This is a genomic window from Hymenobacter lucidus, assembly GCF_020447265.1.
GTDB lineage: Bacteria > Bacteroidota > Bacteroidia > Cytophagales > Hymenobacteraceae > Hymenobacter > Hymenobacter lucidus.
Genome location: NZ_JAJADR010000007.1, coordinates 1 through 115,343, shown reverse-complemented (window position 1 = coordinate 115,343; position 115,343 = coordinate 1). Strand labels below are relative to the sequence as shown.

General features: G+C 58.8%; 100 protein-coding genes (1 of these 100 running past the window's edge). 39 read left to right on the top strand and 61 right to left on the bottom strand.

Translation table 11 applies throughout. The annotated features are described in order from the left end of the window. Nucleotides 1–388, bottom strand: partial view of a translesion error-prone DNA polymerase V autoproteolytic subunit gene (gene umuD / locus LGH74_RS20750; protein WP_226179311.1) — the 5' portion only. It extends 77 nt beyond the left edge of the window; the window shows 388 of its 465 coding nt (coding positions 1–388); its start codon is at nt 386–388; the stop codon falls past the left edge of the window. A gap of 113 nt (nt 389–501) precedes the next feature. After that, nucleotides 502–1,644 (bottom strand): J domain-containing protein, encoded by a 1,143-nt coding sequence (locus LGH74_RS20745; RefSeq protein WP_226179307.1) that lies wholly within the window; start codon nt 1,642–1,644, stop codon nt 502–504. A gap of 150 nt (nt 1,645–1,794) precedes the next feature. Here LGH74_RS20745 and LGH74_RS20740 point away from each other — a divergent pair, with 150 nt between their 5' ends. From LGH74_RS20740 to LGH74_RS20730, 3 genes are read left to right on the top strand one after another with little or no spacing between them, the layout of a single operon-like run. Next, the gene (locus tag LGH74_RS20740) at nt 1,795–2,172 is read left to right on the top strand and encodes a phage holin family protein (RefSeq protein ID WP_226179304.1); all 378 of its coding nucleotides are present in this window, start codon (nt 1,795–1,797) and stop codon (nt 2,170–2,172) included. 8 nt (nt 2,173–2,180) lie between these two features. After that, nucleotides 2,181–2,936, top strand: a complete 756-nt coding sequence (locus LGH74_RS20735; RefSeq protein WP_226179301.1) for a hypothetical protein — start codon at nt 2,181–2,183, stop codon at nt 2,934–2,936. After that, a complete protein-coding gene (locus LGH74_RS20730; RefSeq protein WP_226179298.1) occupies nt 2,914–3,684 on the top strand; it encodes a geranylgeranylglyceryl/heptaprenylglyceryl phosphate synthase in 771 nt (256 codons plus the stop codon). Before LGH74_RS20735 ends, LGH74_RS20730 begins: the two co-directional genes overlap by 23 nt. A 100-nt stretch (nt 3,685–3,784) precedes the next feature. On the opposite strand, the gene LGH74_RS20725 is transcribed toward LGH74_RS20730, so the two are convergent. From LGH74_RS20725 to panC, 7 genes are all read right to left on the bottom strand, one after another. After that, entirely contained in the window at nt 3,785–4,708 is a 924-nt protein-coding gene (locus LGH74_RS20725; protein ID WP_226179295.1) for a helix-turn-helix domain-containing protein, read from the bottom strand. Nucleotides 4,709–4,867: 159 nt separating this feature from the next. Further along, entirely contained in the window at nt 4,868–6,007 is a 1,140-nt protein-coding gene (locus LGH74_RS20720) for an acyl-CoA dehydrogenase (protein ID WP_226179292.1), read from the bottom strand. Between the two features lie 269 nt (nt 6,008–6,276). Next, the gene (locus LGH74_RS20715; RefSeq protein ID WP_226179289.1) at nt 6,277–6,951 is read right to left on the bottom strand and encodes a zinc metallopeptidase; all 675 of its coding nucleotides are present in this window, start codon (nt 6,949–6,951) and stop codon (nt 6,277–6,279) included. A 37-nt stretch (nt 6,952–6,988) separates the two neighbouring features. Then, nucleotides 6,989–7,474, bottom strand: a complete 486-nt coding sequence (gene rfaE2, locus LGH74_RS20710; RefSeq protein ID WP_226179286.1) for a D-glycero-beta-D-manno-heptose 1-phosphate adenylyltransferase — start codon at nt 7,472–7,474, stop codon at nt 6,989–6,991. After that, nucleotides 7,464–8,513, bottom strand: coding sequence for a lysylphosphatidylglycerol synthase transmembrane domain-containing protein (locus LGH74_RS20705; RefSeq protein ID WP_226179283.1), 1,050 nt, complete (start codon nt 8,511–8,513; stop codon nt 7,464–7,466). The genes rfaE2 and LGH74_RS20705 overlap by 11 nt, the downstream gene beginning before the upstream one ends. 89 nt (nt 8,514–8,602) lie before the next feature. Next, entirely contained in the window at nt 8,603–8,950 is a 348-nt protein-coding gene (gene panD / locus LGH74_RS20700) for an aspartate 1-decarboxylase (protein ID WP_135465486.1), read from the bottom strand. Nucleotides 8,951–9,033: 83 nt separating this feature from the next. After that, on the bottom strand, nt 9,034–9,891 hold the full coding sequence (panC, locus tag LGH74_RS20695; protein ID WP_226179280.1) for a pantoate--beta-alanine ligase: 858 nt from the start codon (nt 9,889–9,891) through the stop codon (nt 9,034–9,036). A gap of 120 nt (nt 9,892–10,011) precedes the next feature. On the opposite strand from panC, the gene LGH74_RS20690 reads away from it, so the two are divergent. The 9 genes from LGH74_RS20690 (at nt 10,012) to LGH74_RS20650 (ending at nt 19,753) form a co-directional block, all read left to right on the top strand. Next, nucleotides 10,012–10,824, top strand: coding sequence for a glycogen/starch synthase (locus LGH74_RS20690; RefSeq protein WP_226179277.1), 813 nt, complete (start codon nt 10,012–10,014; stop codon nt 10,822–10,824). Next, nucleotides 10,808–12,301 (top strand): DUF4270 family protein, encoded by a 1,494-nt coding sequence (locus tag LGH74_RS20685; protein ID WP_226179274.1) that lies wholly within the window; start codon nt 10,808–10,810, stop codon nt 12,299–12,301. The genes LGH74_RS20690 and LGH74_RS20685 overlap by 17 nt, the downstream gene beginning before the upstream one ends. 97 nt (nt 12,302–12,398) lie before the next feature. Next, entirely contained in the window at nt 12,399–14,234 is a 1,836-nt protein-coding gene (glmS, locus tag LGH74_RS20680) for a glutamine--fructose-6-phosphate transaminase (isomerizing) (RefSeq protein ID WP_226179271.1), read from the top strand. 101 nt (nt 14,235–14,335) lie between these two features. Next, entirely contained in the window at nt 14,336–15,832 is a 1,497-nt protein-coding gene (locus LGH74_RS20675; protein WP_226179268.1) for a DUF6056 family protein, read from the top strand. A 108-nt stretch (nt 15,833–15,940) separates the two neighbouring features. Further along, nucleotides 15,941–16,327 carry a RidA family protein gene (locus tag LGH74_RS20670; protein ID WP_226179265.1) on the top strand — a complete coding sequence of 129 codons (387 nt, stop codon included), beginning with the start codon at nt 15,941–15,943 and terminating at the stop codon, nt 16,325–16,327. Between the two features lie 103 nt (nt 16,328–16,430). Continuing rightward, complete coding sequence (locus LGH74_RS20665; protein ID WP_226179262.1) at nt 16,431–16,616, top strand: hypothetical protein; 186 nt, start codon at nt 16,431–16,433, stop codon at nt 16,614–16,616. Nucleotides 16,617–16,780: 164 nt separating this feature from the next. Next, entirely contained in the window at nt 16,781–18,340 is a 1,560-nt protein-coding gene (gene gltX, locus LGH74_RS20660; RefSeq protein ID WP_226179258.1) for a glutamate--tRNA ligase, read from the top strand. Between the two features lie 118 nt (nt 18,341–18,458). Next, nucleotides 18,459–18,833: a hypothetical protein gene (locus LGH74_RS20655; protein ID WP_226179255.1), complete on the top strand. Its 375-nt coding sequence runs from the start codon at nt 18,459–18,461 to the stop codon at nt 18,831–18,833. Nucleotides 18,834–18,970: 137 nt separating this feature from the next. Then, complete coding sequence (locus LGH74_RS20650; protein ID WP_226179251.1) at nt 18,971–19,753, top strand: TIGR00266 family protein; 783 nt, start codon at nt 18,971–18,973, stop codon at nt 19,751–19,753. 27 nt (nt 19,754–19,780) lie between these two features. Here the strand turns inward: LGH74_RS20650 and LGH74_RS20645 are convergent, their stop codons facing one another. The 4 genes from LGH74_RS20645 to LGH74_RS20630 all read right to left on the bottom strand — a co-directional run bounded on the left by LGH74_RS20645 (nt 19,781) and on the right by LGH74_RS20630 (nt 24,613). Then, nucleotides 19,781–20,014: a hypothetical protein gene (locus LGH74_RS20645; protein ID WP_226179248.1), complete on the bottom strand. Its 234-nt coding sequence runs from the start codon at nt 20,012–20,014 to the stop codon at nt 19,781–19,783. Between the two features lie 264 nt (nt 20,015–20,278). Next, the gene (locus LGH74_RS20640; protein ID WP_226179244.1) at nt 20,279–21,796 is read right to left on the bottom strand and encodes a GH3 auxin-responsive promoter family protein; all 1,518 of its coding nucleotides are present in this window, start codon (nt 21,794–21,796) and stop codon (nt 20,279–20,281) included. 148 nt (nt 21,797–21,944) lie between these two features. Then, nucleotides 21,945–22,676: an LPS export ABC transporter ATP-binding protein gene (gene lptB / locus LGH74_RS20635; protein WP_226179241.1), complete on the bottom strand. Its 732-nt coding sequence runs from the start codon at nt 22,674–22,676 to the stop codon at nt 21,945–21,947. A gap of 92 nt (nt 22,677–22,768) precedes the next feature. Then, a complete protein-coding gene (locus LGH74_RS20630) occupies nt 22,769–24,613 on the bottom strand; it encodes a M61 family metallopeptidase (protein ID WP_226179238.1) in 1,845 nt (614 codons plus the stop codon). A 135-nt stretch (nt 24,614–24,748) separates the two neighbouring features. Here LGH74_RS20630 and LGH74_RS20625 point away from each other — a divergent pair, with 135 nt between their 5' ends. Then, nucleotides 24,749–25,129 (top strand): DoxX family protein, encoded by a 381-nt coding sequence (locus LGH74_RS20625; protein WP_226179235.1) that lies wholly within the window; start codon nt 24,749–24,751, stop codon nt 25,127–25,129. 73 nt (nt 25,130–25,202) lie between these two features. Here the strand turns inward: LGH74_RS20625 and LGH74_RS20620 are convergent, their stop codons facing one another. Beyond that, the gene (locus LGH74_RS20620; RefSeq protein ID WP_226179232.1) at nt 25,203–27,494 is read right to left on the bottom strand and encodes a cytochrome P450; all 2,292 of its coding nucleotides are present in this window, start codon (nt 27,492–27,494) and stop codon (nt 25,203–25,205) included. Between the two features lie 387 nt (nt 27,495–27,881). Between LGH74_RS20620 and LGH74_RS20615 the strand changes: the two genes are divergently transcribed. Further along, complete coding sequence (locus LGH74_RS20615) at nt 27,882–28,499, top strand: hypothetical protein (RefSeq protein ID WP_226179229.1); 618 nt, start codon at nt 27,882–27,884, stop codon at nt 28,497–28,499. A gap of 36 nt (nt 28,500–28,535) precedes the next feature. Here LGH74_RS20615 and recJ read toward each other — a convergent pair whose 3' ends face one another. Next, a complete protein-coding gene (gene recJ / locus LGH74_RS20610) occupies nt 28,536–30,260 on the bottom strand; it encodes a single-stranded-DNA-specific exonuclease RecJ (protein WP_226179225.1) in 1,725 nt (574 codons plus the stop codon). Nucleotides 30,261–30,371: 111 nt separating this feature from the next. Between recJ and LGH74_RS24950 the strand changes: the two genes are divergently transcribed. Further along, nucleotides 30,372–30,503: a hypothetical protein gene (locus LGH74_RS24950; RefSeq protein ID WP_262904723.1), complete on the top strand. Its 132-nt coding sequence runs from the start codon at nt 30,372–30,374 to the stop codon at nt 30,501–30,503. A gap of 73 nt (nt 30,504–30,576) precedes the next feature. Here the strand turns inward: LGH74_RS24950 and LGH74_RS20605 are convergent, their stop codons facing one another. The 11 genes from LGH74_RS20605 to pdhA all read right to left on the bottom strand — a co-directional run bounded on the left by LGH74_RS20605 (nt 30,577) and on the right by pdhA (nt 43,091). Continuing rightward, nucleotides 30,577–32,397, bottom strand: coding sequence for a tetratricopeptide repeat protein (locus LGH74_RS20605; protein ID WP_226179222.1), 1,821 nt, complete (start codon nt 32,395–32,397; stop codon nt 30,577–30,579). 228 nt (nt 32,398–32,625) lie between these two features. Then, nucleotides 32,626–34,758 (bottom strand): peptidylprolyl isomerase, encoded by a 2,133-nt coding sequence (locus LGH74_RS20600; RefSeq protein ID WP_226179219.1) that lies wholly within the window; start codon nt 34,756–34,758, stop codon nt 32,626–32,628. A gap of 132 nt (nt 34,759–34,890) precedes the next feature. Next, nucleotides 34,891–35,175 carry a hypothetical protein gene (locus LGH74_RS20595; protein WP_226179215.1) on the bottom strand — a complete coding sequence of 95 codons (285 nt, stop codon included), beginning with the start codon at nt 35,173–35,175 and terminating at the stop codon, nt 34,891–34,893. 11 nt (nt 35,176–35,186) lie between these two features. Next, the gene (gene lptC / locus LGH74_RS20590; RefSeq protein WP_226179212.1) at nt 35,187–35,780 is read right to left on the bottom strand and encodes an LPS export ABC transporter periplasmic protein LptC; all 594 of its coding nucleotides are present in this window, start codon (nt 35,778–35,780) and stop codon (nt 35,187–35,189) included. Continuing rightward, nucleotides 35,773–37,134 (bottom strand): BamG family beta-barrel-assembly machinery protein, encoded by a 1,362-nt coding sequence (bamG, locus tag LGH74_RS20585; RefSeq protein WP_226179209.1) that lies wholly within the window; start codon nt 37,132–37,134, stop codon nt 35,773–35,775. The genes lptC and bamG overlap by 8 nt, the downstream gene beginning before the upstream one ends. Continuing rightward, nucleotides 37,121–37,864 (bottom strand): type III pantothenate kinase, encoded by a 744-nt coding sequence (locus LGH74_RS20580; RefSeq protein WP_226179206.1) that lies wholly within the window; start codon nt 37,862–37,864, stop codon nt 37,121–37,123. The genes bamG and LGH74_RS20580 overlap by 14 nt, the downstream gene beginning before the upstream one ends. A gap of 125 nt (nt 37,865–37,989) precedes the next feature. Then, nucleotides 37,990–39,831: a pseudouridine synthase gene (locus tag LGH74_RS20575; protein ID WP_226179203.1), complete on the bottom strand. Its 1,842-nt coding sequence runs from the start codon at nt 39,829–39,831 to the stop codon at nt 37,990–37,992. Nucleotides 39,832–40,001: 170 nt separating this feature from the next. Next, entirely contained in the window at nt 40,002–40,385 is a 384-nt protein-coding gene (locus LGH74_RS20570; RefSeq protein ID WP_135465508.1) for a TraR/DksA family transcriptional regulator, read from the bottom strand. A gap of 243 nt (nt 40,386–40,628) precedes the next feature. Then, the gene (gene ribH, locus LGH74_RS20565) at nt 40,629–41,105 is read right to left on the bottom strand and encodes a 6,7-dimethyl-8-ribityllumazine synthase (protein WP_226179200.1); all 477 of its coding nucleotides are present in this window, start codon (nt 41,103–41,105) and stop codon (nt 40,629–40,631) included. Nucleotides 41,106–41,195: 90 nt separating this feature from the next. Continuing rightward, nucleotides 41,196–41,972 carry a tetratricopeptide repeat protein gene (locus LGH74_RS20560; RefSeq protein WP_226179197.1) on the bottom strand — a complete coding sequence of 259 codons (777 nt, stop codon included), beginning with the start codon at nt 41,970–41,972 and terminating at the stop codon, nt 41,196–41,198. A 51-nt stretch (nt 41,973–42,023) separates the two neighbouring features. After that, entirely contained in the window at nt 42,024–43,091 is a 1,068-nt protein-coding gene (gene pdhA / locus LGH74_RS20555) for a pyruvate dehydrogenase (acetyl-transferring) E1 component subunit alpha (protein ID WP_226179194.1), read from the bottom strand. Nucleotides 43,092–43,258: 167 nt separating this feature from the next. Here pdhA and recF point away from each other — a divergent pair, with 167 nt between their 5' ends. The 3 genes from recF to LGH74_RS20540 all read left to right on the top strand — a co-directional run bounded on the left by recF (nt 43,259) and on the right by LGH74_RS20540 (nt 45,769). Beyond that, complete coding sequence (gene recF, locus LGH74_RS20550) at nt 43,259–44,368, top strand: DNA replication/repair protein RecF (RefSeq protein ID WP_226179191.1); 1,110 nt, start codon at nt 43,259–43,261, stop codon at nt 44,366–44,368. A gap of 94 nt (nt 44,369–44,462) precedes the next feature. Continuing rightward, on the top strand, nt 44,463–44,780 hold the full coding sequence (locus tag LGH74_RS20545) for a DciA family protein (protein WP_226179187.1): 318 nt from the start codon (nt 44,463–44,465) through the stop codon (nt 44,778–44,780). Nucleotides 44,781–45,208: 428 nt separating this feature from the next. Continuing rightward, nucleotides 45,209–45,769: an acyl-CoA thioesterase gene (locus LGH74_RS20540; RefSeq protein ID WP_431357456.1), complete on the top strand. Its 561-nt coding sequence runs from the start codon at nt 45,209–45,211 to the stop codon at nt 45,767–45,769. Between the two features lie 77 nt (nt 45,770–45,846). Here LGH74_RS20540 and LGH74_RS20535 read toward each other — a convergent pair whose 3' ends face one another. Together LGH74_RS20535 and LGH74_RS20530 are read right to left on the bottom strand one after the other, a co-directional pair. Continuing rightward, nucleotides 45,847–46,233 (bottom strand): helix-turn-helix domain-containing protein, encoded by a 387-nt coding sequence (locus tag LGH74_RS20535; protein WP_226179184.1) that lies wholly within the window; start codon nt 46,231–46,233, stop codon nt 45,847–45,849. A gap of 346 nt (nt 46,234–46,579) precedes the next feature. After that, the gene (locus LGH74_RS20530; RefSeq protein WP_226179181.1) at nt 46,580–47,440 is read right to left on the bottom strand and encodes a glycerophosphodiester phosphodiesterase family protein; all 861 of its coding nucleotides are present in this window, start codon (nt 47,438–47,440) and stop codon (nt 46,580–46,582) included. Between the two features lie 215 nt (nt 47,441–47,655). Between LGH74_RS20530 and LGH74_RS20525 the strand changes: the two genes are divergently transcribed. Then, nucleotides 47,656–48,279 (top strand): DUF2939 domain-containing protein, encoded by a 624-nt coding sequence (locus LGH74_RS20525; RefSeq protein ID WP_226179179.1) that lies wholly within the window; start codon nt 47,656–47,658, stop codon nt 48,277–48,279. Nucleotides 48,280–48,373: 94 nt separating this feature from the next. Here the strand turns inward: LGH74_RS20525 and LGH74_RS20520 are convergent, their stop codons facing one another. The 3 genes from LGH74_RS20520 to LGH74_RS20510 form a co-directional block, all read right to left on the bottom strand. Further along, on the bottom strand, nt 48,374–48,643 hold the full coding sequence (locus LGH74_RS20520; RefSeq protein WP_226179176.1) for a PLD nuclease N-terminal domain-containing protein: 270 nt from the start codon (nt 48,641–48,643) through the stop codon (nt 48,374–48,376). Between the two features lie 114 nt (nt 48,644–48,757). Further along, the gene (locus LGH74_RS20515; protein WP_226179173.1) at nt 48,758–49,402 is read right to left on the bottom strand and encodes a rhomboid family intramembrane serine protease; all 645 of its coding nucleotides are present in this window, start codon (nt 49,400–49,402) and stop codon (nt 48,758–48,760) included. Between the two features lie 137 nt (nt 49,403–49,539). Then, the gene (locus LGH74_RS20510; RefSeq protein WP_226179169.1) at nt 49,540–50,511 is read right to left on the bottom strand and encodes a polyprenyl synthetase family protein; all 972 of its coding nucleotides are present in this window, start codon (nt 50,509–50,511) and stop codon (nt 49,540–49,542) included. 204 nt (nt 50,512–50,715) lie between these two features. On the opposite strand from LGH74_RS20510, the gene LGH74_RS20505 reads away from it, so the two are divergent. Continuing rightward, nucleotides 50,716–51,228, top strand: a complete 513-nt coding sequence (locus LGH74_RS20505; RefSeq protein ID WP_226179166.1) for an energy transducer TonB family protein — start codon at nt 50,716–50,718, stop codon at nt 51,226–51,228. A 177-nt stretch (nt 51,229–51,405) separates the two neighbouring features. On the opposite strand, the gene rnr is transcribed toward LGH74_RS20505, so the two are convergent. Together rnr and LGH74_RS20495 are read right to left on the bottom strand one after the other, a co-directional pair. Continuing rightward, the gene (gene rnr / locus LGH74_RS20500) at nt 51,406–53,868 is read right to left on the bottom strand and encodes a ribonuclease R (RefSeq protein WP_226179163.1); all 2,463 of its coding nucleotides are present in this window, start codon (nt 53,866–53,868) and stop codon (nt 51,406–51,408) included. A 438-nt stretch (nt 53,869–54,306) separates the two neighbouring features. Next, entirely contained in the window at nt 54,307–56,196 is a 1,890-nt protein-coding gene (locus tag LGH74_RS20495; RefSeq protein ID WP_226179160.1) for an ABC transporter ATP-binding protein, read from the bottom strand. A gap of 124 nt (nt 56,197–56,320) precedes the next feature. On the opposite strand from LGH74_RS20495, the gene LGH74_RS20490 reads away from it, so the two are divergent. Further along, complete coding sequence (locus LGH74_RS20490) at nt 56,321–57,307, top strand: aldo/keto reductase (protein ID WP_226179157.1); 987 nt, start codon at nt 56,321–56,323, stop codon at nt 57,305–57,307. Between the two features lie 159 nt (nt 57,308–57,466). Here LGH74_RS20490 and LGH74_RS20485 read toward each other — a convergent pair whose 3' ends face one another. From LGH74_RS20485 to LGH74_RS20470, 4 genes are all read right to left on the bottom strand, one after another. Next, entirely contained in the window at nt 57,467–58,105 is a 639-nt protein-coding gene (locus LGH74_RS20485) for a lipoprotein signal peptidase (RefSeq protein ID WP_226179154.1), read from the bottom strand. Nucleotides 58,106–58,369: 264 nt separating this feature from the next. Next, the gene (gene ileS / locus LGH74_RS20480) at nt 58,370–61,834 is read right to left on the bottom strand and encodes an isoleucine--tRNA ligase (RefSeq protein WP_226179150.1); all 3,465 of its coding nucleotides are present in this window, start codon (nt 61,832–61,834) and stop codon (nt 58,370–58,372) included. Nucleotides 61,835–61,997: 163 nt separating this feature from the next. Next, nucleotides 61,998–64,424 carry an efflux RND transporter permease subunit gene (locus LGH74_RS20475; RefSeq protein WP_226179147.1) on the bottom strand — a complete coding sequence of 809 codons (2,427 nt, stop codon included), beginning with the start codon at nt 64,422–64,424 and terminating at the stop codon, nt 61,998–62,000. A 277-nt stretch (nt 64,425–64,701) separates the two neighbouring features. Continuing rightward, nucleotides 64,702–66,225, bottom strand: coding sequence for a glycine--tRNA ligase (locus tag LGH74_RS20470; RefSeq protein WP_226179390.1), 1,524 nt, complete (start codon nt 66,223–66,225; stop codon nt 64,702–64,704). Nucleotides 66,226–66,510: 285 nt separating this feature from the next. On the opposite strand from LGH74_RS20470, the gene LGH74_RS20465 reads away from it, so the two are divergent. Beyond that, the gene (locus tag LGH74_RS20465; protein WP_226179143.1) at nt 66,511–67,911 is read left to right on the top strand and encodes an inorganic phosphate transporter; all 1,401 of its coding nucleotides are present in this window, start codon (nt 66,511–66,513) and stop codon (nt 67,909–67,911) included. 199 nt (nt 67,912–68,110) lie between these two features. Here the strand turns inward: LGH74_RS20465 and LGH74_RS20460 are convergent, their stop codons facing one another. The 11 genes from LGH74_RS20460 to LGH74_RS20410 all read right to left on the bottom strand — a co-directional run bounded on the left by LGH74_RS20460 (nt 68,111) and on the right by LGH74_RS20410 (nt 84,141). Continuing rightward, nucleotides 68,111–68,596, bottom strand: coding sequence for a hypothetical protein (locus LGH74_RS20460; RefSeq protein WP_226179141.1), 486 nt, complete (start codon nt 68,594–68,596; stop codon nt 68,111–68,113). Nucleotides 68,597–68,675: 79 nt separating this feature from the next. Beyond that, nucleotides 68,676–69,167 (bottom strand): DUF4385 domain-containing protein, encoded by a 492-nt coding sequence (locus tag LGH74_RS20455; RefSeq protein ID WP_226179138.1) that lies wholly within the window; start codon nt 69,165–69,167, stop codon nt 68,676–68,678. A 1,134-nt stretch (nt 69,168–70,301) separates the two neighbouring features. Then, complete coding sequence (locus tag LGH74_RS20450) at nt 70,302–71,933, bottom strand: Ig-like domain-containing domain (RefSeq protein WP_226179135.1); 1,632 nt, start codon at nt 71,931–71,933, stop codon at nt 70,302–70,304. Next, entirely contained in the window at nt 71,917–72,135 is a 219-nt protein-coding gene (locus LGH74_RS20445; RefSeq protein ID WP_226179132.1) for a hypothetical protein, read from the bottom strand. The genes LGH74_RS20450 and LGH74_RS20445 overlap by 17 nt, the downstream gene beginning before the upstream one ends. A gap of 102 nt (nt 72,136–72,237) precedes the next feature. Beyond that, the gene (locus tag LGH74_RS20440) at nt 72,238–73,131 is read right to left on the bottom strand and encodes a class I SAM-dependent methyltransferase (protein ID WP_226179129.1); all 894 of its coding nucleotides are present in this window, start codon (nt 73,129–73,131) and stop codon (nt 72,238–72,240) included. A gap of 228 nt (nt 73,132–73,359) precedes the next feature. Next, nucleotides 73,360–75,228: a tRNA uridine-5-carboxymethylaminomethyl(34) synthesis enzyme MnmG gene (gene mnmG, locus LGH74_RS20435; RefSeq protein WP_226179126.1), complete on the bottom strand. Its 1,869-nt coding sequence runs from the start codon at nt 75,226–75,228 to the stop codon at nt 73,360–73,362. Nucleotides 75,229–75,453: 225 nt separating this feature from the next. Beyond that, nucleotides 75,454–76,182, bottom strand: coding sequence for a GNAT family N-acetyltransferase (locus tag LGH74_RS20430; protein ID WP_226179123.1), 729 nt, complete (start codon nt 76,180–76,182; stop codon nt 75,454–75,456). A gap of 167 nt (nt 76,183–76,349) precedes the next feature. Then, complete coding sequence (gene ybeY / locus LGH74_RS20425; RefSeq protein ID WP_226179120.1) at nt 76,350–76,841, bottom strand: rRNA maturation RNase YbeY; 492 nt, start codon at nt 76,839–76,841, stop codon at nt 76,350–76,352. Beyond that, the gene (locus tag LGH74_RS20420; protein WP_226179116.1) at nt 76,838–77,296 is read right to left on the bottom strand and encodes an ATP-binding protein; all 459 of its coding nucleotides are present in this window, start codon (nt 77,294–77,296) and stop codon (nt 76,838–76,840) included. The genes ybeY and LGH74_RS20420 overlap by 4 nt, the downstream gene beginning before the upstream one ends. Before the next feature lie 41 nt (nt 77,297–77,337). Continuing rightward, on the bottom strand, nt 77,338–80,727 hold the full coding sequence (locus LGH74_RS20415; RefSeq protein ID WP_226179113.1) for a DUF4175 family protein: 3,390 nt from the start codon (nt 80,725–80,727) through the stop codon (nt 77,338–77,340). A gap of 387 nt (nt 80,728–81,114) precedes the next feature. Then, on the bottom strand, nt 81,115–84,141 hold the full coding sequence (locus LGH74_RS20410; protein WP_226179110.1) for a M16 family metallopeptidase: 3,027 nt from the start codon (nt 84,139–84,141) through the stop codon (nt 81,115–81,117). Between the two features lie 243 nt (nt 84,142–84,384). Between LGH74_RS20410 and LGH74_RS20405 the strand changes: the two genes are divergently transcribed. Beyond that, nucleotides 84,385–84,774 (top strand): hypothetical protein, encoded by a 390-nt coding sequence (locus tag LGH74_RS20405; protein WP_226179107.1) that lies wholly within the window; start codon nt 84,385–84,387, stop codon nt 84,772–84,774. 36 nt (nt 84,775–84,810) lie between these two features. Here the strand turns inward: LGH74_RS20405 and LGH74_RS20400 are convergent, their stop codons facing one another. The 6 genes from LGH74_RS20400 to LGH74_RS20375 all read right to left on the bottom strand — a co-directional run bounded on the left by LGH74_RS20400 (nt 84,811) and on the right by LGH74_RS20375 (nt 94,400). Then, entirely contained in the window at nt 84,811–85,908 is a 1,098-nt protein-coding gene (locus tag LGH74_RS20400) for a glycosyltransferase (RefSeq protein ID WP_226179104.1), read from the bottom strand. A 219-nt stretch (nt 85,909–86,127) separates the two neighbouring features. Next, on the bottom strand, nt 86,128–87,753 hold the full coding sequence (locus tag LGH74_RS20395) for an MFS transporter (RefSeq protein WP_226179101.1): 1,626 nt from the start codon (nt 87,751–87,753) through the stop codon (nt 86,128–86,130). A gap of 336 nt (nt 87,754–88,089) precedes the next feature. After that, nucleotides 88,090–89,934: an alpha-amylase family glycosyl hydrolase gene (locus LGH74_RS20390; RefSeq protein ID WP_226179098.1), complete on the bottom strand. Its 1,845-nt coding sequence runs from the start codon at nt 89,932–89,934 to the stop codon at nt 88,090–88,092. A gap of 149 nt (nt 89,935–90,083) precedes the next feature. Continuing rightward, entirely contained in the window at nt 90,084–90,791 is a 708-nt protein-coding gene (locus tag LGH74_RS20385; RefSeq protein ID WP_226179095.1) for an SDR family oxidoreductase, read from the bottom strand. 88 nt (nt 90,792–90,879) lie between these two features. Beyond that, on the bottom strand, nt 90,880–92,811 hold the full coding sequence (locus LGH74_RS20380; RefSeq protein ID WP_226179093.1) for a glycoside hydrolase family 13 protein: 1,932 nt from the start codon (nt 92,809–92,811) through the stop codon (nt 90,880–90,882). A gap of 149 nt (nt 92,812–92,960) precedes the next feature. After that, complete coding sequence (locus tag LGH74_RS20375; RefSeq protein ID WP_226179090.1) at nt 92,961–94,400, bottom strand: hydrolase; 1,440 nt, start codon at nt 94,398–94,400, stop codon at nt 92,961–92,963. 388 nt (nt 94,401–94,788) lie between these two features. Between LGH74_RS20375 and glgP the strand changes: the two genes are divergently transcribed. Continuing rightward, nucleotides 94,789–96,441: an alpha-glucan family phosphorylase gene (glgP, locus tag LGH74_RS20370; protein ID WP_226179087.1), complete on the top strand. Its 1,653-nt coding sequence runs from the start codon at nt 94,789–94,791 to the stop codon at nt 96,439–96,441. Between the two features lie 125 nt (nt 96,442–96,566). Further along, nucleotides 96,567–97,616 (top strand): alpha/beta hydrolase, encoded by a 1,050-nt coding sequence (locus tag LGH74_RS20365; protein WP_226179084.1) that lies wholly within the window; start codon nt 96,567–96,569, stop codon nt 97,614–97,616. A 57-nt stretch (nt 97,617–97,673) separates the two neighbouring features. On the opposite strand, the gene LGH74_RS20360 is transcribed toward LGH74_RS20365, so the two are convergent. Then, on the bottom strand, nt 97,674–98,369 hold the full coding sequence (locus LGH74_RS20360; RefSeq protein WP_226179081.1) for an arylesterase: 696 nt from the start codon (nt 98,367–98,369) through the stop codon (nt 97,674–97,676). A 178-nt stretch (nt 98,370–98,547) separates the two neighbouring features. On the opposite strand from LGH74_RS20360, the gene LGH74_RS20355 reads away from it, so the two are divergent. The 7 genes from LGH74_RS20355 (at nt 98,548) to LGH74_RS20325 (ending at nt 103,403) form a co-directional block, all read left to right on the top strand. Continuing rightward, nucleotides 98,548–99,114 (top strand): hypothetical protein, encoded by a 567-nt coding sequence (locus LGH74_RS20355; protein ID WP_226179078.1) that lies wholly within the window; start codon nt 98,548–98,550, stop codon nt 99,112–99,114. Between the two features lie 44 nt (nt 99,115–99,158). After that, entirely contained in the window at nt 99,159–99,809 is a 651-nt protein-coding gene (locus tag LGH74_RS20350; RefSeq protein ID WP_226179061.1) for a phage tail protein, read from the top strand. A gap of 16 nt (nt 99,810–99,825) precedes the next feature. Further along, nucleotides 99,826–100,488, top strand: coding sequence for a phage tail protein (locus tag LGH74_RS20345; RefSeq protein WP_226179055.1), 663 nt, complete (start codon nt 99,826–99,828; stop codon nt 100,486–100,488). A gap of 2 nt (nt 100,489–100,490) precedes the next feature. Beyond that, nucleotides 100,491–101,165: a phage tail protein gene (locus tag LGH74_RS20340; RefSeq protein ID WP_226179051.1), complete on the top strand. Its 675-nt coding sequence runs from the start codon at nt 100,491–100,493 to the stop codon at nt 101,163–101,165. 19 nt (nt 101,166–101,184) lie between these two features. Then, the gene (locus LGH74_RS20335; RefSeq protein ID WP_226179034.1) at nt 101,185–102,705 is read left to right on the top strand and encodes a T9SS type A sorting domain-containing protein; all 1,521 of its coding nucleotides are present in this window, start codon (nt 101,185–101,187) and stop codon (nt 102,703–102,705) included. A gap of 126 nt (nt 102,706–102,831) precedes the next feature. Further along, nucleotides 102,832–103,149 (top strand): thioredoxin family protein, encoded by a 318-nt coding sequence (locus tag LGH74_RS20330; RefSeq protein ID WP_226179016.1) that lies wholly within the window; start codon nt 102,832–102,834, stop codon nt 103,147–103,149. 11 nt (nt 103,150–103,160) lie between these two features. Further along, a complete protein-coding gene (locus LGH74_RS20325) occupies nt 103,161–103,403 on the top strand; it encodes a DUF6952 family protein (protein ID WP_226179014.1) in 243 nt (80 codons plus the stop codon). Nucleotides 103,404–103,472: 69 nt separating this feature from the next. Here the strand turns inward: LGH74_RS20325 and LGH74_RS20320 are convergent, their stop codons facing one another. From LGH74_RS20320 to crtD, 3 genes are all read right to left on the bottom strand, one after another. Next, nucleotides 103,473–104,087, bottom strand: coding sequence for a TetR/AcrR family transcriptional regulator (locus tag LGH74_RS20320; protein ID WP_226179011.1), 615 nt, complete (start codon nt 104,085–104,087; stop codon nt 103,473–103,475). A 35-nt stretch (nt 104,088–104,122) separates the two neighbouring features. Beyond that, a complete protein-coding gene (locus LGH74_RS20315) occupies nt 104,123–104,815 on the bottom strand; it encodes a carotenoid biosynthesis protein (RefSeq protein WP_226179008.1) in 693 nt (230 codons plus the stop codon). A gap of 136 nt (nt 104,816–104,951) precedes the next feature. Further along, nucleotides 104,952–106,445, bottom strand: a complete 1,494-nt coding sequence (crtD, locus tag LGH74_RS20310; protein ID WP_226179007.1) for a 1-hydroxycarotenoid 3,4-desaturase CrtD — start codon at nt 106,443–106,445, stop codon at nt 104,952–104,954. 106 nt (nt 106,446–106,551) lie between these two features. Between crtD and LGH74_RS20305 the strand changes: the two genes are divergently transcribed. Further along, entirely contained in the window at nt 106,552–107,226 is a 675-nt protein-coding gene (locus LGH74_RS20305) for a hypothetical protein (RefSeq protein WP_226179004.1), read from the top strand. 160 nt (nt 107,227–107,386) lie between these two features. On the opposite strand, the gene LGH74_RS20300 is transcribed toward LGH74_RS20305, so the two are convergent. Together LGH74_RS20300 and LGH74_RS20295 are read right to left on the bottom strand one after the other, a co-directional pair. Beyond that, nucleotides 107,387–108,574: a class I SAM-dependent rRNA methyltransferase gene (locus tag LGH74_RS20300; protein WP_226179001.1), complete on the bottom strand. Its 1,188-nt coding sequence runs from the start codon at nt 108,572–108,574 to the stop codon at nt 107,387–107,389. 74 nt (nt 108,575–108,648) lie between these two features. After that, nucleotides 108,649–109,089: an SRPBCC family protein gene (locus LGH74_RS20295; protein WP_226178998.1), complete on the bottom strand. Its 441-nt coding sequence runs from the start codon at nt 109,087–109,089 to the stop codon at nt 108,649–108,651. A gap of 197 nt (nt 109,090–109,286) precedes the next feature. Between LGH74_RS20295 and LGH74_RS20290 the strand changes: the two genes are divergently transcribed. Further along, nucleotides 109,287–110,003 (top strand): SIMPL domain-containing protein, encoded by a 717-nt coding sequence (locus LGH74_RS20290; RefSeq protein ID WP_226178996.1) that lies wholly within the window; start codon nt 109,287–109,289, stop codon nt 110,001–110,003. Nucleotides 110,004–110,077: 74 nt separating this feature from the next. Here LGH74_RS20290 and LGH74_RS20285 read toward each other — a convergent pair whose 3' ends face one another. Further along, nucleotides 110,078–110,755, bottom strand: a complete 678-nt coding sequence (locus tag LGH74_RS20285; protein WP_226178994.1) for a class I SAM-dependent methyltransferase — start codon at nt 110,753–110,755, stop codon at nt 110,078–110,080. A 211-nt stretch (nt 110,756–110,966) separates the two neighbouring features. Between LGH74_RS20285 and LGH74_RS20280 the strand changes: the two genes are divergently transcribed. From LGH74_RS20280 to LGH74_RS20260, 5 genes are all read left to right on the top strand, one after another. Then, nucleotides 110,967–111,422: a thioredoxin family protein gene (locus tag LGH74_RS20280; RefSeq protein ID WP_226178992.1), complete on the top strand. Its 456-nt coding sequence runs from the start codon at nt 110,967–110,969 to the stop codon at nt 111,420–111,422. Between the two features lie 77 nt (nt 111,423–111,499). Continuing rightward, nucleotides 111,500–112,519, top strand: coding sequence for an FAD:protein FMN transferase (locus LGH74_RS20275; RefSeq protein WP_226178990.1), 1,020 nt, complete (start codon nt 111,500–111,502; stop codon nt 112,517–112,519). After that, the gene (locus tag LGH74_RS20270; protein WP_226178988.1) at nt 112,516–112,758 is read left to right on the top strand and encodes a DUF4266 domain-containing protein; all 243 of its coding nucleotides are present in this window, start codon (nt 112,516–112,518) and stop codon (nt 112,756–112,758) included. The genes LGH74_RS20275 and LGH74_RS20270 overlap by 4 nt, the downstream gene beginning before the upstream one ends. Nucleotides 112,759–112,780: 22 nt before the next feature. Further along, nucleotides 112,781–114,058 (top strand): DUF3570 domain-containing protein, encoded by a 1,278-nt coding sequence (locus LGH74_RS20265; protein WP_226178986.1) that lies wholly within the window; start codon nt 112,781–112,783, stop codon nt 114,056–114,058. Between the two features lie 122 nt (nt 114,059–114,180). Further along, the gene (locus LGH74_RS20260; RefSeq protein ID WP_226178984.1) at nt 114,181–114,879 is read left to right on the top strand and encodes a VIT1/CCC1 transporter family protein; all 699 of its coding nucleotides are present in this window, start codon (nt 114,181–114,183) and stop codon (nt 114,877–114,879) included. The last annotated feature ends 464 nt before the right edge of the window (nt 114,880–115,343 follow it).

Genomic DNA, 115,343 nt, shown 5'->3' with positions numbered 1-115,343 from the left:
CGTACAGGTCCGGCTCGCCAGTCAGTGGAATCGATGGGAAAGTTGGGTTGTCGGGCACTAGCCACCACGTGTCCTGCCGTTTGAGTAGGCGCTTCACCGTATGCTGGCCCTCAACTACCGCAATAATGACGTCGTTGTGCTGCGGAGTGAGGCGACAATCAACGGCCAGCAGCGCCCCATCCCGGATTCCGGAGTCGCCTCCGGTCATGCTGTGCCCTTCCACCTTCACCAGGTACGTGGCGTGCGGATGAGGCAGCAGCAGTGCATTCAGGTCTAGCTTAGCACCCACATGGTCTTCGGCAGGCGACGGAAACCCGCCCGGCACCCGAGACTGAAAAAAAGGCAGCAGTGGCTTCCGCAGCACATTCAGGACAACAACTCGGCTCATAACGACAGCACAATAGGTTTGCCGCAATGATACGTATTGCTAATTAAAATAGTATATATTTTACTAAATAATTTGGCAAAAACTGGGCTATGTGGCTTATTCGGCCTGCCCCGCTACTGGCAGTTTTGCTTTAGCGCCTCGCCGCCATACAAGTAGCCCAGCTGCACGGCCCGCCGGAAAAACTCACAGGCTGCAGCCGTATTGCCTTCCTGCTGCGCCAGTCGCCCCAGTAGAAAATGCACCTGTCCGTTTTTCGGATTCTGTAGCAGCACCTGGCGGTAGTCTTCCCGAGCTGCGCCAAACTCACGCAGTTTGTAGAAAGCCAGCCCGCGGTACGTCAGGTATTTCGATGATTGAAGTTGCCCAGCAGCTTCCCGCTGGCGCAGCCCTACGGATAAGTCGTTGATGGCGCCTCCAAATTGCAGCAGCTCAAAAAGTCGCAACTCGCCCCGGGCCAGCCAAGCCGCGCTGAGCGTCGAGTCGAGGGCCAAAGCGTGCGTCAGGCTGCGCTGCGCCGAGTCTTTCTGGGCCAGCGCAGCCTGGCATTGGCCTAGGCGGTAAAGCAGCACGGCCGCCGCCTTACGCGAATCAGTTTCGCGCAAGGCGGCTTTGTAATCGAGCTGGGCCGCTTTGTAGTTACGGTAAATAAGCTGCTCGATTTCGGCCCGGTGCCGCAGCGCGTTCTTGTCAGTTGGCTTGAACTTCAGCGTTTCAGAAAAAAAGCCGTGTGCGGTGCTCCACTGCCGGCTCACGTACGCCCGCAGGCCGTTTTCGTAGTTGCTGGTTGCCGTCACGCGGTCCATGGTCACCTTCACTGCCAGAATAAAGAGCAGCAAGAGCGCAAACAAGCCCGCCGTGAGCAGGTAGTCGCGGCGCGTGAAGCTGGCACGGCGCTTGGGCATTTTCTGGTAATGCCGCTCGGTGGAGCCGGCTGGGGGGCGGGTGCGCAGCGGGGCGGGCGGTGGCATGGGCACTCCGTACACATACTGGCCCTGAGCCCGGTACTGCTGCTGCCGACGGGCTTCTTCGGCCCGGGCGGCGGCGGTCCGCAGTTGGTGGTCGTAGGCAGCGCGGCGAGCCGGGTCGCTCAGAATGCGGTAGGCGGCATTCACAGCCTTGAACTGCTCCTCGAATCGGGTGCTACCGCCGTGCTTATCAGGGTGAAACTGAATAGCCAACTGTTTATAGGCCAGTTTTATTTCCTGAGCCGTAGCGGTGCTGGAAACCCCGAGAGTTTGATAATGCGTGTGGCTCAAAGCGCGACTGTATATAGTAAAAGTAACGCAAATGTCAGACAAGACGTACTGGTTTGCGTATGGAAGCACAAACCACAAAACGGCTTTCTGGCTCACTTGGTGGCTTCCGACCTCTCTAACATCTTTTCTCGCTATTCTTCTCCACGCCGTATGGCTTACGACGACGACGATTCCAAAACGCCCCGCAACGACAGCTTGGTGGGCAACCTGAAAGGCTACCTCGATACCCGCATCGACTTGGTGCGCCTGGAAGTGCAGGAGAAAGTCAAGCTGGCTTTCGTAGGCACCATGCACGGTGCCGCTATGGGCCTGATTGCCCTGATGTTCCTGATCTTTCTGAGCATCTTCGCTGGTCTGGCCCTCAATGTGGCCTTCGACAGCCCGTACTGGGGTTTCGGGGCCGTAGCCGGCTTCTATCTGGTACTGCTCATCATCTTCCTGGTGGGCGTCGACAAAAAATTGTTCCAGGGCCTGGCCGACAAGCTGCTGAACAACACCATCTACAAATCTGACAAACGTCAAGCATAATCTACCTCATGGCTGAGCTGACCAATCCACTGTTCGAGGACGAAAAGGAATTTCTGGAGCGCCAAAAGCTTGAGTACGAGCGGGCACTGCAGGGCGACGTTGATGAAATCAAGGAAAAAACCCAACAGGTAGGCAAATACGCCATCATCGGCGCGGGCCTGGTCGGTAGCATCTGGCTGATCAAGAAAGTATTCAGCAAGAAGCGCTCGGCCTTCGATGAAGGACTGGAGGAGTTGGACATGCACGAGCGGGTAGCCCAGTCGCGCCGCAAGATCCGCCACGCCGACAAGCATTATTCTCACGTCGATACATCGGTAGCCGATGATCTGGGCTTTGGCTCAGCTCACCCACACCAGGCCGACCGGGGCGCGCAGGCTCCTTCACACGAGCGGGCCCACCTGGCCCCGGATGTGTACCACACCGATTCGGACATCGACCCATTTCCGCCGGTTTCCCGCGCATCGGGCCGTTCCTATCCGGTGCCGGCTTACCAACAGCCGGCGGCTCCTTCTTCGGAAGCGGCTAACCTGATGGCTTCTGCTTTCCAGAGCTTTATGCAGTCGGATACTGGAAAGATGCTTATTGCGCAGGTAACGGCCGTATTGATGGCATACGTAGCGAAAAAAGTTGGCGATTATCTACCTATGGTCAAAAATCCCGACCTTGCGACTTCCCCCAGTTCGACGGCTTACGAACCCGAGACGAAGGATATCGACTTTACGTATCACCACGACGAAGCGGATGCGCCTCACAAGCCTGCATGAAACCCTCAGTAAGCGCCGTGCCCGGGGCCAGAAGTCTCTGGCCGTCCTGCTCGACCCGGATAACCTGGATGAGGCAGGGTGCCGGCAGCTGCTGGAATTAAGTGAAGTAAACCCGGTTGATTACTTTTTCGTGGGCGGCAGCCTGGTGATGACTTCTCACCAGGCGTCGCTCATTCGTTTGATAAAAAGCTGCAGCGCCGTGCCGGTGTTGCTTTTTCCCAGCCACAGTCTTCATCTCGACACCAACGCTGATGGTATTTTGCTGCTGTCCCTGATTTCGGGCCGCAACCCGGATTTTCTCATTGGCCAGCACGTAGTAGCGGCTCCGCTGTTACGGGCCAGCAACCTGCAGATTCTGCCCACCGGCTACATGCTGGTTGATACCGGTCGCCAGACTACGGCCAGCTACATGAGTGGCACTACTCCCCTGCCCTACGATAAGCCTACTATTGCAGCCTGCACGGCCATGGCCGGCGAGCAACTGGGCTTGCGCCTGATGTACCTCGATGGCGGTAGTGGCGCTATGTATCCCGTTTCCTCAGCTACCATCCGGGCCGTGCGCCAGGCTACCGATACACCCCTGATTGTGGGTGGCGGCATCAATACCGCCGAAAAAGCTCACACGGCCCTAGCTGCCGGCGCCGACGTCATCGTTATCGGCAACCAGATTGAAAAAGCACCCGACTTTTTGGCCGAAGTATCCCGGGTAGTCCGCACGTTCAATACGGTGCTCGACGTAACGGTATAAGATCCAGCCGGCTGAAAGAGCGTCCGGCTCAAAACACCACCAATAGAAAGCCCCGCTTCAATTGCTTGAAGCGGGGCTTTCTATTGGGTTATCCGGCTACTTAGATGTTCATGGCCGATTCGCGGCGGCGCATCTTGCCGGCCGGAATGCCAAACATCATTTTGAAGCGGCGGCAGAAATAGGCTGTGTCCTTGTAGCCCACTTCCTTGCCAATGTCGCGGATGCTTTTCTTGGTGGTACGGAGCAGGAATACGGCCCGTTCCATGCGCTGGTACTCGATGTAGTCCTGGGGGTTGATGCCGGTTAGCATCTTGAAGTACTGGCCTACATAGTCCTCACTCACGTTAGCCACGCTCGACAGCACTTTGTTCGACAGGTCGCCACCGATGTTCTCCTTGATGTAGTTGAAGAGGTCAATGAGGCGCGGGTCTTTGAAGTAGGTGCTGTTGGTAGCCAGCTGCTCCACAAACATCTTGTTTTTCAGGATGTAGCGCACAATCTCCACCACTATATTCTCGGTGTAGATGGTGATGAGACGCTCGCGGCCGGGCAACTCCTGCAGGCTTTCTTCTACTACCTTAATTACCAGATTGGCCAGCTTGGAATTGCCGGTAATCAGGAAGGCAGGCACATCGAGTGAGGCGAAGAAGTTGACCGAGTCGAACACCTTGGCCTCGAAGCTCACGTGGCTGTGGCTTTCTTCGGCGTCGCCAATCAGGTCCAGATCGGCATTCGAGTGGAAAAACTTGTCCTTATTGCTGATCAGGTCGTCGTTGGTAATGACTTTGCCGGCCGCCTCGCCGTAGCTCACCTTGGTAGCGCGGCCACCGGGGATGAACAGCATTTCGCCTTCTTCTACTACCTGCTCCTCGTCGCCGAAGGCTACGCGGCCCTTGTGCAGCAGAATAAGGTTATTGCCGACATCGTAATAATTCCGCACCGTAAACGGCTGCTGAAGCACCAGATTTTTCGCTTTAATGTATCGTACACCAAGCGACTCTATCACTTTATTGTAATCTTCCATATTCTAGGGGGTGGTTGGGGTACCGGGGTAAAACCGGCCAGTTGAGGGGCTGGATTTAGACAATGCAAAATAACATATAAAAATTCACAAAAACGAAAAACCCAGCCAATTTATGGCTGGGTTTAATGCAATGATTCTGACTTTTAGGCAATTCCAGAATTACTTAAGCAATTCACGTGAGATTACAATTTTCTGAATCTCCGAAGTTCCTTCGTAAATCTGCGTGATTTTGGCGTCGCGCATCATACGCTCCACGTGGAATTCCTTCACAAAACCGTAGCCCCCGTGGATCTGAACGGCTTCTACGGCCGTATCCATAGCCGTTTTGGAGGCAAACAGCTTGGCCATCGCACCCGACTTGGCGTAGTCCTGGTGAGCGTCTTTATCGTGGGCAGCTTGCAGGCACAACAGGCGGGCCGCATCGATGTTGGTAGCCATATCAGCCAGCTTAAACTGAATGGCTTGGTGCTTGGAGATTTCAACGCCGAAAGCCTTGCGTTCCTTGGAGTACTTCAACGACAGCTCGAAAGCGCCGGAAGCAATACCCAGAGCCTGCGCTGCAATGCCGATGCGGCCGCCGGCCAGCACCTGCATGGCAAACTTGAAGCCGAAGCCGTCTTCACCGATGCGGTTTTCCTTGGGTACTTTCACATCCGTGAACATCAGGGAGTGCGTGTCGGAGCCCCGGATGCCGAGTTTGTTTTCCTTGGGACCAACTACGAAGCCGGGCATGTCCTTGTCCACAATCAGCACGTTGATACCGCGGTGCTTGAGCTCGGGGTTGGTTTGGGCCACCACCAAGTATACGGAAGCTGAGCTGCCGTTGGTAATCCAGTTTTTGGTGCCGTTCAGCAGGTAATGGTCACCTTTGTCTTCGGCCGTGGTGCGCTGCATAGTAGCATCGGAGCCAGCTTCGGGCTCGGAGAGGCAGAAGGCGCCGATGATTTCGCCACTGGTGAGGCGGGGCAGATACTTGCGCTTCTGCTCCTCGGTGCCGTATTTCTCCAGGCCCCAGCACACCAGCGAGTTATTCACCGACATGATAACGGAGCAGGATGCATCGACCTTGGAAATCTCCTCCATGGCCAGCACGTACGATACCGTATCCATGCCGCCGCCGCCGTACTCGGGGCTCACCATCATGCCCAGGAAGCCTAGCTCGCCCATCTTCTTCACTTGCTCAGCGGGAAATTTCTGGTGTTCGTCGCGCTCAATTACGCCGGCCCAGAGTTCGTTCTGGGCAAAGTCGCGGGCTGCCGACTGGACGGCTAGTTGTTCTTCAGTGAGCTGAAAATCCATTGGGAATATGCTTGGGTGGGAGAGAATGGTACCGCTTGTAGGCGGCGGAATGTAGGTTCAAAATTAACCCGTAGATGTTGGACAATAAGCAGGTAGGCCGCAATTTTATTCGGCAAGCCGCCTTCTGTAGTTGGGCCAGAGTATGAAAAGCGGACTTCCTTAGTACTGGCTTAAACGAAAAAGCGGGCGGCAGCTGGGCCGTCCAACAAAAACGGGCCGCTCAGAACATCCAAGCGGCCCGCTTTAAAAGCAGTTAATCAGCCTATTGTTTAGCGCCGGTCGCGGCCACCCAGGAAAATGCTGACATAGTATAGTAGCGTAGCCAGGGAGCTGAGGGCGGCCACCACGTAGGTCATGGCGGCCCACCAGAGGGCATCTTTGGCCATCGTGTGCTCCTGGGGCGTTACGATGCCGCGCTTGTCAATCCAGGCCAGGGCCCGGCGGCTGGCGTCAAACTCGACGGGCAGCGTGACAAACGAGAATAGCGTGGTGAGCGAGAACAGCGCAATGCCCACGCCCAATGGAATAACCGTGGTGCGAATCATGAAGACGCCGGCCATCAGAATCCAGGGCATGTAGGTGGATACAGCGCTCAGGGCGGGCACCATAGCCGAGCGGAACTGCAGCATGCTATAGGCTGTGGCGTGCTGCACGGCGTGGCCGCACTCGTGGGCGGCTACGGCGGCGGCGGCGGCACTACGCTCCTCGTACACAGCCTCACTCAGGTTTACGGTCTTATCGGCGGGGTTGTAGTGGTCGGTAAGACGGCCTTCGGCCGAGATGACGCGCACATCGGTGATGCCGTGGTCGGCCAGCATGAGCTCAGCAATCTGCCGGCCTGTCAGGCCCGACTGCAACCCGATTTTGGCGTACTGCGCGAATTTACTGCGCAGCCGCCACTGAATCAGCCAGCTTACTACCATGGCCGCGAGGACCAGGAACATAATCGGACTTGCGTTATAGTGCATGGGGAAAAGTGCGTTAGGAGTGAAACTGGGCCCGGATCCGCTCGACGATGCGCGTGGTGCTGTAGCCCTGTACGAGCGGTACGGTGAGTACCTGCCCGCCATTAGCCAACACCAATTCGTGGCCGACAATTCCACTGACGGCGTAGTCGTCGCCCTTCACCAAAATGTCGGGTTGGACCAGCGTAATCAGCTCCAACGGAGTCGGCTCGTCGAACAGAACCACGGCATCCACAAACAAAAGGGACGCCAGAATCCGGGCGCGTGACACTTCGTCCTGTAGCGGCCGGCCAGGCTTGAGCCGGCTTACCGAAGCGTCGGTATTAAGGCCCAGCACCAGTACGTCGCCCAGGCTACGGGCTTTTTCCAGGTAGTCGACGTGGCCCAGGTGGAGCAGATCGAAGCAGCCGTTGGTAAACACAATTTTGCGGCCGGCGGCGCGCCACTGCTCCAGTTGCGGCAGCAGGGCTTCAGTACCTAGTATTTTGTCTTTACTCCACATCGGTTGTTACTGCTAGAGTTGGCTCGGCCGCCAGTTGCCGTAGCGTTTTGCCCGATTTTACCATGCTAGCCACGAAGCTGATACCACCCATGAGCACCACCAGTATCGTCTGGGAGCCGTGCACAACCAGGGCGTAGGCAATACCGGCTTCCTTACTAATACCGTAGGCCAACAGAATGCCTTGTACCATCACGTGAAACGGTCCGATGCCACCGGCCACCGGAGCTGCCATGCCGAAGGCGCCGAAGGTGAGTACGGCCAGTCCTGCGCGCATATCCAGAGAATAAGTAGCCGGAAAGCACCGGAAGGCCAGGTAGTCCATCAGGTAATACACGAGCCAGGTGAAGAAGGTATGGAGCAGGAAAAGCCCTTTATTCTCCATCTTCAGGATGCTGAAAACACCCGCCAGCAAACCTTTTGCAAACACGACTACCTTGTTGAACAGCGCGCTTTGCCGCAGCCGCTCCAGGTTGCGAAACAACCCATAAGCTAGTCCCAGCAGCAGCAGCAGCCCAATACCGGCTGCCACCAGCAGCGGCGTACGGTTGCGGGCCAGCTCGTCGTAGCGGCCACCCAGCACTTTATCGGTTACAAACGACCAGAAAGTGTTGAAATCGAGCAGCAGAGTGCTGCCTAGTAGTAGCAACAGCACCAGCACGTCGATGACGCGCTCCGTCACGACGGTACCCAGGGCTACTTGTACCGGCACTTTGCTGGTGCGCTGCAGAATAGAGCAGCGGATAACCTCGCCCATGCGCGGCAGCACCATGTTAGCCAGGTAGCCCACCATCATGGCGTGGTATACGTCCCAGAAAGGCGCGGTGTGCTTGGTGGCGTCCAATTGCATCTTCCAACGGTAGGCGCGGCTGAAGTAGCCCAGGCACGAGAGAGTCATCGTGATGATCAGCCAAGAATAGTTGGCTTGCCGCATGTGGCGGCCAATGCTGCTCAAGTCCTGGCCCTGCACGGCATACCACATCAGCAGCCCCGAAACCGATAAGAGCAGGGCGTATTTTAGAATATTAAGCAGTCTTTTCATGAATACCGTCCACGCAACAAATACCGACTATGGGACTCCGCAAGTCCGGCCGCTCCTTGGCCAACAGAGCGGCTGGCTGATCCGGCGCTTTATACCAACCGATTGTGTTGATCCGGAAACACCAGCGTGGGCTTATGCTCACGGGCTTCGGCAAAGTCAATCAGGGCATACGAGAAAATAATAACGATGTCGCCCACGGCCACGCGCCGGGCGGCGGGCCCGTTCAGGCACACCATACCCGAGCCCCGCTCCCCCCGGATGGTGTACGTCTCAAAACGCTCCCCGTTATTGACGTTGACGATGGTAACTTTCTCATTTTCCACCATGTTGGCCGCATCCAGCAGGTCTTCGTCAATCGTGACGCTGCCGACGTAGTGCAGCTCGGCCTGGGTAACTTTGGCCCGGTGAATTTTGGACTTGAGAACTTCGATATGCATGGGTAAAGAACAGGTGATTTTCAGGCTGCAAAGGTAGCTAAATCACGCTGAACCCCTCATGGATGCTCATCAGCCCGGCGTCGCTACGCCAGTGTCACCAGCACATTGTCGATCAGCCGTACGCCGCCCACGTAGGCGGCCAGGCACAACGCTACCACGCTGCCCGGCGTCCAGGTGCCGATGATAGGCTGCAGGGTGCGGCCATCGGCCAGGGCAAAGTATTCGAGCTGAATAGCCGGATCGGCGGCCAGAAACTGCTCTACGGCCTGCTGCACCGCTTCGGGAGTGGATATCTGCTCTTCCACGAGCGAAGCCCCCAATGCTAGAGCTTCGTAGAGCCGGGGCGCTACGGCACGGTCGGCCGGGGCCAGCCGCCGGTTGCGCGACGACATAGCCAGCCCGTCGGCCTCCCGAATGGTCGGGTACGCCACCAGTTCCAGGTCAAACGACAAATCGGCAATGAGCTGCCGGATAACGGCCACTTGCTGCAAATCTTTCTGGCCGAAGTAAGCCCGGTGCGGCCGGCTCAAGTGAAACAGCTTGCTCACCACCGTGGCCACGCCGTTGAAATGCCCCGGCCGGTGTTCCCCTTCCATCACCCGCTCCAGGGGTCCGAAGTCGAAGCGTAGCACCGTGGGCTGCGGGTACATCTGCTCTACTGCGGGCAGAAACAGCGCGGTGCAGCCTGCGGGGCCCAGCAGCTCGGCATCGGCTTCGGGCACGCGGGGGTAGAGGCGGAAGTCTTCGGCGTTGCCAAACTGCGTGGGGTTCACGAATACGCTGACCACCACCACATCATTCTCCTGCGCGGCGGCTCGCACCAGTTGCAGATGCCCTTCGTGGAGCGCCCCCATGGTAGGCACCAAGCCGATGCGCAATTTGTTTTGACGCCAGATTTCGGTCTGGGCTTGCAACGCGGCTGCCGATTGCAGTATCTCCATAGGGTGAAAAGGCCCGTTGGCAGGGTGCCGGGGCTGGTTTAATTGATAATTCGCTCAAAAATGCTTAATTTTGTGCATCCCAAAGTGTTGCCCTATCCCAATCACACCAACTGACTCTATATGTCCAAGTTGAGAATACTTTACGCTGCCACGGAAATTAACCCGTTTTTGCAGACGACCAAGGTAGCGGAGTTTCTGCGTATGCTACCGCAGGGAATGCAGGAGATGGGGATGGAAATCCGCATTTTCGTGCCCCGCTTTGGTATTATCAACGAGCGTAAGAACCGTTTGCATGAGGTAGTGCGCCTGTCCGGCATCAACATCGCCGTGGGTGAGGAGGAAAAGCCGCTTATCATCAAAGTGGCTTCTATTCCAAATGCGAAGCTGCAAGTATACTTCATCGATAACGAAGATTACTTCCACCGCAAGTCGGTGCTGGTCGACAAAAACGATAAGTTCCACGCCGACAACGATGAGCGCGCCATCTTTTTCTGCAAAGGCGTGCTCGAAACCGTGAAAAAGCTGGGCTGGGCACCCGACATCGTTCATTGCAACGACTGGATGACCGGCTTGATTCCGATGTACCTGAAGACCACCTACAAGAAGGATCCTATCTTTAAGGATGCCAAGTCAGTCTTCACGGTCTACAACAACGAGTTCAGCCACAAATTTGAAGGCGACATCATCGAGAAGGCCAAAATGCTGGACATTGATGACGAAATGCTGGCCGCGCTCAAAACGGCCGACTTTGGCGGCTTCATCAAAGTGGGCATGGAATATGCCGACTCCGTGGTGAAATCCGACGAGGACTTCAGCGACAACCTGAACGCCCTGTTTTCGGAGTACTCGCAGAAACGTCAGATCGGCCAGGTTGGTACCGGCGACCAACTGCTTTCCTCTTACTACACGCTTTATAATGAACTGGCCAATTAGCAGCGCCTTCCGAATAGCTTCGGTTTCCCTTGTTTCCACTGCCCTGCTGCTGGCTACCACCAGCTGCGAAGACCCCAACGACCTGGGGGTTGAGCTGCCGGGCACTTCACCTATCAACACTGAATACCGCGACTACCCAGTGGAAGCGGCTACCATCCTGCAGGACTCAGTGGAAACCCTGAATGCCGACCGGGCTTTGGTAGGACGGGTTACGGACAACGTGCTGGGTACCACTACGGCCAAGGTGCTCTACAACCTGCGCACCAGCCCCGATTCACTACCGCACCAGTTTACCAATGCCAAACTCGACTCGGTGGTGGTCGTATCGGCCTTCGACCAGGTGTATGGCAGCTCGGCCCAGCCAGTTCACTTCGACCTGCTTCCGCTGGCGGAACCACTCAACGAGAAGAAAACCTATAACGCGGGCGTCGCTGACGTGGCGTTGGGTTCAGCCATTGGTACCAATCTGATAAGCTCGCTCAACCGAACCAAGAAGGAAGAGCGGGCCAATGGGCTGAAAAAGCTGATCAAGAATGCGGACGGTAACAAGGTTCCGGGCACCGTCGATAGTACGACTACTGTTACCGTTCCAGATCCGACAATTCGGCTGGTGCTGCACAAAGACCAGGTGCGCAACTCCGAGCTGGCTACCCGTTTATTTGGGGCGTTGAACGACGCTTCTTTCACGCAGGCTAAGCTGGACGAAATAATTAAAGGCCTTGCCATTGCTCCTGCTGCAGGGTATAGCAGCGCGGTACTAGGCATTAACCGCTCGGTCGATAACCGGATTTTCGTTTATTTCCACTCGACCAAAACGGGCAGAACGCAGCCCTACGTGCCACAGCCCTACACTATTCGTCTGGGTACTTCCTACGCCAGCAGCGACCCGAACGCTCCACGCTATTACAGCCAGATTTCAACGGCACTGAAAGCGCCCTTCGATGTCTTGGCTAATGGCACGCAATCGGTGCGCACCACTGACAACCTGGCGTATATGCAGGAAGGTGTAGGTTTGGCTGCCAAGCTGACTTTCACGGGGCTGGATGCGTTGCGCGACCAGTCGGCACTGGCCATCAACCGGGCTGAATTGATTATTCCGGTAAAATCGTCGGGCGGCGCCTTGTTTCCCAACCCGACTCAGGCATTCCTCTACGAGCTAAACGCCCAAAATCGGGTGCTACTGCGTACCGTGAACATTTCGCCAGTGGAGCGGATTGTACAGGCAAATCTGCAAAACCAATTAGGACAGGGTAACGAAGCCGTCGTGACCCTATATAACCTCAGCCCGACCAACAAATACTACAGCGTGGTTATCACCACCTATCTGCAGGCTTACTTGGCTAATCAATTGGGTGAGCAGGCCGCCTCTTTGATGCTCAGTCCGGTGCTGCGCCGCTCATTCGGCCTGTCGCTAAATCGGAGCGTACTGGACGCCCAGAAAATTAAGTTGCGCGTATACTCATCCAAGTTGCGCTAAGGATCAGCTGATTTCATACGAATCACTCCGGCACGGCCTTTGTTGAAGGGCCGGGCCGGAGTGATTTTTCTCTCAACATCTCTTTCTCTGACACACTATGTGCGGAATCGTCGCTTACATCGGGTACCGTGAGGCTTGCCCCATTATCATAAAAGGCCTGCGTCGCCTGGAGTACCGCGGCTACGACTCGGCAGGCGTTGCCCTGCTGAACGGAGCCCTGAACGTTTATAAGAAGAAGGGCAAAGTTCAGGAACTTGAGAACTTCATTGCCGAGAAGGATACGCACGCGCACATTGGCATGGGCCACACGCGCTGGGCTACCCACGGCGAACCGAACGATTCAAATGCTCACCCGCACTACTCTACCTCCGAGCGGATTGCCATCATCCACAACGGCATCATCGAGAACTACGCGGCTCTGAAGACCCACTTGCAGAAGCAAGGCCACGTTTTTCACTCCGATACCGACACGGAAGTCTTCGTCAATCTGATTGAGGAAATCCAGAAGCAGAACAGCTGCTCGCTGGAAGAGGCCGTGCGCTTGGCCCTGCACGAAGTAGTAGGAGCCTACGCCATCGTGGTACTGAGCAAAGACGACCCTAATCAGCTGATTGCGGCCCGTAAAGGCTCCCCGCTGGTAATCGGTATCGGCAAAGATGAGTTCTTCCTGGCTTCGGATGCTACGCCCATCATTGAGTATACCAACGAGGTAGTGTATGTGAACGACTACGAAATCGTAGTTATCCGCGACGGTAAGCTCGATATCCGCTCGAAGGAAGACGTGCAGCAGACGCCGTATATCCAGAAGCTGGAGTTGGAGCTGGACAGCATTGAGAAAGGCGGCTACGAGCATTTCATGCTCAAGGAAATCTTCGAACAGCCCCGCTCTATCCTCGATTCCATGCGGGGTCGTCTGGAGCTGGAGGCCGGCCACCTGAACATGGGCGGTATCCGGGCCTACGAGCGGAAGTTTGTCAATGCCGACCGGATCATCATCGTGGCCTGCGGTACTTCGTGGCACGCCGGCTTGGTAGCAGAATACCTCATTGAGGACCTGGCCCGCATTCCGGTGGAAGTGGAATACGCCTCCGAGTTCCGCTACCGCAACCCCATTATCACCGAGCGCGACATCGTGCTGGCTATTTCTCAGTCGGGCGAAACGGCCGACACGCTGGCGGCCATTGAGTTGGCCAAGAGCAAAGGCGCTACCATCTTCGGTATCTGCAACGTGGTAGGCTCGAGCATTGCTCGCGCTACCGACGCGGGTGCTTACACGCACGCCGGCCCCGAAATTGGGGTGGCTTCGACCAAGGCTTTCACGGCCCAGGTTACGGTACTGACGCTGCTGGCCATGATTGTGGGCCACAAGCGCGGCACTCTTACCGACTCTAAGCTGCGGGAACTGATGGTAGAGTTGAGCAACATTCCATCGAAAGTTGAAAAGGCGCTGTTGCTAAACAATGAGATTGAGGCCATTGCCGAAATCTTCAAGGATTCGACTAACTTCCTGTATTTGGGCCGCGGCTACAACTTCCCTGTAGCCCTGGAAGGTGCGCTTAAGCTCAAGGAAATCAGCTACATCCACGCCGAAGGCTATCCGGCGGCCGAGATGAAGCACGGTCCGATTGCGCTTATCGACGAGAACATGCCCGTGGTGGTTATTGCTACCAAAGACAGCTCGTACGAGAAAGTAGTATCGAACATCCAGGAAGTGAAGGCCCGCAAAGGCCGCATCATTGCCGTAGTAACGGAAGGCGACACAGTAATTCCGGCTATGGCTGAATTCACCATCGAGGTACCCGCTACGAGCGAAGTACTGATGCCATTGGTATCGGTGATTCCGCTGCAGCTGCTTTCCTACCACATTGCCGTTCTGCGCGGCTGCAACGTCGACCAGCCCCGTAACTTGGCTAAGTCGGTGACGGTAGAGTAAGTTTTGTACATCACTGAATACAAAAAGAGCGCCTCCGCAAAGGGCGCTCTTTTTATGCCTTTCCAATTCTATATAAGGTCAATTACTACCTCTTTCAGTGTATGAAAGCAGCTTTATCCCCGACGCGTTTTTCACAGTCAACTGTTTCGTTTTTAATAGGAATTACCGGCGTCCTAAGCCTGCTGCCCTTCGTGGCGCTATGCTGGTATGCTCACCCGTCGGCCGATGATTTTCTGACCGCCAACGATGTGAGCAAACACGGGCACTGGGGCTACATTTCTTATATGTATTACCATTGGACGGGCCGCTACACCGCTGCTGCGCTGTGGGGGCTGCTGAATCCGGTGGCTTACGGTTACATCACTGAGGGCTACGGTCTCGTGTGCCTGCTGATGATTCTGCTGCTGCCCGTAGCGGCTTATCTGCTATTCCGTGTGCTGCTGGGCGAGCAGTACAAGCGGCGGTACGCCTGGCTAGCGGCAGGAGCACTAACGGCTCTTTTCCTGTTTCAAATGCCAAGCCCGGCAGAAGGGTTCTACTGGATTACCAGTGACTACAACTATATGGTACCGGCCTGCTTAACGCTACTGTTGCTGGGTGCCTTGGTGCGCCATGCCAACATGCCGGCCGGGGCTGCTCGCCGCAAGTGGCTGGGTGTTGCGGCGCTGCTAGCCAGTGTAGTAGTAGGCGGCAACGAAACCAATGCCCTGCCCCTGCTGGTTGGCCTCGGCAGCTTCACCCTGCTGCGCTGCATCCAACAGCGCCGGATCGATTGGGAATATATGCTGCTCAGCGCGGTGGTAGTGGCCGCCTGTGCCGTGGCGTTTCTGGCGCCCGGCAACTTCGTCCGGATGCATGAGCACCGGCAACAGTACACGGTGCTGCAAGCCGTCGACAGGGGCGCGCTGTCGGCCTACCGGTGCCTGATCAACTGGCTGGGCAACGGGGTACTGCTGGCTATTACCGTGCTGCTGGCCCCGCTCAGCTACCGCCTAAGCCGCGTGCCGGACCTACCCTTGAACCGGCTGGCGCAAAACCCGCTCTTTATTACTCTGTTGCTACCCGTTTCGGTTATTATCGTCTTCTCGCTGGCGCATTATGCTACCAGCACATCCATGCCGCCTCGCTCCCAGAACGTGCTGTACTTATTTTTTCTGGTGGGCTGGTTTGTGAATGCCCACGCCTGGGCCCGGCGCTATTGGAGCCGCGCTACTGCACCGGCCGACGCGGTGCCGGCTTATGCTCACTGGCTGCTTGTGGGCTGGGTGGTACTGGCGTTTGCAGTGGGGCATCGGTTCCGAGCCCGGGGCCGCGAAAAAGTCGACAATACCAACAACATCATGCTAGCCTACCAGGACTGGCTAAGCGGCGCGGCGGCGCGCTACGATGCGCAGTTGACGGCCCGCTACCAATACCTGCACTCCTGGGAGTCGGCCAACACTCCGGACGTGGTAGTAGAACCGCTGCGCAACCCGTCGAAAACGCTGCTTTTCTACGACATTACTCCTACTACCGACGATTGGTCGAATCAGGCTTACGCCGAGTTTTTCGGTAAAAAAAGTATCCGAGTGTCGGCAGAGCAGGTCGTTGCGCCTTGAGGATTACCGCCGCTTCATGCCATCCTGTAGCTGCGTGCAGCTACCGGCCCACCGTTATTGCTTAGCTTTCTGCCTTAAAACTTACCTGCCTTTCCCAACTTACTTCTTATGGCCAACACCATCATTTACTCACCCGAAGCCCCTGCTCCTATCGGCCCCTACAGCCAGGCTATTCAGGCCGGCAACACCGTGTACGTCTCGGGCCAGGTTGCCTTGGATGCTACCACCGGCCAGCTCGTTGGCAATGGCGACGTAGCCGCCGAAACCCACCAGGTGATGCGTAACCTGCAGGCCGTGCTGGGCGCCGCCGGCCTCACCCTGCGCGACGTGGTGAAGTGCAGCATCTTCGTGAAAGACCTCGGCAACTTTGGCCTGATCAACGAAATCTACGGTAGCTACTTCGAGGCCGACTACGCCCCGGCCCGCGAAACCGTGGAAGTAAGCCGCCTGCCTAAAGACGTGCAGGTAGAAATTTCGTGCATCGCCGTAAAATAGAGCCTTGGTGAGGTAGTGAAATAGTGAGTTTTTCGTTCTGACTGTGTGCTATTGCGCATATTGAACAACAACTCGCTATTTCACCACTTCACAATTTCACTGTATGAAAGAACTTGGACTAGGCTTGCTCCTGCTCGGCCTGCTGTCGTTGATTTTGCCTTCGCTGGGCATGAAATCCATGCTCCTCACCTGGATTGACCAGTGGGGCGCCACCGTGGCCTGGGTTATCCGGGGCGGCATCACGCTGCTGGGTCTCATCCTCTACCTAACCTTCCGCAATCGGGAGTAGTGGTGATTTAGTGAGATAATGAAATGGTAAGTTTGTCGTTCTGACCGCGCAAATAGCGCCAACGGAACAACAACTCACCATTTCACCATCTCACTAAATCACCATTTGATCTTTGTACCTTCGCGGCACGTTTCTAGTCAGATTCGACGCGAATTTCTGTTTTTATGGAGAGAGAAGTACGGGTGCGCTTTGCGCCCAGCCCTACGGGACCGTTACATATCGGTGGCGTGCGCACGGCGCTGTATAACTATTTGTTTGCCCGCAAGATGGGCGGTAAGATGCTATTGCGCATCGAAGACACCGACCAGAACCGCTTCGTGCCCGGTGCTGAAAAGTACATTGCCGAATCCCTGAAATGGTGCGGCATCGAGCTCGACGAAAGCCCGTGGAGCGAGACGCCCGGCCCGCACGCGCCCTACCGGCAGAGTGAGCGGAAGCCGATGTATATGCAGTACGCCATGCAGCTCATCAACAGCGGCCATGCCTACTATGCCTTCGACTCGCCTGAAGAGCTGGACGCCATGCGCGCCCGCCTAACGGCCGCCAAGGTGCCCAACCCGCAGTACAACAGCATTACGCGCACTCAGATGCGCAACTCCCTCACGCTGCCCGAAGACGAGGTGAAGCAACTGCTCGACAGCGGCGCGCCCTACGTGATTCGTCTGAAAGTGCCGCGCAAGGAGGAAGTACGCTTCAACGACATGATTCGGGGCTGGGTAGTGGTCCATTCCAGCAGCATCGACGACAAGGTGCTGATGAAGTCGGACGGCATGCCGACCTATCACCTGGCCAACATCGTGGATGACCATCTGATGGAAATCACCCACGTAATCCGGGGCGAAGAGTGGCTGCCCTCGGCCCCGCTGCACGTGCTGCTCTACCGCTATTTCGGCTGGGAAGACACCATGCCGCAGTTTGCCCACCTGCCCCTGCTGCTCAAGCCCGACGGCACCGGCAAGCTCAGCAAACGCGACGGCGACAAGCTCGGCTTCCCCGTATTCCCGCTCGAATGGCACGGTGTGGACTCCGAAACCGGCCAGCCCACGGTGAGCAGCGGCTACCGCGAGAGTGGTTACCTGCCCGACGCCTTCATCAACTTCCTGGCCTTTCTGGGCTGGAACCCCGGCTCCCAGCAGGAAATTTTCTCCATGCCGGAGCTGATTGAGGCTTTCAGCATTGAGCGGGTGAGCAAGTCGCCGGCCCGCTTCGACCAGAACAAGGTGCGCTGGTACAACGAGCATTACCTGCGCGCCAAGCCCGATACCGAGCTGGCCCAGTTCCTGCTCACGGCCCTGCGAGAGCACAACATCGAGTGCTCCGAAGAGAAGGCCGTGCAGATTGTAGGCGCAATGAAGGAACGCGTGACCTTCCCGCAGGACTTCTGGCGCGAGGCGCAGTACTTCTTTATTGCCCCCGAAAGCTACGACGAGCAGGTCATCAGCAAGAAGTGGAATGCCGCTACGGCTTCGGCTTTGCTGCAATTTGCCCAGGAGCTGCCCGCCCACAACGATACTACGCCCGAGGGCATCAAAACCCTGCTGACGATGGTGTTGGAGCGCCAGGGCGTGAAAATCGGGCAGGTATTGCAGGCTTTGCGCACGGTAGTTACCGGTGTAGCCGCCGGCCCCGACCTGATGGCCATTATGAGCATCATTGGGGCGCAGGAAACGGCGCAGCGCATTGAATCCGCCGTGGCGCGCCTGGCCGACAAAGCCAGCGCCTAACCAGCCGTTTTAAAATTCGGGCATCCGGCACCGGGGCCGCTTCGTACTATCGGTACGGAGCGGCCTTCGTGTTTGGGCAAGGCGCTGGCGTAGCACACACCTACCTACGGACGACATCATGGCTAAGAAACCCGTCAACAAGAGCAAGAAAACCGACCCCGAGAAAAAAGCCCGGGTGCACAAAGACCTGGAAGGCTTCGAAATCAAGGTCAATCCGCTGGGCGAAATCACCTCCAACTACTCCATCGAGGAAATCAACCACTTCCTCAACCAGCACGTGCGCGACAAGAAGCTGGTGAACCGCGACGGACAGTTTGGCGAGAAGGTCGAAGACGACGAAGATTTTCCGTTGGAAAACGGGGCGGCCGAACCCGAAGAGTCCGACGAAGACTTCATGCGCCGCACCAGCACTGAGGCCAAGAAGAAGGGCGCGAAAAACGAGCCCGAAGCCGACGCTGAAGCCGACGTGCGTGGCGAGTTAAGCAAAGAATAAGCTGTTTGGTCTTCTCTGCAAAGGATATTTAGCGGCGCTTTTCCAATGGAAGAGCGCCGCTTTATTTTGGGGCTACTTCCCCTGATTATTGGCAGTTTGCTATACTTGGGCTCGTTATTCGCCTTAACCTCTCGCATATGCAGTCCCACGACGTAGATTACCGCATTCTTGGCTCCGACATCCAGGTGCTGGAAGTGGAGCTTGACCCCAATGAAACCGTCATTGCTGAAGCCGGCGCCATGGTGTACATGGAAGAAGGCATAGCCTTCGAAACCAAGATGGGCGACGGCTCGGAGCCCGACCAGGGCATTTTGGGCAAGCTGTTCTCGGCCGGTACCCGCCTGATTACCGGCGAATCGCTGTTTATGACCCACTTTACGCACCGGGGCGGCTACGGCAAAAGCCGCGTAGCCTTTTCGGCCCCCTACCCCGGCACCATTATCCCGGTAGACCTGGGCACCATGCCCCAGGGCCTAATCGTACAGAAGGATGGATTTCTGGCCGCGGCCCGGGGTACCAAAATCGGGATTCACTTCAACCAGAAGTTTGGGGCCGGCTTTTTTGGCGGGGAGGGCTTCATTCTGGAAAAGCTAACCGGCGACGGTAAAGCTTTTATTCACGCGGGCGGTACCATCATCGAGAAGCAACTCAATAACGAGCTGCTGCGCGTGGATACGGGCTGCGTGGTAGCTTTCGAGCCCAGCATCAACTTCAGCATTGCCCGCGCCGGCGGCCTGAAATCCATGATTTTTGGCGGCGAAGGGCTGTTGCTGGCCACCCTGCAAGGTACTGGCCGGGTGTGGCTGCAGTCGATGCCGGTGAAAAAGCTGATTCAGGCGCTGGCACCCAATGGCGGCAATGCCTCGAAAGAAAGTGGCAGCGTACTAGGCCGCCTAGTAGGCGGCGTGCTGGACGAGTAAACGTAGAGTCGATAGAATGTCCCGCCGTTACTGGTTCGTAGCCGGAGCAGTGACGGCGGCGCTTATCGTGTTGGGTGCGCGGCCCGGCTCTTCATCGGGCAGGTGAGCGGCAATAACGGCCAGACTAGCCAGCAGGGCGAAGATCAGCAGGCTGAGCAGGCCAGCCGTGGCTTTAGCACTTAGCCCCGATGATTCGGAGGAATGGCTACGCTTGCGGCGGGAAACGTAGGGGCGAGAAGAAGAGGTCGGAATAGCGGGCACGGGTGTGAGCGTGAACGTTAATAATCCGACAATATATAAGTTATTATATTAGAACAAGTCCGGGCAACGCAAAAAATATTGCCATAGGTTAAAAGTTTACCCGATTCTTTATAAATATTTGAGAATAACTTCAGTAGCCTGATTTCAGCACCGTTTCTGATGCCGTGATGAATCAAGGTTATTTGGCATTTTAACCGAGCAATTGTGCTTTCCCAAGCCCTAGGTTAACTGATAGGGCCAGTCTGAAAAGAGAGCTTTATGAGGCTATACCTGGCGTAGTACCTCTTCGATGATTTCGCGGGAATTGCTCAAGCGTGGCACTTTGTGCTGGCCGCCGAGTTTGCCTTTGCTAGCCAGCCAACGAGTAAATGTGCCGGTGCTGGCCACGGTGAGCATTGGCGGCTCCAGGGCCAGGTTGCGGTGCCGCTTGGCGTCGTAATCCGAATTCAGCTCCCGCAACTTCTGGTCGAGCACAGCGGTGAACCGCTCTGGCTGCTGGGGCGGCTGGCTGAACTCGATAAGCCACTGGTGGCCGCCCCGGGAAGCGGCTGAGGCGTCAAAGTAGATGGGGGCGGCAGTATAGTCGCGCACGGTGGTACCGGTGGCGCGGCAGGCGGCGGCAATGGCGGCATCGGCATTTTCGATGACGACTTCCTCGCCAAAGGCATTCAGAAAGTGCTTGGTACGGCCCGTAATGCGGATACGGTAGGGCGCCAGGCTGGTGAAGCGCACCGTATCGCCGATGCTGTAGCGCCACAGCCCCGCATTGGTACTGAGCACCAGGGCGTAGGTTTTGCCCAACTCTACTTGATCCAGCGGCACGGCTTGCGGGTGTTCGGCATCAAACTGGTCGAGGGGCATAAACTCGTAGTAGATGCCGTGGTCGAGCAGCAGCAGCAGGTCTTCGGAGCCCCGCTGATCCTGCAGGGCCAGGTAGCCCTCGGAGGCATTGTAGATTTCGAGGTAGCTCATCTGCTCCGAGGGAATCAGCTGGCGAAACAGCTCCCGATACGGCCCAAACGCCACCGCCCCGTGCAGAAACAAACTCAGGTTGGGCCATACCTCCGTGATATTGCTAGCCCCGGCCAGCTCCGTCACGCGGCGCAGCAGCACAATCATCCAGGTGGGCACACCGGCCAGCACCGACACGTCTACCGTGAGTACGTGGCGGGCAATGCGCTCAATCTTCTCCTCCCACTCATCCAGCAAGGCCAGCTCCAGGGGCGGGGTACGCAGGTATTCGGCCCACGACGGCAGATTCTGCATGATGACGGCCGACACATCACCGACGCGGGAATCGGCCTCGTCGGGCCGAAACGGGTTGGGAGCGTGCGTACCACCCAAGGACAGCGTTTTGCCCGCCAGCACGCGGTTTTCGGGGTATAAAGCCGTGGCTAGGGCCGTCATGTCGCGGCCGGCGCGGTAGTGGCACTCGTGCAGGGCCTCGCGAGTAACGGGAATAAATTTGCTGCGGGCGTTGGTAGTACCGCTCGACTTGGCAAACCACTGCACCCGGCCGGGCCAGAGCACGTCGGGCTCCCCGCGCAGCACCCGCTCGATGGCCGGATACAGCGCTTCGTAGCTGCTGATGGGCACCCGCCGGGCAAACTCGGCCGCATTAGGGGCATCCGCGAAGCCGTAGCGCTGCCCCCATTCCGTGGCCCGGGCCTTCAGTAGCAGTTCCTGTAGCACCCGTGCCTGCACCTCGTGCGGATGCTGGCGAAAATGGTCGATGCTGGCTAGCCGCCGCTGCACGGTCCAGGTCAGGATAGAATCAATCATTCAGGGTCGATTGCCGGGTGGGAAAGCAGGTTGTCAGGCGAAATAAACGCCTTTTCACCGAAGCATGCTTTGGTGGGTGGGCCCTATACGCAAATTGGCCCGACCGGGCTGCCACGCCTGAAATCGGTGCCTCGCCCCTGCTCCCGGTTTAGATTTTGCGCTTGTACTCGAAGTGCTTGCCCAGGTACACGCGGCGCACGGTTTCGTCGGCGGCCAGTTCCTCGGCGGTACCGGCCTTGAGCAGCTTGCCCTCGAAGAGCAGATAGGCCCGGTCGACGATGCTGAGCGTTTCGTTCACGTTGTGGTCGGTGATGAGGATGCCGATGTTCTTGTGCTTGAGCTTAGCCACGATGCCCTGAATTTCTTCCACAGCAATGGGGTCCACGCCGGCGAAGGGCTCGTCGAGCAGCACAAACTTGGGGTCGACGGCCAGGGCACGGGCAATTTCGGTGCGCCGCCGCTCCCCGCCGCTCAGCACCCGGCCCATGTTCTTACGCACGTGGGTGAGGCTGAACTCATTGAGAAGCTCTTCCATCTTGTCGCGCTGGGCTTTTTTGGAGAGCTTGGTCATTTCCAGCACGGCCAGAATATTCTCCTCTACCGTCAGGTCGCGGAACACGGAGGCCTCCTGGGCTAGGTAGCCCACGCCGCGCAAGGCCCGCTGGTAAATGGGCATTTTGGTGATGTCCTCATCGTCGAGAAACACCCGGCCGCTGTTGGGCTTCACCATGCCTACGGTCATGTAGAAGCAGGTGGTTTTGCCAGCTCCGTTGGGCCCGAGCAGTCCCACGATTTCGCCCTGCTCCACCGACAGCGACATATCGTTGACGACGGTTCGGGACTTGTAGGTTTTTACTAGGTGTTCAGCGCGCAGAATCATTGAGGCAAAGGTAGGCGTTAGGAATCAGAAGCCGGGGCGGGAGAAACGGGCCGAAAAAGTGGCCTTGTAGGTAGTATTCGAACTTCTGCCGGTTAGCCGAGCGGCTTCAGCACCTGGCCGCGCAGCTGGAGCTGGGCCGGTGTGGGCGCGGGGACTTCGTCCAGGGCATTCTTCACTTCCACCTCAAACTCGCGGGGCGTGGCCTGGCGCTCCTGAGTGGTTTTGGCCGCGCCCGACTGAAACCGGACTTTTACGGCGTCGTTGGTGGTAGGCTCCACGAGGGGGCGCAGCAGCTTTTCCGCGTTGCCCATGTCCACGGCCGTGCCATTCACGGCCACGATTACGTCGCCTTCCTGCAGGCCGAAGGCATTTTCATCGGCCTTGGTGCCAGCCACCAGAAACTGCTTTTTCTCGGTGTCGTAGCTGAAGCCGAGCTGGCCAAACGCCTTGATGGTGCGGCGGCCCGTGGCCTGATAGCGCCACCCGATTTTATCGAAGTACTCAGCGTAGGGCAAAGGCTGGTTGCCGATGACGTACTGGTCGAAAAACTGCTGAATGGCGGGGTTGGTGAGGGCCACCACTTCCGGAATCAGCGCGGCATCCTCGAAGGAGCGGGTGGGACCGTACTTGGCGCGCAGGGCCAGCAGCACGTCGCGCAGGCTCTGGCGGCCCTGGCTCAGCTCCTGAATCCGGATATCGAGCAGCAGGCCGATGAGGGCGCCCTTGTCGTACACGTTGTCGTACATGTCCTTGTAGGGCGCCTCCAGAATTTTGCGGCTCATTTCGGTGAAGGAAACCGTGGGGTACTTGTCGGCCTTGTCGATTTTCTCCTTCATCCGCTCCCGAAACTCGGTGGGCGTGCTCAAGCCGCCGCGCACCTGCACGAGCTGGGCAATGTACTCCGTAACGCCCTCGTAGAGCCACAGGTGCTGCGACATCTTAGGGTTGCGGAAGTCGAACTCGCCGATTTCGCGGCTGTGAATGTTGAGCGGGGCTAGCATGTGCAGAAACTCGTGCGAGGCCACTTCCTGCACCATGCTGCGCAGGCGTTCTTCCTGGGGCACTTCGGGCAGAAAATATACCGACGAATACGAGTGCTCCATAGCCCCGTAGCCGCCGTTTTTGCTGGCCAGCGGCGAGGAGAAGCTCGGGAAGTACATCAGAAAATGGTAGGTCGGCACCGGCATCTGGCCGAAGAACTTGGTGAGGGCCTCGGCCATAGGGCGCATAATCTCGCGCACCTGCACGGCCTTCACCGCCCCGGTTTCCGACACTACTGACACCGAAATCCGGGCGCCGCCGGTGCTAAAGCTGGCCGTATCGGGGCGGCTGTAGAGAATAGGCGCGTCGGCCAGCTCCACGTAGCTATCAGCCGTAAACACGTCCTGGGTGGGCGTGGCGCGCTTCACCGGCAGGGAAGTGGCACCGTAGAGGTCGGCGGGCTTAGCCACTGTCACCTGGTAGGGCTGCATCTTATAGCCTTCGAGGTAGCCGTAGAGGCCGTAATGGTTGAGCACGAAGTTCTGGCCGGCCTCGAAGTTGGTGCCGCCGGGCTGGAAGATGAAGCCGTCGTCCTGCTTCACGTCCCAGGTATCGTCTACCAGGTATTCGATACGCGCCAGACTGCCCGCTTTTTCGATGACGAACAGGTTGGCTCCCTGCTGCTTTACTTTCAGCTTCTGACCCTTCCGGTCGAAGGCCGTAAAGCCCTGTACGAAGCGGCCGTAGTCTTTCTTGGAGTAAGAGCCGGGCACTACCGAGGGCATCACATAGGTAGCCTGCGCCTCCTTTACGGGCGGCGTATTGATAACGACCCGTACCCGGTCGTTAGCTGGCTGTTGCAGGTCGAGGCTGATCTGGTAGCCGGCGGACTGCTGGGCTACTGCCGGAACCGCCGCAGCCAGCCCCAGCCCAAGGGCGAGATAATACAGTTTCATGAGTCGAAAAAATAGGATAGCAACCGAGGGCTACAACGCCCGGCGAAGGTACGCAGTACGTAGGGGCAGCCCAAATTGCCGGGCGAGGCCGTAAGTTGCCGCTTCCGTCCCTCCCACTCACCCCGCTACGCCCAAATGTCCCGCCTCAAAACTATTAGCCGCTACACCCTGGCCTTGCTTTTCGTGGGCGCCGGCGTGCTGCATTTCCTCAAGCCCGAGCCCTACCTGCGCATTATGCCGCCCTATTTGCCGTGGCACCGGGAACTGGTGCTGCTCAGCGGCGTGGCCGAAGTGGTGCTGGGTGCGCTGCTACTACCCCGCCGCACCCACTGCTGGGCGGCCTGGGGCCTGATTGCGCTGCTGGTGGCCGTGTTTCCGGCCAATGTGTATATGGCGCAGACCAGCGGCGCGGGCCTGGGCGTGGCACCTTGGCTGGCCTGGGCCCGGCTGCCGCTGCAAGCCGGGCTTATTCTGTGGGCGTGGTGGGTGGGCCGGCCGGCCCATCATCGTAGATAATTACCTGGATTTCTACCTTTCAGCAGCATCGATACTCACGCTTTACGAAACCAGACCGCAGCATTTCCCCTTCCTAAGTACCGCTAAGCGGCAAAGAGTCATCAGGCGTGGAGGGCCAAGAGACGGGCAGTGTATTCAGCGCGCGAAAAGTGTGGGAGGGGAAATACTCGGCTGGGGCGGAGGGGTTTACCTGGCGGAAGCCGGGCCCTTGGGCTATCAGCCAGTGTAGCACCGTGCGTGCCTCTAGGCGGGCCAAGTGCGCGCCCAAGCAGGCATGAATCCCGCCGCCAAACGACAGGTGTCGTGCCGGCCGTCGGCTCAAGTCTACTTCATCGGGTTTAGAGTAATACGCTGGGTCCCGGTTGGCGGCTACAATGCTGCACACCACGAATGCCCCGGCTGGCAGCTCTTGGTCACCGAGCGTTACCGCCTGGGTTGTTACGCGCGCAATGGCACTGAGGGACGGCTCCAGGCGCAGGATTTCCTCAATAAATGGCTCGACGAGCGAAGGGTTGTCCCGCAGCTGATCAGCTACGGTGGGGTGTGTGAGCAGGTAGTACGCCGCATTGCTCATCAGCATGCTGCTAGTGACAATACTGGCCAGCCACATGGTCTTTATCAGGCTGATGGCCGTATCCTGGGCTAGTTGTCCCGCTTGGGTGAGGGTGAGCAGATGATTCAGGATCGTCGGCGCGGCAGTGGGTTGCTGCCGCTGGAGGTATTCGTCGAAGAAGCTGGTCAGCGCCTCCAGGTAGTCGAGCTGGTAGGCATGGCCGGGTAGGCAGCGTTGCAGGCTTTGGCGCTCGTCGGCGGTCAGTCCTAGTAGCTGGGCACTCACGGCCTGGGTCAGCGGAATGGTAAAGTCATTGACGAAGTCGAAAGATGGCTGCGCTTGCAGCGTTGTGCTCAGCTCAGCCACCATTGCCTCCGTGAATTCACGCAGCCCGGCCAATTGCTTGGGGGCAAAGAAGGGCTGCAACAGCTGCCGGTTGGCAGTATGCACGGGCGGGTCGGCCCCGATCAGCGCACTTTCAAAACCGGCGTTGGGACTGCTCGAAAAGACCAGCGGCTCCCGGAGCACGGCGTTAATCAGCGCGGTATCCAGCACCAGCCAGCTGTTGTTAGCCGGCAGGAAATGTAGACCGCCCTGACGGAGCAGATGCGCGTAGGCGGAGTACGGGTCGGCGCTGGTTTCCAGCGCCCCCAGCGAGAACTGCGTGATGAAAGTGGCGGCTCCAAACGCGGGCCGCGGGAGCGGGTGTTTTTTCACCAGCCCGTAGTCGGCCAGCAGCTTCCGGTTGGCCCCAATCGTCGTTAGCTCCGGCTGCGGCGGCTGGAGCCCGGGCAATACCTGCACGCCGGCCAAGCTAGCACGCTGGGCCGGGTCGCGCAGAAAAGGAAAGGAATCGACCCCAATGGGTAGGAAGAGTTGATAGCCGTCGGCCAGGGCGGCTCCCAAGGTTCCGTGAATGTCTAGCGGGTATTGAACCAGCGACAGCCAGTATTCCGGCCCCAGCACCGTACCCACCGGCAGCTGGCGGCCGGCCGTGCCCAGGTAGCAGGGAAGCGCCAACGGCTGCGGGCAAACGTCTTGCAGGGGCGCGCGTAACGCCTCCAGGTGCTGAGCCAGATGCGGCGAATGATACGGCCAGATCAGACTGGTTGGCGGCGCGGTGCTGCTGATACCATGCGCGGCCAGATACTGCTGGGCTGCAGCCACATCGACTTTGGGGCACAACGCCAGGCAACACCCGGCATCCACCAGCAGCACGACCAGCAGCTCGACGGGACACGCGTCCGTCAACCGGCCTACCGTGGCAAAACCGGCATTGACCACCAGCAGCGTGTAGTCAGGGCGGGAAACCTGACTGACGACGCAGCAGTTCAGGCCCACGCGCAGAGCATCCGGCAGGCTCAGGCCCCCGGCGGCGTACACGGCCGCCGCTTCTCCCACGCTAACGCCCAGCACCCCCTCCGGCTGCACCCCGTGGGCCAGCCACAGCTCCACCAGGGCCAGCTGCATCACCACGTTGGTGAGCAGCAGCCGGGCTTCATCGGCAAAGAAATCGGGGGCGGCGGGCGGCCCGGTGAAGTTGCTGATGATGGAAGGGCCGCCCAACACCTGGGTCAGGACCCGCTCACATTCCTGAACCGTGGTGCGAAACGCCGGCTCGTGGGCATACAGGTCGCGGCCCGTGCCCGGCGCGTACGGGTGACGGCCGTTGAAGGTAAACAGCAGGCGCTGGGCCGGACTTTTGCGCCCCAGCTGCCGGAGGCGATGCCAGGTGCGCCGCATTAGCTGTTTAACAATGGGCGGCGCATAGCGGGCCACCAGGGCGCGGGGTAAAGCTTGAAACCGAAGCATTAGAAGCAGATAATGAAGTGGACTGGCAGAGTCCGTTGGATGCTGGTAAAAACGCTGCGGCTATTATAAAAGGGCTGGCAACACCTCTAGGCGAATGAAATTACCTATAAACACTATGGCAATATACCGCTTTTGGACCGGCCACTATCTGCTCTGCCACAATCGTCGGGCCGGCCCTATTCGTGCGCATCGTCTGGTCACAGCTCAGACCACTAGCACGGGCCTGGTCTCTGCTCCGTCGCTGGCCTGAGTGCATTTACCTCTACAGGCGGTTGTTGTGGGCGTGATGACAGCTACGGCCGGAGTAACAATAAGGCAATTTGGCCAGACGGTCGGCAAGCCATTATTTTCGCACCGACTCATTTTCATCTATTCTCATTGCGACCAATGCTCAGTCGGTTTATTGTTGGCACCAGTCTTACGCTGCTTACGTCTCTTTCCCTACAGGCGCAGTCTACCGACCCGGCCCGCTTCGCCACGGAGCGCGACTCCCTGTTTCAGCGCGCGGCCGTCATTCGCAGCCAGAAGGACGCGCAGATCAGCTTTTTCAAGACCTCGTTTGTGGCTACGGGCGGCACCCGGCTCTGCACTAAAGGCTACGTTACCACGCCCAGCCCCACTACGGCCAGCTTTCAACCCGATAAGCTGCCCCGCTTGCTGCTAAAAAAGCACATTGTTAAGCACAAGAGCGTGGGCACAGTTGTCGAGAAAGTGTTTTACTACACGGTTGGGGGCAACGTAGCGCTGGCCGAATACTACCAGGATGGCCAGCTGGTGCGCTTGCAGGCTTTCGACTACTATGAGGTAGACCCTAAAGCGCAGGCCACGGTAATAAAGCTGGAATCGGGCAATTATGCCACTGTTACGTCCAACGTATCCGGCCGCAATCCGCTGAAGGAGGTCAAGTTTCTGCGCGGCGACTATCTAGTGAAAACCACGCGCAAAGGCGTACTGAAGCAAGCCGGCAAAACCACGGAATACTTCGTGGCTCCCCAGGCGCGGTAATAATACTGGTGTGAAAAAGGATATTCGCCGGGCAGACTATTCCGTCCAGCGGATATCCTTCACCCGCAGCTGCAGGGTGCGGTGTCCCCGGTATTCGTTGATTTCCACCGTGTAACACACGTTGAACGGGTGGCCGTCGGTGATTCGCTCGTGGTACTCAGCTAGGCCGAAGCCAATGGCATCCACGGTATGGCGCCCGTCCTGGGTGAGGGTCAGCTTCAGGTGAGAGTTGCCCACCACGCGCGCCGAATCAGGCGTAGCGTACACGAATTCCGACTCGAACACCGGGTTAGGGTTGCCCGGGCCGAAAGGCTCCATCTGGTGCAGCAGCTTGTAAAAGCTGTCGGTTACTTCATCGAGGCGTAGCACGGCGTCAATTTCCACCGGCGGAATCAGCTGCTCGGGCAGAATCCGGTCGGCTACTACCTGCTCAAACCGCTCCCGGAACTTGGCCACGTTTTCGACCGGTAGCGTGAGGCCGGCCGCGTACATGTGCCCGCCGTATTGGTCGAGCAAATCGGCGCACTCACTAATGGCCTGATGCACATCGAAACCCACCACCGAGCGGGCCGAGCCGGTAGCTTTGCCGTTGCTCTGGGTCAGGATGATGGTAGGGCGGTAGTACTTGTCGAGGCAGCGCGAGGCCACGATGCCGATAACACCTTTATGCCAGTCTTCCTTATAGAGTACCGTGGAGTGAGCATTAATTAGCGACGCATCGTCCTCAATCATGCTCAGCGCCTCCTTGGTGATGCTGGTATCGAAGCCGCGCCGCTCGATGTTGGTTTTGTCCACCACCCCGGTTTTCTCCACGGCCTCCTCTTTGGTTTCGGCCAGCAGCATGGCCACCGAGCGTTTGGCGTCGCCCATGCGGCCGGCGGCGTTGATGCGCGGCGCAAACCCGAATACCAGACTACTGATAGTCAACTCCCCTTCGCGCAGGCCGGCCAGCTCGCGCAGGGCCGCCACGCCCGGCCGCAGCTCCTTGCTCCGGTCGTTTAGCTGGCGCAGACCGTGGTAGGCCAGAATGCGGTTTTCGCCCCCGATAGGCACGATATCGGCCGCAATACTAATGGCCACCAAGTCCAGCAGTTCATACAGGGGCGCTTCATCCAGGCCCAGGTGCTGGCACAGGGCCTGCATCAGCTTAAAGCCGACGCCGCAGCCGGAAAGCTCCTTGAATGGGTATTCACAGTCGGCACGCTTGGGGTCGAGGACGGCCACAGCTTTCGGCAGCTCGGTGCCGGGCAAGTGGTGGTCACAGATGATGAAGTCGACGCCCCGCTCGTTGGCGTAGTCGATGCGGTCTACGGCCTTCACGCCGCAGTCGAGAGCAATGATGAGGCTGAAATTCTGCTCTAGCGCGTAGTCGATGCCGGCCTCGGAAATGCCGTAGCCTTCCTTGTAGCGGTCCGGAATGTAGTAGTCGACCCGCTCAGGGCCGAAAAGAGTCCGCAGGTAGGAGAAAACCACCGCCACCGACGTGGTGCCATCCACATCATAGTCGCCGAATACCAGTACTTTCTGGCCTTCGTGCAAAGCCGTGATCAGCCGGTCGACGGCACGGTCCATGTCGCGCATGCGCAGCGGGTCGGGCAGCTGGTCGAGGCTGGGGCGGAAATACTGGAAGGCTTCGTCGTAGGAACACACTCCGCGCTGGCAGAGCAGCGCAATGATGGTTTCATTGACGCGCAAAGCGTCGGCCAGATGCCTAACCTTAGTGGGCTCAGGCGCAGGCTTGCGGATCCATCTTTTTTCCATAATTCGGCGGCGGGCCCTAACGGGCGTTATCTTCAAAAGTAAGAAGAAAACGGCGGTCCTCCCGATTGTTGCCGGCCGGGCCGGGCCCGAATGCCTATTTTTGCCTTCCCGTTGCCCGAACCCGCCGCCATGAAGAAGCTGATTGCGTTTTACAAGCAGTACAAACAATACATCCTGACCGATGGCCTGATGTACCTGATATTTCTGCTGGCCCTGGCAATTATGTTTATTTTCTTCCGCTAGGCCACAACGGCCAGCCCGGCTTTACCGAAAGCAAAACAGAGCCAGCTGCTCGGCTTAGTTACGGCTGTTAATTCTAATTCACCGCGTCGCCGCGCAGCTTGCGGAAGCGTTTGCGGGCCTCGGCGGTGTAGATGCTGCCGGGGTATTTCACCAGCAGCTGGTTGTAGAGCGTTTTGGCTTTCTCGCGGTCCTGTAGGTTTTCCTCGGCAATACTGGCCGTCAGAAACAGCGCGTCGTCGCTGAGCACGTCGTATTTGGGGTTGGCCGTAATCTTTTCGAGCGTGGTCAAAGCCGCGGGGTAGTCGCCCATGCGGCGCTGCAGCTGGGCTTTCAGGTACCAGGCGTCATCGGTGAGGGCGTGGCCGGGGTATTTCTGCAGCAGATTATCGAGGCCCTTGAGCGCTGCGTCCAGCTTGTTCTGGAACACGAGCAGCTCCACGGCTGAGTAGTCGCGCAGGGCTACGCCCGAGGTGTCCATGGCCGTGTTGTCGGTGATGAGCAGGCTGAGCTGCATGGCGTCGTTGGCAATTTCACGACTGGTGGCTTCCTTGAGAATGTCCAGGTGGCTTTTGGCCAGCTTAAAGTCGCCGGCGTAGTAGCTCAGGCGGGCGTTGCGCAGCTTGGCCTCGTAGCCCACCGGCGACTCTTTGTGCGACTTTTCCACCTGCGAATACAGCAGCGTAGCTTCCCAGGGCTCCCCGCGCAGCAGGTAGATATCGGCCAGGTTGATTTTGGCTTCATCCACCACATCGAGGCTGGCGCGGGGCAGGTCAATTACTTCCTGCAGCATGGCCATTGCCTTGTCTTTCTCATCGAGCTGGAAGGCATAGAGCGCAGCCATACTGCGCAGCACCGAGGCCGTTTCGGGAGTTTTACCCAGTTCCGTCAGCACGTTCTGGTACTCCCCTATCAGCCCCCGGATTTTAGCCGAATCGACCGGATACGTAGCGCGTACCTGCTCTTCGCGGGCCTGCACCAACCGCTGCCGGGCCAGGCGGTAGTACATGCCCCCGCGGTATTCGCGCGTCACGTACTCGAAGCCGGCAATGGCGCTTTCGAAATCTTTGTTGCGCTGGGCAATAGCGGCCAGCTCCATTACCCGGGCACCTTCGGTACGGCCGCGCCGGTCGAGGGCCTTGGCCTGCACCAGGGCTCCGGTGAAGTCGCGGCGCTGCATCTGCAGCCACAGCAGCAGCTCGCTGTACACGGCCCGCTCGGGGTACTTCTGCACGTTGGCAAACAGCACCTTTTCCAGGGCATCGAAGTCCTTGTCTTCGCGCAGGCTGTTCTGGAGCATATTGCGCACGAAGGGCAGCTGCTGCTCATCGTCCTGCACCAGGCGCAGCGTCTCGGTCATCACCTTGTCCGTTTGGCCCGACTGGGTGTAGAGCTGAATCAGCTGGGGCGCGTACTCGGTGTCGTCTTTGGTAAGGGCACGGCCTTTCAGGTAGACTTTTTCGGCCCACTCGGGCAGGTTGCGGCGCATAAACTCGGTGGCGACGGGTACTACCTGCGCAGCCGTGAGCTGGCTCACTACCCGCTCATACTGCTTGGCAGCGGCCGGCGCGTCGCCGGCGGTGGTGTAAAGGCTACCCAAGGCCACACCGTAGGCCGGCTCTTCGGGGCGCTGCCGAATAGCTTTTTTCACCAGCTTTTCGGCGTCCTTGTAGCGCTTCAGGTTTTCGAGCACCGTGAGGTAGTCGGGCAGCACGTTGGGCGCGGCCTGCTCTTCGCTGCGCAACCGGCCAAACAGGAAGGCGGCCTTCTCATTCTCACCCTTGCGGGCGTATTCCCGGGCCAGGGCAATGCCACCGTCGTCCTGGGCCTGCGCCGACTGTATCGTCAAACCCAGGCCCAGCACCAGAGCCGGAGCAAATTTTACAAAGCGACGCAAAGAGAAAAAACGCATAGCGCAGAAGCCAGTGAAGTAACAATCAGACAGTAAACCGGCCGGGGCTTACTTTCATTCATTCGGGCCCGAAAACCAACCGCGTAGTCCTGCTCATTGTTGCTGTCTGCCCGAAGGAAGCCAGCCGCAGCTTTCGGGCTGCATTACGGGCCAAACAAAAAGGGCCGTACCCGAAGATACAGCCCTTTTGCTTGCTTCCGGCTGTTGGCCGGCCTAGAAGAACTTGGTGCGCTCGTCTTTGATGTTGGCGTTGGCTTTCACCGCTTCGTAGATGGCGCCATCGGCACGGGCCGAGCGTTGGGCCGTCAGCTGCTGACGAACCGTTTTCACGTCGGTTGGGATGGTAGGCTTCTCGATTTTCACGGGCTCTACAATCAGTACGCCCTGCTCACCCTGGAACGGGGCCGACTGCTGACCGGGCTTCACGCCGAAGGCTTTGCCTACGGCCAGCGGCTCGCCGCCCAGGCCCTGAATTACGCCGGTGCCGAGTACTACGTTGTCGGCGGTTTTCACCTGGGCCGTGGGGCCGTAAGCGGCGGCAATCTGCTCCAGCGTGCCTTTCTTGCCGTTCAGCTTCTCGATGATCTGCTTGGCTTTCTCTTCGTTGCGCACGGCCGCCGACAGCTCCTGTTTCAGGCTGGCCACGTCGGCAACGCCTTTGGCGCGCTCCTCGGTGAGGACGGCAATTACGTACTGGTCACCGATTTCATATACTTCGGAGATGTCACCGATGGCCGTTTTCTTGCCAGCCTGGCCGGCACCGTAGGCCCAGCGCACTAGGTCCCGTGCGTTCTGCAGGTTGTTTACGGCGCGGGCGTCGCTGGCGAGGCCTTTGGCTTCCTGCTTCTGCAGGGTCTTGTCGGCGGCTACGGCAGCCCGGAACGAGGCGAGGTCGGTGGCTTTGCCTTTCAGCTCCTGGGCGCGGGCATACGCAGCGTCGCGGGTAGCATCGGAAGGCAGAATGCTTTTCTGCACGGCGGCAATCTGGTAGGTCTGGCTGTTTTTAGGAGCGGTTACCTTGATGATATGGTAGCCGAACGAGGTTTCTACCGGGGCGGGCAGCAGGCCGGCCGAGGTAGCGGCGAATACGGCTTTCTCAAATTCGGGCACCATGCGGCCCTGCGTGAACCAGCCCAGGTCGCCGCCGGTAGCGGTGGTGCCGTCGGTGCCAAACTGACGAGCCATGGCGGCAAAGTCAGCCCCAGCTTTGATTTTGGCCAGTATGTCTTTGGCTTTGGCCAGAGCGGCAGCTTTGGCTTCCGGCGTTGGAGCATCGGGCTTGATGAGGATGTGGCTGGCACGGGCCGAAGCCTGGGCGCCGGCTTTCTGACCAGTCACTTTGAAGATGGAATACACGCCATTTTCGGCGAAGGGGCCATATACCTGACCAACCGTGAGGGGTAGCTGCTGACGCAGCTTCTCGGGCATATCGGCCGGCGACACGTAGGCCGAGCTGTAGGGGTGCTCGGGGTCTGTGTTGATTTTGGCGAATACGGAGTCGTTGGGGGCAGTGCGGAACTGGTTGGCCAGGTCTTCTACCGTCTTCTTCACCGTGGTGCTGTCTTCTACCGAAGCCGTTACCGGAATGGTCACATACTCGATGCTGCGGCCAGCTTCCACTTTGTAGCGGCCTTTGTTCTTATCGAGGTAAGCCTGCAGCTGCGCGTCGGTTACCTTCACGGCCGAATCCGAAATGGAGAAGTAAGGCACGAACAAGTAGCGGATGCTGGCGCGGGTGTTCTGGTTCTCGTTGTACTGCTTTACCTCGGCGGTGGTCACGTAGGTCGAGAGCTTGAGCAGGTTGTTGTACTTGTTGCCCATGCGCTCCGGGCCCAGGTTGGCTTCGAAGTTGTACCAGGCGTCGCGCGACTGGGGAGGCAGCTTGTCGAGGTTTTTCAGGTATTCCACCACTTTGGCGCGGTCGAACTGGCCGGTTTGCTGGTCGGTGAAGGCCTGACGGATGCTGGGATGAATGTTTTTCCCCTGCACCATGTCAGTCAGCTCGTCGTCGGAAACGGCAATGCCGAGCTTTTCGAACTCCTTGGCAAAGGCAATGCGGTAAATGGTCTGGTTCCAGGCTTGGTCGCGCAGGTAGCCCATAGCCTGCTCGTCGGGCTGGCGGCCCTGCTGCTGAATATAGTTCTGCTTGGCTTGCTCCAGAGCAGCCTGAAATTCGTTATAATCTACTTGCTCGCCGGCTATTTCGCCTACCGAATTCTCATTACGGTTAAACAGGCGGTTTTTACCGCCTATCAGGTCTCCCCCGACGATAAAGAGCAGCAGACCGATGGCGACGATGCCAACAGCCCAGCTCGATTTTTCTCGGATCGTGTTAATTAATGCCATTTACTTGAAAAAAAGCGCGGTAAGAAAAGTAGAAAGAGGCGCAAAATAACCAGAATCCGCCGGACATTCAAAACCGGCCCGACGCCAGAACGCCCGGAGGAGGGTCCGGGCGTGCAAGTTTCAGGTAGAAAGCTAGTTTCGGCGCTTGTTGCGCGGGTTTGGCTTGCCCGATTTCGGCGGAATTTTCGGCTTGTTCTGCTCCTTGGCCAGAAAGTCCTGCTCCTTCTGCCGCTGTTTGAGGTAGCGGTAGTACATGACGCAGGCCAGGGAAATCATAAACAGCCAGTAGTTGCGCTGCAGGCTGGCCATGGGCTCTTTGGGGTCGTTTTCCACCAGCGTCTGATACACGCCGATAACGAACGTGACGACGCCCAGCGAAAACAGAATGGTGCGCCACATGGAGGGGTCGATGCGCATACGAGAAGCATTTATTGGGCCGGAGGGGCCTGATTGACGGTAAATACGCCCGTCGGGTGCAGAATGCTGTAGCGGGAGAAATCCTGGGTGGCGGTGAGGCCGTTGCCGGTCAGCACTTCGGTCAGCGTTTCTACCCGCACCTTGGTTTCGGGCTTGGTGTAGATGGTGGCTTTGACCCGGTCGTAAAACAGCTCTTCGGTATTCATCTTCTGCTGCTTCACCTGGTTGGCCACCTTCACGTCGCCGCGCACCACGTAGAAGTTTTTCGCCTTGTCATACTTGGCGTACTTGCCTTCCAGGGTGTTAATCACTGTTTTGCCCCCCTCGCCGTAGAAGCTGACCTTCACGCCTTTGGGGTAAATCTGGTCCCCGGTTTCAAAGGTTTGCTCCAGCGGTGCCGTCAGCCGGATTTGGAGCTTGGCCGAGTCGCTGAGCAAGGTGAGTACGTTGTTCGTTTCGGCCATTGGGCCTTTGTACACCACCGGTTTGGCGGCTACTTCCGCGTCCTTTTTCTGGCAACTCCAGCTACTGCCAGCGACCAGCAAAGCACTCCAGAGCAACCAGTTTACGCGGTACGCAGGCATGGTGAGAAGCAGCTTACTCAATCCGGCGTTTGATAAACCAGCGGTTGTTAAGCGTCACGCCCAGCTGCATCCGCACGTAATCTTCCTTCACGTTGCTGATAACACGGGTTGTGCCGCCTTCCGTGAGCGTGTTGGCGTCGGTATTGCCGCGCTGCCCGTAGGTGAAGGCCAGACTGATGATAGTAGCTTCGAGTGGCGTGGCAGAGGGCATAGGGAAAGCAAAGCCCCAGCTCACGGCCCGGTCGTAGAGCGTCTGGCCCGAGGGGCGGTAGGGCATCTGGCTTACACTCAAGCCCGCCCGGTAGCTTACCCGCTTGAAGTAGTTGTCGACGGAGGTAGCGTCGGGGGTATATTCGCCGCCCACGCCGATGCGCATCGTGTTGTTGAGGGCAATGTTGGCACCCGGACCCGCAAAGCCTTTGAACTTGGACCATTGCTGCTGGGCCACGTCGAGACTGGCGCTCCAGTTCTTGTTATTGTCGAAGCTGACGCCCAGCTGCGTGAGAGCCGGCAGTGTAGCCGAGCCTTTCTCGTCGCTGGCCAGAGCAAGTTCTTCCAGCAGCAGACCGCTGACATCCTCCCGGCGCAGCGAGCTGCTGCGCGTACCGCCCAATTTGGTTTGGAAGCTATACACACCCGCGAGGTTGTAATTGAGCTTTTCGCTGGCTTTGCCCCGGTAGTGTAGGCCCGCCCGGAAGGCAAAATCGGAGTAATGCACGTGGTCGACAACCGCTGATTGGGTCGGGTCGTCTTCCGTCGTGTTTGGGTCATTGATGGCAGGCACCACAGCCGAGCCGATAGATTCGTCTATTGTGCCGAAGATATAGGAGGCCGTTACGCCCAGCGTCAGACCTTTAGCCACCCGCACGGCATGCGACATATAGGCCTCGGTTATTTCGCCTTCGCCTTTCTGCTGCTTTACTACCTGCGCCAGATTAGGGTCGTTGGCTACCTTCTCCACGGTGTTCGACTCGTAATCAACCGAGCTGAAGGGTTTCAGACCAGCCGCGGCAGCCCAGTATTTGGAGATGGGGAAGCTCAAGGCCAGATAGCCCAGCGTACCACTGCCGGTTTTATTGGAAGTAGTGGCATTGCGCAGCGTTTTGTACTGCCCGTTGAACCCGGCCTCATACGTGGTGCGGCCCGTGTAGTAGAGCAGCGCCGGGTTGATGTCGTTGACGTTGCTGCTGTTGGGCGCGGCCAAGCCGATGCCACCCATGCCCTGCTGCCGCACTCCGCCTAGGTTGGGAGTATAGTCGCCCAGCCCTAAGCGCGAATAGGGAGAGTTGCCCAGGCCTTGGCCATGAACGTTCGGGGCGGCCATCAGGCCCAATACTACCAGCCCTACAAAGCCAGCCGATTTAGTTTTCAACATTATGCACCAGTATTCGGTGAAGCCCAATGAGCACGAGCTCCGGAATGACAAAGATACGGCCTTTCAGCCGTGGTTGAAAAAAGCCCGCGTCGCCGCCGGCCAGTACTATTCTCAAATCAGGATATCGGAGCCTATATTCCGCAATAAACCCGTTTATTTCCGCCACAGCTCCGTTCAGCACTCCGCTGCGAATAGCGGCCTGCGTATCGTCGCCAATCAGGGTCACAGCAGCATCCACATCGGTTGGCCTAGCTACCAACGGCAGCCGGCCGGTAAACGTGTGCAGCGCCTCGAAACGCAGCCGCAACCCGGGCGCAATACTACCACCCCGAAACGTGTGGCCCGCTTCCACTAGGTCGCACTTAATGGCCGTACCCGCGTCGATGATGAGCGTATCATGAGCGGGCCCAAACCAGGCGGCGGCCACTGCGGCGGCCAGCCGGTCGGCCCCGAGCGTGTGGGGCGTAGCGTAAGCGTTGCGAATCGGCAGCGAAGTGGTAGCCGGTTTAAACTCCAGCACCCTCCCCTTGACATGCTGCTGCCATTGCTGCGCCCAGCCAGCCACTTCGGCGGCTACGGAGCTTATGATAATATGCTCCGGCCGTACCCGCTCCACTAAGCTACTTATGGTTTCAATGGAAGCAGCCACGGCTGTTTCGCTGAGTAGGTCACCCTCAAAGCAGCCGTATTTCACGGCCGTGTTGCCAATATCGAGAGCGAGGGTACGCATGGACTGATAAAAGTGAGTTCTGGAAGCAGTGGGGCTGCCAGCGGACTTACCTACCGCTTCTGTAAGCAGTAGTAAGACAAACAGGCTGGCTGTATGAGTCAACAGCCAGCCTGCAGGTTGCTTGGTTACAGGAAATACTTGAGGCGAATCACCTCTTTCTCGGTCAGGAAGCGCCATTTGCCGCGGGGCAGGTCCTTTTTGGTCAGGCCCGCGTACTGTACCCGGTCCAGCGAAACGACGTCGTAGCCCAAGTGCTCGAAAATACGGCGCACGATGCGGTTCCGGCCCAGGTGCAGCTCGATACCCACAAAGTGCGGGTTGCCAGCTACCACGGCTACGTCGTCCACGTCGGCTTTGCCATCTTCCAGCTCCACACCAGCAGCAATCTGGCCGAGGTGCTCTTCCGTCAGCGGCTGGTTTAGCTCAACCTGATAGATCTTTTTATTCTTGTGCGACGGGTGCGACAGTTTCTGCGCCACTTCCCCATCGTTGGTAAATAGCAACAGGCCCGTCGTGTTACGGTCGAGGCGGCCCACCGGGAAGATGCGCTCCTTCGACGCCGAGGCTACCAGCTCCATTACCGTGCGGCGGCCTTCGGGGTCATCGGTGGTGGTCAGGAAATCCTTGGGCTTATTGAGCAGCACGTACACATGCTTTTCCCGCTTTAGGTTGGTTTTGCCATACTGCACCGTGTCGGTGGGCTGCACCTGGTAGCCCATTTCCGTCACCACCTCACCGTTCACTTTAATTTCGCCGGCGGCAATCAGTGAGTCGGCTTCCCGCCGGGAGCAAATGCCCGCGTTGGCAATATAGCGGTTCAGGCGCGTGGTGTCGGCGTGCGAGTCGTCTTCTACCCGCCGGCGCTTGTTGCCGCGGGTTTTATCCTCCTCGTAGTGGCGCAGGCTTTTGTAGTCGGGTGCTTCCCCGGCTACTTCACCCCGCTTGGGCTTGTCGGCGCGGTTATCAAACGCTGGCTTGGCCGGGCGCTCCGTCCGCTCAGGACGCTCGCCATACTGCCGCGCCTCACGCTTGTCACCATAGGCCGGCTTGTCGCCGAAAGCGCGCGGCTTGGCATCACCGCGGGTGTTGCCCTTGTCGCCATAAGGCTTGCTGCCAAAGCTGGGCCGCTCGCCGAAGCTGCGGTTGCCAAAGCCACTTTCGCGGCGGTCAGGCGTGCTCCGACGCTCATCCCGGTCGCGGCCGAAGCCGCCTTCGCGACGCTCTGGGCGCTGGCCTTCTTCCCGGCGGTCGAAGTCGCCTTCGCGGCGCTCGGTCCGGGGCTTTTCCTCGCGGTTGTAGCCTTCGGGCACTTGGCGGAAATCGAACGGACGGGCCGGGCGGATAGCGCGGTCGGGACCGGTATTGGGGTCGCGCTCAAATGTGGCCGGAGCATCGGGCACTCGGGACTTGGGCGGCTCAACGGGGTTAGGGTTTACCTTGTTGAACTTGCGGTTGCGTTCCCCGGCGCCGCCCCGCGGCACGGCGGGCTTGCCTTCCTGCCGGTACGGCTGGCCGGGCCAGTTAGCCTTAGGATTATAAGGCTGGGCGGGGCGCTCATCCCGGCGCTCCTCGCGACCTTCAAAGCGGCGCGGGGCGTTGCGGTCATTGTCGCGGCCGAAGGAGCGACGGTCGTCGCTGCCACCTTCACGGCGCGGGCCGCCGAAGCCGCCCCGGTTGCCGGATGCTTCGCCGCGGCCAAAGCCGCCGGAGGTGCTACCGAATTTACGTGGGCCACCTTCTGAGCCACCGAAGCGGTTGCCGCCACCCGAGCTGGGCCGGTCGGAAGAAGGACGGGAGGAAAAGTTGCGGCCAACGCCTTCGCTGCCGGAGCGGTTGCCGCCAAATCCTCCTTCGCCGGGGCGGGAAGAGAATTTGCGGGGGCCGCTGCTGTTGCCAAAATTACCGGCTGGCCGGTCGCCGGGGCGGCCGCGCCGGGCAGAGTTGTCGTCGTTATGCTTCTTGCCCATGGTTGCAAGTATAAGTGCCGTATCGCTACGGTACGAGGTGAAAATAAATCAGGAGGGAAAATTGGTGGGCTAACAGACTAGCCCGGAAAACAGTGCCCGGACCAGCGGCGCGGATGGTGAAGGCCGCCTGCCGAAAGTCCGGGCAAGGAAGTGGAACGGGAAAAGGGCGGCTAGTCGCGGCGCGCCATTTTGGCTTCGATGGAGTGCTGGGTGTGGGGCACGGCCCGCAGACGCTCCTTGGGGATAAGCTTACCAGTGCCGATGCACACGCCGTACGTACCGTTCTTGATGCGTACCAGTGCGTTTTCGAGCTGCTGGATGAACTTCATCTGGCGGGAGGCCAACTGGTTCATGCTTTCCTTCTCGGCCGTGTCGGCACCGTCTTCCAGTACCTTAGCCGAGGAAGCCGTGTTGTCAGTCCCTGAATCGTTCTTGCGGCTCAGAGTCTCTTTGATGAATGCTACTTCCTTGCGGGCTGCGTTGAGTTTATCTTGGATGATTTCCGCAAACTCAGCCAGTTCTTCCCTGGAATAGCGTAGGTTTTCTTCACTCATGGGGTTCAGGGAGAGGTTAATTATTTGACTATTACGTTTTTACTAAGCAAGGCTGTAGCAAAATCCCGGCATATTTGGCTTTTTAACAGCAGTCCTTTCAAATAAGTTTGCTGCGCAGCCCCGCAGAGACTGGGTTTCCGGTTTTAGCGTTGGCCTGCGCTATTTGGCCGCAAAGCTACGCTTTTGTCCGATAATCAGCCAACTACGAATATTCTTTGGCTATAGTCCAGCTTGGTAGATGGCTTAGAAGCCGAGCATATGGATAGCAGCGGCGGCGGCTTCCACTCCTTTGTTGCCGTGCTTGCCGCCGGCCCGGTCCTGGGCCTGCTCCAGAGTATTGGTGGTTACCAACCCGAAAATCACGGGCTTATTGAACTTCAGCCCGACGTTAGTCAGGCCATTGGCTACGGCGTGGTTGATGTAGTCATCATGCTTGGTGTCGCCCTTGATGACAACGCCTAAGCAAATCACCGCGTCGATTTCCTCGTGCTGGGCCAGAAACTGGGCGCCCAGCGTGAGTTCGAAGCTGCCTGGCACCGAGTTGCGGTAGATGTTTTCCTCTTTGGCACCGTGCTTCACCAGCGTCTCGTAAGCGCCCTGGGCCAGCACGTCGGTGATTTCGCGGTTCCATTCGGCTACCACAATGCCAAACCGCTTTTCGGAGATATCGACAAAGGTGGTAGCGGTGTAGTCGCTGAGATTTTTGAGGGAAGTAGCCATAACGGTCTTCGTTGGGTGGTCGGTTTGCTATAAAACAAAGCTGCGCCCTCCTTGCGGAAAAGCGCAGCTTTTATCTTGGTACTCGGTGGCTTATTTGCTGGCCAAGCCTTCAACCCGGGCCTTGAACTGCTTGGCTTCGGAGGCCTCCTGCGCGTTCTGGTAGTCGGTCAGGATTTTGTCGTAGGCCTTCAGGGCACCGTCGTAGTCCTTGTTCATCTCGCGGGCCGTGGCTTCCTTCATCAGGTAGCCGGGCGAGAAGAATTCGTTGGCGTTGTAATTGGCTGCCTTGTTATACAGGTCGGCGGCTTCTTTGTACTTGTTGAGCTCCATATTGGCATCGCCGAGCAGAGCGTAAGCGCGGGCCTGCACCAGCAGATCGTCCGAGCTAAAGTCTTCCAGGTAGTCGATAGCCGCTTGGTACTTGCCCTGCTTCAGAGCGCCCACGCCAGCGTAGAAGTTAGCCAGGTTGCCGGCCTTGGTTCCACCATACTCCGAAGCAACTGCTTCGAGGCCGTCGTATTGTCCGTCGCCTTTCATAGCCTTATTCAGCGAGTCGGCTTCCCAGTAGTTCACAGCCTGGAACATGGCGGCCTGCGCTTTCTTGTCCTGCGACTGGCGCCAAGTATAGTATCCGAATGCTCCTACTACGGCCAGCACTACCACCGTCAACAAGCCCAGCAGGATGCTCTTTTTCCGGCGCAGAAAATCCTCGGTGTTGGCGAGGCGGGCGGCCAGCGCATCCGGGTCTTCCAGCAAAGGATGCTCGGTTACCAAGTCACCTTCGAGAGGCTGGTTCGGATCCGCGGGCACCTGTGACTGCTGCGGACGGTTTTGCGGGCTATTGCGCGTGTAGGGAATCTTAGACATTACTAGGCTTTCAAAAGGTCGGCCGGACAGCCGGGTAAAACTCCGCTAAGGTTAGTCGCGGATGTAAGGATAGTCCTGCTGCACGTAGACGTCTTTGTACAGCTCGTCGGCGGTGGGGTAAGGCGAGTTCTCGGCAAACTCCACCGACTCCTGCACCTGCGCCTTGATCTTCTCGTCGATGACGGTCAGCTCTTCTTCCGTTGCCATGTTGTGGGTCAGGATGGTGTGGCGCACCTGTTCGATGGCGTCGCGTGAGCGGTAGTCTTCCAGCTCTTCCTTGGTGCGGTACTTGGCCGGGTCGCTCATCGAGTGCCCTTTGTAGCGGTAGGTTTTGAACTCCAAGAACGTGGGGCCTTCACCAGCACGGGCACGCTCGGCGGCACGGGCTACGGCGTCGTGGATGTCCTCTACGTTCATCCCGTTCACGGGCTCCGATGGCATGTCGTAGCCGCGGCCGATGTGGAACAGCTCGGTTACGTTCGAGGTGCGCTGCACCGAAGTACCCATAGCATAGCCGTTGTTTTCAACGACGAATATGACGGGCAGCTTCCACAGCATAGCCATGTTGAAGGCCTCGTGCAAAGCGCCCTGCCGTACGGCACCGTCGCCCATGTAGCAGATGCAGAGCTTACCGGTCTTGTTATACTTCTCGGCAAAGGCCAGGCCGGCACCCATGGGCACCTGCCCGCCCACGATGCCGTGGCCGCCAACGAAGTTTACTTCCTTATCGAACATGTGCATCGAGCCACCTTTGCCTTTGGAGCAACCGGTGGCTTTAGCAAACAGCTCAGCCATGATGGCGTTGGGCGAAGTGCCCAGGGCCAACGGGTGGGCATGGTCGCGGTAAGCGGTAATCCACTTATCCCCTTTCTCCAGCGCCGATACGGCTCCGGCTACGCAGGCCTCCTGACCGATGTAGAGGTGGCAGAAACCCTTAATCTTCTGTTGACCGTAGAGCTGACCAGCCTTATCCTCAAACTTGCGCATGAGCTGCATCTGCTCGTACCACTGCAGATAGGTCTCCTTCGGAAATTGCGGCTTGCCGGGCGACGTAGCGCGGGGAGCTGTGCCATCCGCGTCATCGTTGGCCGGAGGCAAAACCGGGTCTGGTTGCTTCACCGTTTTGGTGGCAACATCTGCTTGGGGGGTAGTCTTCTTGCTCGACGATTTTTTCGCCGAATTGGAAGCGCTTGGGGTAGCCTTTACTTTCGTCTCCGCCATCGTACTCTCGGTTGTTCGCGTTTGGGATGCGAAAGTACGTAAAAGGATTGCAATTCCGAACCCGAATGATTCTTGAAACCCTACATCTGCTGTTCTTTAAAAACTACGATGAAGCAACCCTGCAGCTCTCGCCGCACATCAACTGCTTCATCGGCGACAACGGCAGCGGCAAGACCAATCTGCTCGATGCTATCCATTACTTGGCGTTAACTAAGAGTGCTTTCACTACCGCCGATGCCCAAAGCATAAAACAGGGCGAGGAGTTCTTCGTGGTGAAGGGTCGGTTTTGCACTCCGCCCGATGATGTGCGCGAGACAATTCAGTGCAGCTTGCGGGCCGGGCAGAAGAAAGCTGTGACTCACAACAAGCAGGCCTACGAGCGTATCTCCGACCACATTGGCCGCTTCCCCGTAGTGCTTATTTCGCCCTACGATACCGACCTAATCCGGCAGGGCAGCGAGGAGCGTCGGCGCTATTTCGACAGCCTGATTTCGCAGCTCAGCCACGAGTACCTGGAGTTGCTCATTTCCTACAACCACATCCTGCGCCAGCGCAACGCCCTGCTCAAGCAAGCCGCCGACCGGCAGGGTTACGACCGCGACTACCTATTAGTATTGGATGAGCAGTTGGCTCCCGTGGGCACGCAGTTGGTAGCACTGCGCCAGCAGTTCCTGGCCGACTTCACTCCTATCTTCCAGCGCCACTACCAGCAGCTGGCCGACAGCCGGGAGCAGGTAACGTTAGAATATAAGAGCCAGCTGCCTGATGCCGACTTTGGCCATTTGCTACGCACCTTCGAGCGCAAGGACTTGGCGCTGCAACGCACCACCGTAGGCCCACACAAAGACGACTTCGTGTTTTTGATGGATGGCGTGTCGGTGAAAAGCTACGGCTCACAGGGCCAGCAAAAATCGTACGCCATTGCGCTCAAGCTGGCCCAATTTGAAATAGCCGCTACCCGCAAGCAGCACAAGCCCATTCTGCTGCTCGATGATATCTTCGACCGGCTCGATGAGAAGCGTATCACCCGGCTGCTCCAGCTAGTAGCCGACCAGACCTTCGGGCAGGTGTTTCTGACCGATACCCACCTAGAGCGCACCGATAAAGCCTTGGCTAATCTGTCGGAGCAAATTAGCCGCTTCCGGGTAGAAAATGGCCGGGTGACGCCGCTCTAGGCTAGCTTCTGCTGTACCTTTGTAGCCAGCACAATCCACTGCCCTCGGGCCTGGCAGATGCCCGTATTTTCGCGCGTATTATAGGCCCTTTGTTTTGAAAAAATATAACTCGCCCGAAAATTCCCGCAAAGCCGACGTCCTCACCTTGAAGGAGGGAATTACGGCTTTGCTGAAGGCTTACCGCCTGCAGGGCAAGCTCAATGAAACGATGGTGGTTTCGAGTTGGGAACGAATCATGGGCAAGGCCGTGGCACTGAAAACCCAGGAGGTATATATTAGCCAGGGTAAGCTGTTTGTGCGGCTTAGTTCGGCCCCGCTCAAGCACGAGCTGGTAATGGCTAAGACTAAGGTTCTGGACCTGATCAACGCGGAGGTAGGTGAGCAGGTGATTAAAGAGGTTGTGTTCCTGTAGCGGCCAGCGCTAAATCCAAAGATTGTTGCAGAGCTGAATAACAGTGCGCCGCATTTCCGTGGCCAGCACACAAGCACCGGTTTACTTTCTCAGCTTATTTTGTTGTTGCCTCCAAGACCAAATCCGCCTCTTACCAAATGAGGCTATCAACTCTATTAACAATATTCAGCAAGTGAGCTTGCTACTTGTTGCTAGAGGCTGACCAGATTCTAGCTGCAGCATAAGTTGAAGCGTCAACGCACTTTATAAGCGTGAGGTCTTGACCGGCTTACAGCTGCTAGGCTGCCCTGCCTACTTTCTGATATTTGTGTTAGTGCTGGCTTGGCTGTATTCACCGAGCCGGCAACAGATGGCGTAGCTACTAAGGCAGTAGTTTCACGCTGCTGATTCATATCCCCTTTCATCTCTTATTCCTCCAGACTCTACCTATGAGTTTTCCCAAACCAGACTTTCGCCCGGTGTCATATTCCCGGGTCACGCTCACTGAGCTGATGATTCCGGCCTACGCCAATTTCGGCGGCAAGATTCACGGCGGCATTCTTCTCTCGCTCATGGACAAGGTAGCCTACGCTGCGGCCTCTAAGCACGCCGGCACCTACTGCGTGACGGTGAGTGTAGACGGGGTCAACTTTCTGCAGCCGGTAGAAGTGGGCGAGCTGGTATCGTTGCTGGCCTCGGTAAACTATGTGGGTAAGACTTCCCTACTGGTCGGCATCAAGGTAATTGCCGAGGATGTTAGGAGCGGTACTGTGAAGCATACCAACACCTCCTACTTTACGATGGTAGCCAAGGACGACCTGGGCCAACCCACTCTGGTGCCGGGCCTCACCCTAGAGACTCACGAAGACACCCGGCGCTTTCTGGAATCGATTAAGCGACGCGAATTCCGGGAGCGTAGCCGGGCTGAATTCGACAATGCTTTGTCTGGTTTAGCAGTGCAACAGGAGTTGCATCTGTTACATCAAGAGCGTTGCCAGATTGCCTACTAACCTAGGCTGAACACCAATTACGACGCTATTTTTCAACGGCCCTAAATGACAAAAATGTTTCACGTGGAACATTTTTGTCATTTAGGGCCGTACACCTTCATAAGGAGCTCATTGTAGGCCTCCAAGAGGGCTATGTACTTCGTTTGTAACACCATAAGCTGTTTCGCAGCATCAACATCAGGTGAATGCAACACATTTGAACGCAGTGTTACAGGTGTATTATTCGTTACAGTTACAGGTTGCGATACAAAAGGCAATACACCCTGTTGTAACGAAGTAAATTCGCCTGAAAAGTCATGTCCGATAATGCCACCGATTCGCTTTACAAATGCGTAATCAAGCGTTTCGTCTTTAAACTTACGATAGATAGTTGGACGGGTAATACCAAGCTCCTCCACGATACGTGTAATGGAAATACCGCTGCTTTTAATAGCTTCCTGAAGGATTTCGCCTTGGTGTGGCATAGACTGCGCCTTGTAATATGAGTGGGGTGTAAAGATGTTAAAAGTGTTCCATTGAAACAAAAAACACTATACAAATAACATGATACGTAACATGTTTCGGAATGATACAAAACAACAGGTGTAACACTAAATACATTACAAGTTACAGTGCATCGTTACAAGGCAATTTCGTTACATATTCTCATTTAATGTAATTGCAACTCTGTAACAGATACAATACTGTTTAATTATATCCTACTGTATTCTGTACATCGGGGCTATTGCCAGGGCCTACGTGATTTATACACGCAACAATGTTCCACACCATTAAACCCGATGCGGACAGCACGTGAAGAAGGGAGGCTCACTACCAGGACGCCAGCAACTGCAACAGCCGGTCCGGGTAATCGGTAGTGATACCCGTTACGCTAGCTTCGATTAGTCGCCGCATCGTTATAATGTCGTTCACCGTCCAGGGCACGAGGCGCATATCGAGGTTTTTGACAGTAGCCAGCAGCTCGGGTGTCAGCAACCAATGCGCGGGGCCAAGCACCTGCGGAACGAAGCCAAGCGCCCGTAAGTGTTCGGCCAGCGGCACTTGGTCTTCTATCAAAAGGCACAGTGGAATGTGGGGCGCGGCGGCTTGGGCCTGCTGCAAAATCCGGTGGTCAAAAGACAGAATCGTGGTGCGCGGCTCAGTTAGCTCCTCCCCTATTACAGCCAGTACTAACGCCACAAATTCGTCGGGATGCGGATGAAAAACAGCATCACCTGCAGGCTCCGTTTTCAGTTCAATACTATAGCGAACCGGAGCTCGGTCCAGTTGCGCTACCTGCATTTCCACGCTACGGATTACTTCGCGCAGCAAGGGCTTATAGGCAGGCAGCAGTTGCTGTTCAGGGAAATTTGGGTGACGAGTAAGGCCGCAGTCGTATTGCTTGATATGAGCATACGGCATCTGATATAGGTTGTGCTGCCGCTCCTGAGTGGGGTCAATTGGCTGGCCGTTCGGCAGGCGGCAGATGGCGGCGGAAAACCAAGGCTCGTGCGATACGACAACCTGCCCGTCACTCGAAATGACCACATCCAGCTCCAGTACATCGACGCCCAAGGCCACAGCGTGCCGGAAAGCCGGTAGGGTATTTTCCGGCCACAGACCACGGCAACCTCGGTGACCATGCACTTCGGGCCGCATGAAGCCGGTATTGGTGGTAGCAGAAGCATTCATAGCGCTACATACGCACGAGGGTAGCAAAGCGCCAAGTAGCACCCGTCTGAATGGATGTTCAGGCTAAACCAAGATTATAGGCTCTGTATTGTCTGCTGGGGAGAGCGGCAAGGCTAACAAACGACAAAAACTAAGAGCAACGACGCGCAAGCAGGCAGTGGAATAGGCACTAAAACCGATATTTTTACGGCCCAACTTCTTCCTATCTGTTCTCCATGAAAAAGATTCTTCTGCTGGTAGTTCTCGCCGTATTGGGCGTGGGCGGCTATCTGTACTACCGTAGCTTGACTACCGGACCGGAATACTCACTGATGCAGGCCGCCAAGGCTACTCAGGACCACGACATGGCTGCTTTTGAGCGCTACGTGGATGTAGACCAAGTCACCGGCAGCTTGGTAGACCAAGTAACGCAGCAAAGCTCGGTGCTGGGCCTGCTCAACCCCGGCTCATTTGCCTTTAAAGGTGCACTACGACTCCTGAAGCCCCAGCTGGCCAAGGCCGCGCACAAAGAGGTGAGAAACTACGTAGAAACCGGCTCGCTGGAAGCCGCTGTGGCCGCACAGCCCGAGCGTACGGTGAAAGTGTCGCTGGCGGGGTTGGCGAGCAAAGTGGTGGATGCCGAAAGCAAGTTCAAAGACATCAAGTACGTAAACGAGCAGGGCGGCCAGGCGCTGGTCGGCATCGAGATTACCCAGCCCAAGTACGACACCACGATGGTGATTGAGGTGAAGATGCAGGACAAAGGCGACTATTGGCAGGTAAAGGAAATCACGAATACCGGCGAGCTGCTGAAGCACGTGGCGCGCCTGGAAAAAGACCGGCTGCTGAAGCGTGACTAACGCAACAGACTGTACCCGCCCGAAAGCAAAAAGGAAGCCCCGCCACAGATTTGTGGCGGGGCTTCCTTTTTAAATAAGGATCGAATGAGGACCGTTACTTGCGACCTGAAAACAGGAAGTAAATGATGGAGCCGCCGAAGGGGAACACCCAGATGATAAGCCCCCAGATCAGCTTCTTGCCCAACGACCAGTCCTGCTTAAGCAAGCTGATAACTGCCAGCACGGCGATGATCAGGTAAGCAATACCGAAGATGGTAAGCGAACCGTCGCTGCGGCGCCCGGAGCAGCTCGATACAAGTGAGGTGAGCGTGAGCAGCAGAGCAGCAACAGGAATCCGGTTGGCGAAGGTGGCGAGCTTATTCATGAGAAGTCAGGTGTTGGAAGTGTGGAAGGAGAATATGCGGCTCTTTACGCACGACTTTCGGAATGGATATAAGCGCAGCTATATTGCGTTTACAACCTTCTGACTATCAGTTTATTAAAATATAAACCGTTGGATTTCGCTCCAAAAATGCGGCGCTGCTTCCGGTAAATAAATGAGTGTCAGGATGATACCGTAGAGTGCGCCGTAAAAGTGAGCATCGTGGTTGATATTGTCGCCGCGCCGGCGGCCCATATAGTAGGAATAGCCCAGATAGAGAAACCCGAAAATGAAGGGCTTGATGGGAAACGGAATCGGGAAGATGATAATACCCTGACCTTCGCCGCCTACGGGATTGAACAGGATACTGGCAAACAGCACGGCTGCTACCCCACCCGAGGCCCCCAGGCTGCGGTAGTCGGGGTCAGAGCGGTGGCGAAAGTAGGTTGGCAGATCAGAAACGATGATGCCGCCCAGGTACAAGCCCAGAAACTGAAGCAGGCCAATGGTAGTGCCGCTGATGGCCACCAGCGTATCCTGCACCACCTGCCCAAAAGAGTAAAAGGCAATCATGTTGAAGATAAGGTGCATCCAGTCGGCATGCAGGAAGCCGGAGGTAAGCAGGCGGTACCACTCGCCGTGCTGGCGCACGCGCACCGGGTTGAGAATCCAGCTTTCCATCAGCTTCTCATTCGACCAAGCATAAATGGATATTCCGGCTGTGAGCAGGAGCAGAATCAGGGGAGGACTAAGCGTAAGCATGCAGGAGGATTTCGAAAAGTGAAGACAAGAGAAGAATTTAGCGGCCCTGGCAGCTTTGCAGACCGTAGAACGAACAAAGACCTAGCCTAAGCGGCTAAGTCTTCGCAGCGGGCAAAAAAACGCGGTATCTGGCTGGCTTAGCTTTCGCGTTCCATCAGCTGCAGGGCCAGCTGCCGGAGCGGCTCTTTTCGCCCAGCTGCCACCGGCACCCGCTCCAGGTGCTGCAGCGCGTCCTGGAAATACTGGTTGATGAGGCTTTCGGTTTGCGGGCGAATGTTCAGCTCATCATAGATGGCGCGCACGGCCTGCACCTTAGCATCGGCATCGGCGAGGGGCTGGCCGATGTGGCGGGCCAGGGTAGCACGTTGCGCAGCATCAGCCTGGGCCTGGGCCGTGAGCAGCAGGAAGGTTTTCTTATCCGAGACGATGTCGCCGCCGACGCGCTTACCGAACGTGGCCGCGTCGCCGTACACGTCGAGCAGGTCGTCGCGGAGCTGGAAAGCCAGGCCGATATCGGTGCCGAACTGGCGCAGGTGGTCGGCGGCCTCGGGGGAAGCACCGCCGAGCAGCGCGCCCAGCTCCAGGCAGAAGCCCAGCAGCACTGCCGTTTTCAGCCGAATCATATCCAGATATTGCGGGATGCTGACCTGCTCGTTGGTTTCAAAGTTCATGTCCCACTGCTGGCCTTCGCAGACCTCGGCGGCCGTCTGGCTGAACTTGCGCAGCACCGTAGCCAACAGCTCGGGTTGCACGTCCAGAAACAGCTCATAGGCCCGCACCAGCATTACGTCGCCGCTGAGGATGGCCACGTTGGCATTCCACTTCTCGTGCACCGTGGGCTGTCCGCGTCGCAGCGGGGCTTGGTCCATGATGTCGTCGTGGAGCAAGGTGAAGTTGTGAAACACCTCAGTGCCCAGGGCCGGCTTGATAATCGGGTCAAGGTCGTCGGTGAAGAGGTGGGCGCCCAGCAGCGTGAGCAGCGGCCGGATGCGCTTCCCGCCCAGGGCCATGATGTAGCGGATGGGTTCGTAGAGGGCCTCGGGGGCCTCGCCGTAGCGCTGCTGCGCCAGAGCGGCGGTGATTTTATCGGAGAAGAAAGACAGATTCACAGAGCATCAAAAAGGTGCGGTGGAAAGGTACGCACGGTGGCGGTGATTTAGTGAAATGGTGAGTTGGTGAGTTTTGTTCTGGCGTACTGCCTGTCATTGCGAGGCGCACCCGAAGCCATCCGTCCTCTGCGCGGTAGGACCTGACCTTCTTCCAGAAAGCCGGGCAAAAGGGTAACTTCCTACGCTATTCTACCCGACAGCGCTATGTTCCTACAACTACGCTTCCAGCTACTCGGCGCGGCTCTGCTGCTCCTACCCGTTTTTGCCAAGGCCCAGACTTCCTACAACCGCTGGGAAGCCCAGCCGCCGGCACCGGTAGCCAAACCAACACGGCCCGCTACCAACACGCCGCCGGCTCGTCGGGCCGAGGGCACGGTAGAGGTAGTTATCGATTCGGCCGCTAAAGCCTCCGGCAAATTGACCAGAGTGGAAATAGTGCCGGAATTTCCGGGTGGCAGCTATAATTATCACAACTATGTCCGGAAGTTCCTGAAACGCCCCAAAGGTCCCCGGGAATCCGGGATAGTACAGGTCACGTTTACGGTGCTGAAATCGGGGGCCGTAACCGATGCTCACGTAAAACCCGGCAATGGAATCAATGCTGCTTACGATGCGGCAGCAGTGGAACTGATGAGCAAAGCGCCCCGGTTTACGCCCGGCCGACGGGAAGGTGGAATTGCTGATATGGAATTAACGTACCCGGTCGAGTTTCGCTGATCAGTTTTTCCAGGTGTCATTGCGAGGACGCAGGACGAAGCAATCCGTCCTCTGCTCGTGACAAACATCCTTTTACCAGAAAGCCCTTTCCTGCTCACGCGGGAAAGGGCTTTTCAGTTTAGAAAGCTCGGCACATTTCAGAGGACGGATTGCTTCGTTCCTCGCAATGACACGCCCCTACCGACGGCGCTTGTCGCCACCACCGCTGCGGCCTCCGCCACCCTTGCCGCCGGGGCCACGGCCACCGCCGGGCTTTTCGCCACGCGGGCCACGGGAGCGGTCCGAACGGTCGCCGCCGCGGCTGTTGCGGCGCTCGTCCTTCTCGCGGGCTTTCACCGAGTCGGGCCGGTCGTCTACTACCTCGAAGTCGATGGTACGGTCAAGCAGGTTGGCGGCTTTTACGATAACCTGGATTTCATCGCCGAACTGGATGATCTTCTTGTTGCGCTGCCCGATGAGGCGGTAGTTGTCCTTGTCGAGCTCGTAGAAGTCGCCGGGTAGGTCGCTCAGGCGAATCATGCCTTCACACTTATTCTCCTCGATTTCCACGTACAGGCCCCACTCGGTCAGGCCCGACACGACGCCCTTGAACTGCTCGCCGATGACGTTGGTCATGAACTCGACCTGCTTGTATTTGATGCTGGCGCGCTCGGCATTGGCGGCCAGCTTCTCGCGCTCGGAGGAGTGTTTGCACTCTTCCTCCACGGGCTCGGTCTTCACATTTTTGCCGCCCTGCAGGTAGTGCTCCAGCAGGCGGTGGGCCATCATATCGGGGTAGCGGCGGATGGGCGAGGTGAAGTGCGAGTAGTGCTCGAAGGCCAGGCCGAAGTGGCCCAGCGGCTCGGTGCTGTACTTGGCCTTCGACATGGTGCGCACGGCCAGCGTCTGGATGACGTTCTGCTCGGGGCGGCCCACCACTTCCATCGACAAATCGTTGAGCTCGGTGCTCAGCTTTTTGGGGTTGCTAAGGTCCAGGGTGTGGCCAAACTTCTGGGCGAAGAGGGCGAAGTTCTGGAGCCGGTCGGCGTCCGGCGCATCGTGGGTCCGGTACACCATCGTGAAGCGCGGCTTGGTCTTTTTGAGGCCGTACACGAACTCGGCCACCTTGCGGTTAGCCATCAGCATAAACTCCTCAATCATCTTGTGGGCGTCCTTGCGCTCCTTCACGTACACACCCAGCGGCTTGCCATTCTCATCGAGGCGGAACTTCACTTCCTGGGTTTCGAAGCTGATGGCGCCCTTGCGGAACCGCTCGGCGCAGATCTTCTTGGCCATGTCATTCATCAGCACGATTTCGGCGGCGTACTCACCTTCGCCGCTTTCGATGCGCTCCTGGGCCTCCTCGTAGGAGAAGCGGCGGTCGGAGTGAATGATGGTTTTGCCGAACCACGAATCGTAGAGCTTGCCTTTCTCGTCGAGCTCAAACACGGCCGAAAACGTGAGCTTATCCTCGTGGGGCCGCAGCGAGCAGACGCCGTTGGAGAGCCGCTCGGGCAGCATCGGAATCACCCGGTCGACGAGGTAGACGGAGGTGGCGCGGTGCTTGGCTTCCTTCTCCAGCATGGTGCCGGGCGTCACGTAGTGCGTCACGTCGGCAATATGCACGCCGATTTCCCAGTGCCCGTTTTCCAGCTTCTGAATGCTGAGCGCATCGTCGAAGTCCTTGGCGTCGGCGGGGTCGATGGTGAAGGTGGTGATGGGACGGAAGTCGCGGCGCTTGGCAATTTCCTCCTCGGGAATCACGTCGGGAATGGCTTCCGATTCTTCCTCCACATCGGCGGGGAATTCGAAAGGCAAACCGAATTCGGCCATGATGGCGTTAATCTCGGCTTCGTTCTGGCCGGCGGGGCCAAAGCTGCGCACGATTTCGCCCACGGGTTGGCGGCTGCTGTCCTCGGGCCACTCGGTGATGCGCACCAGCACCTTCTCGCCGTCGTTGGCACCATTCAGTGCCTCGAAGGGCACGAACACGTCGAAGTACAGCTTGCGGTGGTCGGGCGACACGAAACCGAAGCCGCCCTGCAGCTTGAGCTGCCCCACGATTTCGGTTTTCACCCGGTGCACTACTTCTACCACGTCGCCTACGGGGCGGCCGTCGCGCTGGCCGCGCAGCCGGATACGGACGGTGTCGCCCTGCATGGCAAACTTGAGGCGGTCGGTGAAAACGCGCACGTCGGTTTCACTCTCTTCCGAGATGATAAAAGCGTACTGGCTCGTGGCCAAGGCTACGGTGCCGGTGATGGTATCGGAGCCGGGCTGGCCCCGCTCCCGGTAGGGCGTGTGGCCGGGCGCGGGTTGGCCGTCGCCGGGCTCGTCGAAGCCCTGGGTGCGGCGGCGGCGCACGATGGGGTCGTTGCCGAACTCAGCTTCCACGGGCCGGCCGCCTTTCACGAAGTTTTTGCCGTGGTCTTTCCGCTCTGAGGCCAGGGGCTGCACCTTCAGGGCTTCGGCGTCGGTGAGGCGGTAGTCGTCGTTTTGGAGCAGGGTAAGCTGACCGGCGTTCTTAAGCTCTTTGAGGTGGGCAAACACATCTTCGCGCTGCTCCTTGGTGGTCACGCCCAAGCGGCGCGAGAGTTGGCGGTAGGAAAATACTTTGCCGGGGTTGTCGGCAAAAATGCGGTACACCAGGTTTTTGGTCACTGGGGCTGGCTCACTTTTCGGAGCGCGGGAGACTTTCGCGGTTGCGCGGGGAGTCTCGGAATCGTCTTTTTTCTTCATTAGAAAATAAGGGTGCCGCCAGTGGTTTTCGGTTTCGCAGGCGGCGCAGGTACATGGAAATTACGCCGGACGCTTTTGGTCAGGCGCGGGGTTTGTTTTGAATTGAACGCGGCCCACGCGGCCGGGTTTTAGTCGCGGCGCTAAATGATTGGCCGCGGGAGTTAAGGATAATACGGAATAAATTCGATAAGAACTATATGCGGAAAGTTATGGAATAGTGATGCGGTTGATTTGGGAATGTTAGTGAGTAATGATAAGTAGAGGTAGTCTGTCATGGATGACAGTTTAAAACAACGTCGACAGGCGAGATTCCTCGCAGGGCTGGGAAGGACGTTCTGATGGTTTCACTTCGGCTTTCTCCTACACCTCCACGGCGCGACGGGATACGGCGGCGCGAATGTCGCTGGGCTCGTCTTTGGGAATAGCGGCCAACAGCTGCTTGGTGTAGTCGTGCTGCGGGTTGGCGTAGACGGCAGCAGCGGGGCCACTTTCCACAATACGGCCCTGGCTCATTACCAGCAGCCGATCCGACATGAAGCGGGCCACGGACAAGTCGTGGGTGATGAAGAGGTAGGTGATACCGAAGTCGCGCTTGAGCTGGTTGAGCAGATTCAGCACCTGGGCCTGCACCGACACGTCGAGGGCCGAAACCGACTCGTCGCAGACGATGCACTTGGGCTGCAAGGCCAGGGCCCGGGCAATGCAGATACGCTGGCGTTGCCCACCCGAAAACTCGTGCGGATAGCGCAGGTAATGCTCTTCCTTCAAACCTACGGTACGCAACAGCTCCAGCACCCGGGCCTTCTGCTCCTGCTTCGTGCCGCCCACGTTGTGCACGCGCATCGGCTCCAGAATGGCCTCCCCCACGGTCATCATCGGGTTCAGGGCTGCGTAGGGGTCCTGAAACACCATCTGGAATTCCTTGCGCCGTCTGCGCAGTTCGCCGGCGGGCAATGCCGCCAGATCTGTGTCTTCGAACAGGATGCGGCCCGCCGTTGGTTCCACTAGGCGCAAAAGAGCCCGGCCCAGCGTGGTTTTGCCGCAGCCCGACTCGCCTACCAAGCCCACCGTTTCACCCCGGAAGATGTCGAAGCTGACCCCATCCACGGCCCGCACGAATTCGGGCTTGCGGTTGAAGAAGCCCTTGCGAATGGGGAAGTGCACATTCAGGTTTTCAACCCGTAAGAGCGTGTCGGCGGCAGGGGCAGAAGCTGCGGCAGCCAGCTCCGGGTTCAGCACCTCCCCATTCGTGTCACCGGCCAAAACAGCCTCGTTTTGTTCCACGGGGAACGTTTTGGTGGTTTCAAGAGAAATGTTATCGGCGTTGGCAGTTACGGCCAAAACCGAGCTTTCGGGCGTGGAACGCGTGAGTTTCTCCACAAGGTTGCCGGCGGCGTCTTCGGTCATGAAATCGGCCACGACGGGCAGCCACTGCCGACCGACGGAGAGCTTGGGCCGGCAGGCCAGCAGGCCTTTCGTGTAGGGGTGCTGGGGATTAGTAAAAATATCGAGCACCGAGCCCTGCTCCACCACCCGGCCGCGGTACATGACCAGAATTCGGTCGGCAATTTCGGCCACTACGCCTAGGTCATGAGTGATGAAGAGCACGGCGGTGTTGTGCTGGCGGCGCAGCTCGTCGATGAGCTGGAGCATGCGGGCCTGCACCGTTACGTCGAGGGCAGTGGTGGGCTCGTCGGCAATGAGAATGGCCGGGTTGCAGGCCATAGCCATAGCAATCATGACGCGCTGCTTCTGCCCGCCGCTGATTTCGTGGGGGTAGGCGTTCAGGATTTTCTCGGGGCGAGGTAGCTGGGCCATGCGAAACAGCTCCACGGTGCGAGCCTCAGCTTCTTTCCGGCTGAGCGTGGTGTGCAGGCGCAGGGCTTCCACCACCTGGCTGCCGCAGGTATACACCGGGTTCAGGGACGTCATTGGCTCCTGAAAAATCATGCTGATATCGTTGCCGCGCACTTTCTGCAGCTGTTCGTCGCGCAGTTGCAGCAAATCGACTTCGCCCAGCGCCTCGGAGTGGAACTGCGCCGTGCCGCTGGTAACGCGGCCGGGCGGCATCGGAATCAACCCCATCAGGGCCAACGAGGTAACGGACTTACCCGAGCCGGATTCGCCCACGATAGCTACGGTTTCGCCCCGGTGCAGGTCGAACGATACGTCCTGCACGGCCCGCACGTCGCCGCGGTGGGAACGGAAGTCGATGGTCAGGTTGCGGACGGAAAGAATGGGCTGGGGCACGGGCAAAGGGAAATTCGGGACGACAATCGGTAAAGATAGGCAGGCGGGCCGTAGCTTACCGGCCGGGGCTTACGTAAGGCTACTTCAGCCCTAAAACAGACTTAAACCCTACTTCCACGCACTCATGCAGTATCGCAAACTAGGTAAAACCGACCTTTCCGTCTCCGAAATCAGCCTCGGCACCTGGCAGGTCGGCGGCAAATGGGGTGACCCTTTCAGCCACGACAATGCCGACCGAATCCTGAACGCCGCCGTGGATAGCGGCATAAACTTCATTGACACGGCCGACGTGTACGGCGACGGTGAGAGCGAAAAGGCCGTGGGCCGGCTCGTGTGCAGCCGCTCGGAGCAGGTGTACGTGGCCACCAAGTGTGGCCGGCAGCTGCAGCCTCATACCAACGACGCCTACCAGCCCGCCGTGCTACGCCAGTTCGTGGAGCAGAGCCTGCGCAACATGCAGCTCGACACCATCGACCTGATTCAGCTGCACTGCCCTCCTACCGAGGTCTATTACCGGCCCGAAATCTTCGAGGTATTCGACCGGCTCAAGGAGGAAGGCAAGATCCGGCACCTGGGCGTGAGCGTGGAAAAGGTGGAGGAAGGCCTCAAGGCGCTAACGTTTCCCAATGTATGCTCCATTCAGCTCATCTTCAATATGTTTCGGCAGCGGCCCCAGGAGCTGTTATTCAGCGAGGCCAAGCGCCACAACGTGGGCCTGATTGTGCGGGTGCCGCTGGCCAGCGGGCTGCTCACGGGCAAGTTTTCCCACGATACCACCTTCTCGGCCGACGACCACCGCCAATTCAACCGCGAAGGAGCCGCCTTCGACAAAGGCGAGACTTTCTCGGGTGTAGACTACGAAACGGGCCTGGCAGCCGTGGAGGAGCTGAAAAAGGTGTTTCCCGACCAGCCAAACCTAGCCCCTATAGCCCTGCGTTGGGTGCTGATGTTTGACGAAGTAAGCTGCGTGATTCCCGGCGCATCCAAGCCCAGCCAGCTGGAGTCGAACCTGAAGGCTGCTGAGCTGCCCGCCATTACCGAGGAGCAGATGCAGCAGGTACGCTCCATTTACGACCAGCGAATTCGGCCGTTGGTGCATTATTCGTGGTAGAAAGCTAGTAGCGCGAACTTTGTAGTTCGCGTGGCCCACTCCGTTATCAGGTACATCTGCGCCGTTTGGTTGTTCTGGTGCGCGAACTACAAAGTTCGCGTTACTACAAAAAAAGCCCGCTGGATTGCTCCAGCGGGCTTTTAGCTTTTAAAGTGACAGCTACACCACTTCCGAGGTTTCTGGGTCGCGGCGGGGCACTTCGGGAGCGGCTGCTACCGCACGTTCTTCGGCAAAAAACCGGTTCTGATTGATCAGAATGAGTACTACGCCGATAAAAATGGCCGAATCGGCAATGTTGAAGATGGGCCAGAGTGAAACGTGGCTCCCTCCTACCAGCGGCCAGCTGGCGGGCAAAAAGCCTTCGTAGATGTCCACGTACAGCATGTCGATAACCTGGCCGTGAAACCAGGGCGTGGGCGCGCCAAACGGGGCATTATCGTAGATTTTGCCGTAGAAAATGGAGTCAATCAGGTTGCCGACGGCCCCGCCCAGAATGAGGGCTACGCTGGCAATAAAGCCGGGTACAGCCCGGCGTTTCCAGAGCTTATAGATGTAGTAACTGATACCAAACATGGCTACCAATCGAAAGCCAGTGAGTAACACCTTGCCGTAGGGCGGCGGCAGTTCCACGCCGAAAGCCATGCCGGGATTCAGCGTGTAGTGCAACTTAGCCCAGTCGCCGATGAGCGGAATTTCGCCGGGCATGCCGGGCTGCATGTAGGTATGCACGGCCCACTTCGAGAGTTGGTCGATAACAATTACCAGCAAAGCCAGCAGGTAGTATTTCCAGTACTTCATTTTCTAAGAAAGGAGAGGTAAGCGGTGAGAAGTGAGGCCTCGCCCTGACGTAGTGTCAGCACCCGGACCTCTCCCCTCTCTTGGCACAAAGTGACGAAGAATTTTAGACTTTCCTGTGCGGCAAGCCCAAGCCTCCTTCCTGCTATGTGGTATATATTTTTCGGACGTTTTGTGCCCTTTTGAACCGGATTTGCGGGGTTTCGCCACGCTTTGTGCGCCGGTGTGCCAACCGACTCATTCCCTGAATCGATTGACACTTCAGCATCAGGCGTTTGCGACGCTCAGCTGCACGGGCACCGAGAAGTCGTCGAATTCGAGCACCGAGCCGCCGCTGATTTCGGGCGCAAAATCCAGAGCTAGGGCCTGCACCTCCTCCCGGATGTAGCTGCCGAAGCTCTGCACGGCCGCTTCCAGCTCGGGCTGGGCACCCAGCACCACCCGAATTTTGTCCTGCACTTCCAGGCCGCTATCCTTGCGCAGGTTCTGCAGGCGGTTCACCAGCTCGCGGGCCACGCCTTCCTGGCGCAGCTCCTCAGTCAGGGTCACGTCGAGGGCCACGGTGAGCGGGCCGTCGGTGGCCACGAGCCAGCCGGGCAGGTCGTCGGTGCGGATTTCCACGTCGTCGGGGGCCAGGGTGTAGGTTTCACCCTCGATTTCGACGGCCAGCTGGCCGGTTTTTTCGAGCGTGCTGATTTCCTCGGCCGTCATCTGTTGAATCCGGGCTCCTACTACCTTCAGCTTGGGTCCATACTGCTGGCCCAGACGCTTGAAATTGGGCTTTACTGACTTCACCAGCACCCCGCTGGTGTCGTCGAGGAATTCCACGTGCTTCACGTTCACCTCGGCGCAGATCAGGTCTTCCACCTTACCGACCTGCTCGCGCGTGGTGTCGTTCAGCACCGGCACCAGGATGCGCTGCAGGGGCTGGCGCACCTTCAGCACCGACTTCTTGCGCAACGAGTGGGTGAGCGAAGAAATGCGCTGGGCCAGCTCCATGCGCTCCTCCAAAGCCTTGTCGATACGGGCTTCGTCGGCGTCCACGAGCAGCGTCAGGTGTACCGATTCGGCGGTCCAGCGCTGGGCATTGCCTTCCTGGCGCAGGCCATCGGTCATGTTCTTGTAGAGCCACTCGGCGAAGAAGGGCGCAATGGGAGCCATGAGCTGGGCCACGGTCACGAGGCATTCCTGCAGGGTTTCGTAGGCGGCACGCTTGTCCTGGGTCAGCTCGCCCTTCCAGAAGCGGCGGCGCGAGAGGCGCACGTGCCAGTTGGAGAGTTGATCGGTCACGAAATCCTGGATGGCGCGGGCGGCCTTGGTGGGGTCGTAGCCGTCGTAGTAGCCCCGCACTTCAAGGATGAGGGACTGGAGCTTGCTCAGAATCCAGCGGTCCAGCTCGCTGAGCTCAGCGTGGGGCACGCGGCCAGTTTCGGTGGCCTGGAAGCCGTCGAGGTTGGCGTAGAGCGAGTAGAACGAGTAGGTGTTGAAGAGCGTGCCGAAGAAGCGGCGCTGCACCTCCGTAATGCCGGCAAGGTCAAACTTGAGGTTGTCCCAGGGCTGAGCGTTGGCAATCATGTACCAGCGGGTAGCATCGGGGCCGTACTGCTGGATGGTGGCAAACGGGTCCACGGCGTTACCGAGGCGCTTGCTCATCTTGTTGCCGTTCTTATCCAGCACCAGGCCGTTGGCCATGACGTTCTTGAAGGCCACCGAATCCTCCAGCATCACGCCCAGGGCGTGCAGGGTAAAGAACCAGCCGCGAGTCTGGTCCACGCCTTCGGCAATGAAGTCGGCGGGGAAATTCTGCTTGAACTTCTCGCCGTTTTCCAGGGGGTAGTGCCACTGGGCGTAGGGCATGGCGCCGCTGTCGAACCACACGTCGATGAGGTCAGTTTCGCGGTACATGGCCTGGCCGGTGGCACTCACCAGGAAAATATCGTCGACGTAAGGCCGGTGCAGGTCGATTTTTTTGGTTGCTGGTTGTTGGTTGTTGGTTGTTGGCTCGTCCGACGAGCTATCAGCCATAACCCAGGCGCCGTCCACCTTGCGGTAGGGGTTGTGGGTCATGATTTCGGCGGCTACGGCCTTGTCGATTTCGGCGCTGAGCTGCTCGATGCTGCCGATGCAGATTTCCTCCGAACCGTCCTGACTGCGCCAGATGGGCAGGGGCGTGCCCCAGTAGCGCGAGCGGCTCAGGTTCCAGTCCACGAGGTTTTCCAGCCAGTTGCCGAAGCGGCCGGTGCCGGTGCTTTCGGGCTTCCAGTTGATGGTTTTGTTCAGCTCGATGAGCCGGTCTTTTACCGCCGTGGTTTTGATAAACCAGGAGTCGAGCGGGTAGTAGAGCACGGGCTTGTCGGTGCGCCAGCAGTGCGGGTAGGTGTGCTCGTACTTCTCCACTTTGAAGGCCGTGCCGTCGCCTTTCATGCGGATGGCAATGCTTTCGTCGAGGGTTTTGTAGTCGGCGCCGCTCTGGTCGTGGCCGTCGTAGTTTTTCACCCAGCGGCCGCCGAATTCACCCATCTGGGCCACGTAGCGGCCGGTGCGGTCCACGATAGGGCCCAGCTTGCCTTCGTCGTCGGTTACCATCAGCGCGGGCACGTCGGCCAGGGCCGCGGCCCGGAAGTCGTCGGCGCCGAAAGTGGGCGAAATGTGCACGATGCCGGTACCATCTTCGGTGGTTACGAAGTCGCCGTTGATAACGCGGAAGGCGCGCTCCTCCCCTTCAAAGGCCGGAAAGCCCTTGTCGTGGCCGAACAGCCGCTCATAGCTGATGCCGATGAGGTCGGAACCCTTGAAAGTGGCTTCGATGCGCCAGGGCAGCACTTTGTCACCGGCCTGGTAGTCTTCCAGCGGGGCATCTTTCCCCTTTTCGGAGAAATGCTTACCCACCAGCGCCTCGGCCAGCACGACCCGGATAGGCGCGTAGGTGTAGGAGTTGAAGGTGCGCACCAGCACGTAAGGAATGTTCTTGCCCACGGCCAGACCGGTATTGGCCGGCAAGGTCCAGGGCGTAGTCGTCCAGGCCAGGATGTAGGTCGGAACTTCATCGGCGCCGGCAAACAGCTTCTCCGACTTCTCATCCCGCTTCACCTTGAATTGGGCCACGATGGTCGTGTCCTTCACGTCGCGGTAGGTGCCGGGCTGGTTGAGCTCGTGGGAGCTGAGGCCCGTGCCGGCGGCCGGCGAGTAGGGCTGGATGGTGTAGCCTTTGTAGAGCAGGCCCTTGTCGTATAGCTTTTTGAGCAGGGCCCAGCAGCTTTCGATGTACTCGGGCTCGAAGGTGATGTAGGGGTCGTCGAGGTCCACCCAATAGCCCATTTTCTCGGTGAGGTCGTCCCACTGGGCCTTGAAGCGCATGACAGTTTCGCGGCAGCGCTGGTTGTAGTCCTCGATGCTGATTTTCTTGCCGATATCCTCCTTGGTGATGCCCAGCTCTTTTTCCACCTGCAGCTCGATGGGCAGGCCGTGTGTATCCCAGCCACCCTTCCGGCTTACCTGCTTGCCCAGCAGCGTCTGGTAGCGGCAGAAGATGTCCTTCACGGTGCGGGCCATGACGTGGTGAATGCCGGGGGCGCCGTTGGCCGAAGGCGGACCTTCATAAAACACGAAGGTGGGCTGCCCTTCGCGGGTGCTCACGCTTTTCTCAAAAATGCCGTTCTGCTTCCACCAGGCCAGGATATCGGTACCAACCTGGCCGTAGTTGAGCGGCTGCTTGTATTCGGGGTAGTTCATTTGTGGGGGTGCTTTTCCAGTCCATCACCTCACCCCTAGCCCCGCTCCGAAAAAGAAGAGGAATACTAGAAATAGAAGTAAGTAAAGCTGGTAAGAGAACTAGAAATTAACTTTTAGAGCTAGTTCCCCTCTCCTTTTTCGGAAGGGGACTAGGGGTAGGGTGCTATGAATCCAGCTTCTTCTGCAACGGGATACGGCGCAGGTTGATTTCGGCGTCGTCGTCTTCCTCGTGGTAGGTGTGGTCGAAGTGCTGGATGAAGGATTCGTTGATGTTTTCATCCTTGCCGTGCTCGAAGGTGACGAGCAGGCAGGGCAGCAGAATCAGGTTGGAGAAGTTGGTAATCAGCAGGGAGGCCGACATAAGCAAGCCCAGCGCCTTGGTGCCGCCAAACTCGGAGAAGGCAAACACCGAAAAGCCCAGAAACAGTACGATACTGGTGTAAATCATACTGGTACCGGCCTCGCTCAGCGTGGTGCTGATGGCGGCCCGCACCCGGTGCCCGTTGGCGGCCAGCTCCTGCCGGAACTTGGCCAGCAAGTGGATGCTGTTGTCGCCGTCGATACCCAGCGCGATGCTGAAAATAAGCGCCGTGCTGGGCTTGAGTGGGATGCCGAAGTAGCCCATGATGCCGCCGGTGAGCAGCAGGGTGAAGAAGTTGGGCAGCAGGGTGAAGAACACCGCCCGGATGCTGCGGAACAGAATGAGGACCACCAAACCCACCAGCACGAAGGCAATGATGAGGCTTTCCTTGAGGCTGTGAATGAGGTATTCGTTGCCTTTGGTGAAGAGAATGGTGGTGCCGGTGAGCTTCACGTCCATGCCCGTCCCGTTGAAAATCTCCTTGATCTGGGGCTGGATCTGGTTGGTGAGCAGCGTGTCGAGGTTGCGGGAGCCGATGTCGGCAATCTTGAGCGAAATCCGGGCCCGCTGGGCCGTGGAGTCGGTAAAGGAGCGAATCAGCTTACTATCCATGCCCCCGCCGGCGCCCTGCGAATGGGCCAGGTAGCTCAGGATAAAGTTCTTCTCGGAGTTGTCGGGCAGGCGGTAGTACTCGGGGTTGTCGTTGTAGAAAGCCTGGGTGGAAGCCTTGAGGAAGGTGACGATGCTGACGGGCGTGGTCAGCACCGGCTGGGTGCGCAGAAACTTCTCGAACCGGTCAATCCGCTCCAGGTTCTTGAGCTTCATAATGCCGCGCTTCGAGCCGGTATTCACCACGATTTCCAGGGGCATTACGCCGTTGAAATGCTGCTCGAAGAACTTCAGGTCAGCATTTACGGAGCTGTCCTTGGGCAAATCATCCACCATGTACGACACCGATTTCACCTTCACGATGCCGCCAACCGACAGGGCTATCAGGGCCAGGGCAGCCAGGTACACCGTGCCGCGGCGCTCCAGTACGAGGTGCTCGAAAAACTCCAGCAGCTTGGTAAGCGGGGCGGCTTCGAGATGCTCAAGCTGCTTGGGCGTGGGCGGCGGCAGGATGGTGAAAACAATCGGAATCAGGATAAACGACACCAGGAACGCCACGAAAATATTGACCGTGGCCACCAGCCCGAACTGGTAGAGAATGGCAATGTTGGTGAAGCAGAACACCACGAAGCCGATGGCCGTGGTGGTGTTGTTCATCAGCGTTACCAGCCCGATTTTGCTGATTACCCGCGTCATGGCCAGCACCTGGTTGCCCGATTTGCGGTAGTCGTAGTGGTAGCGACTCAGCAGGTATGTACAGTTCGGAATGCCGATAACGATGATAATGCTCGGTATCAGGCCCGTGAGCAGGTTAATCTTATAGCCCATGAGCACCATCGAGCCGATGCACCACACCACCACGATGAGCACAATCAGGATGGGGAAGACCACGGCGGCCCAGGTCCGGAAGAACATGAACAGCGTGACGGCCATCATCAGTACCGTCAGGGCCACGAACAGCTTCATTTCGGCGGCCACTTTGGTGGTCATCGTGGCGCGCACGTAGGGCAGGCCGGCGTAGTGCATCCGGATGCCGGTTTTCTGCTGAAACCGCTCGGCGTGGGCCAGGATTTCCTTCATCACGCCTTCGCGCTTCGAGGAGTTCAGGAACTTGGGGTCCATTGTCAGAGCCAGCAGCGTGGCGCCCGTGGTGGGCGAAATCAGCTGACCCTTGTAGAACTCCTGCCGGTTCACGACGCGCATCAGTGAGTCGAGCTCGGTCTGGGTCTGGGGGAATTCCTTGAAGATGGGGCTGGCTCGGAAGCTCTGGTTGCTGGTGTCCTTTTCGAGTTTGATGAGCTTCGTTACCGACAGCACGCCGCTCACGCCCTGCACCTTGCCGAGCGTGTCGGTAAGGCTGCGCAGCTCGTTGAAATTGCCGAGCTTATACACGCTGCTGTCCTGCAAACCGAGCACAAACACGTTGCCGTCTTCGCCGAAGGTGCGCTTGAACTGCTGGAAGTAGACCATGTCCGGGTCGTCGGGACTCACGACCTGGGCAAAGTCGTAGGTCATTTCGACTTTGCGGGCGTGCCAGCCCATGAACACCGTAATAACGGCCAGGAGCAGAACCAGAATCCGCCGATTCTTAATCGTAAATAAGGCGAGTTTACTCCACATAGGCCGCTAAAATTTAGCAAAGGTACGCAATGACAGGCTGGTAGAAAGAGGAGGTCAGGTTCGGGCACCTCCCTGAAAGCCGGAGCAGAAATGAATTTTCCCGTCCTGCTTTTTGAAACAGACGTAAACCTAGCCGGTTCCGTGGCATAGCCCGCGCCTACTCGACGCCCGGCCCGATTCACTCGGCCGAAACGGACCACCGCCACGCGGCACGAAAAAGGCCGCCATGCTCAGCATGACGGCCCCGGCTATTCGCGCTGGACAGCTGCTGAACTTCTTACAGCTTCTCGAAAATTCGGGAGAAGCTCACGGCCTCGCCGATGTAGGCGCGCAGCTCGGAAATCGGCATACGCGTCTGCTCACGCGAGTCGCGGTGACGCACGGTTACGGTTTCGTCCTCCAGGGTCTGGCCGTCTACCACGATGCAGAAAGGCGTACCAATCAAGTCCTGGCGGGTGTAGCGCTTCCCAATAGCGTCGCGCTCCTCCATAATGACGCGGAAGTCGTGGCGCAGACTGTTGAAGATTTCTTCCGCCTTTTCGGGCATACCATCCTTTTTCACCAGCGGGAAAATGGCGGCCTTAATAGGCGCTACTGCTGGGTGCAGCTTCAGGAACGTGCGCGTTTTGGTTTGCTCTTTCTCGCCTTCACCTTCGGTAATGGTTTCCTCGGTATAGGCTTGGCAGAGCGTGGCTAGGAACAAACGGTCGGCACCAACGGACGTTTCCACCACGAAGGGGATGTAGTTGCCGTAAGCTTTACCGGTTTCGGGGTCAATATCAGCGTCGAAGTACTGCTGCTTTTTGCGGCTGTACTCCTGGTGCTGGGTTAGGTCGTGGTTAGTTCTGGAGTGAATTCCTTCCATTTCCTTGAAGCCGAACGGGAATTCGTACTCAATATCCACCGCTGCCTTGGCATAGAAAGCCAGCTTTTCGTGGTCGTGGAAGCGAAGTTTGTCGGCGGGCAGGCCCAACACCTGGTGCCAGCGCATGCGCGTTGCTTTCCATTTATCATACCACTCGTCCTCGGTGCCGGGGCGCACGAAAAACTGCATTTCCATCTGCTCAAACTCCCGCATGCGGAAGATGAACTGGCGGGCTACAATCTCGTTGCGGAAGGCCTTGCCGATCTGAGCAATGCCAAATGGCACTTTCTGCCGGGCCGACTTCTGCACGTTTAGGAAGTTGACGAAGATGCCTTGGGCCGTTTCGGGGCGCAGGTAAATCTTGTTCGAATCTTCGGCCACGGCGCCTACCTGGGTCGAAAACATCAGGTTGAACTGGCGCACGTCGGTCCAGTTGCCGGTCTTGCTGATCGGGCACAGGATTTTCTCATCAATGATGAGCTGCTTCACGCCGGCCAGATCTTCGATGGTCAGCAGACGGCCCATTTCGGCCAGCAGGGTTTCGGCGCGGGCTATTTCGCCGTTCTTCTCGTACTCGGCGGCTTTTTCTTCCAACAATACGTCGGCGCGGTAACGCTTCTTGCTGTCGAGGTTGTCAATCATGGGGTCGGAGAAGCCGTCGACGTGGCCGGAGGCTTTCCAGGTGAGCGGGTGCATGAAGATGGCCGCGTCGATGCCCACCACGTTCTGGTTGAGCTGGGTCATGGCCTTCCACCAGAGCTGCTTGAGGTTGTTTTTCAGCTCCACGCCGTTGGGGCCGTAGTCGTACACGGCGGCCAGGCCGTCATAGATTTCGGAGGAGGGAAATACGAAGCCGTATTCCTTAGCGTGCGACACGATTTCGGCCAAAGTGCCTTCCGTGGTATTGGCGGCAGTTTTCTGCGGGGCGTTGCTCATAATCAGGTACTCAGAGTCGGTAGAAGTGGGCAAAAGTAGCAGAAAGCTCGGGAGGCCGCGCAGAATATAGCGCCAACTGTTACCGGATTCGGCCCCGGTGGCCACCTTGGGGCCGTTCAAGCTCAACGGATTAAGCCGGCAGCCAACCCCAAATCGGTTCCTGCGTTAAGCGCAAGCACGGGGGCTGGGCGCAACTTTGGCGTAACAATTTCATAATCTTGCCCCGCCTAAAGGTCCGTCTACCTTTGGAGTGATGAAAACCGATTTCCCATTAATTCCCCTTTTATGTTTGGCTTAGAGCCTCATGTGCTTCTGCTGCTAATAGCCTGTCTGGTAGCAGCTTGCGCCTTCGAATTCGTCAACGGCTTCCACGATACGGCCAACGCCGTGGCTACCGTTATCTACACCAACGCCCTGCGGCCCTGGGTGGCCGTGGTGTGGTCGGGCTTCTGGAATTTTATCGGGGTACTCACGGGCGGTATTGCGGTGGCCATGGGCATCGTGTACCTGCTGCCCGTCGAAAGCCTCGTCGACCAGAACGTGTACCACGGCATTGCCATGGTGGGCGCCCTCATTATTGCGGCCATTCTCTGGAACGTGGGCACCTGGTACTACGGCCTGCCCTCCTCGTCGTCGCACGCGCTGATCGGCTCCATTCTGGGCGTGGGCATTGCCTACTCCCTGCTGCCCGAATCCAACGGGGCGGCCGTCAACTGGGGCAAAGCCGGCGAAACGATGGCCTCGCTGCTGATCAGCCCCATCTTCGGCTTCTCGCTCACCATCATCATGATGTTTTTGCTGAAGCGCTTCGTGGCCAACAAAAACATCTTTAAGGAGCCGCACAAGCGCAAGCCGCCACCCATCTGGATTCGCCTGATCCTGATTGCGACCTGCACCCTGGTAAGCTTTTTCCACGGCTCCAACGACGGCCAGAAGGGCGTAGGACTCATTATGCTGATTCTCATCGGCATCGTGCCCATCCATTTTGCCCTCAACCAGAAGCTGAACCCGCTGGATATGCGCGACTCGCTCACCAACCTGGAAATGGTGATGGGCAAGGTGGATGCTACCAACCTCAGCCCCGCCGACCAGAAGCTGCTGACCGATATTCGCACCCAGACCAACACGCTGGATGCCATTTTCGCCGGCAAAACCAACGTGAAGCAGCTGCCCGAGTCGGCCCGCTTCGAGATTCGCAAAGCCATTCTCTTGCTGCACAACCGCAGCAAGAAGCTCACCGGCAGCGACAAGCTGGCCCTGAGTACCGTGGACCGCAAAACCTTCGACGCCAGCATCACCCAGATGCGCACCTTTACTGACTATGCCCCCTGGGAAGTGTCATTCATGGTAGCCCTTTCGCTGGGAATCGGCACGATGGTAGGCTGGAAACGCATCGTGAAAACCATCGGGGAGCGGATCGGCAAGGAGCACCTGACCTACGCGCAGGGTGCTTCCTCGGAGCTGGTAGCCGCCGCCATGATTGGCGTAAACACGCAGTTCGGCCTACCCGTTTCGACTACCCACGTACTGTCGTCGGCCATTGCCGGCTCCATGGTGGCCAACCGTGGTATCAAGAACCTGAACCCCCAGATGGTACGCAACATTGCCCTGGCCTGGGTACTCACGCTGCCCGTTACCATGACGCTGGCCGGCGGCCTGTTCCTGCTGTTCCGGGCCATGATGTAATAGGGGCTTTCCTTGAATTATACAAAAAAAGCCGACCCATTGCGGGTCGGCTTTTTTATTGCCGGAAGTTTTCGTAAGAGCCGTGCCAAAGGGCGGGCCCAGGCGAAATCGGGAAAGTTATCCACTAAAACGGCGGGTTCTTAGGCAGTTATCGACTTATCCACAGGCAAAAGCCATAATTTTGTGGATAACTCAGAATTTAGGCAGGCCACTGAACCTCAAGGTCATCACTGATAAAGACGCCGAAGTTGACGAACTGTAGCTGATCCTCATCAAAGTAAAGGTCAATCATCTCCTTTTCGTAGGAGAGACGGGTTTCGCCGGTATCCATGCGTTCTACCTCCGTCGACTCAAGACCATTCTGGCGCATGAGCTCCTGAATTTCATCGACGGACTTGCCGTGAATAGGCTGGCCGAAAATGCGCAGGCCGGGGTGGTCGGTTTCGATGCAGCTCAGGCGGTAGTCGTCTTCGCGGTCGAAATACAGGGAGTAGCCTTCTTCGAGGTAGTTCCAGGCTTGGTGCTCAAACTCGTCGTCGTCCTCCGACTCTTCGATTTCCTCGGGCTCGCCCATCAGGGCCCGCACCTCGTCCTGCGTCGCGCCGAATTTCAGCGGGCCCATGCCGGTGCCCAGAACGATTTCGTTTTCTTCGGTACTGCTGTGTTGTGGTTGGGAAGTTTGCATAGCCGGTTCGTTTCGGTGGTTGGGTTGGTGAATACGGGTTCAGATTCTGAATGCGGATTTAAAGGTAGGTATTCAAGGCTCACTTGCCGTAGCGGGCCTCAAATTCGGCCCGCTGCCGCACGTAGTCGGGGTGCAGCCTGGCGGTGTCCCATTTTGCCTTGAAGATGGCCGCTGCCGCCGCTTTTTCGGGGTCCTCGGGGGAGCGGGGTAGCTCGGCACGGCCGTGGGCACCGCTCTGCCCCTTCTTGTCGGCCGGCACGGGCCCGTCGTACTTCTTGCCGCCACGATGGTTGGCGTAGCGGCGGGCCCTCGTGTAGCCCATCTGGATGAACTTACGGGCCATGTCGGCGCCCACGAAGTCGTCGGCCTTCAGATAGTCGAGAAACAGCTGATAGATGAGTTCCGAAGACTCCTCAGCTACTTCGGGTGTGCGGAAGCGCCAGTGGGGCAGAATCTCCGACTTATAGGGCTCTACCAGCAGCACGCCCTGCTCGCCTTTGCCCACGCGGTACAGTTCGGGGTGTTGCCGGAAATCGGTCGTTTTGAAGTTGAGCGTGTAATCGAAGGGCATGAGTGGGAGAGGGGCGGATGGGAAGAATGTATACGGGCTAAAAGCAGCAGGAGGTAGTCTTATCCACTTTTCCACAGGCAGCAATGTGCAAAAGTGCATGCGGTCAGGTACTTACCTACGGCGCGTAAGTATTGCGCACCAGCGCAGCCCACGATGCCGCCGTCCATACGGCACAGCACAGGGGCCGAGCAGCGGCGGCAGCCCCTGTGCTATACCGGCCGCAGCGGAAGCGGCACCCGGATTCTCGCAGTACCACGCCGGCTTTGGGCGGGCCCGGCTGCCCGGCAAGTTTTCCGTTGCCGGTTGGGTTCACCGGAGCACAGCGGACTTTTTCTTTTTTGGAAGCAGACCGAGCTTATCCACAGGGTTAATAACTTTTTAAAAGAATTTATTTAAAAGATCTTTTTAATCCCCACTCGTTATGGGTGTTCATAAGTGGATAAGAAAATATAGTTATACACAGGGCTTATAACTTGTGTACAACATTCGGTTTATACACCGTCTGTCAACAGGGTGTGTGGATAGTAAAGTTTTTGCTTACAACAACTTACCTCGATTGTTCACAATCCAAAAGGTTATCCACGAATCCACAATTCACACGTTGTGAACGGTGTGGATTAGGGTATTTTTCGGGGAAAGTTATCCACCCTTATCCACGCTGGCGGTGTGGATAAGCACCTCTGTGCTACCGCTGACGTGGCCAAATAAAATTGTCCGCAACTTCTCCACGGGTTATCCCCACGTTTCCCCAGCATTATCCACAGGTTAAGCCTGTTATAGAGAAATGCCGATATACCGCTGTGGAAAAAAATGTGGAAAGCACGTAGGTGGCTGAGTCTGAAAGCCCCCAATGTGGATAGCTTTTCGCAGCCCTTCCTGCTGTTGCCAAAAGCCCGTAGAATGTGGGATAAGCTGTTCATTTTACGTTAGGGCCAATTACTGCCCTTATTCGGGTTGTCTATAACATGCCCGTGGGCTTTGCTACCAACGGCAACGCACTCAACCGGAGCACCAGAAACTGGCTACTCACTTCCGTTGCCCAGGCCACTACACGCGGCACGCCTAAACGCAAAGCGGCCCCGAATACAGAAGCATCCGGGGCCGCGTGGGGCTTGTTCTAAAGGTGAATCGGGACTAGAAGGTCAGCTTAACATCCTCCACTTCCCAGTTGGCCCGTACCTGAATGGGCAGCGGCGCCAGATACACCGGCTCGGCCGGCACCCGGAATTTTGGGTCGCCGGCGCGCCAAGTGCCGTTGGCATCGGCATCGATGAGCACGCGCAGGCGGTAGTTGCCGGGGGCCAGATTGTCGAAGCGGAACGTGCCTTTGGGGCTTTCCAGCACGGCTGCTACCTGGCTGGTGGCATCGAGCAGCTGCAGTTGAAAGCGGGTATACTTGGTTTGGATAGTACCGGCCACGCTGCCTACCGGCGACTGATCGGTGGGCACTAAGCGCAGGGCACGCAGCCCCAGCCGTTGGCCGGTGATGGTGGTTACGGCCGTCGAGTCGAGCAGGATGCTCACCGTTTTCTTGGCCTTGGTATTCAGATTAACGGTCAGCAGCGTGCGGTCGGCGCTGAGCGTAGCTTCCTGGGGCACCCGAATGGGCTTGCGGGTGGTGGAATCTTCTACAATGGTGCCGATGGGCTGCTTGGGGAAAGGCTTCAGAGGTTCTACAAACTGAAACTTGACCTGGCCCTGGCGGTACACGTCGCGCGGGTTGCCCACCACACTGTAGAGTGCCGTACGCCGGGCCGCACCCGTAATGGTACCGGGAAACTTCACGTTAATCGTGTCGCGGCCGGTGTTGCCCACGCTGTCGGTAGCGGCCAGCACGTAGCGGCCCTCGGGCAGCGCCGCCGTGCGAAACAGCGTGACACTACGGCCCCGTTCGGCGAGCAGCAGGTTTTCGTTGAGCGGACTGGCGGCCCCGGGGGCCGCACCCAGCGCCGAGATGCTGGCCTGGCTCAAGCCTTCATTATAGGAAACTCGGAACTGATTGGGCGTGCCCTGCTGGCTGGAAATAATGGGCCGCCGGGCATCGGGGCGCACCAGCACGAGGCGCAGCGAGTCGAGGCCGGGGCGCACGGTGATGGGCTCGGGCAGGTAGGCAATCTGCTCCCCTTCCTCGTAGCGGCCACTCTGGTTTTTATCGGCCAGGGCAAACAGCCGGTAGCGGCCGACCTTCAGATTTTTCAGGGCAAATGCGCCCGTCTTATCCGTGCGGTTCAGGTAGTAGGGCTTGCTACGCCGGATGTTGGCCGTGTCGGCTTCGGGGTAGAGCATCACCGCTACGTCGGCGGCCGTGGCGCCGCTGAGCAGCTGCGTGACTGTGCCGCGCACCGAGCCCGAATCGAGTAGAGCGCCGGTGCTGAAGGTGACCGAAACGTCCTGGGCGGGCAGACTCTCGGTGATGTCGGAAACGGCCTCGCGGAAGTTGAAGGTGTAAGTGGTATTGGGCTGAAAAGGCTTGTCGAAAACCAGGGAAATGGCGTTGCGCTCCTCCTTGATTTTGTAGGTTTCCTTCTCGCCCAGCACCGGGGCCACGATGAGGTTTTTGCTCAGATCCTTGAGCTGCACGCTTTCCGAAAAAACCATGCGCACGGTTTGCTGCGTCACGTTGCGGGCCCCGTTGGCGGGCGAGGTGCTGGTGAGCTTGGGCGGCGTGGTGTCGCGCGGGCCACCCTGGGGCGAGCTGATGGAGGCGCACCCACTCAGAACAGCACCGGCAGAAAGGAAAGCAAGCAGGTTAGCGCGAACGGACATTATAAAGCAAAAGCGTGGTGACGGTAAGTAAGGCAACGGCAACAACAATGCGGATACTGGTTTTGCGCGTGGGTTTGTCGTCGGCATCGGGCTCCAGGGCTGGTGCTGGCGCTACCACCACCGAGTCGGGCCGCAGCGCCTTGCGGCTGGTATCGGGCCCGGCTACGAAAACGGGCAGGCGCCGCGTTTTTGGTGAAGCCATTGATGGCAAAGAGGTTGGCTCCTCCCCTGCCCTACCGGCTTCGGCCCGGCCAGCACCCAGCAGTCCGCCCACGACCAGCAACAGCAGCCCGGCGCGCATGGCTCAGCGTTTGTGGGCCACGTAGATAACGCTCGAGTACAGCCCTTCGTGTTCCTCGGCGTACTTATTGGACTTATAGCCGGCCTTGAGCACGTTCATGAGCCCGCCGCCCCGTTCGGCCCGGTGCTTCTCGCTGAGCATACTCACGTAGTACGCATCGAGCGGCATGGGCAGGGTTTCGGGCACCGTGAGCTTGTGCTTTTTGAGCAGCAGTTTCATGGTTTTGGGACTGAAATGGTAGAGGTGGCGCGGCACGTCGTAAGCGGCCCAGTCCTGGCGGTAATGCTGAGCGTCGAGGCTGTCCACGTTGGGTACGGCAATGATGAGCACGCCGTCGGGCTTAAGTAAGCGTACCAGCTGCTGCAGCGTCTCGTTCAGATTGTGCACATGCTCCAGCACGTGCCAGAGGGTAATGGCATCGAACGAAGCCGTTTCAAACGTCACCAGGTTTTCGTTGCCGATGGGCTGCCCCACCCGCTCGGTAGCTTCCTGCTGCGCCCGGACGTTGGGCTCCAGGCCGGCAATCTGCCAGCCGTCGGCGCGGCAGGCCCCCAGAAAGTGACCCGTGCCGCAGCCGTAGTCCAGCACTTTGCCCTTGCGCGGGGCCAATCTGTTGAGCAAGGCTACCTTACGGCGCATTGTAAAAAAGCGCGCCACTTTGTAGGCCTGGTTGATGACGCCGGTAGCCGTGCTGTTGTGCGACACGTAGTCGTCCGACTCGTAGTAGCGGCCAATGGCATCAATGCCGGGGCGCGGGTTGGTAAACTGGAAGGTGCAGTTTTGGCACTGCACGATGGCAAAGCTTTCCTTGCTCACCGATTTATCCTCGACTACCAGCTTGTTGCGAAACTCGGTTTTGCCGCAGACCGGGCAGGATTCTAATCGTTCGTAGGACACAGGGCGGAGTTTCAGACTATAAGCGAAGCAACCAGATACACGTCGGGCTGCTTTTGTATTGTACTAGCAAAAATAGGCTTTTGAGGCTACAGTAGGGCAGAGTCAGTTTCGCCGGCCCTACCCAATACTCTACCCAGCGCCCGGGGCCACAAATGCCAGCCGCCGCCAACCAGTCAATCCAACTAAGGCAGTGGATTCTACTGGCTGGCGGCGGCACAACAAACGGGCTTAGCGGCCCAGGTACACCATTAGCACCGACACATCGGCCGGCGACACACCACTGATGCGGGCGGCCTGGCCCAGGGTTTCGGGCTGCACCTTGAGCAGCTTTTCGCGGGCCTCGTGCGAAAGAGCCGGCATCTGCTTATAGTCGAGGCGGCCCTGAATGACGAAGTTTTCCAGCTCGGCCACGCGGGCCGCCTGCTGGTTTTCCTTCTCGATGTAGGACTCGTACTTGATGGCAATAATAGCCTGCTCCAGGCTGTCGGGCTGGTACTGGCCCAAAGCCAGCGTGAGGGCCGGCAAGGTGCGCGTGAGGTGCTCCAGCTCCACGTTGGGGCGGCGCAGCAGGTTCACAGCCCGAGTCCGCTCGTGAATAGTAGCCGAGCCCAGCTCCGCCAGCAGCCCGTTGATTTCGGCGGGCTCAATGGCAAAGGTTTTCAGCAATGCCACCACTTCGTCGGTTTCCTGCTGCTTGCGCTGCACCCGGGTCATACGCTCCTCCGAGGCCAGCCCCAGAGCGTGGCCCAGCGGCGTGAGGCGCAGGTCAGCGTTGTCCTGGCGCAGCAGAATGCGGTACTCGGCCCGGCTCGTAAACATGCGGTAGGGCTCGTCGGTACCTTTGTTCACAAGGTCGTCGATGAGTACGCCAATGTAGGCCTCGCTCCGCTTCAGGATGAATGGCTCCCGGCCGTGCACCTTATTGTGGGCGTTGATACCGGCCATAAGGCCCTGGCAAGCGGCTTCCTCGTAGCCCGTCGTGCCGTTGATCTGGCCGGCGAAGTAGAGGTTTTTGACCCGTTTGGTTTCCAGGGTCAGGTTGAGCTGGGTCGGCGGGAAGAAGTCGTACTCGATGGCGTAGCCCGGGCGGAACATCTTGGCATTCTCGAAGCCCGCAATTTTGCGCAGGGCGCGGTATTGCACGTCCTCGGGCAAGGAGCTGCTAAAGCCGTTGATGTACATTTCCACGGTGCTGCTACCTTCGGGCTCCACAAAAATCTGGTGGCGGTCCTTGTCGGCGAAGCGGTTGATTTTATCCTCCACGCTCGGGCAGTACCGCGGGCCCAGGCCCTTGATGCGGCCCTGGAACATCGGCGACTTCTCAAACCCCTCCTTCAGGATTTCGTGAACTTCGGAGTTGGTGTAGGTGATGTAGCACGGCCGTTGCTTCACCAGCGCGGGCGTGTCGAGGTAGCTAAACTTGCTCGGAATTTCGTCGCCGCTCTGCTCTTCCATCTTGGAATAGTCGAGGCTGCGGCCGTCCACGCGGGGCGGAGTGCCGGTTTTCATGCGGCCCGTTTCGAAGCCCAGCTCCAGCAACTGCTCGGTGATGCCGGTGCTTTTCTTCTCGGCGGCGCGGCCGCCGCCGAAGTTTTTCTCGCCAATGTGAATCAGCCCGTTCAGGAAGGTGCCGTTGGTGAGTACCACCGACTTGCCCCGGAACTCAATGCCGAGCTGGGTTTTAACGCCTACTACGGTGTCGTTTTCCACCACGATGCCCGTCACCGACTCCTGCCAGAAGTCCACGTTCGGGGTTTGTTCCAGCGTGTGGCGCCACTCCTCGGCAAAGCGCATCCGGTCCGATTGCGCCCGGGGGCTCCACATGGCGGGGCCTTTCGAGCGGTTCAGCATCCGGAACTGAATCATGGTTTTGTCGGTGATGATGCCGCTCTGCCCGCCCAGCGCGTCTACTTCGCGCACGATCTGGCCCTTGGCCACCCCGCCCATAGCCGGATTGCACGACATCTGAGCAATGGTGTTCATGTTCATCGTGACCAGCAGCACCTTGGAGCCTAGGTTGGCAGCCGCCGCGGCAGCTTCACAACCAGCGTGGCCGGCACCTACTACAATAACATCGTATTCTTCTTGCTGAAACATGGCGGATAAGCAGTAGCCCGTCCGGTAAACAAACGGGCGGGGATGACAGGAAACGTGAACTACAAACGAAGTTCAGCTTCGCTAAAGTTCGCGTTGCTCTAAAACAGAAAACGCCCGCGTTTGGGCGGGCGTTGTAGTTGGAAACCGGCAAGCAAAGACCGATGCAACGTGCTCAGAACGTGCGCAAAGATAGGCAGGAATCCGCTTTTACGCGCGCTGCGCCATTCACTCCTCATTGTAGCCTTCCGGATTCTCCTCCTGCCAGTCGGCCAGCAGCGCCGCCGACTGCCGGCTGACCACCTCCCGGGAGAAGGGCAGCCAGTGGCCACTCAGGCAGTCGTATACTTCCGTGGCGGCAGGGCAGGTAGAGAGCTTGTAGTCGAATTTGGGGTAGCCCTGGGCCATGTAGCCGGGGTAGTAATAGGCGTGGTCGTAGCGCCGGGCGTGCTCTATTTTGAGCAGCATCAGGTATTTGCCCAGGCTATGCTTGCGGTAGTCGGGGTGGTAGAAGTTCATGATGCCGGCCAGGCTGCGGGCTCCGCTGTCGAAGATGCCGGCCGCAATAAGCCGGGCCCCGTCCCGCACCTCGATTACAGCCGTGTTGAAGACGTTGTGGGTGGCCCCGGCCAGCAGAAAAGACTCCACGGTGGGCGGCGCATCGAAGGTGATAGAGCCGAGGTAAGCCGCGTAGAGTTCTTCCAATTCTTTGGTGAGTTGGAAGCGTCGCAGTGTAACCGAGAACTGCTCGTTGAGGCGCAGCAGGCGGCGCTGCTCGGGACCATACTGCACGTCGGCCAACCGCAGCCGCAGCCAGTGCACGGTATACAGGCCGCCTTCAATGGGCAGGAAGCGGCAGGTAAACAGGTTTTGGTGCATTCGGTAGTAACCCTGGCTCAGGTAAAAATCCAGCGCCTGGCCGGAAATAACGAGGTTCGTAGATGAATTGGCAGACATAGAAACAGGCAGGAAAACAGGACTGCTTTCTGAGTAGGGATTAACAGCCTCAGCACTGAGAGGTCTTAGCAAACTCGGAACAACGTTGGGAGTATGTCCCTACTAAGAAACAAAAAACGCCCGCAGTCGTGCGGGCGTTTTCCATAAATATATACGATTTCAGGCCGCTAAAACGTGCGTAGAGAGAGGCAGTAGTCCTCCTTCTTGCGCATGGCTGTCTGGCTTAGCAGGTCTTTATCGGCGTAGCCCAGCAGGTGGAGCACGCCGTGAATCATCACGCGGTGCAGCTCATCGTGGAAGGTGACGCCCAGCTGTTGGGCATTTTCCCGCACCCGGTCGACGCTGATGAAAATGTCGCCCTCAATGATGTCGGCATCGTCGGCGTTATCGAAAGTGATGACATCGGTATACGTGTCGTGGTCGAGGTACTCCACGTTGACGCGGTGCAGGTACTCATCGGAGCAGAATATATAGGTCAGCTGCACGATTTTGTGTTCGTGCACCTGGGCAATACGCTCAATCCAACTCGTCAAAGCTTCCGCTTCGGCCAACTCGAAATCAACGTCCTCGACCAGAAACTCAATGCCATCCGACTCATGCGAGTCTTGGGGCAGGCCGCTGTTCATTTCATCTTCCGTTCCGGGAGGGTGCTGGTTCATGCCGCGTTTTCGGTGGATACGGTATCAGTTGCGGACGACTCGTCGGTTTCGGCGGGTACGAGAAGGAAAGTCAGCTGCACGTTGCGGCCGTCCTTAGTGAACTCGACTTCATCGGCCAGGTGGCGAATGAGGAAGATGCCGCGGCCCCCGGGGTTTTCCAGGTTTTCGGGCGCGGTCGGGTCGAGCAGGTCGGTGTAGTCGAACCCCTCGCCCTCGTCTTCTACCTCAAACTTGACGCGGTCCTTGTCCACGTAGAGCGACAGGTACACGTTGCGGTCCTTGTCGAACTTGTTGCCGTGACGAATGGCATTATTGACGGCCTCCGTAACGGCGACCATGATATTGCCATAGATATCATCCTCGATGTGAAACGTGTCCTTCGAGTTGTCGATAAAGCTTTCTACGACACGGATATTCTCAACGAGCGAAGGAATCTGAATTTTAACCTGTTTCATAGGTATGTAAAAGGGAGCGGGGCGGTAAAATTAGCGGAACGCTATTTCATTTTCTGAAAATATTCACTCACCTCGCGCTGATAGTACGGCGTGAGGGCCGGCGGAACGGTTCGTAACAGCTCTGTCTGCCTGTTTTTCTGCTGCTTATACTTTTCAAAAGCAGGCGGAAATACCGGTGGACGGCTCTGTGCAGTCTGTGCTTCGCGCTTATCGTCCTGGTCCCGTTCCCGAGCCGATTTCTCGACTTCCAGCAAGCGGGTCATGATTTGGCGCTGGCGCAAAATGGTTTGCTCCGTTAGCCGCTTATTTACGAGGTCGGTTTCGGTTTGTTCCATTAATTTCTTCAGTTCGCCGGTACCACCCGCGCCATTCTGGCCTTTGCCTTCCTTGCTGCCCTGCTGAAGTTTATCGAGCTCTTTGAGGGCTTCACGGAGCATTTGCTGCTGTGCGGCGAGTTTGGCCAGCTCCTCCGATAACGCCCGGCCGCTCTTGCCGCTCTGCTGTAGCTGCTGAATCTGCTGGTTGAGCTGCTGCTGCATTTTGCCCATCTGGCCTTCGCCAGGCGAGCCGCCTTTCTTCTTCTTTTTGCCGCTGGGCTTGCCCCCGCTCTGCTGGCTTTGCTGCCCTTCACGTTGCTGCTGCTGCATCTGCTGCAGGGCATCGTTCAGCATCAACGCCAGGTTGTTCATGCTGGTCATGGCCAGCTGCTGGCTGCTGGTAGCCCGGCCCACGTTGCGCTGCCGGATCTGGTTCAAGGACTCGTCCATCTGCCCGTTCATCTCCCCTACTTCCCGGGTCACGAACGACTGGATCTGGAACACTTTCTTGGCCAGGGCATACAACGAGTCCTGGATGATGGCCGCGTCGTCCTTCAGCTTGCGTTGCTGCTGGCCTAGCTGCACGAAGCGCGGGTCGGTCTGATCCACTGAGCGGAACTGCTTCATCAGGTTTTCCTCGTCGAAGCTGAGCGTGATGAGGTTGTCGAGGATGTCGCGCAGGTCGTCGATGTTCTGCTGTTGCTGCTCGTCCTGGTCTTCTTCCTGCTGCTGCTTCATCTTCTGGGCCATCTGCTGCATCTTCTGGGCGGCCTGCTTCTGGCTCTGGCTGGCTTTCTTATTCTGGTTTTTGCCCAGTTGCTCCTGGCTTTCCTGCTGCTGCTGGTCCACGGCCTGCTGGTCCTGCTTCATGTCGTCGGCGCCGTTCTGGTTGTCGAGCTGCTCGTCCATCTTCTTGAGCTCATCGAGCTCCTTTTTCACGTCTTGGAACTGCTGCTGCTTTTCGGCCTGTTGCTGCTTGAGCTGCTCCTGTTTCTGCTGCTGCTCCTGCTTGGATTCGCCTTTCTGCTGGTTGTCTTTGTCGTTTTTCTCGGTTTGCTCGGCCAGCTTTTCCTGCTCCTGCGCCAGCTGCTCCAGCTTTTCGGTGGCCTGCTCCATCTTCTGCTCAAACTGCAGCTGCTTGAACATTTCCAGGGCGCGCTCCAGCTCCTTTTGCAGGGTGTTTTCCTTGTTTTCGAGCTGCTGCAGCATTTTCTGCAGCTGGGCATCGGGTGTTTTCTGCTCTTCCAGCAGCTTCTGCAATTGGTCGTAGAGCTTCTTGGTTTCGGGGTCGAGCAACGAGTCCATCAGCTTCTTGAGCTCCTCGGCCTTCTCGCGCAGCTCCTCGCTCTTGGGGTCGAGTTGGTCCTGCTTCTGGGTCAGCTCCTCGAACATCTTTTTCATGTCGGCAATCTGCTGGTCCATCTGCTGCTTCTGCTGAAGCATGTCCTGGAGCTGCTTTTTGTCCTGGAAGTTGAGGTTGCGTTTGGTCTTGAGCTTGTCCTCGGTCTTGGCCATTTCCCGCTCCAGCTTCTTCGACTTCTCGGCCGCCTGGCTCAGCTGGTTCTGCACCGACTGCGACTGGGCGTTCATCTGCTCCCGCAGCTCCTTAGTAGAAGGCAGCTTGAACTCGGCCGCCCGCGTTCGGGCTGCTTTGGGGCCGTGCACGCCGTCGTTGTCCCACACCTGCAGGAAATATTCCACCCGGTCGCCGGGCTTCAGGTTGAGCGGAGCCAGGTCCCACTGGTAGGCGTAGCTCTGGCTAGGGCCGCTTTGCAGGGCAATAGCGCGGGCTTTATACTCGCCATTCGGGCGGGCTTTGGACGTTACGCGGTAGTGGAGCTGCAAACGACTTAATCCATAATCGTCGCGCACCGCGCCACCCAGGGCCAAGTAGCGCAGGGAAGTCGTATCGGCGAAGCTTTCCACCGTAATTTCCGGCACAAGGTCAGGAATGGCGGTAATCTGGTACTGAATTGGGTCCCGGTTGAGGCTGGCCGCGTTGCGCAGGCGCACGGCGTATTCCTGGCTTTTCAGGATGCGGCGCGTGGCTTCAAACTCCTCTCCCGCTGAGGTGGCCATTACGGTTTCGGCAGGGTTGGTGAAAAGCAGCTGCAGCTCATCGGTGGCGGCGGTGGCAAACTCCCAGCGCACGGTGCTGCCCTCGGGCACGGTCAGGTTGCCGGTGTTGCGGATGGTTTCGGCGGGCTTGCCGATGTAGGTTGGGTAGGTGACGTGCACGGCGAAGTCGCGCAGGTTGGGCCGCTCCCGCACCAGCAGGTCGTAGTCGTCGGAGGTGAAGCCGGCGGCCGAGAGCTGGAACTCCACGTCGCGCTGCAGCTGCTTGAACTCGTAGGTGTACTTGTTGCCGCTTTGCTTGCTCAGGCGCCGCTCTCGGCCGCCGTACACGATGTTGATTTCGTTGGGCAACGCCTCGCCTTCCACTGTCACGGCCAGCTCGTAGTTTTCGCCCTTAAATGCCTTGAGGCTCTTGTTTTCGACGATAAATTTGAATGGCGCGGGCGGCGAGTAGGCACGGTCGAAATGGAAAATCCGGTCGGTGCCCTGCACGAACAAGGCTGGGTACACGAGCAGCAAGAGCAGCATAATACCGGCCGGAATGGCCACGTACTTCCACAGCGGCCGGCTCTGGTTCTTGATATTGATACCCTGCGAAAACTCCAGGCCGGTAAGCTGGCCAGCGCGCTGCTCGAGGCTGGCCGCAATCAGCTCGTTTTCCCGGGCTTGGCCTTGCAGCTGCAGCGCGTTGAGCAGCTTGTCTTGCACCTGGGGAAAAAGCTCGCCCACACGCTGGGCAGCCTGTTCGTCAGAGAGCAGGCGGCGCAGGTTGGTGAGGGCCGCCAGGGGTTGCCAGATCCAGTGCACAAAGGCGTAGACGGTGAGGGCCAGAAAGCCAAACAGCAGCCCGCCCCGCACCCAGGTGGGCAGGTAGAGGAAATATTCCAGGGTGTTGAATACCAGGAACAGCGTGAGCAGCAGCCCGCCCGCCACCAGCGCGCCACGCACCAGCAGGTTCAGGTAAAACTTACGCTTAAAGGCATCCAGTTGCGCCAGAACCTGCTCCAGGGCCGGCGCATTCGTAGTCGTTACAGGCACAGATTCTTTCTCCAATAACTAAAAGAGCCCAGTACAGACCCCTCGGAAAGATACGCAATATAGCCTCGGAGGCTGCATGCGGCCCCTTCAGCTAAACGACAACAGCCCAGGGGTAAATTGTTCCGCTGCTGAGCAAAGCCCACGGTATGGATGCACCGTCCCCGCAAGTTCTGGAAGCAGCTCCTAGGTTTCTTTGGGTGCTGCGAGGACTAGCAAGTTTTTGGTGAACGGGTGTAGAGACGCAACCTTGCGTCTCGTCGTTGAATAACAATTGTTGTTACGGCGCGGCCGAGGAGACGCAAGGTTGCGTCGCCACCCCGTTTTATGGCGTAAAAAAGCCCGGCTCCTACCAGGAACCGGGCTTTTAACAAAAGCAGGAGCCGCAGATTACTCGGTCTTCTCCTTCACTTTGGTGCCGTCCTCGTCCTTTTTGAGCTTGCGTTTGGCTTTGCGGCCGTCCTCGTCCTTGGTCTTGGACTTGGCCTTTTTCACGTCGGCGGGGGCAGCCGGGGTGGCCGTTACGGTGCTGGCGGCGGGAATGGCGCTGGTCAGGCGGTTGCCCTCGGCGTCCATTTCCACGATTTCGTAACCCAGCGTATTGATGCCGGGGAACACCTTGTTCCGGTCGCCAACGACGACGATGTACATATTATCGACGGGCAGGTATTTCTGGGCAATGGCCTGCACGTCTTCCTTCTTGAGGGCGCGTAGGATATCGTTCTGCTTCTGCACGAAGTCGGGCGTGAGGTCATATTCGAGCAGGCGGGCCAGGAAAGCGGCTTTCTGCTGGCCGGTTTCATATTTCAGCGCGTCGCTTTGCCCCACCGACGTTTGAAGCAGCTGCAACTCATCGTCGGAAATGCCGGTGGTGTAGCCCTTTATTTCCTTGCCGAACTCAACCAGCGAAGCTGTGGTAGCATCGGCCCGCACGCCGGCCTGGGCCGTAAACGGACCCACGTAGCGCGTACCCCGGAAGCTGGAGTAGGCCCCGTAGGTGTAGCCTTTTTCCTCGCGCAGGTTGTGGTTGATACGGCTGGCAAACGAGCCGCCCAGCAGGTAGTTGGCCAAGTAGGCGCGATAGTACTCGCCAGTGGCGTCGTAGGGCAGAGCCAGGTAGCCAATGCGGATTTCCGACTGCGCAGCATCAGGCTTGTTCACAAAGTAGATGCGTGTCTTATCGGGCTGCTTGCCGGGGTTGCCGGCGGGCAGCGTCACGCCTTTGCGGCCCCAGTTCTGCAAAAAGCCCAGCTTGCCTACCACGTCTTTCTGCTCTACATCACCTACAATCACCAGGTGCGACAAATCGGGGCCGTAGTACTGCTGGTAAAACTGCTTCACATCGTCGAGCGTGAGGCTTTGCACCGTGCTGGTGGTACCGATAACGGGCACGCTCATGATGTCGCCGGGGCCGTAGAGCAGGGCGTTGTAGGTTTTATCGGCAATGACGGTGGGCTGGGTGCTCTGGTTGGCAATGCTTTCCAGCGTCTGCTTTTTGAGTCGGGCAAAGTCGGCGGCATCGAAGCGGGGCCGCAGCAGCCGCTCTTCCAGCAGGGCCAGAGTAGCGGGCAGGTTCTTGGTCAGGCTCTGCACGCTCACAGTGGTGTTGTCGGTGCCGGGCGTCACGGTAATGGAGCTGCCCAGGCGCTCCAGGGCGTCGGCAAACTGCTCACTGGTGTATTTCTGAGTGCCCTCGTTGAGCAAGGCTGCCGTGAGGGCCGCCACGCCGGCTTTGGCGGGGTTTTGCTGCTCAATGCGGTGGCCGCCCCGAATGGTGAGCAGCATATTCACGGTGGGTACTTCCGTGGAGCGGGTGCCCATCACGCGCAGGCCGTTCTGAAACTGCTCCTGCCACAGGGCGGGCACTTTCACCACGGGGTTGGCACCGGCGCCGGGTAGCTTGGCCCGGTCAAAGGTATCCTTGGCCTTTACGTAGGTCAGGTTCTTGTACTCGTCGGCCGGGGCTTTGTAGCCTTCTTTGCTGATGGTAAAGTTGTCGGGCTTGGCGGGCTTCGTTGGGGCCGACTTGGGCAATACGCTCAGCACCACGGCTTTTTTGCCTTTGATGTACTGCGTGTATACCCGCTGCACATCGGCCTTGGTGAGGGCGCGCAGGCGCTGCAGCTCGATGGTAATGAAGTTGGGGTTGCCGGTAAAGGTCTGGTTGGAAGCCAGCCGCGTTACCTTGCCACTCACGCTGCTCAGGCTACCAATAAGGTCGGCCTCCCGGCTGGCCTTGAAGCGCTGCAGGTCTTCGTCTTTCACACCCCGGCGCTCAAACTCGGCCAGGCTTTGGCGCACCCGGTATTCGAGGCTGTCGAGTCCCTTGCCGGGAAAGGCGCGGGCCGCAATGGTAAACTCGCCGCCCAGCTCGGAGGTGGGGTGGTAAGCGGCGGCGCTGATGGCTTTCTGGGGCTTGGTCAGGTTCTGGTAGAGCAGCGCGTTTTTGCTGCCCCCAATTATTTCGGCCAGCGCATCGAGGGCCGTTTCATCGGGGTGGTTTTGGGGCACCGTCGGAAACACCATTTGCAGCAACGGAAAGCGCACATTGTCCTGGTAGCTCACGTAGCGGTCCTGGGTGAGCTTGGGCGCGGGCAGCTTCATGTTCTGCACGGCCGGCCCGCTCGGAATCGTGCCGAAGTATTTCTCAGCCATGGCCACTACCTCGGCCGGCTTCACGTCGCCGCCCACGGTGAGGGTAGCGTTGTTGGGGCCGTACCAGCGCAGAAAGAACTGCTTCAGGTCGTTTACGTCGGAGCGGTCCAGGTCTTCGAGGTAGCCGATGGTCAGCCAGCTGTAGGGGTGGCCGTAGGGGTACAGCGTTTTCGACACGTACTCGCTCACCAGCCCGTAGGGGCGGTTGTCGTAGTTCTGGCCCCGCTCATTTTTCACCGTGGAGCGCTGCACCTCAAAGCGCTTTTGCGTCACGGCATCGAGCAGAAATCCCATGCGGTCGGCTTCCAGCCACAGGGCCCGCTCCAACTGATTGCTCGGAATGGTTTCGTAGTAGTTGGTCCGGTCGCGGGTGGTGCTGCCGTTGTTGGTGCCGCCCGCGCCGATAATAACCTTGTCGAACGTGCCCTGCGGGGCGTGGTCGGAGCCCTCAAACATCATATGCTCGAAGAAGTGCGCAAAGCCCGACTTGCCGATCTGTTCCCGGGCCGAGCCCACGTGGTACGTTACATCCACGTGCACCAGCGGGTCGGAGTGGTCTTCGGTTACGACGAGCGTAAGGCCATTAGGCAGCACGTACTTCTCGTAGGGAATTACCAGCTCCCCGGCTTTGCGGGTTACTTTTTCGACGAGGCGGGTGCCGGTGGCCGAGGTAGTGGCAGTAGGTTTTTTTTGCTGCGCCGTGGCCGGCACCGCCGTCAGGGCGGCACCGAGGCCCAGGAGCAAGAGCGAATTTTTGAGCATAGAAAAGGAATAGAAAAGAATGGGGCCGGGAAGGTAAGCGGTTAAAAGACAACCCCGCCCCGCCACCCGTTGCGCCGACTGCTGCCCTCAACCCGGAAACGGCGGCCGGAAGTTCGTTCCACGGCTGGCAGCGGCCGTCGTCAGTGGCGTATGTGCCAACCGAAAACATTACCCCAGCTCTTCGTTGTTGCATTAGCAACGGCTGCCGCAGCGCGGCTGCCCAATCCTCTTTTCTGTCGTTTCGTGCCCGTTCCTTCTGCCGAGCTAGACTATCTGCGCCTCTCCTACCGCCCCGATCTGCGCATTCTGTTTCTGCGCTGGACGCGGCTGGTGTCGTCGGCTGAGCACCGGGCGGGCTACGAAGCGGCCCTGGCGTTTGCCCTATTCCACCAGGCCCGGCATTGGCTTATCGATCTGCGCATTCGGGGGCTGGCTGAAGCCGAGGACTTCAGCTGGGTGCTCACCGATTTTCGCCGGGAAATGCAGTTGGCCCTACCCGACGCGCCTTTTCGGGTGGCTTACCTGGTTACACCCTACCATAAGGAAGTAATCGACAGCCGGCTGGCGGTACACGAGGCGGTGTTCCGCACCTTTATCGAAGAGCAGGCCGCGTACCAGTGGCTGGGCAGCTAAAACCGAACGGAGCCGCCCGGGCCGTATTATAGCGCCTCAGCCCTCGGCCCACTGGTAGCGACGCTCCTTCCAGAGAATGAAGCCCGGCCAGGCCGTGTACACCAGCACCGCCACCGACATCAGCAGCAGGTATACATCATACAGCAGCAGCAAGCCCAGTGACTCGCGGTGGCCAGCCTGCCGCAGGGTAATGCCCAGAAACAGCGTCTGGCAAAGTACCTTGCCCGCGTACAGCGCCCCGATAACAGGCAGCGGCAGCAGCCCCGGCCAGCCCAGAATAGTGTAGAAAAAGCCGTAGGACCCAAAGAGCAGGCCCAGCTGCCAGGGCAGACGCACGGCCCCTTTCATCCACCGCTTGCGCTGGTGCAGTAGGTGGCGCACCGTGGGCTGGGGCACCGAAACACCCAGGGCCTGGGGCATAATGATGTTGCGAAACCCCCAGCCCTGCCGCACAATCTGGGTGAAAAGCTGTAGGTCTTCGGTGATGCTGAAGGCCAGGGCCTCGTAGCCGCCAATGGATTCGTAGGCGGCCCGCGTCACGAGCATGTTGTTGCCGACGGCCGTAATGGGCAGGCCCCGGTCGGTAAGCACCCGAATCAGGTTGAGGCCGAAAAGCCAGTCGAGGCCCTGGAGGCGGCCAAACAGGTTGCCGGTAGCCGTGGTAATGCCTGTCACGACGCCCACGCCCTCGGGCGCGGCAGCCAGCATCGTTTGCACCCAATCGGGCGCCAGGGCCATATCGGCATCGGTGATGAGGAAGTAGTCGGCGGTGGCGGCGCGGCACAGATGGGCCAGTACGTTGCTCTTGCCTCGGGCCGTGCCCAGCCGCTGCCGGATGGGCAAGAGCCGGAACTGGGGCCGGCCGGCAATAAAGCGCCGCACTACTTCCCGCGTGTCGTCGGTAGAGGCATCGTCACCAATCAGGATTTCGAGCTGCCCGGCCGGGTAGTTGAGCTGGGCCAGGGCTTGCAGGCACCGCTCAATGTTGGCCGCCTCGTTGCGGGCCGCAATCAGGATGCTGACCCGGGGCATACTGGCAATGGGTGGCAGTGCCGGCCGGGGCCAGAGCAGCAACAGCAGTACCAGAGCGTATACCCCGAAAAAGACGCTGAAGAAGATGGTAGCAAACAGCATACGGAGCCGGTGAGGTAGGTAGCATAACCGGGCCGGGCACGAGTTTCAGCCGGCGGTTCTGGCTTATAGAGTACGGTGAACCGGCCCGGCCGCGTTGAAGCGAAAAGTGCTGATTTACACCGGGGCAAATACGGATTCCGGCTTTGTGCCGGTTGGGCTGGCGCACAAAAAAGCCCCTTCCGTTTCCAGAAGAGGCTTTTGGTAGAGCACTGCTCCGCGCTAGGTGCGCGGTATCGTGGCCACGGGCGTGTCGTAGCCCGGCGAGTCGGTAATCTGCACGCTGGGGTGCACGTCGTCGTTGTCCTTAACGCGGAGTGTGAGCAAGCCGGCCACAATCATGGCCGCGCCGCCCAGGGCCAGGGTATCGAGCGTATTGCCCCGGAACAGGTGCATGGTGGCCCAGCCCAGGAGCGTGGCGGCCACAATCTGCGGAATCACGATGAAGAAGTTGAACACGCCCATGAAGTAGCCCATGCGGTTGGCGGGCAGGGAGCCAGCCAGGATGGCGTAGGGCATGCTCAGAATGCTGGCCCAGGCCACGCCCACCATACCCATCGACACCATAATCAGCTCGGGAGTGGTAATAATCTTTAACGACAGCAGCCCCAGCCCGCCAATGAGCAGGCAGAGCATGTGGGTGAGGCGGCGGCTGGTGCGTGCAGCAATTAGCGGGATGATGAAGGCAAAGATGGCCGCCACCCCGTTGCGCACCGAGGAGGCTAGGCTCAACCAGTCGGCGCCGTCGTTGTACTGCGCCTGCACCCGCTCCAGCTCGGTTTTGTCGGTGCCGGTGGGCTGGGCATGGCTCACGTAGTAATTGGCCATGTTGATGGTGATAATCTTGCTCGGGTCGGCGGCTTGGAACTGGTTGATTTCCTTGACGTCGTTTTGCAGGGCGCCCAGCTCCTTCTTGTCCTTGTCGGTGGCGGCACGCTGCTCGGCGGTAGTAATGAAGGCGGCAACCTTAGTGTAGAGGCTGTTGTCTACCTTCATGTTGTAGATGTTGCTGGTCACGGCATTGGTTGCGTAAATCCACATCGAGAATAGAGCAAACCAAGTAAAGAACTGCACGATGGCCAATTGGCGCATGGCTACAGGCATGTGGAAGATGCCCATAAACGACTCCTTGATGCCGGCCCAGATACTCACCTTGGCATTCTCACGCCGGAACGCCTCCATGTCTTCCGGCGGGGTTTCGGTGGAAGTGAATACAGTGTACATCACGGCCAGAATGAAGGCCACACCCCCGGCGTAGAATGACCACTTCACCGAAGGCGGAATCTCGCCGCTGGGCGCTGTATTGCTTAGGTGAAACCAGTTGTTGAATATCCAAGGCAGCGCCGCGGCAATGACCGAGCCCACCCCTATGAAAAAGCTCTGCATGGCGAAGCCGCTGGTGCGCTGCTCGCTGGGCAGCTTGTCGCCCACGAAGGCCCGGAAGGGCTCCATGCTGATGTTGATGCTTGCGTCCAGAATCCAGAGCATACTGCCCGCCATCCACAGAGCCGACGAGTTGGGCATCACAAACAGCGCCAGTGTGGCCAGAATGGCTCCAATCAGGAAGAACGGCCGGCGGCGTCCCCAGTACGGGTGCCAGGTGCGGTCGGAGAAGTAGCCGATGATGGGCTGCACCACCAGGCCAGTGAGTGGGGCGGCAATCCACAGAATCGGAATGTCGTCTTTGTTGGCGCCCAGCGTTTCGAAGATGCGGCTGATGTTGTTGTTCTGCAGCTCGAAGCCGAACTGGATACCCAGGAAGCCGAAGCTCATGTTCCAGATCTGCCAGAAGCTGAGGCGGGGTTTATTGCGGGTGTCCGGGGACGAGGCCGCTACACTGGTTGCCATTATGGGGGGAATTTTAAGGGAAAACGAAGGAGTAGAGCGTGGAAGCAGGAGAATATTCGAAGAAGGACAGAAAGCCCGCCGAGCTACAAGGTTGGTGCCGAGGGTTGGTGAAGAGTTACGGAGGAAGGTGACCTTCTTCCGCAACCCTCCCAAGTCCTTACCGAACCCTCCCTTCTTCTTTCCGAGGGTTGCGGAAGAAGATTGGCTCCCTCCAACCTTCTTCCGCAACCCTCGGAAAGAAGGTTGGCTCCCTCGGAAGTTCTTTCTCAACCCTCAACAAGAAGGTTGGAAGCTTCCGCAGGAAGTAAGGCAGCTTGACAAATCACCTGGCAAGCCTTATTCTTTCTGCTTGATTTCGAATACGTAGGCGCTGAGGGGTGTCAGCGTGATGGTCAGGTTTTCGGTGGCGGGTGAGTTGTTGAGCAGGTCGGTGTAGGTGTAGAACCTGGTAGGGTCCAGGCCCATAGCCTTCATCGCCGACTTCGGAATCTCGATTTTGGGCGTCAGAGTCACGTCTTTGCTGAAGTTGGCAATGATGAGCAGCTTCTGCTTGTCGGTGTAGCGCAGGTAGCTGTACACGCGGCGCTGGTCGTAGTTCTTGCCCAGGTTGTTGGCGTCCTGCAGCTCGTAGAACTTGCCCTTGCGGATGGCGTCACTGGTGCTTGTGAGGTTCAGCAAGCGGGAGTAGAAGTCGCGCAGCTGCTTTTGCACGCCATCGAGCTTGCCGCCGTCAAACTTGCCGCCGTTCATCCACTTCTGGTGTTCGGGCACGCCCCAGTAATCGAAGATGGTGGTGCGGCCGTCGGCCCCACTGAAGCCTTCCGAGCCGTTGGCGGGCTCCCCCACTTCCTGCCCAAAGTACACCATCACCGGGCCCGAGCCCAGCGTGGCCGATACCGTCATGGCCGGAATGGCGGTGCGCGGGTCGCCGGCAAACTCCTTGGAGGCAATGCGCTGCTCGTCGTGGTTTTCGAGGAAGCGCAGCATACGGGAGCCGAAGCCGCGGCTTTCCTCACTCCACACCTTGGTAATATCATCGGTGTTGCCGCCGCCGGTCATCAAGCGGCGCAGGCCGTCGTAGAGGCCCACCTTGTCGTAGAGGTAGTCGAACTTGCCTTTCTCCAGGTAGTTCTTATACTCCTTCGGGTTGTAGGCCTCGCCCATGAAGATGATGTCGGGCTTCACCTTTTTCACCTCCGGAATCACCCAGGCCCAGAACTCGATGGGCACCATCTCGGCCATGTCGCAACGGAAGCCGTCGACGTCCTTCTGGGCCCAGTACACGAGAATGTCGCGCATTTTGAGCCAGGTATCGGGCATGGGCTCGAAGTACATCTTGCGGCCGTTCTGGTAGTCGACGCCGTAGTTGAGCTTCACGGTTTCGTACCAGTCGTCTACCTTGGGCGCTTCCGAAAACACGTCGTTGCCACTGGCCTTGGCGGGCATCTCCACAAACTTTCCGTCTTCCTTGGGGCCCAGGGCGGCGCCCAAGGGGTTGCCGGCTTTGGGCACTACCAGGGCCTTGCCGGGCAGGTAGTAGAAGTTGTTGTTGGGCGCAAAGGCCTTGGTCTTGTCGTCCTTCTCGCCCAGGTCTACCACGCCCACGGGCTTGGCATTCGACTTATAGCTGCGGGCTACGTGGTTGGGAATGAAGTCGATGATAACCTTCAGGCCGTTGGCGTGGGTACGCTTCACGAGGGCCTCAAACTCCTGCTTACGGGTTTTCACGTCCACGGCCAGGTCGGGGGCAATGTCGTAGTAGTCCTTGATGGCGTAGGGCGAGCCGGCGCGGCCTTTCACCACGTCGGCATCGTCGGGGCCGGGGCCGCCGGCGGCCGTAAAGTCGCTCATCGTGGCGTGTTCCAGCACGCCGGTATACCATACATGGCTCACGCCCATCTTCTTGATGGCCTGCAAAGCCAGGTCGTTGATGTCATTGAACTTGCCGACGCCATTCTCGACGTTGGTGCCGTAGGGCTTGTTGACGGCCTTTTTGTTGCCGAACAGGCGCGTCATCACCTGGTAAATTACCAGCTTATGATCCTGCGGCACCTCATCGGTGGTGTTCGGGTCGGCGAGGGAAAGAGGCTCGGACACGGTGGTAAAGGAACTCGAAAGTGGAAGGGAGAAAGAAGCCAAAGCCAAACTGGCGGCCACGGTGGGCAATAGCAGTTTTTTCATAGTCGGGGAAGATAGGAGTTTAATGTGCTAATGTGTTGGAATGTGGATAATGTGCTAATGCAGGAAATAGATGAGTCGGAGGCGTTTGTAAGGCAACGACCATTTCTCTATTAGCACATCAGCACATTATTCATTAGCACATCAACGACCTACCATTCCTGAGTTAAAGGGTGAAGCATGAGCTCGTCGATGACCACGTGGGGCGGGGCCTCCAGGATGTAGCGCACGGCCTGGGCCACGTCGGCGGGCTTGAGGTGGGTTTTTTCGGTGTCGGCGCTGCCGGGCTTGGCTTCGTTGAAGTACGTATCGACCAGGCCCGGGTAAATGGTGCTGACCTTGATGCCGTGGGGCCGCACTTCCTTGCGCAAAGAGCCCAGCAGGGCATCCTGGGCAAACTTGCTGGCCCCGTAGATGGTGCCGTGCTCGAAGGTGCGCCGGGCCACGTCGGAGGTAATGCCCACGATATGGCCGCTTTTCTGGGCTTTGAGGTGGGGCACAATGAACTTGCAGAACAGGAAGGTGCCCTTCACGTTCACGTCGAACATCCGGTCCCACTCGTCGGCGGCGTTGTTTTCGAGCAGGTTAAAGGAGCCCACTCCGGCGTTGCAGACCAGAATGTCGATCTGGCCGTAGTGGCGCAGCGTTTCCTCGACAACGTTCTGCACGTCGGCCTCGTCGGCTACGTCGGCCGGAATGGCCAGGCCGTTGGTTTTGTGGGCCAGTTCCTCCAACTCTTCGGCCGAGCGGGCTACGGCTATTACCCGGGCGCCCTGCATGGCCAGCAGCAGGGCCACGGCCCGCCCGATGCCCCGCGAGGCTCCGGTGACGATGGCGACTTTATCGGTGAGGTCGTTCATAAGCAGCAGAGCTAGTAAGGGTTAGCAGAAGTTAGAAGGTATAGTCTACAAAATTGGACGCGAAAAGCCTGCAATGTGTTTGGCTTTTCTACTTCCGCAGCTCCACCACCCAGGCCGTGCGCCCCGGCAGCTTCACCGACTTCAGATCCGAAACCACCGTCCCGGACGTCACCTCCACCCCCGACGAAAACCCGTTCAGGCGCTCGGCGAAGCGGTTCATGTCCACCGGTTTTTCGTCTTTGCCCGAGTTCATCATCACCATCACTGTGCCCGCGTCGGAGTAGCGGAAATAGGTATACACGCCATCCTGCGGGATAAACTGGGTGAGCTTGCCCGAGTGCAGGGCCGGGTGGGTTTTGCGGTAGTTGGCCAGTTTGCTGACGTAGGTAAACGCCTCGCCGGCCTGCCCCGTGCGGCCCGCCGCCGTGAAGTAGTTCTTCTTGTCGCCGGCCCAGCCGCCGGGGAAATCCTCGCGCACCAGCCCATCGGGGTTGCTGAAGTTTTTCATCAGCACCTCGGTGCCGTAGTACAGCTGCGGAATGCCGCGGGTGGTCAGCAGCCAGGCCAGGCCCATCTTATACTTGGCAAAGTCTTCGCCGGCCACCGAGTAGAAGCGGCTCAGGTCGTGGTTGTCGAGAAACACCACATTGCGCATGGGGTCTTCGTACATCCAGTCGCCCTGCAGGGCATAATACAGCTTGGCAATGCCGTCGGTCCAGCCCGCGTCCTTGGTCAGGGCCTCGTTGATGGCGTAGTAGCTCTGAAAGTCCGTCACGCCGGGCAGGTTGGACTTAAACCCGTTTACCGGCGGCAGAATGTTGCGGGCGAAGAAGGCCTGCTGCCCGTTGCCCTGCACCCAGGTTTCGCCGAACATGCCCAGCTGCGGAAACTCGTTGAGCACCGCCTCGCCCCACTGCATCAGAAAGTTGCGGTCCGAATACGGGTAGGTGTCGATGCGGTAGCCGTCGAGGCCGGTGTATTCCACCCACCAAATAAAGTTCTGAATCACGTAGTTGGCCACCAGTGGGTTGGCTTGGTTCAGGTCGGGCATCGTGGTGTCGAACCAGCCTTCCCCATAGAGCTTGCGGTCCACGTCCGAGGCGTAGGGGTCGTTGAAGGCCGCGTCGCGGAAGTTGCTGCGCGTGAAGCTGGGCCACTGGTGAAACCAGTCGGCGGCGGGCTGCTCCAGAAACAGGTAGTTCTTGCTGCCCATGTGGTTCAGCACCACGTCATGAATCACCTTCAGGCCGCTTTGGTGGGCATTGCGCACGAAGCGCACGTAGTCTTCATTGGAGCCGTAGCGGCGGTCTACGTTGTAATAATCCGTGAGGGCGTAGCCGTGGTAGCTGGCCTTGGGCATATCGTTTTCCACCACCGGCGTGGGCCAGATGGCCGTCACGCCCAGCTCCTTGAGGTAGTCGAAGTGCTGCTCAATGCCTTTCAGGTCGCCGCCGTGGCGGGCGTACATCGAGTCGCGGGCTACGCGGGCCACGTTCATGCCTTTCACCACGTCGTTTTTCGGGTCACCGTTGGCGAAGCGGTCCGGCATGAGCAGGTACACGAAGTCGGCACTCGTCACGCCCTGCACCTTGGTTTTGTCGCCGGGCGTGGTGCGCGGCCGCAGCTCGTAGTCGTATTTTACCTTCTTGCTACCCTGAAATTGCAGGCTCAGCTTGCCGGGCTTGGCGTCGGAGCCGATGGTGAGGTTGACAATGAGGTAGTCAGGGTTTTCCAGCTTCTGCGTGCCATCCAGCGTGACGCCCGCGTAGCTTAGCGCCACCGTGCTGCTCCCGATGCCCGGCCCGTGTACCAGCAGCTGCAGCTTCGGGTTTTTCATGCCCACCCACCAGAAAGTCGGGTCGATGCGCTGGATGGGGGTGGTTTTAGCGGGCGTGGCCGGCAGTATGGCGGTGGGTGTTTCGGCAGCCAGCACGGGCGAAGCCGGTGCGGCCAGCAGAGCCCCCGCAAGCAGGGACAAAAAGGAGGGGAATTTCATGGGCGAAATCAGGTCAGCAAGCAAGATAGGCAGCAAGGTAACTTTAGCAGCCGCAGCGTGCAATATGAACCTGGCTTACGGGGGCTAAAACCTTGTTTACAGCCTGTTTTCGCATAAAAAAGCCCCGCTGCCAATCGGCGACGAGGCTTTTTTGTTGCGTAATTTATTCGTTGTTACTGCGCCAGCCAAAGGGCACCGTTCAGGTGCAGCCGCGAGTGACTGGCGTTTTCATTCCAGCCGTCGTACACCGTGTTGCCGGGCGAGCCGGTGCCGTCGTCCACCGGCGACGAGTCGCCGACGATAACCACGCGGCCGGTGCCGAAGGTGCTGCTGGCGGCCATTACCAGACTGTTGCCCTGGCTGGCCGAAGTGCGCCACACCAGGCCCTGCACGGTGCTGTTGGCGCTGGGGCTTAGCGTCATGGTAGCCCCGTTGTGGAACGAAAGCTGCGACACGAGGCCGGTGGGGCCGTTCATGATGGGGTTGGTGGAGCTTACCAACGCGTTGGAGCTGTTTTCCACTACGTTGTCAGAGTTGATGGAAAAGCCGAACGGGTTGGTTTGCACAGAGTTGTTGGTCATCAGGTCGTTCCAGATTTCGGGCGAGTCCCAGCCGTCGTTGTTGCGGTCGGAGATGATGTGGTCAGAAATCATGAACAGGCCGCCCCCGTTCTGCACGAAGCGCAGGATGGCGGTTTTCTCGGCGGCAGTGAATACCGTGTTGGGCTCATCCACCACAAACACGTTGTACTTGGTCAGATCCTGGGTGTTGGAGGCGTCGCCGTAGGTGATGCGGGCCCCGGCGGGCAGCTGCTCCACGGTGTGGCCCAGCTTGGCCAGCGCCACACCCCAGGCCGAAATAGCGCCGGTCCAGTACGTTTCCGGAGTGCTGCTGGTGATGCCCGACTGCGCGGGCGTCGGAATGGACGAGGCCACGCCACTGTTCACGTCCAGCACCCAGTCGGCATTGCCGGCCAATTCACCGTGCGAGCCGTCGAACAGGAATTTCTTGCCCGTGCCCGTCGGGGGTGGCGTGGTGCCGCCCCCGCCATACTGCTCGATGGTCACGTTGTCGAAGTTCAGCCGGTTGGTGCCGCCCGAGGTTTTGCGGATCTGCAGGCGCACGGTGCCGGCCAGGTTCACGGTGAAGGACGCCGTGCCCAGACTGGTGCTGCTGGTGGTGATGGTGCTGCCCACTTTGGTGTAGGTGCTGCCGCTGTTGGCCGAGGCCCACAGCTCCCAGGCCGAGGCGGCATCGGTGCCATACACGGCGTGCTGCACCGTAACCACGCCCGCGCCGGCCGTGGTGTTAAAGTTCATCGTGATAGAGCCCACATTACGCACCCGCACCGATTGGGCGCCGGTTTTATGGTCGGCAGTGGTGTTGCCGAGCAGTGCGTCGTTCAGCGTCCAGGAGCCCGAAGCCAGCGTGACGGAGCCGGTGGTGTAGGCCGTTTTGGTACCGGTGTCGAAGGTTTCGGGGAAGCCGGCCGCCGCTACGTTGGCCACGATGGTGGCAGTGGGAGCTGCGTTGGGCTCCGGCTCAGGCTTGGCGCAGGAAAACACGGAAAAGGTCAGCAGCGAGGCTGCCAGCCAGCGGAAGGAATTGGACATTGGAAAGGGATTTGGTTGTGAGGAAAGAAGCGGCGTACCGGGGCAAAGCTAGCCCCCTGGTTTGCCGGGAGACGAGCGTTTCAAGTTATCATTTCTTTACCAAGTGGTAGAAAATGAATAGGTTATACGAGATATGCAATTGCCGATGGCTGCTTTAAAACCGTGTTTAGAGCCAAATCGGGCCGGTTTTCGGCGGCTTCCGGCCCGGACTGTGCCGCAGTGCCGGGTCACCGGAAAATCCAGTAGCTCGTGCAAACGTTTGCCCTGGCTTTCTTGGAATTACCGCTTTTTTTTGGGCCGGAATGTGTAGACCTTAGCCCAGAGTAAGCGTACGAAAGGCTCGTCTGTTGCCTGAGTGCTTCTCCTCCAGTCTCACTAAATTTCCCCCATGCCCTTCCAGTTCCAACCATACACGCCGGCCGCCGAGTTTGAAACGCAGGCCGCGTATTTCTCCATGGAGTTTGCCCTCGACCAGTCCCTGAAAACCTACTCCGGTGGGCTGGGCTTTCTGGCCGGCTCCCACATGCGCTCGGCCTACGAGCTCAAGCAAAACCTGATTGGCATCGGCATGCTCTGGACCTACGGCTACTACGACCAGGGCCGCAACGAAGACCAGACCATGCGGGCCGACTTCCGGCTGAAATACTACTCTTTCCTCGAAGACACGGGCTTGGTGTTTCCCATCACCATTCACGGAGCCGAGGTGAAAGTGAAGGCCATGTACCTGGCCCCCGACACGTTCGGCACGGCCCCCATGTTCTTCCTGACCACCGATATTCCCGAAAACGACTACATCTCGCGCACCATCACGCACTATTTGTACGACGCCGACACGGCCGCCCGCGTGGCGCAGTCGATGGTGCTCGGCATCGGGGGCGGCAAGCTACTCGACTTGCTGGGCGTACAGATGGATACCTATCATCTGAACGAGGGCCACGGCCTGCCGCTGGCATTTTACCTCTACGAAAAGCACGGCCGCAGCCTGGAGGAAGTGCAGAAGCGCCTGGTATTCACGACTCATACGCCCGAGCTGGCCGGCAACGAGGAGCACCCCATGAAGCTGCTCACCGACATGACCTTCTTCGGCACCGTGCCGGCCGATGAAATCCGCCGCGTGGCCCGCGTGGAAGGCAATGATATTTTGAACTACACGCTCACGGCCCTGCGCTTCTCGCGCAAAGCCAACGCCGTATCGAAGGTGCACGGCATCGTGGCTAATGAAATGTGGGGCAGCTACGAAGGCATCTGCCCGATTATCCCGATTACCAACTCTCAGAACGGCACCTACTGGCGCGACGCTGAGCTGCACGCGGCCCTGGCGGCCGACGACGACCAAGCCCTGCTGGCCCGCAAGCGGGAGCTGAAAAAGGAGCTGTTCGACTTCGTGGCCGACCAGACCGGCACCCTGCTCGACCCCGACGTGCTGACCGTGGTGTGGGCCCGCCGCTTTGCCGGCTACAAGCGCGCCAACCTGATTCTGCACCACTTCGAGCGGTTTGCCCAGATGGTCAGCCAGCAAGACCGGCCGGTGCAGATTATCTGGGCCGGCAAGCCCTACCCCAAGGACTACGGCGCCATCGGCATGTTCAACGACATTATTCAGCGCACCAAGCAGTTTAAGAATTGCGCCGTGCTGACGGGCTACGAGCTGGGCCTTTCGAAGCTGCTCAAGAAAGGCTCCGACATCTGGCTGAACACCCCGCGCTTCCCCCGCGAAGCCTCGGGCACCAGCGGCATGACGGCCGCCATGAATGCCTGCCTGAGCCTGAGTATCCCCGACGGCTGGATTCCGGAGTTTGTGCGCCACGGCGAAAACGGCTTCCTGCTACCCCTGGCCAACCTCAACGAGCCCGAGCACGTGAAAGACGACGTGGAAGCCAAAGGCGTGCTGGACGTGCTGGAGCAGGAAATTCTGCCGCTGTACTACGATGAGCCGGCCAAATACCTGGCCGTTGCCAAAGCTGCTATGCGCGAAGTAGAGCCCGAGTTTGAGTCGCACCGTATGGCGACGGAATACTACGAGAAGATGTACACGGTGTAAGGTGGCCGCTTCGTAACCTGCTTGTTGAGCGTAAAAAGCCTGGTTTCTGCGGAAGCCAGGCTTTTTCGTTGCTGCCCGCTGCCAGGGTTTTTCCCTCGTTCAGTCTCTGCTATCTTACCGGCCGAATGAGACACCTTTTTCTGCTGCTAGCAGTATTGCTGCCCTATGCCCCGCTGCTGGCCCAGGTCCCGGCCGGCCGGGTAGTTGTTGCCTACCTCGATTCAAAGTTGCTGGCCCGCAACCCTGGTGGAGAAAATCCGCGGCGGCGGGTGAGCGTGTACCTGCCGCCCGGCTACGATGCCGCGCCGCAGCGCCGCTACCCGGTGCTCTATTACCTGCACGGCTATGCCTGGAGTGATAGTCTGGTGTTCAACCAGGATGGCCTGCCCGCCTTGCTCGACCAGGCCATTGCCGCCGGCCAGATCCGGCCCTTGATTGTGGTAACGCCCGACGAGAAAACGCTGTTTGGCGGCAGCATGTACACCAACTCGGCAACGAACGGGCCCTGGTCCGACTTCACGGCCCTGGAGCTGGTAAGCTTTATCGACGGCCAGTTTCGCACCCTGGCCCGACCAGGCAGCCGCGGACTGGCCGGCCACTCGATGGGTGGCAATGGCACCCTGCGCCTGGCTATGCTCTACCCTGGCCGCTGGGCCGCCGCTTACGCTTTGAGCCCGGCCTTTGTGGGCCCCAGCGCCGAATATATGGCCAACCCCGTAGGCCTGCCAGCAGCTCTGCGCGCACCGGGCCGGGCGGCATTGGCGGGTAATTTCCCGGGGCAGATAACTGTAGCGCTGGCCCGGGCTTTTTCGCCCGAGCTGAAGAACAAGCCCTTCGGGGCGGCACTGCCCGGCTCCCTGGGACCCGACAGCTTAGCCCGGCGCGACGCCGTGCTGCCGCGCTGGATAGCTGCTACGCCCACGTATCTGTTGCCAACGCACCCGGCTGGGCTGCGGCAGCTGCGCGCCCTGGCTTTCGACTGGGGTGGGCAGGATGAATTTCGCCATATTCCGCTTACCTGCCGCACCTTCAGCACGCTGCTCAGCACTTTCGGCATTCGGCACACTGCTCAGGAATACGAAGGCACCCACGGCAGCCGCATCATGGGGCGCGACGGGCGCATCTATCAGCACCTGCTGCCTTTTTTCAACCAGCACCTGGATTTTGAGTTCTGACTATATATAAATCAACAGGCTCGTTACGCCTTCCGCTACTATAGTTTCGGCTACTTCTTACTTGGCTTCGGCCGCTTCGGGCAGCACGGTTTGCAGCACGGCCCACACATTGTTGGCCAGCAGCTTCTGACCTTCTGCGTTGGGATGCACGCCGTCGGGCAAATTCAGGTGGCGCTGACCCAGTACGCCTTGCAGCAGAAACGGGACGAAGGGCACACTGTTTTTGTCGGCCAAAGCCCGGAACAGGGCCTTGAAATCGGTGGCGTAGCGGGCCATCTGGTGGCCGCCCAGAGGCCCCAGGTCGAAGGGAAACTCCAGGCCGACCAGCACGATGCGGGCCTTAGGGTACTTTAGCTTCACTTGGTCGATGATGAATTGCAGGTTCTGGGTGGTTTCGCGCACGGGAATGCCGCGCAGGCCGTCATTAGCTCCCAGCTCCAGCACGAATACGTCGACGGGCTGGCGGGCCAGTACGCTGGCTACGCGCTGTCGGCCACCGGCCGTAGTTTCGCCGCTCACTCCATAGTTGAGGGCCTTGTAGGGTAGCTTGAGCGAGTCGAGCCGGGCCTGAATCAGGGAGGGGAAGGCTTCACTAGCCCGCAACTGGTAGCCGGCCGTGAGGCTGTTGCCGAAGAAAATGATGTTTTGCATACGAGGAGGAGCCGCGGGGGAGCGACGCTGAGCGGGAGAAGAATCGGCCGGTCCGCAGGCAAAAAGCAGCAGGCACAGACTCATGTATAAGAGCTGACGCATAAGACGGGCAAATACTGAATGGAATAACCGCCGCTGTACGTGCATCCGCCGGGTCAGGGTTGCCACTGCCGAGCTGTTTATTGCAATATGCTCGGCGTCAAGGCTATATTTTGGCCTATATTTCCTAGCTTTGACACAATATATAGCGCCCGTGTGCGCAATTCCATTTTTGGTACGTATGAGCAAAGACTTACGGTTTCGATTATTGACAGCGGCAGCGCTGACAACTGGTTCAATTGCAGCCCACGCCCAAACCGGCAGCGTCGGCATTGGGGTGACCGTGCCCAACTCGTCGGCGGTGCTGGAAGTGGCTTCTGGTACCACCACGCCCAAGGGCTTCCTGCCCCCGCGCATGACGATGGCCGACCGGGACCGGATAGCGTCGCCCGCCACCGGCCTGCTGATCTACCAGACCGATAACACGCCTGGCCTCTACCAGCGCACGGCTTCGGCCTGGGCTGCCGTAAGTGCCGTTCCCGCCGCCACTAAGGCCGACGTGGTGGCCCCTTCTACCACCGCTGCCACGCTCAACCCCACTACCACCACCGTCAACTACACCGATAACGGGGCGGCGACCAACAACACCGTGACGCTCGGCACCGGCACCGAAGGCCAGATGCTGATCATCGTCAACAACGACCTGCAGTACCTGCCGGTAGTGTCCGGTAGCGGCACGGGCAACCTGCTGCCCAAATACGCGGCGCGGTATATCTACACGAGCGGGGCCTGGCGCCGCGAGTCGTAGCCGGTTGTTTTTCTGTTATTCGTCTGTTGAGTTCCGCTGGTTTTATGGCTGATTTTTCTGCTGCTGCGCTCGGCTCTGTGCCGCAGCGCCGCTCTTTGTTGCAACGGGTGCAGCGCTGGCTGCGGCCCGGCGCGGCCCCCCAGGCCCGGCCGCTGGTATCGTTGCGCCCCAACGGTGCAGAGCCCTATGTCGGGGAAATTGCCTTGTATCCTTACAACTTCGCGCCGCTTGGCTGGTTGCCGTGCGATGGCCGCACCTTAGCCATTTCTGAATACGAGGTCCTGTTCTACGTTATTGGTACTACGTATGGCGGCGACGGGATAAGTACCTTTAACCTGCCCGATATGCGGGGCCGGGTAGCGGTGCATCCGGGTCAGGGGCCAGGCTTGGCAACTACCTACGCGCTGGGCAACAAAGGCGGCGTAGAAACCGTGACGCTCACTACCGCGCAACTGCCGAGTCATACCCACACCGTAGGAGCCAGCACGTTGCCGGGCACGGGCAGTGCGCCGCAAGGCCTTGTACCGGCCGACAGTGGCACGGGCTCGGCCCAGTATACGCAGGCCACCGCTGGCCTGGTAACGCCCCCCGCCCTGCCGATGAGCTCGGTGGGTAGCGGAGCAGCCCATTCCAATATTCAGCCTTACCTGGCGGTTCCGTACTGCATTGCGACAGATGGACTTTATCCCCAATAGCTAGCACTTTCAATCCATGTTCTCAATAAACGATTCGCCGGCCGGCGGGGCTTCCCGGCGGAGCTGGCTTAAAAAGCTGGGTGGCGTGCTCGGCGGCGGCTTCCTGCTGGGCAACAGCAAAGCAGTTGCCCGCCCCCAACCGGCTGCCTCTCCCCAGGGAGAATATACTTTTTTGGGGGAAATTATGATGGTCGCCCACAACCTTACGATAAGTGGCTGGCTACCCTGTGATGGGCAGATTCTGCAAATCAACCAGAACTCGGCTCTGTATGCCCTGCTCGGCAACCAGTTTGGCGGCGACGGAAGAACCACTTTTGCCCTTCCCGATATGCGGGGGCGGGTAATGGCCTACCGCGGCAGCGCGGCAGTAGGCGGGAAAGCGGGCACCGAAACCCACGTGCTGCAGGCCAGTGAGATGCCCGCGCACTACCACGGCCTGGCCGTTAGCACCGCCCTGGGTACTACCAGCCTGGCGGGTACCACCGGCCCGGCCGTGCACAATTTTCTGGCCGATGGTGGGGCGGGCGTGCCCCAGTATGGCAACATTAACACCGTAAACACGGCGCTGGCCAACGTCTCGGAAGTAGCGGGCGGCAACCAGGGGCACGAAAACCGTCAGCCCTACATCAGTATCCGATTTCTTATTGCCGTGCAAGGCATCTTTCCTTCCCGCAGCTAGCCGTGTCAACCTCCTCTCCTTCTCCTGCCTCGCCGGCCCAGCCCGGCCGCCGGAGCCTGCTCAAACGTCTGTCCGGGGCCCTGGCCGGCAGTTTTCTGGCCTCACCCTTGCAAGCGTTGCTGGGCCATACCCCCACCGCTACCGCCAGCCCGCTCACAGGGGGAGAAAATGCCTACCTAGGGGAAATAATCATGGTTCCCTTCAACTTCGCTCCCCGGAACTATGCTCTCTGTGATGGGCAGATCATAGCCATCAACCAGAACACGGCCCTATTTGCCCTGATTGGTATCCAGTTTGGCGGCGATGGAAGAACCACTTTTGCGCTGCCCAATCTGAACGGCCGGGTGGTAGTAGGCGCTGGTCAGGGGCCAGGGCTGAGCAACTACTCCGTGGGTCAGAGTGGCGGCACTGACACGGTTCCTCTGCAGATCAACGAGCTGCCGGCCCACCAGCATACCATGGCGCTGAGCTACAGCCCCGAGCCGGGCACGACCAGTTCGCCCCAAAATGCTTACCTGGCCAGCAATGGCTCCGGCCAAGCCCAGTATGCGGCGTCCGGCACCGGGTTTACGCCCGGCGCGGTCACCGCTCCTGGTGCCGCCCACAACAACCAGCAGCCGTATCTGAATATGGTGTATTGCATTTGCCTCGCCGGAATTTTCCCGCAGCGTCCATAAGCAGCTTCCCTTTTTCGCTATGAAACATTCTCTACCCATCGGCGCGCTTTGCCTGTTGGCTACGCTGCCGGCCGTCGGCCAGGGGCTTTCGAACCAGGGAGCCTCCATTACCATTCAGTCCGGGGCAGAAGTGTCCGTCGTGGGCGACGTGAGCATCAGCAGCGGCGGCACCATCGACAACGCCGGTACGCTGAGCCTGACCGGCAACTGGACCAACAACACCAGCGGCGGCGTGCTTGCGCCCGCTACGGGCACGGTGCGGCTTACCGGCACGGGCACTCAGCAAATCGGGGGCAGCGGCACTACTACCTTCCACTCGCTGGATGTCAGTGGCGCTACCGGCCCGGTGCAGCTCACAGCCGATATTGCGGTAGGCGCCAGCGCGGGTACGCTCGCGCTGGGTGCGGCCCAGGTGCAGCTCAACTCCAAAGTGCTGACGCTGAACAACGGCGCGGCTTCGGCCCTGAGCCGCACGACAGGCACGCTCGTGGGCGAAACCTCGGCCGCGGCCGGCTACGGCAAGCTGAACTGGGTGATTGGCTCCAACACCGGCACCTACATCATTCCGATGGGCTCGGGCAGCACGGCCGTACCCATGTCGGCCGTTATTTCGGCGCCGGGCAGCGCCAATGGCACCTTGTCGTTTGCCACCTACCCCACGACGGCCGATAACCTGCCCCTGCCGGCGGGTATCACCACCCTACAAGGCAATTCCAAGTATGCCCTCGACCGGTACTTTATCGTGCAGCCTTCCAACTACACGCTGGTACCCAACGCAACGCTGACCTTTGGCTACCTTGAGGCGGAGTGGAGCACGGCCCCTAACACCATTACGGAAAGCCGCCTGCGCCTGCAGCGCTGGAATGGCTCGACCTGGGAAAGCCCGCAGGGCAGCGTGAATACAACCAATAACACGCTCACTACCGACCTGCAGAACACCTACGGCATCTTCGCCTCGGCCGATCAGAACAACCCGCTGCCAGTAGAGCTGCGCGAATTCACGGCCCTGGCTAAAAACAACGACGCGCTGCTGAGTTGGTCGACGGCTTCGGAGCTGAACAACGACGGGTTCTTCGTGGAAGTCAGCACCGACAGCAAGCTGTTCCAGCGCGTGGGCTTTGTGGCCGGCCGTGGCACGACCACTACCGCTCAGCAATACCGCTTCACCGATGCCGGCGCGGCTCGCCGGGGCCAGTTGCTCTACTACCGCCTACGCCAGCACGATGCTGATGGCACTGATACCTATTCGCCGGTCCGGACGGTGAGCTTCCCGCAGCAGGCTATTGCCAGCGGCCTGAGCGCCGCGCCCAACCCGGCGCACAACCAGTACACGATTTACCTAACGGCCGCCAAAGCCCAGACGGTGCAGCTCACGGTGCGGGACGTGCTGGGCCGGGTTATCAGCCAGGCCCCGGTAGCGTTGCAGCCCGGCGAAAACCAGCTGCCGGCTTCGTTTGGCGCTGAGCAGCCGATGGGCGTGTATCTGCTGTCGGCTGTAATTGACGGGCAGGTGCTGCGCACGCGCCTGGTGCGGGAATAATAGCGGTGGCGCGGCGGAAATTATTGGCGGAATAAACCTTTTTGCCGCATTCGTGCTTTAGCTTTGCAGCCAGATAAGAAACATTCTTATCTGGCTGTTTCTTTGTCAATCAAATTCCAAGATAGAATGCCTGTTACGAAAGCCACCGACTCCGATTTCCAGCAACTCCTCGAAACGCACGAAAAAGTAGTGGTGAAATACTACGCCGACTGGTGCGGCAACTGCCGGCTGTTTTCGCCCAAGTACAAGCGCATGGCCCAGGCCGAGCAGAACCAAGGCATCAAGTTTCTGGATGTGAATGCCGAAACCAGCCCCGCTGCCCGCAAGCTGGCCAACGTGACTACCCTTCCCTTCTTCGCCATCTTCAAGGACGGAGAGCTGCTCGACACCGTGTCGGCCAGCAAGGAAGAAGCCGTAGCCGACCTCATCAACCGCTTGAACTAAGGTAGCCGACGATGAAAATCCCTGTAATCAAGCGCCTAGTTGAGTCGCAGACGCTGGCAAGCCTAGTAGAAGCCGAAGAAGCGCTGCTCGACGAGCAGCAGCCAGCCTTCGAGGTGGAAGGTGAGGACGAAGGAGAGCAGCTTACCCACGTTTTTGCCGCCATCTTCATCCTGAACCACATGCAGGACCACCAGTCCGAGTTCAAGGACGCGTTGCGCGAGTACACCAAAAAAGTACGCGTGTCCATTAGCTAAGCTTGCTGACTGCACAAAAAAAGAGGAGCCCCTTGGGGCTCCTCTTTTGCGTTTGGGCTACTACGAAAGCTACATCCGGGCGAAGTAGGCAGCGGCGCTTTTCAGGCCCTCGTCGGTGCAGAGGCCACGCATGTAGTATAGGTACACGCTGCGGAACACCTCGGCTACATCGTAGCGGCTGGGCGGGAAAATCTGCTCGTTGAGCACCATGTAGAGCTGCTCGATGATGATTTTGCTGACCAAGGCAATGTTGATGTCGCCACGCAGGGTTTTCTGCAAAATGCCCTCATTGAGGAGGTTATGAATCTGGGGGTAAGAATACTCGGCCAAATGCTGCTGGCCCAGCTCCCAGGCCTGCGGATAGTCCTGTATCAAGTCGGCAAAGTACTGGGGGGCGGTAACCTTGCGCAGGTCCCGGATACCCATTTCGAGCAAACTTAGCAGACGGGCCACGGCATTATCGACGCGCTTGAAGAGCTCGGCGTGCTCCCGCTTCTGGCGCTCAATGTCGTATTGGGTGACTTGCAGCACGAGGTCCTCCTTGTCCTGGAACATCTCGCGGAAAGTGGTAGGCGACACATCCAGCTTGGCCATAATCTGCTCGAGGGGCAGGTTGGTGATGCCCCGGGTTTGAAAAAGCTGAATGGCTTCTTCCAGCAGCGTGTCGCGTAGCGTTTGGTTCATAGAACTAGATAAGGTGGGAGCTAAGGGAATGAAAGTTAGCGAATAAACCAGCCAAGCCCGAAGAAAAATAGCAGTTGCAGCAGATACACGAAAGGTACCAGCGGGTTATGCTTCTCAAAGTCGCTGCGGTTGAAATAAACCTGCAGGATAAGGCTTACTGCAAACCAGCCCTTAAAGTTCTGGAGCGGAATCAGGTCGTAAAACCAGGTCCAGAAGTCGTAGCGCACGGCCACGGGCTCGATGCACATGTCCATACCCACCATGAGCAGGGCCGCGGCCACGGCCCGCAGAAAGCCCGGTAGCGGTAGATAGCGCGCCAGAATGCCGGCCATGTAGGTCAGCATCAGCCAGTTCAGGCCAATGATGAGGGGCACGTTCAGCCACTTGATACCCAGCGTGGTGCCGTAGGTATACTGCCCAAAGATCTTGCCCGTCTGAATGCCGATTACCTCCACGAAGAAGCCCACAAGCACCGTCGTGACACAGAAGGTGAGGAAAGCCAGGTTCCGGTCGCGCTGAAAGGCGAAGAGTAGCACGGCCGTCAGCAGCAGGTTCAGGGGCACAAACTGCAGGTAAAAGCTGGGGTCTTGGGAAAAAGCCAGCCCCAGAAAGCCCGTAGCGTGAAACAGCAGCAAGATACCCTGAGCTACGCGCAGGCGGCGCAGGCTGGTATCGGGCGCGGCCGGCGGGGCTGCCGGCAGGTGTTGGGTTGATTCGGAGAAAGGCATTAATAGGGATGCTGGATGTCGAATGTTCGGAGTGAATAGCTGGTTCGGGCTACGCTCTTAATAGTCAGGCTAACGTTGGCGGAACTACGCTAACAAACAGCCCGGGCGGTAACATTCAACTTGAAAGGTTGAAATTTTAAATCAGGTCAGCCACGATTTTAGCCGACAGCAGACACAGCGGAATTCCGCCGCCGGGATGCACACTGCCGCCGCAAAAGTACAGTCCTTCCAGCTTCCCCGAGAAATTGGGGTGCCGCAGAAAGGCCGCCAGCGGATTGTTGGAGCTGCTGCCATACAACGCTCCGCCAAACGAAGACGTGCGCTGCTCGATGCCACGCGGGTCCCAAACCTGCTCGGCCCGGATCAGCGGCTCCAGTTCCACACCCAGCGTGCGGCTCACTTTGTCCAGTACGGCCCGGCGCGTCTTGTGGATCAGCGCGTCCCAGTCCTGGCCCTGGTTGTGGGGTACGTTCACCATCACAAACCAGTTTTCGTGCCCGGCCGGCGCGTCGGTGGAAGTCATTTTGGACGTAATGTTCACGTATACCGTCGGATCTTCGGCTACGGTTTTTTCCTGGAAGATGGCTTGAAACTCCTGCCGGTAATCCTGGGAAAAGAAGATGTTGTGCAAATCCAGCTCGGGGAAGCTGTGGCCAATGCCCCAGTAGAAAATAAGGGCCGACGACGAGCGGGGCTGGCTGAGCGTGCGTTCGGGCGCGGGCTGGGTAGGCAGCAGGAGGCGGTAGGTGGGCACCACGTCCATGTTGCTCACTACCAGCCCGAAGTCGTACACGTCCTGGGCCGTACGCACCCCGGTTACCTGCCCGGCCGCCGTCAGAATTTCCTCCACCGGTTCCTGGTAGCGGAACTCCACGCCCAGCTCCTCAGCCAGCTCTACTAGGCTGCGGGCAATGCTGTAGATACCGCCTTCGGGGTAAAATGCGCCGATACCGTGCTCGAGGTGCGGAATCAGGCTCAGCGTGGCCGGGGCCTGGTAGGGGTCGGAGCCGTTGTAGGTGGCAAACCGGTCGAAGAGCTGCACCAGACGGGCGTCGGCAAAGGCACTGGCGTGGCGCTGGTGCATGGTGCCCGTCAGGCCCAGGCCGGGCAGCGCGGCTAGGGCTTTGAGCACGTCGGAACTGAAGTAGGTGCTGGCTTTGTGCAGCGACTTGTGCAGAAACGTGCTTTCGGTAGCCGCGTAGGCCTGGCCGCTGCGCTGCAGAAACTGCCGCACGCTGCTGGCGGGCACGCCGAGCTTGGCTTCTATTTCTTGGGCAAACTTTTCCTCGTCGGCCCAAGCGCTCAGGCGGGTGCCATCGGCGAAGAAGTAGCGGGTAATCGGGTCGAGGCGCTGGTAGCGGAAGTGGTCTTGCGGGTCGCGCCCGGCCAGCCGAAACAGCTCATCAACCAGGGCCGGCAGGGTAAAGAGCGAGGGGCCGGCATCGAAACGGTAGCCGCCGGGCAAATCGAACTGGTGCATTTTGCCCCCGAACGTACCCTGGGCCTCGAATACCGTCACGGCATGACCCTTCAGGGCCAGGCGCACGGCCGTGGCAATGCCGGCAATACCGGCCCCGATGATGGCGGCGGGCTGCTTGACGGAGGAGGCTACTGACTTTTTACGGGGCATGGATAATGAAAGGGACCGTGAGACTGGCCCGGTGGAGCTTCCTGGCACCATTCTGGTCAAGACGACTCAAAAATAGCTGTATCGTTCTACCATTACCCGCCGCATTATGTTTGTTTTCCTTCGCGCCGCCCAGCTTGGGCAGGCCGCCGTGCTGGCGGCTGCGCTGCTGAGTAGCTGTGGTCGCCCAGCCCGCTCCCTCTCTCAGCCTGCTTCAGGCCGCGTAGCCCCGCCGGTGCTGGTAGTGCCCCCGCCCGCTCTTACCGTCATCATGACCCGGGCCGATGGCTCGGGCGGCGTAGCCGACAAGGCACTGGTTGCGGCCGAAACAAACCAGATCTACAACAACATGCAGGCGTGGCTGCTGCAGCACGCCCGGCCGTTTCAGCTGCGTATGCCCGTAGAAGCCGCCGGTCCGGCCGCCACCGATGCCGCTGCTACCGTGCGGACTCTGGCCGCGCAGCACCAGGCCGACCAGGTACTACTAACTCAGGTGTATCATCAGCGGGTATATGCGCCCGTGCCGCTGGCCGTGAGTCCGGCCACGGTCGTGACGCAGACCACCGAAGCCGGCAACGTAACTACCAGCGCCACGGCAGCTTCTACTGGCCCGGCTTTTCGGGAAGAAATCAGCGTGGACCTAACGCTGTACCAGGCCGACGGGACCATTATGTGGAAACATAACCAGCGCGGCACCCCGAATAGCCTTTACCCCACGGCGGGCTACGTTGCCGATTGGCTGGTGAATCGGGCGCTGGACAATATGCCCCGGTCCGGCCGCTAGCTTGGTTGCCCCGGGTTATTAGCAAGCTCTGTCAATACAAAAACCGGTCAATGCGCTGGCTGCTCTCGAAAGGTATTTTCGGGCAGATTAACTGCCGCTCCAAGCAAAAATGGTCTGTTGAACTGTTCAACAGACCATTTTTGCTTGTCTGAATTTTCCGTTACTCCACGGCCAGCACCAACCCTTTCAGGTATTCCCCTTCAGGGTGAAACAAACTCACGGGGTGGTCGGCGGGCTGGGTGAGGCGGTGCAGGATGCGGGCCGGGCGGCCGGCTTCGATGGCGGCGGCCAGCACGGCACCCTCAAACAGCTCGGCCGAAACCACCTGGGAGCAGCTGAACGTGAAGAGCAGGCCGCCGGGCGCAATCTGGCGGATGCCGGCCGCGTTCAGGCGCTTGTAGCCCATCAGGGCATTGTGGCGGGCCGAGAGGTGCTTGGCAAACGCCGGCGGGTCGAGCACGATGAGGTCGTACTGCTCCTGGCTGTTTTTCATGAAGCTGAACACGTCTTCGGCATAAGCGGCGTGCTTGCTTTCGAGGCCGGTAAGGGCCGCGTTGCGCTCCGTCAGCTCGATGGCGCGCTTGGAGCTGTCCACGGAATGCACCAGCTCGGCGCCGGCCTGCAGGGCGTAGGAGCTGAAGCCGCCGGTGTAGCAGAACGTGTTCAGCACGCGGCGGCCGGGGGCGTAGCGGGCCAGCAGGCTGCGGTTGTCGCGCTGGTCGATGAAGAAACCGGTTTTCTGGCCCGTCTCCCAGTCGACGGCAAACGGGTGGCCGTTTTCGTGCACGATGTGCTCCTGGCCGTTGCTTTCCCCGAAGAGGTAGCCGTTCTTGGCGTCGGGGGCTGCTTTGGCGGGCACGGTTTCGGCACTTTTGTCATATATAGCCCGCAAGCCCGGAATAACGGCCTGCAACGCACTGGCAATCAGCGGCCGGGCCTTATACATGCCCGCGCTGTGAGCCTGCACCACAGCCACGTCGCCATATACATCTATAATAAGGCCGGGCAGTCCGTCGCCCTCGGCGTGAGTGAGGCGGTACACGTTGGTGCTGCCCTGGCCCGTGAGCTGTAGGCCCTGGCGCAGCTGGTAGGCATTGCGCAGCCGACCTTCCCAGAACGCGGCATCGGGCAATTGGGCATCGGGACCGAAATCGAGCATACGCACGGCAATGGAGCCTGGCGCGTAGTGGCCCACGCCCAGCAGCTCGCCATTGGCGGCCTGCACCATCACCACTTCGCCTTCCAGCACTTCGCCCTGCATGCGGCCGATGGCACCCGAAAACACCCACGGGTGGCGGCGGCGCAAGGATTGGTCTTTACCAGGTTTGAGCGTGACAATGGCAGGCATAACGAAAAAGCTAAGTGACGGTACGAACTACAAAAGTACGCCAAACCCCGCCAGTCCTCATTACCGCCGCCGCATTAGGCGAATACGCGCCGGTAAATGGGTTTGCGGTAGGCAAACTGCGCCCACATCAGCGGGTAGAGCAGCGCATCGAGCAGTGGGGAAGCCGTGCGGTATTCCAGCGCGTCCACAATGACGCTGCCGCCAGCGGGACCAGGCTCGATGAGGTGGCGGTGGCGCCAGTAGCGCAGCGGGGCGGGCAGCTGCTGGCCTTCGTCAATGAAGAAATGGGTGCCGTCGGGCTGCACACCGCTGTCGGTTATCAGGCTGGTCCAGCGCTGGCGTAGCGGGCCGCTGATCAGCTCAATTTCCACCTGGTCGCCGCGTTGGCAGCCGTCGAAGCGGTGCAGCTTCAGCCGCGGAAAAGGTGGGGCCAGGGACAAGAACAGCTCCCGCGTGAAGCCCGCGAATACCCGGGCGGGCGACTGGGCTACGGCGGTGCGGAGAGTAACGTGCATATTGGGTTTGGCAAGAAGCTCCTCCGAAAGCGGAAGCCGGCGAAGCAGGGTGAGGCCGATGGTGGGTAAGGTGGTATGGCGCCAGCAAGCTGCGCAGCTTCTACCTCAACCGCTATATAGAAGAAAAGTACTGTCGCCGATACGCTTTACCCCAACAATGCAGTTATAAGCGGGCACCATACCTACTCGTTCCGCCTATGTTTCTTCGCCCTACTGCTCTCCTCTCGGCAGCCTTGCTCGGTTTAGCTGCCTGTCAATCAGCGCCTTCGGGCGCGCCCGTGCGCCAGGTGAAAAGCATTGGCTACGGCAGCGTTACGGTATATCCCAATTATGCCGAGCTGACCGTCGATGCCGCCTTCACCCGGCCTAAGCTCAAAGACGCGGTGGCCGAGGTGCAAGGCGTCGTGGATCAGGTGCTGACGCTGTCGAAGCGCTACGCGCCAGGGCCGAATGATGTGCGGGTCAGTAGCACGTCGTCGAACAAGGAATTTGACTATGTGCGGGGCAAGCAGGTTTTTCTGGGCTTCAACTCCACCCAGTCCGTCACGGTGCGCATCACCGACCTGCGCCGCCTCTCGCCCTACCTCGAAGAACTGCTGGCCACGCGCATCAACCGCATCAAGAACCTGACTTACGGCCACAGCCTGGCCGACAGCCTGCGCCGGGAGGCCGACGTGCTGGCCCTAACCGACGCGGCCAAAACGGCCGACAAAATGTGCGGGGCCCTGAAGGTGCGCCGGGGCGCCGTGCTCGAAGCCAGTGACGCCTCCAGCCCCGAAAGCAGCCGTGAAGAGTGGAGTACCTCCGCCGACATTGAGCTCTACGGCAAGGGCTTCGGGGGCCGGGGCTTCAAAACCAGCCCCGAGCTACTGCACTTCAACAGCGTCTGCAGCCTGGTTTCAGCCCTAGAGTAGCCCGGCATTAAAGAACGGCCAGTACTCAAGCAAGCACCGCCAGCTTGTTGCTTTATACTAAAGGCAGAGGCCGTTCATTGCTTTTGGGCCACCAGTTGCACTAGCCGGTGGGCTTCGCGGGAAAAGTCGGCCACACCGATGGGCTCTTCGTAGCGCACGATAGTGAAGCCTGCGGCGGCGTAGCAGCTTCTGAGCTCATCCGTGGCAAAGCCTACTTCCTGCCCCGGCCGGTTACCCCGCGCCTGGTTCACATCGGTATGAAAGTTCTCGAACACGAGCAGCCCACCGGGCCGGAGTGCGGCCTGCACCTGGGGCACGTGGGTACTTTCGTCGGCGTAGCAGAGCACAATAAGGTCCCACTGGCCGCAGCCCCAGTCGTAGGTGTTGGCATCATGCTGTATCGTAGTAAGCGGCCGGCCCAGCTGCCGGGCCCGCTGCTGGGCAAAGGCCAGGGCCTGGTCGGCAATGTCGATGCCCGTAACGGCCCAGCCCAGCCCAGCCAGGTATAGCGCGTTGCGGCCCTCGCCCATGTTCACGTCCAGGGCCTTGCCGGGCGGGCGGCCGCGCACGGATTCTACCAGCAGTGTATTGGGCTGGGCATTGAAGCGCGTACTGCGCCAGGTTTCGTCGGTGAGAAAATGATTCCAGAGCTCCCGCTCGTATTCCTGCAGCTGGGCCGGGGTAGCATTAGCCGGCCGGGGTGGGTAGCTGGCTGCTCCGGGTGGCTCGGATTCATTGGATCGGGCTTTCATACTCTATTACATATAGGAGGCGGGCACTCTTACGTTCTTAAACATAAGTATACCAGTAGAGAAACGGCCCCGCCGGCAATAGAACCAGGGCCCTGGTTAGTTGCGGCCAGCAAAATAAATGGGGCAGTGCACCGCTTTTGCTGAACTGTCGTATGGGTAGCACGGTTACAATTTTAATCCGGCTTTAATCTTCACCCTAGCATTTCCCCCTATGCGTTTTCTCCTGTTGTGTCTGGCCGTGTTGCTCACTGCTAGTGGTGTTCGGGCCCAGAAGTCCACCCTGGCTTGGAACTCGGATCTGAGTGCCGCGCTGCAGCAGGCCCAAGCCACGCAAAAGCCCATACTGGCCGTTTTTTCGGGCTCCGATTGGTGCAAGCCCTGCATTATGCTCAAGCAGGAAGTATTCGACCAGCCTGAGTTTGAGCAGTACGCCAAGGATAGATTCGTGCTGGCCCGCTTCGACTTTCCGCGCGGTAAGAAGAACAAGCTGCCCGCCGCCCAAACCAAAACGAACGAGCAGGCGGCGGCGCAGCTCAATAAGGAAGGTTCCTTTCCGCTGGTGGTGCTGCTTTCCCCCGAAGGCAAGGTGCTGGCCAAAACCGGCTACCGCCCCGGTGGGCCCGCCGCCTACGATGCTTACCTGACCCAGCTGCTGGCCAAAAAGTAAGCTCCGTGCGTCAATTCCTGTCTTCCCTCTTTACCGGTTTTCTACTCCAGGCGCGCCTAGGCGTGGCTGCTATGCTCTTGACGAGCTCCCTAGCGGCCAGTGCCCAGCCCTCGGGGCCGCAGCTGTCGGCCCGGCCGCGCAATTTTACCCGAGGCGCCCACCTGATGGGCTCCCATTTCACGTTCACGGCCGTTTCGGCCGACGATACGCTGGCCTGGCGCGCCATTCGGGCCGGTATCCGGGAGGCTCGGCGCATCGACCGGCTCTGCTCCTACTGGGATTCCACGTCGCAGATAACCCAGATAAACCGTGCCGCCGGCATCCGGCCGGTTGTCGTCGACCAGGAAGTATACGACCTGATTCAGCGGACTCTGAAGCTTTCGGAGCTGAGCGGCGGCGCGTTTGACATCACCTTTGCCGGCGGAGAGAAAATTTACAAGTTCGATAAGCAGGAGCACGCCCGCCTGCCCGACTCGGCGGTGGTACGGGCCTCGGTGCGCCGCATCAACTACCACAACGTGCTGCTCGACCCCACCACGCATTCCGTTTTGCTCAAGGAAAAGGGCATGCGGATGAATCTGGCGGGCATTCTGCAGGGCTACGGCGTGCGGCGGGCCCAGGCCCTGATGCGGCAGATGGGTGTTGCGGGCGGCCTCATCAACGGTTCCGGCGACGTGTCGTGCTGGGGGCGGCAGGCCGATGGCTCACTTTGGCGCATTGCCATCGGCGACCCGGCCTTTCCGCAGTCAGTATCGTCGTGGCTCACCGTAACCGATGTGGCCGTGGTAACGGCCGGCAACTACGAGCAGTATTTCACGGTGCAAGGCAAATATTACGGCCACATCATCGACCCTCAAACCGGCTACCCAGCTACCGGCCTGCGCTCCGTCACCATCATCTGCCCCGATGTGGAGCTGGCCGATGGCCTCGACGAGGTGGTGTTTGTGAAAGGTCCCGACGCCGGTCTGGCCTTCATCAACCGGCTGAAAGGCGTGGATTGCACCCTCATTACCAACGACGGCCGCACATTGGCTTCCAAAGGCATGGCCGTCAACTATTACTCCACCCAGCCACCGGCCGCCGCTGCCAAGCCATGAAGAATTTCACCATTCCCTCTCCCCTGCGCCGGCTGCTGCTGGGCGCCCTGCTAGCGGGCAGCGGCTTGCTGAGCAGCTGCGTATCGGTGGCCGCCTACCAGAAAGTGTACCTCAACGATGAAGATATGAAGCTGGCCAACAAGCGCATCGAAGTGTACGAAACCAATTTCGAGAGTTACCGCGAAGGAGCCGGCGGGGCCAATGGTGGCAAAGTAGGCGGTGGCTGCGGCTGCAATTAAGTACTCGTCGAATTCCCTGCTCATGTCCTCCACGCTTCGTTTTTTCACTGCCTGCCTGGCTACGGCCCTGCTGCTACCAACTCAGGCATGGGCCCAGGCCACGCCCACGCCCAACCGCGTAGATGGCTACGGCGCCCCTACTACCACCGCTGCCGGGCCGGCCAACCCCGCCAACCCCGCCAACCACGGCGAAACCGAGCTGAATATTCTGACCAGCTACTACTCTCAGGATGGCAACAAGGGCGCCGTGGAGGGCGGCACCGGCACTCAGCAGCTCACCGACCTCACGCCTACCATCATCCTGAACGTGCCCCTGGACTCGGCCACGCGCATTTCCGCCAATCTGGGCCTCGATTACTACGCCTCCGCCTCTACCGACCGTATCGACCAGGTTACCTCCTCCCCTTCTTCCAGCGACACCCGCTTCCACCTGGACCTTGGCCTGACGCGCCAGCTGGCCGATAAGCGCACTATTGTAGGAATAGGCGCCGGTGCTTCCACCGAATACGACTACCGCTCGTTCAACGTGGCGGCCTCCTGGGCCCGCGCCTCCGCCGATGGCAACCGGGAGCTGAGCATTGCCGCTCAAGCCTTCTTCGACCAGGCCACGCTTATCCGGCCCGAAGAGCTGCGCACCAACGGCCGCCGCGAAGACGGTACTGATACCCGCCAGAGCTACAACCTGAATATCGTATATGCCCAGGTGCTCAGTCAGCGCCTGCAGGTGGCCGTCAGCACTGAACTGGTAGCCCAGCGGGGCCTGCTCAGCACGCCGTTTCACCGCGTATATTTCAAAGAAACCGGCGACGCACTGGGAAAAGCTAAAACCGAGCTACTGCCCCGCCAACGCTACAAATACCCCGTAGGCCTGCGCCTCACCTACTATACCACCGACTTGGTGCAGGTACGCGGCTTCTACCGCTTCTACAACGACAATTTCGGCATCACAGCCCACACCTTCGAGTTGGAAACCCCCGTGAAGGTGACGCCCTTCTTCGTGCTCTACCCTTTCTACCGCTACCACACCCAGTCGGCCGCTACCTATTTTGCGCCTTACCTGCAGCATTCCACCGCCGATACCTACTATACCTCCGATTATGATCTGGCCGGTTTTTCGGCCAATAAGCTGGGCCTGGGCCTGCGCTACTCCCCGGTATATGGCCTCAGCCGCTTCAAAACGCCTTTTGGTGGCCGAGTCGCCAAGTTCAAAGCCCTGGACCTGCGCTATGCCTACTACCGGCAGAGCACTGGCCTCACCGCCAGCCTCATCAGCGCCGACCTGTCGTTTACCATGCCTTAGCAGCCTGCTGGGCCCATGCCGAGTACTATAGAAGCAGGCCGATGGTATGAGATTGAGTGGCGACCCAACTATTAGCTCGTACACTGGTCTTTACTGATATACACTCTAATAGGTCTGTTGCAATGGCTACTCATCACCCGCACCCCGAAGACCACCTGACCAGCTCTGTAATCCTGCAGGACATTGTTATTGGTCTCTCCGATGGTTTGACGGTGCCTTTTGCCTTAGCTGCCGGCCTAAGCGGCGCAGTCGAGTCATCAGCACTTGTCATCACAGCCGGACTGGCCGAGGTGGTGGCTGGTTCCATTGCTATGGGTCTGGGTGGTTATCTGGCCGGTCAAACAGAAGTTGAGCATTATGCGTCTGAGCGGGCGCGCGAGTTCCGCGAAGTGCGTGAGGTGCCCGACCGGGAACGTGCCGAAGTTGATGAACTGCTCGCCGAAATCGGTCTGTCGCCCGAAACAAGGGCCGCTGCTGTGCGCGAACTGACCGCCAATCCGGAGCAGTGGGTGCATTTCATGATGAAGTACGAGCTTGGCTTAGAAGAACCCGACCCCAAACAGGCTCCCAAAAGCGCGGCGACTATCAGCCTAGCCTACGCCGTGGGTGGACTGATTCCCCTGAGCGCCTATTTCGTCACCGACTCCCCAACGCAGGGCTTAACTTGGTCGGCTGTCATTACTTTAGTATGCCTGTTGCTGTTTGGCTACTTCAAAAGCCATCTGACCGGTCAACCGCCTGTTTTGGGTGCCCTCAAAATGGCTGGTATCGGTGCCCTTGCAGCTGGAGCTGCCTTTTTCGTGGCCCGCCAGATCAGTTAACTGCCTGTGTAAGGTATAGGCAATGTGCAAAGCCAGCTCAATAGCTGAATTGTACTCTCAGTTAATGACTCTTACGATATTGTTAGGACCTTATGCCTTCACTAGTCAAAAGCAGATCTACTAAAATCCAGCTTACTAGATCTTGATAATTGCGTTCCAGCCGCAGAACACACTTACCGCAACTTCTTCACGCTATCCGCTAATTACCCTCTGTATTGACACCAATGTATCCTGCGTACTTCGAAACTTGTCCGCAAATGCCTGTGAATAATGCCTTTTGCAATAGAACAGAATATTAAATGCGCTTTTTTTCAAAGCTAGCTGGCTTTTTAAAAAATCTCCTGTACTTTTGCACTCCCAAATCGGACGGATTCGGGGCGCAGTCGGCGGCACCAGCAGCAGAGAAAAAAAGTTGGGCGCAGGGTTGGAAAAATCGGGTCGCGGGTCTTACCTTTGCAGCCCGC

Bases quoted from the DNA above. Each gene is read 5' to 3' on its own strand.
- LGH74_RS20290 (WP_226178996.1), top strand. From the start codon at position 109,287: ATGTTTCTTCGCCCTACTGCTCTCCTCTCGGCAGCCTTGCTCGGTTTA.
- LGH74_RS20740 (WP_226179304.1), top strand. From the start codon at position 1,795: ATGGCTTACGACGACGACGATTCCAAAACGCCCCGCAACGACAGCTTG.
- LGH74_RS20530 (WP_226179181.1), bottom strand. From the start codon at position 47,440: ATGAATGCTTCTGCTACCACCAATACCGGCTTCATGCGGCCCGAAGTG.
- LGH74_RS20280 (WP_226178992.1), top strand. From the start codon at position 110,967: ATGCGTTTTCTCCTGTTGTGTCTGGCCGTGTTGCTCACTGCTAGTGGT.
- LGH74_RS20395 (WP_226179101.1), bottom strand. From the start codon at position 87,753: ATGGCAACCAGTGTAGCGGCCTCGTCCCCGGACACCCGCAATAAACCC.
- LGH74_RS20650 (WP_226179251.1), top strand. From the start codon at position 18,971: ATGCAGTCCCACGACGTAGATTACCGCATTCTTGGCTCCGACATCCAG.
- LGH74_RS20300 (WP_226179001.1), bottom strand. From the start codon at position 108,574: ATGCCTGCCATTGTCACGCTCAAACCTGGTAAAGACCAATCCTTGCGC.
- LGH74_RS20690 (WP_226179277.1), top strand. From the start codon at position 10,012: ATGTCCAAGTTGAGAATACTTTACGCTGCCACGGAAATTAACCCGTTT.
- gltX (WP_226179258.1), top strand. From the start codon at position 16,781: ATGGAGAGAGAAGTACGGGTGCGCTTTGCGCCCAGCCCTACGGGACCG.
- LGH74_RS20445 (WP_226179132.1), bottom strand. From the start codon at position 72,135: ATGGCTTCACCAAAAACGCGGCGCCTGCCCGTTTTCGTAGCCGGGCCC.
- LGH74_RS20320 (WP_226179011.1), bottom strand. From the start codon at position 104,087: ATGAACCAAACGCTACGCGACACGCTGCTGGAAGAAGCCATTCAGCTT.
- LGH74_RS20390 (WP_226179098.1), bottom strand. From the start codon at position 89,934: ATGAAAAAACTGCTATTGCCCACCGTGGCCGCCAGTTTGGCTTTGGCT.
- LGH74_RS20430 (WP_226179123.1), bottom strand. From the start codon at position 76,182: ATGTCTGCCAATTCATCTACGAACCTCGTTATTTCCGGCCAGGCGCTG.
- LGH74_RS20465 (WP_226179143.1), top strand. From the start codon at position 66,511: ATGTTTGGCTTAGAGCCTCATGTGCTTCTGCTGCTAATAGCCTGTCTG.
- bamG (WP_226179209.1), bottom strand. From the start codon at position 37,134: ATGTTGAAAACTAAATCGGCTGGCTTTGTAGGGCTGGTAGTATTGGGC.
- glmS (WP_226179271.1), top strand. From the start codon at position 12,399: ATGTGCGGAATCGTCGCTTACATCGGGTACCGTGAGGCTTGCCCCATT.
- LGH74_RS20285 (WP_226178994.1), bottom strand. From the start codon at position 110,755: ATGAAAGCCCGATCCAATGAATCCGAGCCACCCGGAGCAGCCAGCTAC.
- lptB (WP_226179241.1), bottom strand. From the start codon at position 22,676: ATGATTCTGCGCGCTGAACACCTAGTAAAAACCTACAAGTCCCGAACC.
- LGH74_RS20570 (WP_135465508.1), bottom strand. From the start codon at position 40,385: ATGAGTGAAGAAAACCTACGCTATTCCAGGGAAGAACTGGCTGAGTTT.
- recJ (WP_226179225.1), bottom strand. From the start codon at position 30,260: ATGGAAAAAAGATGGATCCGCAAGCCTGCGCCTGAGCCCACTAAGGTT.
- LGH74_RS20295 (WP_226178998.1), bottom strand. From the start codon at position 109,089: ATGCACGTTACTCTCCGCACCGCCGTAGCCCAGTCGCCCGCCCGGGTA.
- LGH74_RS20505 (WP_226179166.1), top strand. From the start codon at position 50,716: ATGTTCCTACAACTACGCTTCCAGCTACTCGGCGCGGCTCTGCTGCTC.
- LGH74_RS20350 (WP_226179061.1), top strand. From the start codon at position 99,159: ATGGCTGATTTTTCTGCTGCTGCGCTCGGCTCTGTGCCGCAGCGCCGC.
- LGH74_RS20670 (WP_226179265.1), top strand. From the start codon at position 15,941: ATGGCCAACACCATCATTTACTCACCCGAAGCCCCTGCTCCTATCGGC.
- LGH74_RS20535 (WP_226179184.1), bottom strand. From the start codon at position 46,233: ATGCCACACCAAGGCGAAATCCTTCAGGAAGCTATTAAAAGCAGCGGT.
- LGH74_RS20460 (WP_226179141.1), bottom strand. From the start codon at position 68,596: ATGCAAACTTCCCAACCACAACACAGCAGTACCGAAGAAAACGAAATC.
- LGH74_RS20420 (WP_226179116.1), bottom strand. From the start codon at position 77,296: ATGAAACAGGTTAAAATTCAGATTCCTTCGCTCGTTGAGAATATCCGT.
- ybeY (WP_226179120.1), bottom strand. From the start codon at position 76,841: ATGAACCAGCACCCTCCCGGAACGGAAGATGAAATGAACAGCGGCCTG.
- LGH74_RS20515 (WP_226179173.1), bottom strand. From the start codon at position 49,402: ATGCTTACGCTTAGTCCTCCCCTGATTCTGCTCCTGCTCACAGCCGGA.
- LGH74_RS20560 (WP_226179197.1), bottom strand. From the start codon at position 41,972: ATGTCTAAGATTCCCTACACGCGCAATAGCCCGCAAAACCGTCCGCAG.
- LGH74_RS20715 (WP_226179289.1), bottom strand. From the start codon at position 6,951: ATGTTCCTGGTCCTCGCGGCCATGGTAGTAAGCTGGCTGATTCAGTGG.
- crtD (WP_226179007.1), bottom strand. From the start codon at position 106,445: ATGCCCCGTAAAAAGTCAGTAGCCTCCTCCGTCAAGCAGCCCGCCGCC.
- LGH74_RS20260 (WP_226178984.1), top strand. From the start codon at position 114,181: ATGGCTACTCATCACCCGCACCCCGAAGACCACCTGACCAGCTCTGTA.
- LGH74_RS20595 (WP_226179215.1), bottom strand. From the start codon at position 35,175: ATGCGCATCGACCCCTCCATGTGGCGCACCATTCTGTTTTCGCTGGGC.
- LGH74_RS20735 (WP_226179301.1), top strand. From the start codon at position 2,181: ATGGCTGAGCTGACCAATCCACTGTTCGAGGACGAAAAGGAATTTCTG.
- LGH74_RS20330 (WP_226179016.1), top strand. From the start codon at position 102,832: ATGCCTGTTACGAAAGCCACCGACTCCGATTTCCAGCAACTCCTCGAA.
- LGH74_RS20540 (WP_431357456.1), top strand. From the start codon at position 45,209: ATGAGTTTTCCCAAACCAGACTTTCGCCCGGTGTCATATTCCCGGGTC.
- LGH74_RS20725 (WP_226179295.1), bottom strand. From the start codon at position 4,708: ATGGAAGATTACAATAAAGTGATAGAGTCGCTTGGTGTACGATACATT.
- panD (WP_135465486.1), bottom strand. From the start codon at position 8,950: ATGCATATCGAAGTTCTCAAGTCCAAAATTCACCGGGCCAAAGTTACC.
- rfaE2 (WP_226179286.1), bottom strand. From the start codon at position 7,474: ATGTGGAGTAAAGACAAAATACTAGGTACTGAAGCCCTGCTGCCGCAA.
- LGH74_RS20385 (WP_226179095.1), bottom strand. From the start codon at position 90,791: ATGAACGACCTCACCGATAAAGTCGCCATCGTCACCGGAGCCTCGCGG.
- LGH74_RS20490 (WP_226179157.1), top strand. From the start codon at position 56,321: ATGCAGTATCGCAAACTAGGTAAAACCGACCTTTCCGTCTCCGAAATC.
- LGH74_RS20705 (WP_226179283.1), bottom strand. From the start codon at position 8,513: ATGAAAAGACTGCTTAATATTCTAAAATACGCCCTGCTCTTATCGGTT.
- LGH74_RS20400 (WP_226179104.1), bottom strand. From the start codon at position 85,908: ATGCTGTTTGCTACCATCTTCTTCAGCGTCTTTTTCGGGGTATACGCT.
- LGH74_RS20325 (WP_226179014.1), top strand. From the start codon at position 103,161: ATGAAAATCCCTGTAATCAAGCGCCTAGTTGAGTCGCAGACGCTGGCA.
- LGH74_RS20615 (WP_226179229.1), top strand. From the start codon at position 27,882: ATGCTCAGTCGGTTTATTGTTGGCACCAGTCTTACGCTGCTTACGTCT.
- LGH74_RS20335 (WP_226179034.1), top strand. From the start codon at position 101,185: ATGAAACATTCTCTACCCATCGGCGCGCTTTGCCTGTTGGCTACGCTG.
- panC (WP_226179280.1), bottom strand. From the start codon at position 9,891: ATGGAGATACTGCAATCGGCAGCCGCGTTGCAAGCCCAGACCGAAATC.
- LGH74_RS20355 (WP_226179078.1), top strand. From the start codon at position 98,548: ATGAGCAAAGACTTACGGTTTCGATTATTGACAGCGGCAGCGCTGACA.
- LGH74_RS20685 (WP_226179274.1), top strand. From the start codon at position 10,808: ATGAACTGGCCAATTAGCAGCGCCTTCCGAATAGCTTCGGTTTCCCTT.
- LGH74_RS20360 (WP_226179081.1), bottom strand. From the start codon at position 98,369: ATGCGTCAGCTCTTATACATGAGTCTGTGCCTGCTGCTTTTTGCCTGC.
- LGH74_RS20720 (WP_226179292.1), bottom strand. From the start codon at position 6,007: ATGGATTTTCAGCTCACTGAAGAACAACTAGCCGTCCAGTCGGCAGCC.
- LGH74_RS20475 (WP_226179147.1), bottom strand. From the start codon at position 64,424: ATGTGGAGTAAACTCGCCTTATTTACGATTAAGAATCGGCGGATTCTG.
- LGH74_RS20655 (WP_226179255.1), top strand. From the start codon at position 18,459: ATGGCTAAGAAACCCGTCAACAAGAGCAAGAAAACCGACCCCGAGAAA.
- LGH74_RS20470 (WP_226179390.1), bottom strand. From the start codon at position 66,225: ATGAGCAACGCCCCGCAGAAAACTGCCGCCAATACCACGGAAGGCACT.
- LGH74_RS20270 (WP_226178988.1), top strand. From the start codon at position 112,516: ATGAAGAATTTCACCATTCCCTCTCCCCTGCGCCGGCTGCTGCTGGGC.
- LGH74_RS20675 (WP_226179268.1), top strand. From the start codon at position 14,336: ATGAAAGCAGCTTTATCCCCGACGCGTTTTTCACAGTCAACTGTTTCG.
- LGH74_RS20315 (WP_226179008.1), bottom strand. From the start codon at position 104,815: ATGCCTTTCTCCGAATCAACCCAACACCTGCCGGCAGCCCCGCCGGCC.
- LGH74_RS20525 (WP_226179179.1), top strand. From the start codon at position 47,656: ATGAAAAAGATTCTTCTGCTGGTAGTTCTCGCCGTATTGGGCGTGGGC.
- LGH74_RS20575 (WP_226179203.1), bottom strand. From the start codon at position 39,831: ATGGGCAAGAAGCATAACGACGACAACTCTGCCCGGCGCGGCCGCCCC.
- glgP (WP_226179087.1), top strand. From the start codon at position 94,789: ATGCCCTTCCAGTTCCAACCATACACGCCGGCCGCCGAGTTTGAAACG.
- LGH74_RS20520 (WP_226179176.1), bottom strand. From the start codon at position 48,643: ATGAATAAGCTCGCCACCTTCGCCAACCGGATTCCTGTTGCTGCTCTG.
- recF (WP_226179191.1), top strand. From the start codon at position 43,259: ATGATTCTTGAAACCCTACATCTGCTGTTCTTTAAAAACTACGATGAA.
- LGH74_RS20455 (WP_226179138.1), bottom strand. From the start codon at position 69,167: ATGCCCTTCGATTACACGCTCAACTTCAAAACGACCGATTTCCGGCAA.
- LGH74_RS20345 (WP_226179055.1), top strand. From the start codon at position 99,826: ATGTTCTCAATAAACGATTCGCCGGCCGGCGGGGCTTCCCGGCGGAGC.
- LGH74_RS20365 (WP_226179084.1), top strand. From the start codon at position 96,567: ATGAGACACCTTTTTCTGCTGCTAGCAGTATTGCTGCCCTATGCCCCG.
- LGH74_RS20375 (WP_226179090.1), bottom strand. From the start codon at position 94,400: ATGTCCAATTCCTTCCGCTGGCTGGCAGCCTCGCTGCTGACCTTTTCC.
- LGH74_RS20730 (WP_226179298.1), top strand. From the start codon at position 2,914: ATGCGCCTCACAAGCCTGCATGAAACCCTCAGTAAGCGCCGTGCCCGG.
- mnmG (WP_226179126.1), bottom strand. From the start codon at position 75,228: ATGTTTCAGCAAGAAGAATACGATGTTATTGTAGTAGGTGCCGGCCAC.
- LGH74_RS20450 (WP_226179135.1), bottom strand. From the start codon at position 71,933: ATGTCCGTTCGCGCTAACCTGCTTGCTTTCCTTTCTGCCGGTGCTGTT.
- LGH74_RS20620 (WP_226179232.1), bottom strand. From the start codon at position 27,494: ATGCTTCGGTTTCAAGCTTTACCCCGCGCCCTGGTGGCCCGCTATGCG.
- LGH74_RS20265 (WP_226178986.1), top strand. From the start codon at position 112,781: ATGTCCTCCACGCTTCGTTTTTTCACTGCCTGCCTGGCTACGGCCCTG.
- LGH74_RS20305 (WP_226179004.1), top strand. From the start codon at position 106,552: ATGTTTGTTTTCCTTCGCGCCGCCCAGCTTGGGCAGGCCGCCGTGCTG.
- LGH74_RS20625 (WP_226179235.1), top strand. From the start codon at position 24,749: ATGTCCCGCCTCAAAACTATTAGCCGCTACACCCTGGCCTTGCTTTTC.
- LGH74_RS20410 (WP_226179110.1), bottom strand. From the start codon at position 84,141: ATGCTCAAAAATTCGCTCTTGCTCCTGGGCCTCGGTGCCGCCCTGACG.
- LGH74_RS20665 (WP_226179262.1), top strand. From the start codon at position 16,431: ATGAAAGAACTTGGACTAGGCTTGCTCCTGCTCGGCCTGCTGTCGTTG.
- LGH74_RS20580 (WP_226179206.1), bottom strand. From the start codon at position 37,864: ATGCGTACCCTCGCTCTCGATATTGGCAACACGGCCGTGAAATACGGC.
- LGH74_RS20640 (WP_226179244.1), bottom strand. From the start codon at position 21,796: ATGATTGATTCTATCCTGACCTGGACCGTGCAGCGGCGGCTAGCCAGC.
- LGH74_RS20600 (WP_226179219.1), bottom strand. From the start codon at position 34,758: ATGGCATTAATTAACACGATCCGAGAAAAATCGAGCTGGGCTGTTGGC.
- LGH74_RS20630 (WP_226179238.1), bottom strand. From the start codon at position 24,613: ATGAAACTGTATTATCTCGCCCTTGGGCTGGGGCTGGCTGCGGCGGTT.
- ribH (WP_226179200.1), bottom strand. From the start codon at position 41,105: ATGGCTACTTCCCTCAAAAATCTCAGCGACTACACCGCTACCACCTTT.
- ileS (WP_226179150.1), bottom strand. From the start codon at position 61,834: ATGAACTACCCCGAATACAAGCAGCCGCTCAACTACGGCCAGGTTGGT.
- LGH74_RS20485 (WP_226179154.1), bottom strand. From the start codon at position 58,105: ATGAAGTACTGGAAATACTACCTGCTGGCTTTGCTGGTAATTGTTATC.